Annotated in this window: 109 protein-coding genes and 1 tRNA gene (1 of these 110 running past the window's edge); 84 read left to right on the top strand and 26 right to left on the bottom strand. The window is 38.8% G+C overall.

The annotated features are described in order from the left end of the window. The coding region (locus ACTFWY_RS08485) for a Spy0128 family protein (RefSeq protein WP_439948485.1) at nt 1–817 on the top strand (817 nt) is incomplete at its 5' end. A 297-nt stretch (nt 818–1114) separates the two neighbouring features. On the opposite strand, the gene ACTFWY_RS08490 is transcribed toward ACTFWY_RS08485, so the two are convergent. Then, nucleotides 1115–1564: a DIP1984 family protein gene (locus ACTFWY_RS08490; RefSeq protein ID WP_005470685.1), complete on the bottom strand. Its 450-nt coding sequence runs from the start codon at nt 1562–1564 to the stop codon at nt 1115–1117. 490 nt (nt 1565–2054) lie between these two features. On the opposite strand from ACTFWY_RS08490, the gene ACTFWY_RS08495 reads away from it, so the two are divergent. Beyond that, nucleotides 2055–3680, top strand: a complete 1626-nt coding sequence (locus ACTFWY_RS08495) for a peptide ABC transporter substrate-binding protein (protein WP_081131551.1) — start codon at nt 2055–2057, stop codon at nt 3678–3680. A gap of 71 nt (nt 3681–3751) precedes the next feature. Here ACTFWY_RS08495 and ACTFWY_RS08500 read toward each other — a convergent pair whose 3' ends face one another. From ACTFWY_RS08500 to ypfJ, 3 genes are all read right to left on the bottom strand, one after another. Continuing rightward, nucleotides 3752–5035 (bottom strand): cytochrome P450, encoded by a 1284-nt coding sequence (locus ACTFWY_RS08500; protein WP_081131550.1) that lies wholly within the window; start codon nt 5033–5035, stop codon nt 3752–3754. A gap of 115 nt (nt 5036–5150) precedes the next feature. Then, nucleotides 5151–5232 (bottom strand) — tRNA-Leu (locus tag ACTFWY_RS08505). A 340-nt stretch (nt 5233–5572) separates the two neighbouring features. Next, nucleotides 5573–6466, bottom strand: coding sequence for a KPN_02809 family neutral zinc metallopeptidase (ypfJ, locus tag ACTFWY_RS08510; RefSeq protein WP_002316719.1), 894 nt, complete (start codon nt 6464–6466; stop codon nt 5573–5575). Nucleotides 6467–6679: 213 nt separating this feature from the next. On the opposite strand from ypfJ, the gene ACTFWY_RS08515 reads away from it, so the two are divergent. Genes ACTFWY_RS08515 through ACTFWY_RS08535 form a run of 5 tightly spaced genes read left to right on the top strand, consistent with a single transcriptional unit; the run spans nt 6680 to nt 11031 of the window. Continuing rightward, the gene (locus ACTFWY_RS08515; RefSeq protein ID WP_005470693.1) at nt 6680–8317 is read left to right on the top strand and encodes a BglG family transcription antiterminator; all 1638 of its coding nucleotides are present in this window, start codon (nt 6680–6682) and stop codon (nt 8315–8317) included. After that, nucleotides 8314–8745 (top strand): PTS sugar transporter subunit IIA, encoded by a 432-nt coding sequence (locus ACTFWY_RS08520; protein WP_081131547.1) that lies wholly within the window; start codon nt 8314–8316, stop codon nt 8743–8745. Before ACTFWY_RS08515 ends, ACTFWY_RS08520 begins: the two co-directional genes overlap by 4 nt. A gap of 12 nt (nt 8746–8757) precedes the next feature. Then, on the top strand, nt 8758–9039 hold the full coding sequence (locus ACTFWY_RS08525; RefSeq protein WP_002301437.1) for a PTS sugar transporter subunit IIB: 282 nt from the start codon (nt 8758–8760) through the stop codon (nt 9037–9039). A gap of 2 nt (nt 9040–9041) precedes the next feature. Beyond that, nucleotides 9042–10292: a PTS ascorbate transporter subunit IIC gene (locus tag ACTFWY_RS08530; protein ID WP_003125789.1), complete on the top strand. Its 1251-nt coding sequence runs from the start codon at nt 9042–9044 to the stop codon at nt 10290–10292. A 1-nt stretch (nt 10293) separates the two neighbouring features. Beyond that, on the top strand, nt 10294–11031 hold the full coding sequence (locus ACTFWY_RS08535; RefSeq protein ID WP_311828312.1) for an SIS domain-containing protein: 738 nt from the start codon (nt 10294–10296) through the stop codon (nt 11029–11031). Nucleotides 11032–11282: 251 nt separating this feature from the next. Here ACTFWY_RS08535 and ACTFWY_RS08540 read toward each other — a convergent pair whose 3' ends face one another. Together ACTFWY_RS08540 and ACTFWY_RS08545 are read right to left on the bottom strand one after the other, a co-directional pair. Next, on the bottom strand, nt 11283–12122 hold the full coding sequence (locus ACTFWY_RS08540) for an aldo/keto reductase (RefSeq protein WP_002301441.1): 840 nt from the start codon (nt 12120–12122) through the stop codon (nt 11283–11285). A 141-nt stretch (nt 12123–12263) separates the two neighbouring features. Further along, nucleotides 12264–13091, bottom strand: a complete 828-nt coding sequence (locus tag ACTFWY_RS08545; protein WP_010723486.1) for a manganese catalase family protein — start codon at nt 13089–13091, stop codon at nt 12264–12266. Nucleotides 13092–13282: 191 nt separating this feature from the next. On the opposite strand from ACTFWY_RS08545, the gene ACTFWY_RS08550 reads away from it, so the two are divergent. The 4 genes from ACTFWY_RS08550 (at nt 13283) to ACTFWY_RS08565 (ending at nt 16893) form a co-directional block, all read left to right on the top strand. Continuing rightward, nucleotides 13283–14230, top strand: a complete 948-nt coding sequence (locus ACTFWY_RS08550) for a magnesium transporter CorA family protein (protein WP_081131545.1) — start codon at nt 13283–13285, stop codon at nt 14228–14230. A 634-nt stretch (nt 14231–14864) separates the two neighbouring features. Beyond that, entirely contained in the window at nt 14865–15113 is a 249-nt protein-coding gene (locus ACTFWY_RS08555; RefSeq protein ID WP_002292290.1) for a GlsB/YeaQ/YmgE family stress response membrane protein, read from the top strand. Nucleotides 15114–15312: 199 nt separating this feature from the next. Beyond that, entirely contained in the window at nt 15313–15717 is a 405-nt protein-coding gene (locus ACTFWY_RS08560) for an organic hydroperoxide resistance protein (protein ID WP_002292291.1), read from the top strand. Nucleotides 15718–15849: 132 nt separating this feature from the next. Continuing rightward, complete coding sequence (locus ACTFWY_RS08565; protein ID WP_208773875.1) at nt 15850–16893, top strand: hypothetical protein; 1044 nt, start codon at nt 15850–15852, stop codon at nt 16891–16893. 117 nt (nt 16894–17010) lie between these two features. Here the strand turns inward: ACTFWY_RS08565 and ACTFWY_RS08570 are convergent, their stop codons facing one another. Then, nucleotides 17011–17355, bottom strand: coding sequence for a PepSY domain-containing protein (locus ACTFWY_RS08570; RefSeq protein ID WP_003125823.1), 345 nt, complete (start codon nt 17353–17355; stop codon nt 17011–17013). Between the two features lie 193 nt (nt 17356–17548). Here ACTFWY_RS08570 and pepA point away from each other — a divergent pair, with 193 nt between their 5' ends. From pepA to ytpR, 4 genes are all read left to right on the top strand, one after another. Continuing rightward, a complete protein-coding gene (gene pepA / locus ACTFWY_RS08575) occupies nt 17549–18625 on the top strand; it encodes a glutamyl aminopeptidase (RefSeq protein ID WP_003125824.1) in 1077 nt (358 codons plus the stop codon). 217 nt (nt 18626–18842) lie between these two features. Beyond that, nucleotides 18843–19157, top strand: coding sequence for a thioredoxin family protein (locus tag ACTFWY_RS08580; protein ID WP_003125825.1), 315 nt, complete (start codon nt 18843–18845; stop codon nt 19155–19157). 18 nt (nt 19158–19175) lie between these two features. Further along, nucleotides 19176–19631, top strand: coding sequence for a universal stress protein (locus tag ACTFWY_RS08585; protein ID WP_005470736.1), 456 nt, complete (start codon nt 19176–19178; stop codon nt 19629–19631). A 211-nt stretch (nt 19632–19842) separates the two neighbouring features. Beyond that, a complete protein-coding gene (gene ytpR, locus ACTFWY_RS08590; protein WP_439926844.1) occupies nt 19843–20454 on the top strand; it encodes a YtpR family tRNA-binding protein in 612 nt (203 codons plus the stop codon). 54 nt (nt 20455–20508) lie between these two features. Here ytpR and ACTFWY_RS08595 read toward each other — a convergent pair whose 3' ends face one another. Then, on the bottom strand, nt 20509–21816 hold the full coding sequence (locus tag ACTFWY_RS08595) for a S1C family serine protease (RefSeq protein WP_060814535.1): 1308 nt from the start codon (nt 21814–21816) through the stop codon (nt 20509–20511). A 279-nt stretch (nt 21817–22095) separates the two neighbouring features. Here ACTFWY_RS08595 and rlmH point away from each other — a divergent pair, with 279 nt between their 5' ends. Both rlmH and ACTFWY_RS08605 read left to right on the top strand, forming a co-directional pair. Beyond that, complete coding sequence (rlmH, locus tag ACTFWY_RS08600) at nt 22096–22575, top strand: 23S rRNA (pseudouridine(1915)-N(3))-methyltransferase RlmH (protein WP_081131541.1); 480 nt, start codon at nt 22096–22098, stop codon at nt 22573–22575. Nucleotides 22576–22611: 36 nt separating this feature from the next. Then, on the top strand, nt 22612–23376 hold the full coding sequence (locus tag ACTFWY_RS08605) for a hypothetical protein (RefSeq protein WP_129150264.1): 765 nt from the start codon (nt 22612–22614) through the stop codon (nt 23374–23376). Between the two features lie 663 nt (nt 23377–24039). Here the strand turns inward: ACTFWY_RS08605 and ACTFWY_RS08610 are convergent. Beyond that, nucleotides 24040–25857: an AAA family ATPase gene (locus tag ACTFWY_RS08610; protein WP_129150262.1), complete on the bottom strand. Its 1818-nt coding sequence runs from the start codon at nt 25855–25857 to the stop codon at nt 24040–24042. A gap of 204 nt (nt 25858–26061) precedes the next feature. Between ACTFWY_RS08610 and ACTFWY_RS08615 the strand changes: the two genes are divergently transcribed. The 5 genes from ACTFWY_RS08615 to ACTFWY_RS08635 all read left to right on the top strand — a co-directional run bounded on the left by ACTFWY_RS08615 (nt 26062) and on the right by ACTFWY_RS08635 (nt 28750). Beyond that, a complete protein-coding gene (locus tag ACTFWY_RS08615; protein WP_126134422.1) occupies nt 26062–26370 on the top strand; it encodes a DUF960 domain-containing protein in 309 nt (102 codons plus the stop codon). A gap of 26 nt (nt 26371–26396) precedes the next feature. After that, nucleotides 26397–26696 (top strand): 4'-phosphopantetheinyl transferase, encoded by a 300-nt coding sequence (locus tag ACTFWY_RS08620; protein ID WP_126133828.1) that lies wholly within the window; start codon nt 26397–26399, stop codon nt 26694–26696. Nucleotides 26697–26869: 173 nt separating this feature from the next. After that, on the top strand, nt 26870–27415 hold the full coding sequence (locus ACTFWY_RS08625) for a DUF1643 domain-containing protein (RefSeq protein ID WP_194180726.1): 546 nt from the start codon (nt 26870–26872) through the stop codon (nt 27413–27415). Nucleotides 27416–27570: 155 nt separating this feature from the next. Further along, nucleotides 27571–27867 carry a hypothetical protein gene (locus tag ACTFWY_RS08630; protein ID WP_002324318.1) on the top strand — a complete coding sequence of 99 codons (297 nt, stop codon included), beginning with the start codon at nt 27571–27573 and terminating at the stop codon, nt 27865–27867. Then, nucleotides 27860–28750, top strand: a complete 891-nt coding sequence (locus tag ACTFWY_RS08635; protein ID WP_002324319.1) for an EcsC family protein — start codon at nt 27860–27862, stop codon at nt 28748–28750. Before ACTFWY_RS08630 ends, ACTFWY_RS08635 begins: the two co-directional genes overlap by 8 nt. A 30-nt stretch (nt 28751–28780) precedes the next feature. Here the strand turns inward: ACTFWY_RS08635 and ACTFWY_RS08640 are convergent, their stop codons facing one another. The 3 genes from ACTFWY_RS08640 to ACTFWY_RS08650 form a co-directional block, all read right to left on the bottom strand. Further along, nucleotides 28781–30121 carry an ISL3 family transposase gene (locus ACTFWY_RS08640; protein WP_010721601.1) on the bottom strand — a complete coding sequence of 447 codons (1341 nt, stop codon included), beginning with the start codon at nt 30119–30121 and terminating at the stop codon, nt 28781–28783. 150 nt (nt 30122–30271) lie between these two features. Continuing rightward, nucleotides 30272–31036, bottom strand: coding sequence for a TRM11 family SAM-dependent methyltransferase (locus ACTFWY_RS08645; RefSeq protein ID WP_439926843.1), 765 nt, complete (start codon nt 31034–31036; stop codon nt 30272–30274). Continuing rightward, complete coding sequence (locus ACTFWY_RS08650; RefSeq protein ID WP_439926842.1) at nt 31026–31298, bottom strand: THUMP domain-containing protein; 273 nt, start codon at nt 31296–31298, stop codon at nt 31026–31028. The genes ACTFWY_RS08645 and ACTFWY_RS08650 overlap by 11 nt, the downstream gene beginning before the upstream one ends. An 817-nt stretch (nt 31299–32115) precedes the next feature. Between ACTFWY_RS08650 and ACTFWY_RS08655 the strand changes: the two genes are divergently transcribed. Both ACTFWY_RS08655 and ACTFWY_RS08660 read left to right on the top strand, forming a co-directional pair. Then, nucleotides 32116–32400 carry a hypothetical protein gene (locus tag ACTFWY_RS08655; protein ID WP_000922261.1) on the top strand — a complete coding sequence of 95 codons (285 nt, stop codon included), beginning with the start codon at nt 32116–32118 and terminating at the stop codon, nt 32398–32400. 6 nt (nt 32401–32406) lie between these two features. Further along, entirely contained in the window at nt 32407–34359 is a 1953-nt protein-coding gene (locus ACTFWY_RS08660) for a hypothetical protein (protein ID WP_000163792.1), read from the top strand. A 71-nt stretch (nt 34360–34430) separates the two neighbouring features. On the opposite strand, the gene dfrG is transcribed toward ACTFWY_RS08660, so the two are convergent. Further along, nucleotides 34431–34928, bottom strand: coding sequence for a trimethoprim-resistant dihydrofolate reductase DfrG (gene dfrG, locus ACTFWY_RS08665; protein ID WP_000868795.1), 498 nt, complete (start codon nt 34926–34928; stop codon nt 34431–34433). Between the two features lie 336 nt (nt 34929–35264). Here dfrG and ACTFWY_RS08670 point away from each other — a divergent pair, with 336 nt between their 5' ends. The 11 genes from ACTFWY_RS08670 to ACTFWY_RS08720 all read left to right on the top strand — a co-directional run bounded on the left by ACTFWY_RS08670 (nt 35265) and on the right by ACTFWY_RS08720 (nt 51825). Further along, nucleotides 35265–36158 (top strand): DUF4767 domain-containing protein, encoded by an 894-nt coding sequence (locus ACTFWY_RS08670; protein WP_002334083.1) that lies wholly within the window; start codon nt 35265–35267, stop codon nt 36156–36158. Between the two features lie 590 nt (nt 36159–36748). Beyond that, the gene (gene fic / locus ACTFWY_RS08675; protein ID WP_104880783.1) at nt 36749–37354 is read left to right on the top strand and encodes a protein adenylyltransferase Fic; all 606 of its coding nucleotides are present in this window, start codon (nt 36749–36751) and stop codon (nt 37352–37354) included. Between the two features lie 528 nt (nt 37355–37882). After that, complete coding sequence (locus ACTFWY_RS08680) at nt 37883–38920, top strand: hypothetical protein (protein ID WP_002334288.1); 1038 nt, start codon at nt 37883–37885, stop codon at nt 38918–38920. 147 nt (nt 38921–39067) lie between these two features. Next, the gene (locus tag ACTFWY_RS08685) at nt 39068–40714 is read left to right on the top strand and encodes a DUF927 domain-containing protein (protein WP_104661359.1); all 1647 of its coding nucleotides are present in this window, start codon (nt 39068–39070) and stop codon (nt 40712–40714) included. Between the two features lie 178 nt (nt 40715–40892). Next, entirely contained in the window at nt 40893–41132 is a 240-nt protein-coding gene (locus tag ACTFWY_RS08690) for a hypothetical protein (protein WP_104776423.1), read from the top strand. 15 nt (nt 41133–41147) lie between these two features. Continuing rightward, complete coding sequence (locus ACTFWY_RS08695) at nt 41148–42521, top strand: recombinase family protein (RefSeq protein ID WP_113821150.1); 1374 nt, start codon at nt 41148–41150, stop codon at nt 42519–42521. A gap of 3 nt (nt 42522–42524) precedes the next feature. Continuing rightward, nucleotides 42525–44162, top strand: a complete 1638-nt coding sequence (locus ACTFWY_RS08700; RefSeq protein WP_439926837.1) for a recombinase family protein — start codon at nt 42525–42527, stop codon at nt 44160–44162. 461 nt (nt 44163–44623) lie between these two features. Beyond that, nucleotides 44624–47842, top strand: a complete 3219-nt coding sequence (gene hsdR / locus ACTFWY_RS08705) for a type I restriction-modification system endonuclease (RefSeq protein WP_318220522.1) — start codon at nt 44624–44626, stop codon at nt 47840–47842. An 89-nt stretch (nt 47843–47931) separates the two neighbouring features. Next, entirely contained in the window at nt 47932–49371 is a 1440-nt protein-coding gene (locus tag ACTFWY_RS08710; RefSeq protein ID WP_129163074.1) for a class I SAM-dependent DNA methyltransferase, read from the top strand. Further along, complete coding sequence (locus tag ACTFWY_RS08715; RefSeq protein WP_129163075.1) at nt 49368–50693, top strand: restriction endonuclease subunit S; 1326 nt, start codon at nt 49368–49370, stop codon at nt 50691–50693. The genes ACTFWY_RS08710 and ACTFWY_RS08715 overlap by 4 nt, the downstream gene beginning before the upstream one ends. 283 nt (nt 50694–50976) lie before the next feature. After that, a complete protein-coding gene (locus ACTFWY_RS08720) occupies nt 50977–51825 on the top strand; it encodes an LEM-3-like GIY-YIG domain-containing protein (protein WP_113849403.1) in 849 nt (282 codons plus the stop codon). Between the two features lie 282 nt (nt 51826–52107). Here the strand turns inward: ACTFWY_RS08720 and ACTFWY_RS08725 are convergent, their stop codons facing one another. Then, nucleotides 52108–52929: a MurR/RpiR family transcriptional regulator gene (locus tag ACTFWY_RS08725; protein WP_311828277.1), complete on the bottom strand. Its 822-nt coding sequence runs from the start codon at nt 52927–52929 to the stop codon at nt 52108–52110. A 124-nt stretch (nt 52930–53053) separates the two neighbouring features. On the opposite strand from ACTFWY_RS08725, the gene ACTFWY_RS08730 reads away from it, so the two are divergent. The 4 genes from ACTFWY_RS08730 (at nt 53054) to ACTFWY_RS08745 (ending at nt 58429) form a co-directional block, all read left to right on the top strand. Continuing rightward, nucleotides 53054–54925, top strand: coding sequence for a beta-glucoside-specific PTS transporter subunit IIABC (locus tag ACTFWY_RS08730; RefSeq protein WP_138371094.1), 1872 nt, complete (start codon nt 53054–53056; stop codon nt 54923–54925). A 27-nt stretch (nt 54926–54952) separates the two neighbouring features. Then, on the top strand, nt 54953–56431 hold the full coding sequence (locus ACTFWY_RS08735; RefSeq protein WP_311828278.1) for a glycoside hydrolase family 1 protein: 1479 nt from the start codon (nt 54953–54955) through the stop codon (nt 56429–56431). A gap of 450 nt (nt 56432–56881) precedes the next feature. Further along, the gene (locus ACTFWY_RS08740) at nt 56882–57574 is read left to right on the top strand and encodes a DUF4767 domain-containing protein (protein ID WP_423118703.1); all 693 of its coding nucleotides are present in this window, start codon (nt 56882–56884) and stop codon (nt 57572–57574) included. A 96-nt stretch (nt 57575–57670) separates the two neighbouring features. Then, nucleotides 57671–58429: a TIM44-like domain-containing protein gene (locus tag ACTFWY_RS08745; protein WP_311828280.1), complete on the top strand. Its 759-nt coding sequence runs from the start codon at nt 57671–57673 to the stop codon at nt 58427–58429. Between the two features lie 449 nt (nt 58430–58878). On the opposite strand, the gene ACTFWY_RS08750 is transcribed toward ACTFWY_RS08745, so the two are convergent. Beyond that, complete coding sequence (locus tag ACTFWY_RS08750) at nt 58879–59637, bottom strand: MurR/RpiR family transcriptional regulator (RefSeq protein WP_003125844.1); 759 nt, start codon at nt 59635–59637, stop codon at nt 58879–58881. A 163-nt stretch (nt 59638–59800) separates the two neighbouring features. On the opposite strand from ACTFWY_RS08750, the gene pfkB reads away from it, so the two are divergent. From pfkB to ACTFWY_RS08870, 24 genes are all read left to right on the top strand, one after another. Further along, entirely contained in the window at nt 59801–60730 is a 930-nt protein-coding gene (pfkB, locus tag ACTFWY_RS08755) for a 1-phosphofructokinase (RefSeq protein WP_103300983.1), read from the top strand. A 3-nt stretch (nt 60731–60733) separates the two neighbouring features. Next, nucleotides 60734–62170: a PTS fructose transporter subunit IIC gene (locus tag ACTFWY_RS08760; RefSeq protein WP_439926833.1), complete on the top strand. Its 1437-nt coding sequence runs from the start codon at nt 60734–60736 to the stop codon at nt 62168–62170. A gap of 15 nt (nt 62171–62185) precedes the next feature. Continuing rightward, the gene (locus ACTFWY_RS08765) at nt 62186–62641 is read left to right on the top strand and encodes a fructose PTS transporter subunit IIA (RefSeq protein WP_005470755.1); all 456 of its coding nucleotides are present in this window, start codon (nt 62186–62188) and stop codon (nt 62639–62641) included. A 19-nt stretch (nt 62642–62660) separates the two neighbouring features. Continuing rightward, nucleotides 62661–63629 (top strand): tagatose-bisphosphate aldolase, encoded by a 969-nt coding sequence (gene lacD / locus ACTFWY_RS08770; protein ID WP_103300981.1) that lies wholly within the window; start codon nt 62661–62663, stop codon nt 63627–63629. 236 nt (nt 63630–63865) lie between these two features. Beyond that, a complete protein-coding gene (locus ACTFWY_RS08775) occupies nt 63866–64747 on the top strand; it encodes a LysR family transcriptional regulator (protein ID WP_311828283.1) in 882 nt (293 codons plus the stop codon). Nucleotides 64748–64898: 151 nt separating this feature from the next. Next, nucleotides 64899–65312, top strand: a complete 414-nt coding sequence (locus ACTFWY_RS08780) for a cupin domain-containing protein (protein ID WP_005470765.1) — start codon at nt 64899–64901, stop codon at nt 65310–65312. Between the two features lie 13 nt (nt 65313–65325). Next, complete coding sequence (locus ACTFWY_RS08785) at nt 65326–65643, top strand: carboxymuconolactone decarboxylase family protein (RefSeq protein ID WP_005470766.1); 318 nt, start codon at nt 65326–65328, stop codon at nt 65641–65643. A 95-nt stretch (nt 65644–65738) separates the two neighbouring features. Next, on the top strand, nt 65739–66245 hold the full coding sequence (locus ACTFWY_RS08790) for a DinB family protein (RefSeq protein ID WP_003125858.1): 507 nt from the start codon (nt 65739–65741) through the stop codon (nt 66243–66245). A 160-nt stretch (nt 66246–66405) separates the two neighbouring features. Further along, nucleotides 66406–67146: a tRNA pseudouridine(38-40) synthase TruA gene (gene truA, locus ACTFWY_RS08795; protein WP_003125859.1), complete on the top strand. Its 741-nt coding sequence runs from the start codon at nt 66406–66408 to the stop codon at nt 67144–67146. A gap of 29 nt (nt 67147–67175) precedes the next feature. After that, nucleotides 67176–67820 (top strand): glucose-6-phosphate 1-dehydrogenase family protein, encoded by a 645-nt coding sequence (locus ACTFWY_RS08800; RefSeq protein ID WP_308052786.1) that lies wholly within the window; start codon nt 67176–67178, stop codon nt 67818–67820. A gap of 259 nt (nt 67821–68079) precedes the next feature. Further along, nucleotides 68080–68898: a peptide-methionine (S)-S-oxide reductase MsrA gene (msrA, locus tag ACTFWY_RS08805; RefSeq protein ID WP_081131588.1), complete on the top strand. Its 819-nt coding sequence runs from the start codon at nt 68080–68082 to the stop codon at nt 68896–68898. Nucleotides 68899–69478: 580 nt separating this feature from the next. Then, on the top strand, nt 69479–70789 hold the full coding sequence (locus tag ACTFWY_RS08810) for a citrate transporter (RefSeq protein WP_369915129.1): 1311 nt from the start codon (nt 69479–69481) through the stop codon (nt 70787–70789). A 19-nt stretch (nt 70790–70808) separates the two neighbouring features. Beyond that, nucleotides 70809–72032, top strand: a complete 1224-nt coding sequence (locus tag ACTFWY_RS08815) for an amidohydrolase family protein (RefSeq protein WP_439926832.1) — start codon at nt 70809–70811, stop codon at nt 72030–72032. A gap of 763 nt (nt 72033–72795) precedes the next feature. Then, entirely contained in the window at nt 72796–73503 is a 708-nt protein-coding gene (locus ACTFWY_RS08820) for a deoxynucleoside kinase (RefSeq protein ID WP_060814549.1), read from the top strand. Nucleotides 73504–73635: 132 nt separating this feature from the next. Next, on the top strand, nt 73636–74484 hold the full coding sequence (locus tag ACTFWY_RS08825) for a helix-turn-helix domain-containing protein (protein WP_005470778.1): 849 nt from the start codon (nt 73636–73638) through the stop codon (nt 74482–74484). Nucleotides 74485–74740: 256 nt separating this feature from the next. Then, nucleotides 74741–75697 carry an FAD:protein FMN transferase gene (locus tag ACTFWY_RS08830; protein ID WP_170081329.1) on the top strand — a complete coding sequence of 319 codons (957 nt, stop codon included), beginning with the start codon at nt 74741–74743 and terminating at the stop codon, nt 75695–75697. A gap of 3 nt (nt 75698–75700) precedes the next feature. Further along, nucleotides 75701–76306 (top strand): NADPH-dependent FMN reductase, encoded by a 606-nt coding sequence (locus ACTFWY_RS08835; protein WP_021150173.1) that lies wholly within the window; start codon nt 75701–75703, stop codon nt 76304–76306. 21 nt (nt 76307–76327) lie between these two features. Further along, complete coding sequence (locus ACTFWY_RS08840; RefSeq protein ID WP_311828285.1) at nt 76328–77584, top strand: NAD(P)H-dependent oxidoreductase; 1257 nt, start codon at nt 76328–76330, stop codon at nt 77582–77584. Nucleotides 77585–78030: 446 nt separating this feature from the next. Next, nucleotides 78031–79077, top strand: coding sequence for an FUSC family protein (locus tag ACTFWY_RS08845; RefSeq protein WP_081131527.1), 1047 nt, complete (start codon nt 78031–78033; stop codon nt 79075–79077). Nucleotides 79078–79192: 115 nt separating this feature from the next. After that, nucleotides 79193–79792, top strand: coding sequence for an NUDIX hydrolase (locus ACTFWY_RS08850; protein WP_311828286.1), 600 nt, complete (start codon nt 79193–79195; stop codon nt 79790–79792). Between the two features lie 367 nt (nt 79793–80159). Continuing rightward, complete coding sequence (locus ACTFWY_RS08855) at nt 80160–81470, top strand: NCS2 family permease (RefSeq protein WP_003125873.1); 1311 nt, start codon at nt 80160–80162, stop codon at nt 81468–81470. 164 nt (nt 81471–81634) lie between these two features. Further along, nucleotides 81635–82633: a LacI family DNA-binding transcriptional regulator gene (locus ACTFWY_RS08860; protein ID WP_311828287.1), complete on the top strand. Its 999-nt coding sequence runs from the start codon at nt 81635–81637 to the stop codon at nt 82631–82633. 270 nt (nt 82634–82903) lie between these two features. After that, entirely contained in the window at nt 82904–84325 is a 1422-nt protein-coding gene (locus tag ACTFWY_RS08865) for a PTS transporter subunit EIIC (RefSeq protein ID WP_002328679.1), read from the top strand. A 29-nt stretch (nt 84326–84354) separates the two neighbouring features. Next, nucleotides 84355–85797 (top strand): glycoside hydrolase family 32 protein, encoded by a 1443-nt coding sequence (locus ACTFWY_RS08870; protein WP_311828288.1) that lies wholly within the window; start codon nt 84355–84357, stop codon nt 85795–85797. Nucleotides 85798–85849: 52 nt separating this feature from the next. On the opposite strand, the gene ACTFWY_RS08875 is transcribed toward ACTFWY_RS08870, so the two are convergent. After that, a complete protein-coding gene (locus ACTFWY_RS08875) occupies nt 85850–86509 on the bottom strand; it encodes a cyclic nucleotide-binding domain-containing protein (RefSeq protein ID WP_195957884.1) in 660 nt (219 codons plus the stop codon). An 87-nt stretch (nt 86510–86596) separates the two neighbouring features. Between ACTFWY_RS08875 and ACTFWY_RS08880 the strand changes: the two genes are divergently transcribed. Then, nucleotides 86597–87259: a YczE/YyaS/YitT family protein gene (locus ACTFWY_RS08880; RefSeq protein WP_311828289.1), complete on the top strand. Its 663-nt coding sequence runs from the start codon at nt 86597–86599 to the stop codon at nt 87257–87259. Nucleotides 87260–87479: 220 nt separating this feature from the next. Then, entirely contained in the window at nt 87480–88094 is a 615-nt protein-coding gene (locus ACTFWY_RS08885; RefSeq protein ID WP_003125885.1) for a CPBP family intramembrane glutamic endopeptidase, read from the top strand. A 66-nt stretch (nt 88095–88160) separates the two neighbouring features. On the opposite strand, the gene ACTFWY_RS08890 is transcribed toward ACTFWY_RS08885, so the two are convergent. The 4 genes from ACTFWY_RS08890 to ACTFWY_RS08905 all read right to left on the bottom strand — a co-directional run bounded on the left by ACTFWY_RS08890 (nt 88161) and on the right by ACTFWY_RS08905 (nt 91121). Continuing rightward, on the bottom strand, nt 88161–88700 hold the full coding sequence (locus tag ACTFWY_RS08890) for a serine acetyltransferase (RefSeq protein WP_311828291.1): 540 nt from the start codon (nt 88698–88700) through the stop codon (nt 88161–88163). Between the two features lie 99 nt (nt 88701–88799). After that, a complete protein-coding gene (locus ACTFWY_RS08895) occupies nt 88800–89165 on the bottom strand; it encodes an arsenic metallochaperone ArsD family protein (RefSeq protein ID WP_081131520.1) in 366 nt (121 codons plus the stop codon). Nucleotides 89166–89358: 193 nt separating this feature from the next. After that, the gene (locus ACTFWY_RS08900; protein WP_034704185.1) at nt 89359–90336 is read right to left on the bottom strand and encodes an ABC transporter substrate-binding protein; all 978 of its coding nucleotides are present in this window, start codon (nt 90334–90336) and stop codon (nt 89359–89361) included. Nucleotides 90337–90377: 41 nt separating this feature from the next. Further along, entirely contained in the window at nt 90378–91121 is a 744-nt protein-coding gene (locus tag ACTFWY_RS08905) for a polysaccharide deacetylase family protein (RefSeq protein ID WP_081131518.1), read from the bottom strand. Nucleotides 91122–91216: 95 nt separating this feature from the next. On the opposite strand from ACTFWY_RS08905, the gene ACTFWY_RS08910 reads away from it, so the two are divergent. The 10 genes from ACTFWY_RS08910 to ACTFWY_RS08955 all read left to right on the top strand — a co-directional run bounded on the left by ACTFWY_RS08910 (nt 91217) and on the right by ACTFWY_RS08955 (nt 101738). After that, nucleotides 91217–91936: an ABC transporter ATP-binding protein gene (locus ACTFWY_RS08910; RefSeq protein WP_005470810.1), complete on the top strand. Its 720-nt coding sequence runs from the start codon at nt 91217–91219 to the stop codon at nt 91934–91936. Next, complete coding sequence (locus tag ACTFWY_RS08915; RefSeq protein ID WP_311828292.1) at nt 91933–92661, top strand: ABC transporter permease; 729 nt, start codon at nt 91933–91935, stop codon at nt 92659–92661. The genes ACTFWY_RS08910 and ACTFWY_RS08915 overlap by 4 nt, the downstream gene beginning before the upstream one ends. A 197-nt stretch (nt 92662–92858) precedes the next feature. Beyond that, on the top strand, nt 92859–93092 hold the full coding sequence (locus tag ACTFWY_RS08920; protein WP_311828293.1) for a DUF1858 domain-containing protein: 234 nt from the start codon (nt 92859–92861) through the stop codon (nt 93090–93092). Next, nucleotides 93089–94399 (top strand): DUF438 domain-containing protein, encoded by a 1311-nt coding sequence (locus tag ACTFWY_RS08925; protein ID WP_311828294.1) that lies wholly within the window; start codon nt 93089–93091, stop codon nt 94397–94399. Before ACTFWY_RS08920 ends, ACTFWY_RS08925 begins: the two co-directional genes overlap by 4 nt. 202 nt (nt 94400–94601) lie before the next feature. Continuing rightward, the gene (locus ACTFWY_RS08930; protein WP_311828295.1) at nt 94602–95426 is read left to right on the top strand and encodes a PRD domain-containing protein; all 825 of its coding nucleotides are present in this window, start codon (nt 94602–94604) and stop codon (nt 95424–95426) included. Nucleotides 95427–95525: 99 nt separating this feature from the next. Further along, nucleotides 95526–97421, top strand: coding sequence for a beta-glucoside-specific PTS transporter subunit IIABC (locus ACTFWY_RS08935; protein WP_311828296.1), 1896 nt, complete (start codon nt 95526–95528; stop codon nt 97419–97421). A gap of 44 nt (nt 97422–97465) precedes the next feature. Then, nucleotides 97466–98938: a sulfatase-like hydrolase/transferase gene (locus ACTFWY_RS08940; RefSeq protein WP_439926826.1), complete on the top strand. Its 1473-nt coding sequence runs from the start codon at nt 97466–97468 to the stop codon at nt 98936–98938. A gap of 46 nt (nt 98939–98984) precedes the next feature. After that, a complete protein-coding gene (locus tag ACTFWY_RS08945; protein WP_311828297.1) occupies nt 98985–100094 on the top strand; it encodes a radical SAM/SPASM domain-containing protein in 1110 nt (369 codons plus the stop codon). After that, the gene (locus ACTFWY_RS08950; RefSeq protein ID WP_311828298.1) at nt 100091–100867 is read left to right on the top strand and encodes a sulfite exporter TauE/SafE family protein; all 777 of its coding nucleotides are present in this window, start codon (nt 100091–100093) and stop codon (nt 100865–100867) included. The genes ACTFWY_RS08945 and ACTFWY_RS08950 overlap by 4 nt, the downstream gene beginning before the upstream one ends. Before the next feature lie 16 nt (nt 100868–100883). Further along, entirely contained in the window at nt 100884–101738 is an 855-nt protein-coding gene (locus tag ACTFWY_RS08955; RefSeq protein WP_138372175.1) for a formylglycine-generating enzyme family protein, read from the top strand. Nucleotides 101739–101904: 166 nt separating this feature from the next. Here the strand turns inward: ACTFWY_RS08955 and ACTFWY_RS08960 are convergent, their stop codons facing one another. From ACTFWY_RS08960 to ACTFWY_RS08975, 4 genes are all read right to left on the bottom strand, one after another. After that, complete coding sequence (locus tag ACTFWY_RS08960) at nt 101905–102738, bottom strand: hypothetical protein (protein ID WP_138372174.1); 834 nt, start codon at nt 102736–102738, stop codon at nt 101905–101907. 213 nt (nt 102739–102951) lie between these two features. After that, nucleotides 102952–103167, bottom strand: a complete 216-nt coding sequence (locus ACTFWY_RS08965; protein WP_003125912.1) for a DUF378 domain-containing protein — start codon at nt 103165–103167, stop codon at nt 102952–102954. A gap of 90 nt (nt 103168–103257) precedes the next feature. Next, nucleotides 103258–103593 (bottom strand): YrhK family protein, encoded by a 336-nt coding sequence (locus tag ACTFWY_RS08970; RefSeq protein ID WP_003125913.1) that lies wholly within the window; start codon nt 103591–103593, stop codon nt 103258–103260. A gap of 25 nt (nt 103594–103618) precedes the next feature. After that, nucleotides 103619–104752, bottom strand: coding sequence for an alcohol dehydrogenase catalytic domain-containing protein (locus ACTFWY_RS08975; RefSeq protein WP_156247959.1), 1134 nt, complete (start codon nt 104750–104752; stop codon nt 103619–103621). 315 nt (nt 104753–105067) lie between these two features. Between ACTFWY_RS08975 and ACTFWY_RS08980 the strand changes: the two genes are divergently transcribed. After that, nucleotides 105068–105340, top strand: coding sequence for a hypothetical protein (locus tag ACTFWY_RS08980; RefSeq protein WP_081131506.1), 273 nt, complete (start codon nt 105068–105070; stop codon nt 105338–105340). Between the two features lie 31 nt (nt 105341–105371). On the opposite strand, the gene ACTFWY_RS08985 is transcribed toward ACTFWY_RS08980, so the two are convergent. Beyond that, entirely contained in the window at nt 105372–105881 is a 510-nt protein-coding gene (locus ACTFWY_RS08985) for an isochorismatase family cysteine hydrolase (protein ID WP_005470828.1), read from the bottom strand. Between the two features lie 294 nt (nt 105882–106175). On the opposite strand from ACTFWY_RS08985, the gene ACTFWY_RS08990 reads away from it, so the two are divergent. The 4 genes from ACTFWY_RS08990 to ACTFWY_RS09005 all read left to right on the top strand — a co-directional run bounded on the left by ACTFWY_RS08990 (nt 106176) and on the right by ACTFWY_RS09005 (nt 110053). Further along, the gene (locus ACTFWY_RS08990; protein ID WP_060813992.1) at nt 106176–107501 is read left to right on the top strand and encodes an ABC transporter substrate-binding protein; all 1326 of its coding nucleotides are present in this window, start codon (nt 106176–106178) and stop codon (nt 107499–107501) included. A 122-nt stretch (nt 107502–107623) separates the two neighbouring features. Next, nucleotides 107624–108535 carry a carbohydrate ABC transporter permease gene (locus ACTFWY_RS08995; RefSeq protein WP_003125918.1) on the top strand — a complete coding sequence of 304 codons (912 nt, stop codon included), beginning with the start codon at nt 107624–107626 and terminating at the stop codon, nt 108533–108535. Between the two features lie 40 nt (nt 108536–108575). Next, nucleotides 108576–109433, top strand: coding sequence for a carbohydrate ABC transporter permease (locus ACTFWY_RS09000; RefSeq protein WP_311828299.1), 858 nt, complete (start codon nt 108576–108578; stop codon nt 109431–109433). After that, nucleotides 109430–110053 carry a DUF624 domain-containing protein gene (locus tag ACTFWY_RS09005; RefSeq protein ID WP_081131503.1) on the top strand — a complete coding sequence of 208 codons (624 nt, stop codon included), beginning with the start codon at nt 109430–109432 and terminating at the stop codon, nt 110051–110053. The genes ACTFWY_RS09000 and ACTFWY_RS09005 overlap by 4 nt, the downstream gene beginning before the upstream one ends. A 104-nt stretch (nt 110054–110157) precedes the next feature. Here the strand turns inward: ACTFWY_RS09005 and ACTFWY_RS09010 are convergent, their stop codons facing one another. Continuing rightward, nucleotides 110158–111342, bottom strand: a complete 1185-nt coding sequence (locus ACTFWY_RS09010; protein WP_311828300.1) for an amidohydrolase — start codon at nt 111340–111342, stop codon at nt 110158–110160. 164 nt (nt 111343–111506) lie between these two features. On the opposite strand from ACTFWY_RS09010, the gene ACTFWY_RS09015 reads away from it, so the two are divergent. From ACTFWY_RS09015 to ACTFWY_RS09030, 4 genes are all read left to right on the top strand, one after another. Then, a complete protein-coding gene (locus ACTFWY_RS09015; protein ID WP_311828301.1) occupies nt 111507–112550 on the top strand; it encodes a LacI family DNA-binding transcriptional regulator in 1044 nt (347 codons plus the stop codon). Between the two features lie 90 nt (nt 112551–112640). Next, nucleotides 112641–113978, top strand: coding sequence for a PTS sugar transporter subunit IIC (locus tag ACTFWY_RS09020; RefSeq protein WP_003125924.1), 1338 nt, complete (start codon nt 112641–112643; stop codon nt 113976–113978). Nucleotides 113979–114030: 52 nt separating this feature from the next. Further along, nucleotides 114031–114513, top strand: coding sequence for a hypothetical protein (locus ACTFWY_RS09025; protein WP_137264333.1), 483 nt, complete (start codon nt 114031–114033; stop codon nt 114511–114513). Next, a protein-coding gene (locus ACTFWY_RS09030) for an alpha-galactosidase (protein ID WP_439926822.1) crosses the window boundary here: on the top strand, nt 114510–115343 show its start. It continues 1395 nt past the right edge of the window; only the first 834 of its 2229 coding nucleotides appear in the window; its start codon is at nt 114510–114512; its stop codon lies off the right edge, out of view. Before ACTFWY_RS09025 ends, ACTFWY_RS09030 begins: the two co-directional genes overlap by 4 nt.

A 115343-nucleotide genomic window follows, 5' to 3' on the forward strand; every position in this document is an offset into this window, starting at 1 on the left:
TGTAGTGCTGGAAGCTGAGAAAGTCTTGACTGGCCGTTCATTAGTCGCAGGGGAGTTCACTTTTGAGTTAGTCGATCAAGAGGGACAAGTGATTCAAAGTCAAACCAACGATGGTAGCGGAAAAATTTACTTTGATGCGATTCCATACGATAAAGCCGGCGAGTACAACTACACGATCCGTGAGAAAGCAGGTCAAGATGACACAGTCACTTATGATGATACGGAAGTGCCAGTGACTGTAAGCGTGAAGGACAATGAAGGACAATTGGAAGCAACAGCGACTTATGAAGGCAACGCCGTCTTCACGAACACTTACACACCAAAAGCTGGCAGTGTAGTGCTGGAAGCTGAGAAAGTCTTGACTGGCCGTTCACTAGTCGCAGGAGAATTTACCTTTGAATTAGTCGATCAAGAGGGACAAGTAATTCAAAGTCAAACCAACGATGGTAGCGGAAAAATTTACTTTGATGCGATTCCGTACGACAAAGCCGGTGAGTACAACTATACGATCCGGGAGAAAGCCGGACAAGACAGTACAATCACTTATGATGACGCAGAGATTCCAGTGACCGTAAATGTCGAAGATCAAAACGGAACATTGGAAGCGAAAGCAGATTATGGTAGCGAGCCAACCTTTACTAACCGCTACACGCCAGAAAAAGCTCCTGATCCAGCAAAAAATCAGAATACAAAAACACCGACGAAGAAAAACGAACTGCCAAAAACCGGTGAAACGTATCAAGTCAGCTGGATGTTAGTAGGCTTGTTACTAGTAGGCATTGTAGTAGTGGTATATCGCAGACAGAAAAGAAAGTAACTAGCTAAACGAACAAAGATTCCTTGATCTGGTTTCCTATGTTGGAAACGGATCAGGGGGTCTTTTTCTTTTGAAAGAGGTCTTGTTGAACAAAAAACCTCTGTTTACCTTTTGCGTAACAAAAGATAAACAGAGGCACCCACCTTGTCAAACCAGCACGTGGTCGTTAATTGAAAAATATAAGTTGTACGCTTGTAACTGAACAGCAGTCATTAAACTGGTCCCTGCCAGACCCCATTGGTGTACATATAAGCCTGTACCTGCTTTGTGCTCGCTTTTGACTCCCACCCAGCTGTTTTATAAATCAACAAGCCAATTTGTTTGTTGAATCTGCCCGTCTAATTCACGTAAGGCTTTTGCGGTTTGATTCAAACGGTCGGTGATTTGCTTGGTATCGATCGTTCGGATCATACGAATCTCATTACGTCCCATCCGTGGAGCAACCTTGGCTGCTTCCAATGTTGCCGTTAGCATCGCATGCGAACGCCTTAAAGCTTCCCGTTTCTCTAATGCAGCAGCAATCGTTTCTTGTCCACCGATTTTGGCGACCGCATTTCGCTGATTGATTGCAATGACCAACTGGGCAAATTCTTGGTTTGTTGTTTCATAATCCAGCAGTAAGTCGTCGATGCTGCGGTCTAACGTATCGCCTTCTTGGATCACGGCACTACTGGCAATCTCTTCTCGTAACAGAGTGAGTTTGGATTCAAGATCTCTTCGTAGTAATAATGCTTCAGCAAGTTTCATTGATTTCATCCTTTCGAGCAAGGTTTCTTTTCTTTATCCTAGAAAAAAAACACTAAGCTGGCAAGTATTTGCCCTCCAAAAAGTCTTGAAGCCATTATTGAAAAGATTGAAAATTCTAAAAACTGTTTGACTTGAAAAACGAGGAATAGTATACTTTTATCAATTCAGTAGAATATAGGACATCGATGAGAAGAGTAGCTTTGATGACTGTTTAAAGAGAACCCGGGTTGGTGAGAAAGGGGACAGAACGCTAAGTGAAGATGAGCTCAGAGTCTTTTAACTGGTTTACGCTGGTTAGACGGAACGCAGCCGTTATCCTGCCGAGTATGCATACGTACTGATGAGGTGTTATTTGTAAAAATGACACGAAAAAGGGTGGTAACACGAAGTCTTCGTCCCTTTGTTGATCAATGATGATCAGCAAAGGGACGAGGATTTTTTTATTTAATCAAGCTTGCAACTCGCAAGTGAAAAGGAAAGAGGAGAGTAAATGAAAAAGGGTTTGGTTGTTGTAGGGATTTTAAGTTTTTTGTTAGCAGGATGTAGCACGACTGGATCGTCCGCAAAGGAGACAGATCCAGAAGTTCAAGAGATTTCAGTCAGCTTACCGGCAGAGTTGACAACATTAGATACGACGCAAACAACGGATAAAGTTACGTTTACCGTTATCCAGCATCTTTTTGAAGGGTTGTATCGTTTTGATGAAAAGAGTCAGCCAGTTCCCGGTTTGGCGGAGGAAGCAGTCATCAGTGAAGATGGCAAGACATATACCTTTAAACTAAAGGAAGAAGCCAAATGGAGTGATGGGCAGCAAGTGCAAGCAGCAGATTTTGCTTATGCTTGGAAGAAACTGGTCGATCCTAAAACCATGGGGCCAAATGCGTATCTTTTAGACAATGTCGTCAACAGTCAAGATATTCGCGAAGGGAAAGCAGACATTGCGACGATTGGCTTAGAAACACCGGATGAAAAGACCTTTGTCGTCCATTTGGAACAGCCGCAACCTTCTTTTTTATCGGTGGTGTCGATTGGCTGGTTAGCGCCTCAAAGACAGTCTTATGTTGAAGAAAAAGGGACGGCATATGGGAAAACAAGTGAAGACTTGCTCTATACGGGACCTTTCATTCTGAAAGACTGGCAACAGACCGGTGCAGAATGGACGCTTGCCAAAAATCCTGAGTATTACGATCAAGCGGTAGTTAAGTTGGATAAAATCAAAGGTTCCACGATCAAAGAGGAGAATACTGGAATCCAGTTGTTTGAAAGCGGGGAGTTGGATCTGCAAAAAATCAGCGGACTCTATGTGCAACAGTACCAAAATAATGACTCATTAGTCACTCAAAAGGATATTGCCAACTATTTTTTAGATTTTAATAAACAGGCAAATAAACCATTGGCAAATGTCCACCTTCGTAAAGCCATCGCTTTGGCGATTGACAAAGAGAGTCTCGTGAATGATGTGTTGAACGATGGAGCAAGCGTATTGAATGGCCTTATTCCCAGTGGGCTTTATGCCAATCCGAATACCAATGAAGATTTTCGCACTTATAGCGGGGACTACAATGAATACGATAGTAACAAAGCACAAGCAGAATGGAGCCAAGCACAATCAGCTATCGGTGACAAAATTGAACTGACTTTATTGGTAACAGATGATGATCACGGACAAAAAATCGGTGAATATCTGCAAAATCAGCTTCAAGATCATTTGCCTGGTTTGACGATTACAATCAATAAACAACCACGAACGAATTTGAATCAATCACGAGCAGATGGTCAATATGAGTTGTCGATTTCTGGTTGGATTGCTGGCAGCAGTGACTTGGACTCTTATTTCAATTTATATAAAAAAGGTTCTTCTTACAATTACGGTGGATATGTCAACGAGGACTATACGGCATTGACAGAAAACGCACGTACCGTGGATGCCAATGATCCAGATAAAGTATTTGAAGATTACAAATCAGCAGAATCAATTCTGTTAGCAGAAGATGCAGCTCAAGTTCCTCTATATCAGAGTGCATCAAATTATTTGATCAGGTCAACGATCAAAGATATCCAATTTCCCGCATACGGTGCCTATTTTTATTTCCGTACGGCATCTGTAGAGAAGTAAGCAAAAAACGCAGCCCTAAGCTTGCTTGGGCTGCGTTTTTGTGAGCTGCACTTAATAACAACGATCAGTAGTTACTCATTTTCTGTGGTCATTGCAGCTTCTTTAAATAAGAGAACTTTACTTTCTGGATAGGTTGGAAAGTGATTCATTGGAATCTTCCAATCTTGTTCAGGAACTTCAAACTGATAGTGGTTGACCAGTAAATCACTGAACACGCGCAACGTATGCAAGGTGATCCATTCACCAGCACAGCGGTGCATTTTGCGGAAATCACCGCCTCCTTGTGCGATCATTTCATATTCTTCCTCATAGGAAATGGCTTGTGTACGTCCGACAAAGCGATCCACTTTGAAGTCATCTGGCTGATCAAAGGTTCTCGGATCATGATTCGTACCATAAATATCTTGGACGACCCAGCTGTCCTTAGGGATCAGATAACCATCGACGACAACATCTTGCAAGCTAATGGCGGGCATCATTGGAAAGAAAGGATAAAAGCGGCGTAATTCTTGAATAAATGAATCCTGTAACTCCGAAAAGTTTTGTTTAAGTGCTTGGTAGATGGTCGTTGTACTAAAAAGGGCATGTCCCATCAAAGCGATCCAAACGGTTAAAGCAACCGTAGGGCGGATGATATTTAACAGATCGACGGCTGCAACTTCGATCGGCAGTAAATTACCTTCAAGATCAGTGGCAGTAGCGAAAGTATAAAGTGCTAATGATTCTTTGCCAGCAACAGGATGTTGACGAGCTTCTTCAATCAATCCTTGAGCCCATTTCTCAGATTTTTTACGATCTTCGACGCCTCTTAAATGGGCGACAGGGGAGGTGACAGTCCCGCTGAACATAGCAACTTGATAATCAGCTAACTCACTGATCTCTGATTGAGACAGTGGTGCTAGATTGATTCCTGACCATTCACAAATCGTTTTGAATAGAACATTTTTTGTGAGTGAAAAAAGCTCAAAGGTACCGGATTGTTTATTCAGTTCATGAGAAAGGTTTCGTTCCAACAAATCATGGTAATCGGTCATTCTCTCAGGTGTCATCAAGTCCATAAAGTAGTTTTTCCGATGGTGATGTTGTTCCCCGTCTAAAGTTTGAACCCCCTCTTCCCCTAACAAGGTTGAACGGACGAGTTTGGGCATTGCTCCTTCACGTTTAAAGTTTCGTGGATCATAAAAAATTTTTGCTGCTTCTTTTCCATAAATGGCAATCACTTCTTGATTCAGAAATTTAGCTCTAACGACTGGGGCATTCACCTCAGACCGTAATTCTCCTAAGATTTCATAACCAGCATCAAAGAGTTCTTTGACCTCAGTTAATTTGATTTTCGCTGTTGGTACTTCTTTCATTGGATTTCCTCCTGTCTTTTTCCAATTGATATACTTCTAGCTTAAGCTTTTTTCTTTATTTAGACAAAAGAAACACATAAAAAAGAGCAGATCATCCAAGATGACCTGCTCAAAATGCGGAAGATGGGAGTTGAACCCACACGAGATATACTCACACGCGCCTGAAGCGTGCGCGTCTGCCATTCCGCCACTTCCGCGCATAAATAACCTTAGCGCATTTTGAGAATTTTGGCAAGAAAAAAATAAGTCTGTCAGCGGGGACTGACAGACAAGGAGTAAAAAATGAAAAAGTTGGGTTGTTTGTTGGGTTATTTATATAGTAACCGGAAAATATGAAAAAATTGTGATCAACCCTTAGCGTTTTAAAGAAAAAAACAGGCCAAAGGTTAAAAAAACTAAAATAGCACCATGATAAAAAAGGGCCTGCCAGCGGGGACTGGCAGGCAAGGAGTAAAATGAAAAAGTTAGGGTTTGTTGGTATGAATAAACTATACCGCCCAAATGTGAAAAAAGAGTGACCAAAAAGGAACGTTTTTGTTACGATCCGTAGACCAAATCAAGGTTTTTTTCATTGAAGGTGTCTCCATGCTCCAAATCACCATATTTGAACCCCCGGTTGAACCATTCAACTCGTTGTTTTGAAGTCCCATGAGTAAAACTATCTGGTACGACATATCCTTGGTATTCCTTTTGTAACGTATCATCACCAATGGCATTAGCAGCTGTGATAGCCTCTTCGATATCACCAGCTTCTAAAATCGGTTGGCCGTTATAAGTTTTTCCTTGTAGATACTTGGCAAATGTACCGGCTAAATAATCCGCTTGTAGTTCCAAACGAACACTATATTGATTGTATTCTTTTTCAGAAACCTGTTGGCGGATCTTATCGAGTTGCTGTGTAATACCAAGTTCGTTTTGTACGTGATGACCAACTTCATGAGCAATGACATAGGCCATGGCAAAATCTCCGCTGGCCCCATACTTTTGAGAAAGTTCTGTTGCAAAGCTGAGATCTAGATAAACATTTTGATCGGCAGGGCAATAAAAGGGACCAACTTGAGAAGTTGCATTCCCACAAGCCGATTGAACACTTCCTGTAAATAAAACCAGTTTAGGATCTTGATACGTAGTCTGTTCTGCTTCAAAAACACCATTCCAATAATCTTCCAAATGGCCGAAGACGACAGCGGAGAATTCTTTTTCCTCTGTATACTCGTCTGAAGCCACATTTTCTGTTTGATAATTAGCGGCTTGTCCGCCTCCCAAAATATCTGTGACGGAGTTTAAATCACCCCCACTGAATAGAAAAAAGAGGACTGCGATAACAATCGTACCGATACCACCGCCGGCCATTATTTTTCCTCCTGAACCTGCGGAACGACCAGAGCGGTCTTCCACATTGGAACTTTGTCTACCCCCACGCCATTTCATTTTGTTTCCTCCTCATTTGACTGTTTACATTTATTATAAGAGAAAACGAGGAAGATGAGAAAAGTTTGGCTTGCTTGAAGCGATTTTGCGGAACAAACGACCGATATTGCTATCAAGGGAAAGGGTGTGCACACCTTTTAATCATTTTTTAATCTAACAATTGGTCTTCATATTTGTTAAGGTATCACTAGAATAAAGGTAGAGGGTGAGCAAATGAAAAACAATTATTCTTTGATCGAAGACCGACGCATGCAAATTTTTAAGCGGCTGATCAATGGGGAGCACTTGAGTTACCAGCAACTTTCTGATGAGTATTATGTTTCTAGGAGCAGTATCGCCAAGGATATCGCTTATCTAAAAACACTGTTTGTCAAAGAAAATTTACTGTTGCGTTTTGATAATTCAGGCACTTATTTTCAAGGAAGCGAGTCACAAATCCAACGAATGTTGAAGCGATTCATTCTCCTTACTATGGAGCATGGGGAGAACCTTTCTGTTCTGACAAATGTGTCATTATTTGAAAAGATAAATGCGGCTTTTCGCCATTCGATCACCGAAAAGCAAATGGAGATCCCAGAAAGCTACATCCAAAGCATCGTTGTTTCGATCTTGCTGATTGTCGAGCGCTCGAATCAGGCAAATCAGCTGGATATAGAAGAGAAGCGCCAATTTGGAAAATTGTTTTTGGAATTTGACAAGTATCCGTTGATTTATGAATTGTTGAAAGAAATTGAAGAACAAGAAATCTACCATTTTTCATCGAAAGAAGTTCAGTACCTAACCTATCTCATTGTAGGTAGTGGCTTACGTTTTTTTATGAAGAACGAATCGATTCCGTTCTCTTTTCGAGGGAAAGTCAGAAATCTGATTCAGAAAGTCAGTGAAGGCATCCAGATCGATTTGACACAGGATAGTCGCTTAGAAGAAGATTTGACGATTCATTTGTACCAGCTGTTTTTACGCATTGAGGCCCAAACTACTGTAGTCAATCCATTGCTAGATGAGATCAAACAGCATTATCCGGCGTTGTATGGGGTCGTTTGGTTCTCTTTGAACGACTTTCTAAAGGCCTACCATATTGGAATATCTGAGGATGAAATCGGGTTTGTTTCGATTCACTTTCAAGCTGCAGTAGAACGGATGCGGCAATTGAATAAAATCGTCTTTGTTTGTCCGAACGGTGTTGGCACCAGTTCATTTATTTCTGCCAAGATTCGTCGAATATTGCCTAATGTCGATAGTATTGAAACCGCTTCTGTCGCTAAGCTCAAAGAGATGGATATTTCTGCCATCGATTTCATTATTTCCACGATCGATTTACCTGATGTTTCCAAACCAGTCGTCCGCATCTCGCCGATGGTGACCAATCGAGACATGAAGCGGATCATGAATCACTATATCGATTTGATTATTGATAATGAACCGATTGCGGATAAGGTGAAAATCCTGCAAGATACACGGATGTTGATTGCACCGAAGATTTATTTTGAACGATTTGAGACCAAAGAACAAGCACTGGATTTTCTGATCAGTCAAAATGACTTTTCGTCGGAAAATCAGCGTACGGACTTTCAGCGTTCCGTCTTAGAACGAGAAGCATTGCAGTCGACCTATTTAGATAACGGTTTTGCCATACCTCATGGCAATCCTGAGTTTGTTTCAAAAACGACCTTTTCTGTATTGATTTTGGATCGTCCTGTTGATTGGGGCAACCAAAAAGTCGATATCATCGTGTTACTAATGATACGAGAAGATGAGGCCCAAGAAGTAGAACCTGTCATGAAGTTGATCATGCAAGGGATCGAAGACAAAGAATGGTTCATTTCAAAAATGTTGGAGGTAAAATCATGATCAATTTAAAAAAATTACTGCCTGAGGATCATATCGAGACCACGAATCAAATCCTCACTTGGCAAGAAGCAGTTCAATTGGCGAGTCAGCCGCTATTAAATGAAAAAGCCATCGATCAACAATATGTCGCTAATATGATCCATAGCGTTGAGGAGAACGGCCCGTATATGGTATTGGCTGATTACTTTGCATTGATGCATGCTCGTCCGGGGGAAGGTGTCTTTCATCAAGGGATGAGTTTGCTAGTGACTAAAAACGAAATCGATTTAGCTGGCAAGCCGGTCCGTATTTTCCTTGTTTTAGCTGCAAAAGACAATCAAAGTCATTTGGAAAGTTTACAGGAAATCATGGAAGTGTTTATGGATCAGGAAAAGTATCAACTTATTTTGAATGGTGACAAAGAACAGATTTGCCAATTATTCCAATAGGAGGAAAAGAAGATGAAAATTTTAGCTGTGTGTGGATTTGGTGTTGGAAGTTCAATGGTGTTAAAGATGACGATCGATAAGGTGATTAAGGAGCTGGGGCTGAAGGCGACTGCTGAGAATACGGATTTGTCTACTGCAAAAGCAACTCCTGCAGATGTTTATTTTACAAGCCACGAATTATTGAATGATTTGCAAGCTTCCGTCAAAGCACCTGTCTATCCCATCAAAAAATATATGGATGTCGCTGAAGTCAAAATGCAAATGGAAAAGTTTTTAGCTGAAAGAGAGGGATAATCATGAGTTTTGTCACAGATCATATTTTAAAGAATCCGCCAGTATTGCTCGGACTGATTGCAATGATCGGGTTGATCGTGCAACGAAAACCTTTTGCCGAAGTGGTGAAAGGCTCGTTGACAGCAGCCTTTGGGATGGTAGCATTGACCGCAGGGGTCAATATGCTGACGGGAACGATCGCACCAATCAACACAGCGGTTCAGACACAGTTGGGGGTTCAAGTAGCCGATGGTCTTTCTGATGTGACCTTCACAGCAGAATACGGGGGAACTGTTGGGTTAGCTATGTTTTTTGGATTGATCTTGCACTTATTGATTGCTCGTTTTACACCAGTTAAGACGATTTTCTTGACGGGTCATATGTTATGGTGGTTCCCATTTGTGATCGTTGCTGGTGGGGTTGAAGGTGGAATGTCGGGGATTCCATTATTGATTTTAGGAGCTGTTTTATCTGCTTGTTATTGGTCATTTATGCCTTGGATCATGCGGAAATATGTTTGGGATGCCACTGGCGATGATTCGTTCTTGATTGGACATCCTACAGGGATCTTATCGATGGTGTCCGGCTTCGTGGCAAAACGAGTAGGAAACAAAGAAAAATCGACAGAAGATTTAAAAGTGCCAGAAAACCTGTCCTTTTTCCGTGAGATTTCCATTACAGGTGCCTTGGTGATGTTTTTGATGAATATTGTTGTAGGAATTATCGCACCAGTTCTTGTCCCAGAAGGTGGGAATCTGGTCATGTTTGCTGTTCAAGCAGGCTTGAACTTTGGCGCAGGACTCTTGATCATGCTTTATGGGGTCCGCCTATTGATCAACCAAATTATTCCAGCTTTCCAAGGGATTGCCGAAAAAGTCGTCCCTGGAGCCAAACCAGCTTTTGATGTACCGATCCTATTCAATTATCGTCCGAATGCCGTGATTATTGGCTTTATCGTAGCTATGATCACCTCAACGATCCTTGTGATCATTGTCAATACGACGAATGTTTTTGGAATCTTGATCGTACCATTAGTTATCACCAGTTTCTTTGAATGTGGCGGCGCAGCAGTTATTGGAGAAGGACAAGGCGGCTTGCGTGGCGCAGTCATTGGTACCATTGCCGCATCATTTGTGATGGTCTTGTTAGTTGGTGTATCTGCCGTTCTATTCAGCACAACGATTCAAAACTGGATTCTGATCTTTGGTGGCAATGACTTATCACTTTGGGGAATCATTGGTCGTGGTCTCGGCAGTCTATTTGGGGGAATTTAATATGTATCAATATGTTGATAAAATTCATGCATTACTAGAAACCGTTGAAAAAAAGGAACAGCATGCAATCGATGAGGCAATTCGTCTCTTGACTACAGCAAATCTAGAAAAGCATTCGATTTATATTTTTGGGGCTAGTCATGCGGGGATCTTGGCAGAAGAAATGTACTATCGCGCGGGAGGGATGATGACGATCAATGCGATCTTTGGACGAGAACTGATGTTGGATCGCAGTCCCATCACCTTTACTAGCAAAATGGAACGACTAGAAGGCTACGGCACCGCATTAGCGGAAATCCAGCCGTTCAAAAAAGGAGACGTGCTGATTTTACACTCAGTTTCAGGTCGTAATCCCGTCATAATCGATTTAGCACTAGCGGCAAAAGAAAAAGGCGTCAAAATTATCGCTTTAACAAACAAAACGTATTCGCAATCAGTCACTAGCCGCCATTCTTCGGGCCTTCGTCTGTTTGAAGTCGCTGATCTTGTAATCGATAATCATGGGGAAATTGGTGATGCAGGTTGTCAGATTAAGGGGATGGATCAAAAAGTGGGGCCTACTTCAACGGTGATTGGCGCTACGATCCTTAATACCATTATCGTCGAAGTTTGCCAACAATTGAAACAAGCAGGAATCGATTATCCGCCCATCTTTTATTCCGCAAATATGGATGGCGGCGATGAATTGAACCAATCATTGTTTGAACAATACAAAGAAGCCATTCATTATCAGTTGTAACGCTGATTGTACAGAAGTTTTAACTCAGAAAAAGAACTGTGAGAAAAGCATAATCCAAATGAAAACTGATCGTGTCAGAAGTTTTTACTTCTCATAAAATAGCAGCAAGACTCCAGTAGAGCCTTGCTGCTAGTAGATCTAAGGAATTCAATTGGGGCAAGTCATCTCGCAGTTCTTTTTTTGTGACCATTCCAATTCCTATAATTGATGTGAGCCTATGAAATCCCTCATGAGCTTTGTGCTGTCTCACTTTACTCAAATTCTTCATATTCATTCGGATCTTGACCTTCAATACGTCCATCTTCTTTGTTCAAGCGATTGATTGCATTGATTTCTTCTTCAGTCAATTCAAAGTCAAAAATAGCTAAGTTTTCTCGCTGATGGCTCAGGTTTCGGGATTTTGGTAGTGGTAGAATCCCGCGATCGACGTGCCAGCGTAAGATGACTTGACCCGCAGATTTTTGATATTTATTTGCTAGATCAGTGATGATGGATTCTTTGAGCGCCGCGCTGCCGCGGCCTAATGGACTCCATGCTTCAGTAATGATCCCACGTTTTCTGTTTTCTGCTACCATTTGTTCTTGGACCCAGTAAGGATGGATCTCGATTTGATTGATGGCTGGTGTGACACCAGTTGCCTCAATAATGGCATCTAAATGTTCAGGTTCAAAGTTAGATACACCAATAGAACGAATCAAACCTAATTTTTGCGCAGTCACTAACGCCTGCCACGCTTCAATGTACTTGCCGCGTTTAGGCAGTGGCCAGTGGATCAAAAAGGCGTCAAAGTAATCTAATCCCATGCGCGCCAGCGATTCTTGAATACTGGTCAGTGCATCATCATATCCATGATATTTTCCTGGTAATTTTGAGGTGATATAAAACTCAGAACGAGGGACACCGGATCGGCGAATCGCTTTACCGACGATTCCTTCATTGTCATAGTTCGTTGACGAATCAATCAAACGATAGCCATCTGCAATCGCTGCTTGCAACTGGCTTAAGCCTTCGCCACCGCGAATTTGATAGGTACCGATGCCCACGGCTGGGCGCATATTGCCGTCATTTAGTGTAAGTAAAGGTGCTTTCATATAATGATTCCTCCTTTTTCTTATACATTCTACTCTAACGCTTTTTTAGCTCTAAGGTAACCAACTTGCTCAATAAGACAAGAAAAGAGCAATGATTTCTTGTGAATGGAATCATTGCTCTTTTTATTCGTTTCGATCAATTTATTTTTCAGGTGGCGTGCCATACATTTTTGGTGTGACAGGATCTAGTTTTGGCGCTTTGCCTTCAACTTTAGGTGTAGAAAGCCATTGGTATTCACCTTCGCCATCAAGTGCTTTTCCTTTTGCCCAAGAGCCTTCTTTACTTTGATCTCCTTCAGAGAAATTGTAAAAGTCATAGGCGATGTCTAACCGTTCTTCATTACGAGGGAAAGTGCTCGGTACTAAGATTGTACCCTCTTTTTCTTCAAGTTCTTTGACAGCTTGTGCCCAAAGGTTTTGGTGATAGCTGTCCCGAGCTAATAGCACGGATAAGAGGTCTTTAACTCCACGGTCATCAATCATTTCATAGATTCGAGCGACTTGTAATCGTCCTTGTGATTCTGCATTTAAATTGGCACGGAAGTCTGCCAGTAAATTACCGCTGGCAATGATGTAAGCGCCACTCCATGGATTACCGACACTGTCAGCTGGACGTGGTCCTAAGCCAGCAACGATCGCATGTTGTGGATTCATTCCAGAGATAATTGCGCCAATTGCTGGGTCTTTTTTCATTGCGGCTTCTTGATCTTCTACCGGTGCACCTTCTAATAAGCGAGCAACCATTGTAGCAAGCATTTCAACGTGTCCAATTTCTTCTGTCGCAATGTCCATCAACATATCTTTGTACTTTTCTTCTCCACGGCAGCTCCAACCTTGGAAGAGATACTGCATTGCTACACTCATTTCGCCATACTGGCCACCGATCAATTCTTGAAGATACTTCGCAATTAATGGATTTGGTTTGTCTGGTTTTGCTTCGAACTGTAGTTCTTTCTGATGTAGAAACATAGTTGTCCTCCTCTAAAATGATTTTTATTGGGCCCAAAAATATTCTCTCACGTTTATTTAGAATGGTCTAATCAAACGCTTGCTTTATTTCCGTATTAATAAAAACCGTTGAAATAGCGCTTTTTCTTGACAAAAAGCAGTCGCCATTAGATAGTTGAAGAGAAGTGAAGGAGTTAAAGGAGAGAGGCAAAATGTATTCGTACTATAAAATCGAAAAGAACCAAATCAGAGAATCATCCGAAGAAGACTATAATTGGTTGGTAGTCAAACATGGAAATGAAGAAGAAAAAAAAGAGTTGCTGGCACTTTTTGATTTACCGGAAGATATTTTTATTGGCTCCGATGAACCAGAGGAAGTTTCTCGATTAGAACATTTACGAGACACTAAATTAAACAATCCGTTTCTTTATACATTGATCGATCTTTCTTCAAATCATCAAGAACGCATTGAAAAACGCCTTGAACCTGTCACATTTATTCTTTCCAAAGGATTGATGATCACCTATGTCTCTAGAGAATCGAATCTCGTTGAGCGATTGATCGAGAAACATGGAAATGAGCTTCGACATTTTGAGGATATCATTGCTTTTGCCACATTAATGATCTATACCCACTATATCAATGGGTTGAAAGAGATTAAAAAGCAAATCGACCAATTGGATGCGGCTGCCCGTAAAACAACCGAAAATAATGAACTATTTAATCTGGCAGACACAGAACGAGATATGGTTTATTTGGATCACACATTGAAAGATCAGAATCTTACAGTGAATCACTTGATGGAACGAAAAGAGTTTTTAGACAAATTAGATAATGAATCGTTAGTTTACGACATTAAACTGCGACAGAAATTTGCCAACAAGCTTGTCACGATCTATCGCGATTTATTGGAAACCATCGGTGGTCTATTCTCGGATATGATGGACAATAATTTGAACCATTTGATGAAATATTTAGATTCAGCAGCATTAGTGGTTGCAGTGCCATCATTGATTGCTGGACTTTGGGGGATCAACACTGGCGGACTGCCTGGGAAGGATAACACGATAGGAACGATTCTAGTTTTTGGGTTAGCTGTCTTAGTAGGCATCCTTACTGCTGTCTATCTTTCAAAGAAAGACTTTTCAAAAACAAAATAAAAAAGCAACTTTGTCTAGCATTGAACGCTGGGCAAAGTTGCTTTTTTATGTGACTTCACAATCGCGAAGACTGTCCAATAAGCAGAGGGGAGAAGCGAGAAATGAAAAACATTAAGAAGAAAGGCCGGGGTACAATCCGAACAATTTATTTTTTACTTTACTCGCTATTGCATACGCTCACTTCTATCGCTGCTTTTTCTCATAATCCTTTTACACAGTGAATGGGAGCAGGTTTTAAATACAAAAGGCAGAATCAAAGGAATGCCAATTGTTTTGATGTTTCATCAGAAGGATGTAGTGAATGAGGTGTGTACGACAATCAGGTTTCTTTGATTGCTTTTATTCATAGGGAAGATGACGATTGAAAGCAGACAATGAAAGAAAATCGTACATAGTCTAGGTACCCTTTATCAGAAAATAACTTTTTGCTGATCGAAACGCTTTCAAAGAGCTGCGGCAGTTTTTTTGACCTCTTGCAGTGAGTGTTAACGATTCCAAAAAAGTTGATTTATCCTTAATATAACAACGTTTTAAATTTTTTTTGTTTTTTTAAGAGCAAAATTTTTGTGTATTTTTAAGAAGAAGCGTAACATAATATGTGTAATAAATATTTCACAGAAAGAAGGAGAAAATTATGCATTGGTTATGGGTATTAATCGTAGGAGCTATTATCGGTTTGATTGCCGGAGCAATTACAAATAAAGGTGGATCAATGGGATGGATCGCTAACATCGTTGCAGGTTTAGTTGGTTCAGCAATTGGACAAGCATTGTTAGGTAGCTGGGGTCCTCAATTAGCAGGAATGGCTTTGATTCCTTCTATCATTGGTGCGATCATCGTTGTTGCTGTAGTATCATTTTTCTTGGGACGTTCAAGAGGTTAATCGTCAAACATATCAGCAATTTTACCTATTATCTTAAGGAGCAGCTTTTCGCTGCTTCTTTTTTTGTATGGACAAACTGCTTCTATCACTGATCATCGATGTTGTCTAACTGATGTCGCCGAATGCAAGCATTACCTTTGTCAGATTAAAAAATACTCGTTACACTTAATATAGAACGACGAAAGAAAGGATGATCTCAATGAAAAAAATGTACGAAACAGCAATGATCAATCGTGGAGGCCGTGATGGCGAGGTTGAGGCACCAAACGGAAGTATGCACATGAAGATCGACCGCCCAGGAATCCATAGTGAAGGGACAAATCCGGAACAACTTTTTGCGGCTGGATACGCATCTTGCTTCAACGGCGCGGTTCAACACATGCTGGAAGAAAATAATCTTGAGTCTGATTCTGAAGTCAAAGCACGGGTATCTTTATTTCAATTAGAAGATGGGGGCTACCAAATCGGGGTTGTTTTAGAAGTTTCTTTGCCAGGACTTGAGAAGGACCAAGCAGAGAAAATCGCAGAAGAAGCCCACGCATTTTGCCCATACTCTAAAGCAACAAGAGGCAATATTGATGTGGAAGTGACTATAGTAGAATAAGGGATTCTTAATGTTACTATAAATGAGATTATGAAAGATCCTATAAAGAAACGCTAGTAAAAGAAAAATGTAGTTACGGTAATTAATAGCGGTATATGTACGATTGATCGAATAGACCAAGGAGGCAAAAAAATGACACAGCGGGTAGCAATAATGATCTTAGTGTTGCTGGTCATTGGCCTCCTTGTTTACTATGTCCTAAAGTTTAAGCATTGGAAGCAGCAACGGATACATCAGGATATTGAAAAAAAGTTAAAACGGTATCCTATTGTTCAAGCAGCTTGGGAAAAGGCTGAAGCAAAACAATATAACATTCCTGGATTAACAGAAACAAGAATGGTGGTGCCGGAAACCGGCGAAAATGAGGTTTGTCAATGGATGACGCCGCAAGGGTTGGCTTTTTCTCAAGATTTTGTGTTTATTTCTGCCTACTGCTATGACCATCAGCATCATTCTATTATTCATGTACTGGATAGAGAAACAGGACAGCCGATCAAACTGCTGATTTTACCTAAACGGCCACATGTAGGGGGCTTAGTATATGATACAAAACGGGAACTTTTATGGTTGACAATCACAGGATCTGCTACTGGACGAGTAGCCGCTTTACGTTTGATCGATATCTTAGCAGATACATCTGAAGCGACGGGACAGCCAATCACTTATTGGCTGACAACTGATCTCTTAGAGATTCCACAAGCATCGTATTTGACTCAAAACAATGATCAACTGGTATCTGGCAACTTCACATTAAAAGGTGAAGGACAGTTGACTTTCTATCTATTGCCGACGATAGCTGAAATGAAAACAGCAATTCGCCGCAAAGACAAAATCCAACCAACCGTGACAATGAGCAGAAAAACATCTGATAAGATTCAAGGTGTGGCTTTTTATGGCCATTATCTCTTAGCCAGTCGTTCTTATGGTCCTTATACCTCGGAACTCTTAGTGTCCGAGCGGGACTCTCCTAGCCGGATCCTAAAACGAATCAAATTTCCACCGTATTTGGAACAAATCGTTGTTTTAGAAGATCGTCTAGCAGTATTGTTTGAAAGTGGCGCCGCAGCGTATCGCGAGAAAGCCAATCCTGTGTTAGCCAATGTTTTATTACTAGACTTAGCTACGTTGCTTCATGCAAATAAGCGTCCCAAAAAGATTGCTGCAACTAAAAAATAGTCGGACAACTCAAGATGATCACTGTTGTTCATAAAGAACGACAAGAAAAATCATCTAGCGATGTTCGACTATTTTATGAGTTTGAATCATTGAGCGTCTGTTGTATAGCAATGCGTATTAATCAATGATCGATCGTTGAATATCCAAAACAGTTCCTGTTTTCGCATCTGCTAAAAATTCGTAAGTGATCAGTTGTCCGTCTTCGGTCCGAGTAATACCGCCGGTATATCCTTGAGATGTCACTGCAAATTTACGAAGTGGTTGCTTCTCAAAATTGATCCAGGAACCTTCGATCGGACCTTCTTTTAAAAATGCTGCTTTGATTTGATCGAGGACGTCATCTGCATTCATCGATTGTTTTTTCTTCATCCATAATGTCGAGAAGATCCCGCCTGCAAAACCGACACCCACGCCGATGGCCAGGCCGTTTTTAAAATAATTGAATGGACGTTCATTGATCATAAATGTTGTGCCTCCTTGAAGACTTCTCCTATCCTGTTAAGGAATAAACGGAAATCCTTTTGTCTGTTTAGATTATTTTACCATAGTTTAGAATTTTTCTATAAGAAAAGAACCAGAATGAGTAATTTGCGTTATAATAAATATAGATTTGCAAGAGGAGGGAAGGCTTGTTTCGATTCAAGCCGAAAAAAGTATGGAAGAAAAAACGTTTCAACGAATCAAAGAATTAACAGAATTGCAAGGAACTAGTGGATTTGAACAGGATGTTCGGGCTTATATGCGGGAAGCGATGACTCCATTAGTGGACGAAATCCAACAAGATGGACTTGGCGGGATCTTCGGATTACGTCATCATTCAGATGCAGATGCACCACGCGTGATGCTAGCTGCTCATATGGACGAAGTTGGATTCATGTTGACACAAATCACCGAACGCGGGTTATTTAAAGTGACACCTCTTGGCGGTTGGAATCCTTATGTCGTTTCAGCACAACGCTTCACTTTGAAAACTGCGAAAGGCAACTATCCATGTATTTCTTCATCAGTGCCCCCACATTTACTACGTGGAACAGCTGGACAAAAAGCAGTAGAAGTAACGGACATTCTGTTCGATGCTGGTTTTGATTCTAAAGAAGAAGCGGAAAGTTTTGGCGTACGACCAGGTGACACCATCGTACCTCAAGTAGAAACAATCAAGACAGCGAATGGCAAAAACATTATTTCAAAAGCTTGGGATAATCGTTATGGCTGTACGGTTGTATTAGAAGCATTGGAAGCATTGAAAGAAGAACAACTGGGTCACACATTGATTGCTGGTGCCAACGTGCAAGAAGAAGTTGGCTTACGTGGTTCAAAACCTTCTGTCACGAAATTCCAACCAGATCTATTCTTCGCTGTTGACTGTTCACCAGCTGATGATACAGTGACGAAGAATGGGACTTTTGGGCATTTAGGTGAAGGTACACTGATGCGTATCTATGATCCAGGAATGATCATGTTGCCTCGGATGAAAGAATTCTTGCTGGACACAGCAGAAACAAACAATATCCCTTACCAATACTTTGTGTCTAAAGGCGGTACGGATGCTGGTGCAGCTCATATGGCCAATGAAGGAATTCCAAGTTCTGTGATTGGTGTACCAGGACGTTATATCCATACCCATCAAACACTATTCAGCATCGCTGACTTTGATGCTGCGAGAGAAATGGTGATCCAAGTCTTGAAAGGTTTGGATAAATCAACAGTTGCTACAATTGTAGAAGGAAAATAAAAATTAAGAGCTGTGATACGACTCAACGCTAGATCAGACCTATTTGGTTCAATTTTTGATCTGTTATTGTAACTGTTTACGATAATCAGGAAATGGGACAACTAGGGTGCTGTTTTCAGTGACTAGCATGGGCGTGTTCACAGCTCTTTTGCTTGTGAGTTGGTTCCCTGTTTTAAAAGGTGTATAATTTGATTAGAGAAAAGAAAGTGGTGAGCGTGTGATTGTTCCAAAAAATTTAGAAGAATTGGCAACATATGTCGAAAAAGGAAAGAATGTCTTCTTTTTTACAGCAGACTGGTGTGGGGATTGCCGTTATATTAAACCGCAATTGCCTGAGATCGAAGCAGATTTCCCTGAATTTCAATTTGTTGAAGTTGATCGTGATGCTTATATGGATGTGGCTGTTGAATGGAATATCTTTGGAATTCCAAGTCTTGTAGTGATCGAAGACGGCAAAGAACTTGGTCGTTTAGTCAACAAAGATCGAAAAACAAAAGCAGAAATCGAATCTTTCTTATCAAGTCTAAATTAAACTTTCGAGGTGAAAAACATGAGTGGGCAAAGATATCAAAATATTTTAGTAGGTGTCGATGGCTCCGACCAAGCCAATGAAGCGTTCAAAAAAGCAGTTGAAGTGGCACGACGCAATCAGGGGAAAGTCTATGTAGCGAATATCATCGATCAGCAGATCCCCACGATGATGGGATATGCTCCTTTAGATACAACGATCATTGAGCAGGAAAAGGATACTGCCCAAGAATTAATCGAATCCTGTAAACAATATGGTAAATCCGTTAATTTTGATTTGATCGAAGGGATCATTGCTTACGGCTCTGCGAAAGAAGCAATGGCCAAACAGTTACCAGAAAAATATGGGATTGATTTGATCATGGTAGGCCAATCCGGACTGAATGCAGTTGAGCGGTTTATCACCGGGAGTGTAGCGAGTTATATTATTCGCGAAGCGAAATGTGATGTGTTGGTTGTCTCTCCTAGCGAAGAATAAGCAAAAGACAAAGCTGTGACAGAAGATACAGAGACAGGAAAAAAGAGCAAGCGAGTGCTTTTTCATTCACTAGCTGCCTGTTGGTCTGATTTCTGTCGCAGTTTTTTTATGGATTGGGAAGTGCAGCGATTGTAAACTGAGAAAATTCCCATGACGAACAGACAAAAATTTGTTAAGATTATGGGCGGAATAAGTAAGAGGAGGAAGACAAGTGATTTTTTCATACAACAAAGAATATGTGGGCGATACTTTGATCGTGATCACAGCAGATGATAAAGGGCTGGAACAAACGGCTGAACGAAAAGGAAATGTCGCTCAAATCAAAAATGAAGAAGGTACGATCGTAGGTTGGAACTTCTTTCACATTTCTGATACAGTTGCCATTGAAGCAAACGGGCAAGTTGTTTTGACGAAACAACAAGTGGAAACTTTGAACCGATTGATCACAGAAGCTGGCTTTACGGAGCAATTGGCAATTGATTTAGAGCCGAAAATCGTTGTGGGTTATGTCAAAACATGTGAACCACATCCAGATAGTGATCATTTATCTGTAACGGAAACAGAAGTCGGAGAAGGCGAGGTCCTGCAAATCGTTTGTGGTGCTGCCAATATTCGCAAAGGCTTGAAAGTCGTTGTTGCTAAACCAGGGGCAATGATGCCGGATGGGTTATTGATCTGGCCAGGAACGCTTCGTGGCGTCGATAGCTACGGCATGATCTGTTCTGCTCGTGAACTGCACTTAGCAAATGCACCATTGAAAAAAGGAATTCTTGAATTACCACAAGATGCCGTTGTTGGTGAAGCTTTTCCAGTTGGAAAATAATAAAAAAGATCTGCCACGTCCTGTTTGTGTGGCAGATCTTTTTTTGACTTGAATTTAGTTGCTGCTGTCAGTCGATTGTTCATTGATCGAAGTATCTACAGATAGAACGACTTTGGCTGTTTTTTCTTCTTTGCCGCGGTAGAACGTCACTGTGATCGTATCACCGACTTTGTGCTTGTACAGTGCAGATTGTAGATCTGTGGTTGTGCTGATGTCGGTATCATCGATTTTCGTGATGACATCGTATTGTTTCAATCCTGCTTGTTCAGCTGGTGTCGCGTTATTTACTGAGTATACGACTACTCCGTCAGTGACAGAAGATGGTACTTTCAAGATTTGTTCTTGTTGTTGCGAAGTGATTGAGCTTAAGTTGATTGTTCGAATACCCAATGCTGGACGAACAACTTTGCCGTCTTTTTCTAATTGGTTGATAATATCGACAACGTCGTTACTTGGGATCGCGAAGCCCATTCCTTCTACGCTGACACTTGATGTTGATTCAGAAGTGCTAGCGATCTTGCTAGAGTTGATTCCGATCACTTGTCCTTCAACGTTGATCAGTGGACCACCAGAGTTTCCTGGGTTGATCGCTGCATCTGTTTGAATCGCATTGATGCTGACTGCTTCACCAGATTCATTTTGATTCGTTACTTGACGATTCAGAGAAGAAACAATCCCTTGCGTTACAGAATTTGCAAAGCTAGATCCTAATGGAGAACCAATCGCAATTGCTGGTTCGCCAACTTTTAGTGAATCAGAATCGCCAAAAGAAGCAACCGTGTCTACTTTATCAGAAGAGATGCGTAAAACAGCAAGGTCAGTGTAAGCGTCTGTTCCGACTAATTCAGCTTTGACTTTTGTGCCATCAGAGAGAACGACTTCCAAACCATCTTGTCCTTCTACTACGTGGTTATTCGTAACGATATACGCTTTGTCACCATCTACTTTATAAATCACGCCACTTCCTTCAGAAGAAGCTTCTAGTGAACTGTCATCGCCTGAATTCTCAGTCCCTGATCCTTGACCACCTTGCTGACCAGAGCCAAATAACCCTTCGAGGCCATTCGCATTATTTTGTTGCAAGTTGATGATCGAAACGACTGCTCCTTGCACTTTTTCGACTGCTTTTGTTACATCGCTGTTGACATCATATTTAACATTGGAGACTTTCGTTTGTCCATTGTTATCTTGAACACCGCTGGTTGCAGTCGTTCCAGGTGAAGTCAAAGAAGAGCCCATCGCCAGATAAAGTCCGCCGAAGGTCAACAAACCACCAACTACTCCGCCAAGAATGCCAATACCTAATTTTTTTAATAAACCGGAAGAAGGTTTTCTTCCTGGTGTCACATTTTTTCGTACCATTTGTTATTCCCCCTATTGAATTGTTTGTATGTATTTATTATATTCTTTCTTTCTGACAATAGTCTACTAAGAGATTTTGAAAAAAATATGAAGAAGATAGGGAGGATTTAGACCAAAACAATGAAATTTCTTTTTTTAGACTACCAATCATTTTTTTAGTAAGAAAAGAGTCACTTGAAACGATTCGTGGTACCAATGGTACTATAGAAGAAAAAATTGGTACGCGACATATATTCTGAAAAGAAATTCCATTATAATGATAGCGGAAGGTGAGTGGTTATGAATATTAAAATCGTCACAGTAGGCAAATTAAAAGAGAAATATCTGATTCAAGGAATCAATGAATACGTGAAACGATTAGGCGCTTATTGCAAAATCCAATTCGTGGAAGTTCCTGATGAAAAAGCTCCAGAAAGCATGAGTGAAGCTGAAATGCTTCAAGTGAAAGAAAAAGAAGGTAAGAAAATCTTGGCAAAGATCAAAGACCAGGAATACGTCTTTGCATTAGCGATTGAAGGCAAAAATCCCACCAGTGAAGCTTTTGCCCAGCAGATCGAGCAATTAGGAATCCAAGGCAAAAGCCAACTAGTCTTCGTAATCGGCGGCTCCTTAGGTCTCAGCCAAGAAGTGATGCAGCGCAGCGACACCCAAATCTCTTTCGGCAAAATGACCTATCCCCATCAGTTAATGAAACTGATTCTAGTCGAACAAATCTATCGTGCTTTTCGCATCAATACAGGCGCTCCGTACCATAAATGATGATATTTATAATATGTTGTAAGGAGAGTTATATAGATGAGTAACAATGAAATAACCCAAAATAAAATAGAAGAAAGATCTTTAGAACGAGTAAAAGAAGTGATTAGACAAAATGATTATCAATGTTATTTTGGTCTTAGTGTACCTGATATTGAAGAATTTAAAGAATTATTAAAAATAATAGAACCTAATCCAAGTTCCAATAAATTTCCTGATTTTATCTGTAGGAAAGGATTTTTAGAACATTTTGCTGTTACATCTTCTAGTGAAGGTAAAAAAGGGGCTATTCATAAGATAGAAAAGTCAAAATTTGAAAGTAAAAGTAGAAAAATAAGAAAGAATTTATCATCGAAAACACAAAAAGTTAAGAATGAATTTCTATATCCAGAACATTCTTATAAAGATTTAATTAATTCTTTTAAAAAAAATTTTGTCAATCATATTAAAAGTTTAGAAAAATATGACCCAGAAGAAAATATTGGAATTTTTTTGATTGATTATGCCGATGATGGTGCGTTATCAATGGCAGAATTGAGTTTAGAAGGTGTAAATGGATTGTATGCTGGAGATTTAGGAAGACAAGAGATATTAGATAGCTACCGATTATCTAGGGATAAGGAACTTCTTGATTGGTTATACAAATTTAAAGATAAAATTCAATACGTAATTTTTCTAACAAATACCAATGTAGAAATAATAAAAATTGATAACATTCCTAATGTTCAGACGCTATTACCATATAAGTATGCAATCAGCTCTAATTTTGGTGCTAAATTGACAGAATATTGGAGTCGAATTTAAAGATAAAATAATACCATCTATAAAAATAGATGCAATTAGTGAGCTTTTATATAGAGTATTTAATAAAGCTAAATACAAGAATAATTCTATTAATTGACTATAGTCTAATAGGAAATTTTTGTGTAAAAAAGAGTGGATTTCTCCACTCTATAAAAGACTAATTTTTTTAGGTGTTATATGATTTTAGCGATCTTTTTAATGAGTTTTATAAAAAGGTTTAGTAGTTTCATAACTGGAATAATAAATAACGATCCAGAGAACAAACAGTAATTAGGACACGAAAAATTTTAATACTAATCTGCTTATTATGATTAATAATTAAACTATATCAATTGTATTTTCTAAATCAGCAAATAAAACTGAGAATACATTAAAGTTATTCATATACTAATTTAAGTCATCGGTATTCTGTTAGTTTCTGCGTGGGCTCTATCTTCCTTGAAGTATGTGTGTGGTCAAAAAAGTTTTTTACATGTTCTTAATGATTAGCTAGATTTATCACATCAATTGGTGTTACACGATTTAATTGTTTAATCACTTCTGAAGTAATCTTTCGTGGTTGGAATGTAAAATAATGAATAACTAATATTGATTGTGATACTGGTTCATCATAATAAGCAAGGGAGATGTATTGATGCCCCATTTAAATTTTTCATAGAGTGATTAAGTAAAATAATTTATAATTTCTGATACAATTTCTGTTAGTTCATATTTTATATCACCTAGTTCATTCACATATTTTTCTCTATCTCGAATTTGCTCGAAAGACATTTTAGGCCAACAATGTTCTAATACTTTTCTTCCAATTTTATCGTCGTATGTTTTAGCTTCATGTTTTACATCATTGAAATCAGAAATCACGATTTCATTATTAAATAAACTAGGGTGAAGGTAATTTTCAATTTCTCGTTTTTTTGTAGTGAAAGCCAATATGTTTGAGTTGTTTAAATCTGACACAGTTTTCACATTTTTAGTACATTCATTTTCGTTTTTTCTGTCTGAATCAAGAAATACAGCATATTTTAAGCCTATCTGTTCAATTAATTTACGTGTTACCCAATCTTTTAAATTATTGCAACCACCAACAGGCATTATTACAATTCCGAGCTCCTCAAAGTTTTTTTCAATAAGACCATGTTTTTTTAAAACGGTAGTTAAATGTTCAAAAAAAACTATATCTGCTTTACCTTCCACTAACAATACACCTTTTGCATTTTTAGGAATTGATTCAGAAAGTACTCCTAATGTTTTAGCTACTTTTTTGTAGATATCTTCATTTTCCTGTTCAATAACACTAATATTTTGATCATTTTTTGTGATTAATCTTAGACTTTTTAATGGTAATAGTTCTCCTAAAGCCGGTGTGTGTGTAGTAATCAAAATCTGACAATTTTCTTTTTTTGATAATTCAATAAATGATTCAAGTAACATTCTTTGATGTGTAGGATGCTGTGAGGTTTCGGGTTCTTCAAAAGCATAAATGATATTATTTTTTCGATCATTTTCTGTTAATTTTCTTTCTGCTTCAGCTCGAAAAAAATTTAAAAGAATTAATCTTCTAACACCACTTCCGCGCTTATTAATGGAAATGCCCATATCAGAGCGGATGGTTAACTTGAAAAGAGAATCGAATTTAGGTTCTGATTTAAATTCAGGTATTAAAGAATCAGATAAAGTTGGATCCATTTCTTTTAATTTTTCTAAAGTTATTTTTGCGGATTCAATTGCCTTTTCCTGTACTTCTTTTTTTATTATATTTATTTCTTTCTCTAAGCCCATTAAAGCTTTAGAAATAGCAATTTTCATCGGATCAGTTATTTCGTTATCACTATCACTACTTTTCCGGTCTGATTGAAATAATGCAAAAGTTGGTAAGTAGGTTTCAAGTGCTTCATAAATTTTTTTCGAGTCTTCTTTATTAGCAATTAGTTCGGTTTCTTCCAATTCTAAATTCGTACAGGATTGCCAAATAGCTTTTCGCATAGACGCATTGTTTCGTGCATCATATTTTTCTTCGCTAATATTTAATGCTTGTACTTTTTTGCGTAAATCAGTTTGTTTTAATAGCAAAAGATTATCATATCCAGATTTAGTTGGATGATTACAAACTATATATATTTCTTCTTTAGGTTTAGCATTTTTACAATTAAAAATTTTTTTTATATGCAACAAACCATCTTTATTTAACAAATATTCTTTTTTTAAAGTGGTTTCAGACCCTGAGTCAATGGTTAATTTAGTCGGATAATGAGAAAACAAGCAAGAGATTTCAATATTATCTTTCTTTTCATCGCATTCAATTGACAAATCTTCTTTTTCACAAGCAATCTTTTTATTGTTGAAAAAAATTTCCATAGCTTCTAATAATGTTGATTTTCCTGCGTCATTTTTTCCAATTAAAGCAGTTAGCTCATCTACGTTAAGTTTAGTTTCCTTCGAATATCCTCTAAAATTTTTTACAATTAACTGTACTAGTTTCATTTTTATCCTCCACATTAGTTTTATGTATTTATTATGTCATTTATTGTGAATTTGTAAACTATCGTTGTGATTATTTTTTCTTAAATTATTTTATATATAGAAAATAGAGAAATAAACCAAATTTTGTCTATATATTATATCCATGAAGTCCAATCTTCTTTATAGAAGATTGGGCTATTTTTTATGGCAAAGGAGGGAAAAGAAATGTTTCAAAATAAAGGACAACGTTATGTCACAAAGGGAGTAATGGACAGTTTGCCAGTGGAATTACAAGCTTTATGTTGGAACCTAATCGATCAAAAGGTTCAAAAGCAACTTCCTTTAGACTATCTTCAAATCTTTGAATTTTCTATAGAAAAAGGAAATCAAAAGTTGGTTCATCGTCAAGAAGAACCGGAAGAAAGAAAAGAGTATCTGATTTCACCTAAGCTTCGTTTGAACTCAGTGTCTCAAAAAATATGGGTTATTGATTCGGGTGAGTATCAAACGATGTTATTACCAGAAGAATACTAGTATCTAAAAGAAAGGAGCGAAATAACTTGTTAGAAAAGGCTATCGAAGTACTGGAGAAGTGTGCACAGCTAGTCACTACTCCTGAAGAGTGGGGCTATGAATCTGTTACGATGGAAAAAGAGGAAATTGAAATGGGTATGCTTCCTGAAGCTATCCATCTACCACGTTTAGTGATGACACATCTTTATATTTATTGCGCACCAGAAGATGGGAAAGACTATGTGGTTTATTTCATTACAGATATTACCAGCCAGCGAGAATTTGTTCGTGGGTTACTGGTAGAAGGACGATTGGTTTGGAGTCAGATTGGAGGAACGAATGAATAAGATCGATTATTTGAGAATGATTGCGAAATGTTTAGAAGATATCCTTACAGCGATTCATCAAATTCTGAAGAAAAAAGGAGAAAGAATATGAAATATTTTCAACTAGTATTGACACTTATAACGGCAATGGTAATTGAAGTGCTTGAACAAAAATTAGCATAGGAGAAAAAGAGATGATTGAAAAAGAATTAGTGACCACACAAACAGAAGTTTGGCGAGATCCTCATCATACCCATCGCTATGTTTTCAAACGACAATGGGCGATCAAAGGAAAAGAAGAGAAAGAAAAATTAGCGGTAGTCATTACCATTCGTCCAACAGATACAGAACCATTTACGAATGATTTGAGTATGTTATTAATCGAAAAGAATATCCGACAATTAGGATTTACTGGTTTTATTGCTGTGAATCTTTTTTCGTACACAAAAGCGAAAAGTCCTCGGGTATTTCTTCGAGGAAATGATGAACAATCTTTGGAAATATTAACGACTGTTTTTACAGAAAAGAAAATCAATACCATTATTTTTGCTTGTGGTTCGATTACAGCGACGAGTCAAGTGGCTTATGAACAAGCGAAGACCATTTACGATCAATTGAGTGCGAAACAAAAAAAGATGACCAAAGTATTGATAAATGCAGAAGGCAAGTTATCCCATCCATTAAGTATTCATGTTCGTAATGAATGGCAATTGGCAGATCATTCTTTGTTATTTCAATAAACGAAAATAAGTATTCAATGTATATGTTTCTTTTTCTGTTATTTTACTTGTTCTTTTACAGACTAAACAACTTGTAAAACCTCTTGTTATATGCATTATCAATGAAGGAATCAATATGATATTTTTAAAATGTCAGAGGAAATGGAGGTGAGCAAGTGAAAGTAGATGGGGAATGTTTGACGAGTTCGTATAAAAGTATCTATGAATTTTTTGAGGAAAAAGGACTAGACACGGATTTACTTTATCAGTTTTATATTGCTTTTCGTGGGCAACAGTTATCGTTCCCAATGAAAATGTATGACCGAGAATTAGTCGCTCAAAAAATTGAAACAATGGTACAAGAAAACCATTCCATTGATTCTAGGAAATTAACGGATCGGTATGGTTTTTCAACGAGATGGATTCAAAGTATTATCAGACAACAACAAAAGGAGCAACATGTACATGGCTAATGAAGAAACAGTAGGTTTGAGAATCATAGAAGAAGCATTCAAATTACCAATGGTCAAAGTTGATCGTCGAGCATTTTTGATTCAAACATTTCAAGGAAAAGTTTCTGATATTGAAGGACTCATAGAAAAGGGACCACAAGCATTTTTATCCAAAGAAATGCTAGATCGTGAAGCACAAAAATGTATTCAATCGATTACCTTGAAATCAAGTGCGGTATCGTTAGCAACTGGACTCCCAGGAGGTATCGCTATGGCAGCAACTATTCCAGCGGATCTCCTTCAGTTCTTTGGTTATTCATTACGATTAGCACAGGAAATTTCGTACATTTATGGATTTAAGGATTTAATGGGAGAGAATGGAGAGCTCAGTGAAGAAGCAAAGAATACGCTGATATTGTATTTGGGAATTATGCTTGGAGTAACTTCTGCAGGTTCTGCCGTACGAGCGATGTCTGGAAAGTTATCTACACAAGCATTGAAAAAGATTCCTCAAAAAGCATTGACACAAACGTTGTATTATCCAGTAATCAAACGAGTACTAGGTATTTTTGGTACAAAGTTAACTAAAAATACCTTCGCGAAAGGTATTTCTAAAGCAGTACCAGTTGTGGGAGGCGTTGTTTCAGGAGGCATCAATTACTTGTCTATGAAACCAATGGCAACAAAGCTTCAAACAGAGTTAGGAAAAAATGTAGCGTATACAGAAGAAAGTCTCCAACAAGATTTAGATATTTTAGAAGGTGAATTTGAAGAAGTATCTTCTGATATCGCGTCTTCTGATACAGTTCTTTCTCAATTAGAAAGACTTTCTCATTTGTTGGAAACGAATATGATTACAGAAGAAGAGTTTCAACAATTGAAGCAAGAGCTGTTAAAGAAATAAGGGTAATCGGAAAATAGTGTGGAAAGAGGGTTAAAAAGTACCCTCTTCCATAGCCTTAGTCAATGTGGAAAATTCGGCACCATAAATTTCTTCATACACCCATTCATAACCAGTTTGTGACCAATTTGGGAATTGATCAGGTAACATTTTTCCGAAAGTAACTTCAACTTCTTTGAATTTCTTTTTCTTTTTAACTTTACGATAGCCTTGAGTAAACAAAATCTTTGCTCTAAGGGCTTCAAAAGAGTAACCACGACCAACATGGTTCATTGTCTTGATTAAACGATTCAGGGATTCCGTATAAGCGTTTGTAATGGGAGTGTTGAAATAGTTGAATATTTCTTCTTCCCAATTATTCATAGCCTTAATCAAATCCTCAAAGTAAGTCATTAATTCTTTAGGTACATTTGAAAGCCAATTTTGATAGAGTTTATAGGCATCGTTGATTGATTCGACTTCATAGATGTCAAAGAATTGCTCTTTGAGTTCATAAGCCTGTCCAAGCAATGGAAAGTTTTGAGTCCATACTTGTAGCTTTATCTGGTCATCAAAGTCTATTAAGTCTTTACTCCTTGTAAGAAGCACGTAACGATCTCTCATAAGTTGTTTACGTTCTTTGGCTGTAACATTTTGACGGTTAGCTTTTCGGATTTTCTCTAAGGCTTCATTGGCTAATTTAACAACATGAAACTTGTCAATTACGATTTTGGCATGTGGTATCACTGTATTAACAGCACTTTTATAAGGATTCCACATATCCATTGCTACAAGTTCAATTTTATCAATATCTTGTAGTTTTGATAGGTAACTGATAACCGTATCTTTATTACGTTTTCGTAAAATATCAATTACCGACTTGTTTTTAACATCTGTAATGACGCAACGATAGTTTTTAAGTAAATGGACTTCATCAATACCAAGCCATTTAGGAGTTCTAAGGTCTGTTTGAGATTCAAGTTCGGCAACATAGTCATTGAAGATATTTCGTACCGTCTTTTCATCAACGCCTATCTCTTCTGCAACGCTTGTGAATGTCTTTTCAAGACTGACTTCTTGAATAAAATTATTTAGTCTTTTTGTAACTGAGCGAGCATCATCCAAATCTGGAAGTTTTTCAAAAAAAGTTTCATTACAATCTCTACACTTATACCTTTGACGCTTCACGTAAATTCCCACACGTTTTGCATGCATAGGCAAGTCGAAAAATAGTTGTCGTTTTTTACCGTGTTTATAGAGGTTTGCAATAGTACCGCATTTTTGACAACGGGTAGGAGGTGGAGACTTAGGCTCTACCAAAAAACGATAATCGTTCTCACTTTCTTGCATATCAAGAATTTTAAAATTTGAAAGGTTAAGCATATTGGTTAACATTGTTACTCCTTATTATAATTTCTCTTTTTGAAATTACCTTTAAATCGATACCATTCTGTACACAACTTTCAACACATTATCAACAAACAAATGATTGAGTATATTCACTACTTGACTACTATCTGCTTTTACTTTGAATGAATCATTCTGCTACTTCCTTCTAAGTCCATCTTGTTTTTCAAACACAAACAAGGTAGGATTCACGCCCTTCAAACTCAAAGGATAAGATTCCAGACAAAAAAGGCCTAATCGTTTTGCTTCCCAAAACAATTGATTGACACTCTCAGACAAAATAACGGCTCTCCCATTTGGCTTCAAGACTCTACATACTTCAATCATAATATGGTGATTGAACAATTCTAAGTCCTCGTCAGGGGAAATTTGTCTTCCAAATGGAAGATTAGTAACAATTTTATCGACACAGCCAGTAGAAAAAGGCAATTTCCGTGCATCCCAAACATTAACTTGCACCTTCGAATCATCGAGATTACTTTTGGCTATCTTTGTGACTGCTTCAGATATATCTCCACCAATTATCTGATTTGCAGGGTATGTGGCTCGTTCAGACAAAATTGTGCCTGAACCACAACAAAAGTCTACGAAAACATCTTTCGATTCAGGATCTGACAACCACACCATCGCATGAGCCACAGAAGGAAGTAATGATGCACGAGAGAACCGTCGTGTCTGATTTCGAAAACGAAACGTCGCATCTGTAAGCCGAAGTGAAAAAATCACATTATGATGTTCAATGTCGAGTCTGAATTCTATCTGATGATTTTGAGACGTTCCAATGTTCCAATCAGGGTAACGCTTATTAATACCCTCCATTGCTTTTTTTGCTAATTCAAAGCGACTATAGGTTTGTTTTCCTTTACGGCTTGCATTTACCCAAAATAAATCTTTATGATCCAATAAATTCTAAATCCAACTGGGATATTCGCTCGCTTACCTGAGATAAGTGCTTTTTATGTGGACCGATTTGAAATTGATCAATAACTTGAAACAAGTTATCTGCTGACCTTAAAGAACTTAAGCATGTAAAAGACTCAGCTGTGGTAAAGAAAACCTTCCCTCTATTTATTTGAATTATTTCAGAATCACTCACCTTGTTGTTAATTTCATTTGATAAAACGTATTCTAATCCAGACAATACGCTCGCAAAATAAAGAGTCATACTTACGCCTCCACTTTTTTGAACGCCGTTTTAAGAACACAAAAAAGCCGTGAATGAACCACCTTAAGATTCATCACGACCTTTTATAAACCTTATTTATAAACTGCTTTTACACGTGAGTGCAGACAGTATATTTAACGGCATTATGATGATTAAGTTCATTGACTACTGATACTTGAAATGCACACGACAAATTAACCCCATCTATCAAGGGGTTTTTTCAAGTATCATTGTTATTCAATTTGTGATTATCATTTAATATTACTATTATCTTAAAACATCGGATTTTAAAAATCAATAATTTACAGTATTTATTTTTCTTCTCGATAACGCAAGCTATTTGTATAATTTATAGCATGAACTGCTGTAAGTTTACCCTAGGATTATACCAACCTTTTAAAAGGAAATAGAATTTACTGATACAATTATTTTAAATTACCCACTTATTTTAAGCATGTGGAGAATTGTTTAAATAGCGTTTAGTTATTTGTCATAAGGTTGTAAAAAATAATTTTCCACACAATTATCCGATTTACGGTTGTATAAACAACAATTAACTATAAATTTTTTCCACACGATAATCCGAATACCCAGAAATAATTATTTAGAAAAAGCAACCACTTATACGTAAGTAGTTCAGTTTTGGAGTACAAAAAGTGAAAATGTAAACCTAAATGAGTATCAAATTGCAACTGAATTTGATACTCGTTTTTTATTGTTAAATCAACGTTTGTTGTTAATTTACACCACAAAATGTAAGTTAAAATGTATATAAAAATGCGAACGTGAAATAATTATTGTAGGAATGCAAATTGGTGTGTTAAAATGGTTACAATTTACTAAGCAAAAAGGGGTGCATTTTCCTATGCAATTTCTTGAGCCAAAAAATAAGAACGCTAAGTCTGTGGATTGGGAAATATCAGAGCAAGTAAGGGTGATAGTTAAGCAATACGCTGAATATGCAGAGCGTACTGAAAGCGAAGCAGTGGATGAATTCTTATTGAACATTTTAGACGATAAGAAGTTTATTGAATGGATTGCCAACAAGCGAAGTAATAAGCGGATTGTTGAAAAAATGGGTATCAAAGATAGAGTGGGTTGATAGACAATGACCAAGCTTAAAAGATTAGCCACGAAGGAAGATGAAATTGTAGATGTTAAAATTCCGATTTCAAACGAAGAATTAAAAGATAGGGCTAAACAATATGATTTATTAACTCCAAAACGATTTGCAACAAGGTATAACAAAATGTTGTTCTTGCCAACGTCTTTTAAATGGAACGGTTCTGAATATCCCATTCAATATAATTACTGCATCAATCCGTTTTGTTGTAATTTTGGGAAAGAACAGCACAAATTCAAAGATGTAAAAGGGAAACCAAGTCGATATAAAATGACTGGTAGTTCCAAAGATAAAGGTCATAAAGGTATGTACTGCAATGACAATCCTATTGGCAGAGGTGTATCGCAAAACTGTACAGTAACCCCTTTATCTAATTGGTCTGTTGTTGAAGAAATTAAACGCCTTATAGAAATCAATAGCATCCAAGATGTTGAGCCAGATTATCAATTTCATAAAGAAGGCTGCTCGGAAGAAGAATCAACCCCATTCAATGAGCCGAAGCAATTTTACAAAAGGGGGAAAAGTAGGGGCAAATCTCAACGCTATCAATGTAAGGCGTGTAAGAAGTTCACTAATGTTCTACCAAAAAGAGAAGAAACCACTACTTATCACCAACAAAAGAACACCATTCTTCCAATGTTCGCTAAGATGGTTGTTGGAAGGGTTTCAGTCAGTCGTACTTGTGATATTTTAGGAATTGGAGTTGGAACCTACTATCATAAGCTGGAGTGGCTGTATAGGCGTTGTTTGGAGTTTTTAGAACGATATGAGACACAACCCCTTCAAACAAAGAAATTTAACGAGATGTGGCTTAATACGGACAAGATGCACTACTACCTAAATAACGTCCGTAAGAAAGGACAAGGTTCAAAGAAATATACGGGGTTTGAAGACCTTAATATGCAAACGTATATAGTTGTATCTGCTGAGGTCTTATCAAGATATGTGTTCCGTTCTGATGTTGCCTATGATTGGAATATTTCAATGGATGAATTAAATGAAGATACAAGAAAATTCAAAGAAGACCATCTCAATACTTTTAGTCGTAAAAATGATAGGTTAGATTGGTCTTATTATCCACAAGAACCATCCGCTAACGATAGCGAAAATAGGAATGCTTATCTTCACGAATTAGGGAAAATTACTAATAGGAGTAGATTTGTCGATGGTTTAAATGTTGATGCTCCTTATACTACAACTGCTCACTATTGGTTAATTAAACAAATGGTTAATGCCGACGAATGGCGAATGATTAGTGATGATGACTTCTCTATTAGAAACGCCTTTTATAGAGTATTCACGAAAGAATTAAGGTTGAGCGATGCACATCATTTTATTTGCCAAGTTAACAAGACGAAAAGCAGAAAACAATGCTTAAAAGAATTCGGACAAGCAAAAGCAGAACTGCTCGATTGGGGAGATATCAGAGGATTCAAAACAAAGTTTCTACGGACTTTGGCATCTCATTATCTAACTGAATTACTAACAAGTCATCAATTCCACGAAGAGGCTATTAGTAAAGATGGAGAAAGATATCGCAAATATGCCGATAACCCTATCAAACATCCATTAGCCACTAAGGATAAAGGATTTTATTCAGTTGATTGTAGAACGGATTTATCTGCTCTGGAACCAAACGAAATCGCAAAGATGCTATTAAATGTTAATGACCATTCGACCAATAGCTTTATTCAACAGATAAGACGTTATATATCATCTCTTGAAAGACCATTAACAACAGCTCGTGGTGATAAGAAGAGCTATATTTACGCTAACTTCAATCCGAAGTATGCTCAATTTGCGATTACAATTCTAAGAACTTACTACAACTTTTGTCGCCCTTTTAAATCAGCGGATAAAAAGGTTTTGACACCTGCTCAAAGATTAGGGATTACAGATAAACAATTTGATTGGAAAGATATAATTTATTTCAAATGACAAAAAGAGCTTGGAGTAATCCCAAGCTCTTGTGCTTTATCTTTACTGTTCTTCTTCAATTAACGCACCCGTTAACTCAATAAGTTTTTTCTTTCATATACATGAAAATAGTAGTTATACGGATTTTTATCATTCTTTATCCCTTTTTGGGCAAATACCTCATTCCATTCCTCATAATTCACTTCTGGAAAAAAAGTATCTCCTTCGAATTCATGATGTATTTTTGTGATGTACATTTTCTCAACATAAGGGAAAAACAAATTATAAATCTGTTCTCCTCCGAAAATAAAAATTTCTTCTTCGTTTTTACATAACTCAAAAACATCTTCTATTGAATGAACAATTTCACAACCATTAAAGGTAAACCCCTTATCTCTCGTCAGAATAATATTTCTTCTGTCAGGTAAGGCTCTTCCGATTGATTCAAGGTTCTTCCTACCTAATATTATCGGATGTCCCTTTGTAGTATTTTTAACATATTCCCAGTCCTTGGGAATCCTCCAAGGAATGTCATTCTCTTTGCCAATCACTCTATTCTTATCCATCGCAGCAATCAAAGAAACTTTCATTTATAACACAGCCTTTTTAACTAATTTACCATCTAATTTCTTATTTCTATCAAAAAACCTTTTCTCATTATCCTGCCCGTTAGTTGAATAAGCAATTTTTTCTATAAGTTATATTATCATAATACCACAAAATCACAAATTTTCATTCAATTATCATTTTCAATTGCATTTTATAAATCATTTTGTATGTAATTTGGTATGTAAGTTAAAATGAAAAAAGTAGTCCATTTTGAAGTACATTTTGTCATTTTGTACTCCAAAACTGAACTACTTAACTTATACGAGTGGTTCTTTTTCTTGAATGAATTCAAATTTATTATTAGGAGAAGAAACAGGATGAAAGCAAAACGATTATTCCTATTAGGCACGATTCTTTTACTTGGAGGATGTTCTACTGTCTCTCAAAATGAACAAAAGAAACAAGTGGATTCAACAACTCATGAAACTGAAACAACAAGAAAGGAATCTTCTACAAAAGAAATAGAAACAACTACTCTAGAAACTAACACAACAGAGTCTAGTAAGGCAACGAGTTCAGATACGAGTGATTCTCAAATAAAACAAGAATTATGGGATACAAATAAAGCATCTCAACTAGCAACTTTTGTCCCACAATGGGGAAAGACATTAGGGCAAGAATATAAAAGCTACAATCCTCAGAACAATGTAAGTCTGTATGGCACTCCTTTACCACAAGCCGTGATTAATGGCAATTGGAAAATGGCAATCAATGAAGCACCAGTTACCGTACAATGGTCAGAAGATGGAACTGGTCAAGCAGATTTCAATTTAGTAGCAGTTTATTCTGATGTAGAAACTGGGGAATATTTAGGGCAGCATGTTTACTTTTTCGGTTTTCAAAATGGACAACCTAAAGTTTATTTAACGCAACAAAATCAAGGTAATGAAAATAATTATCTGTACTTTAACGAAACTCAAAATCAACAATTAAAACAAGGTTTCAGTGATATTGTGAATGGACAAACTCCTCAAACTCCAGTAGTAGAAGAATCTACTCAACAAGCAACAACTGATTCAGCTATGCCAAGTTCACATGAAAGAGCACAAGCAATTAGGGAAATATTAAAACAAAATCAAGGATTTAATGAAGAGGTATTAAACTCAATTCCAGATGAAGAAATACTTGATTCTTTCGTAGGTAATGCGACCAATGCACAACTAGCACAAAGTGCGATGAATCTATTAGAAAAATACCCTAATTTGAAATAAGAGTTACAAATGGACGAGGCTTTTAGGATGATTCATCATTCTAACACGGTTCAATAATTAGAGTTATACATCATCAAGTAATAACTGATTCTTAAAAAGCACCATAAGCTTTTTAAGAATCAGTTTTATCTATAAAGAGGGAGAAAGAATGTATTAAATGACTTTTTAACTAATATACATAAAAATAATAGGAACGATAATTGAAAGAGCACAAGCATTCTTTTGAATGAGATATTTAATTGAAAACCAATACAGTACTAGAAGTCCCCAAAGTGACCAAAAGATAGTTGATAAAAAATGAGTGAGAAAAGTAAAATGAAATAAAAGATTGTCACTTTAGGTACTTTGGTACTAAGAAGAGCTTGTTTTTGTCTATTTGTTTCACTAAAGTATATAAAACGGAATTAATGCAGGAATCATAGAAAGTATGACAAACTTTCTATGATTTCCTGTTTTACTTGACTTTTTGATATAATAGAATAGTTAAGAAAGTATTCAAGAGAATATTTTAGAAAATAGAGTTTATGTACTGTAGAAAGAATTTGAGTGTCAATGATTTAGTGACTTAATATATGAATGAGGTGATTCTCTTGGTATTGGAAAATAAATTAGGAATAACCAATCAAATAGCTCTTGCGAAGGCAGAGGAACGAATAAGTAAACAAAAAGCAAAACATTTATATGATAGTGGAAAAATAAATGAAATAGAGGTTGGAACATTTAAGGGCTTAGCAACGATTCATTTTTATTTGTTTTCAGATATTTATAATTTTGCAGGAGAAATTCGAACAGTGAATTTGGCGAAGGGGAATTTTCGTTTTGCCCCATTAATGTACTTAGAAACTTCTTTACAGTATATTGATAAAATGCCTCAAAGTACGTACAAAGAAATTATTGAGAAATATGTTGAAATGAATATTGCCCATCCTTTTCGAGAAGGAAATGGGCGAAGTATGCGGATTTGGTTGGATCTTATGTTAAAGAAAGAACTGCAAAAGGTAATTGATTGGAATTTAGTAGATAAGGAAGACTATTTATCTGCTATGGAACGTAGTCCAATCAACGATTTAGAAATTAGTCATTTACTTTCTCAAGCACTAACAGAACAAATTTATGATCGTCAACTATTTATGAAAGGAATTGATGTAAGTTATTTTTATGAGGGGTATTCAGAGTATACAATTGATGATCTATAAATCTGTTTAGTTTTAATGTATTTCTACACAATTATTCTTACAATAAGAAAAGAGCTAACATAGAGACTCATAGAAAGTATGAAGGACTTTCTATGAGTCTTTGTTTTTCAAAATAGGTATATAAATAACATATGAATTCTTTTTTGTTTTATGATAAAAATATGTAGTACCTAAAGTACCCAAAGTGACCAAAATATATTTGATAAAAAATGAGTGAGAAAAGTAAAGTGAAATAAAAAATTGCCACTTTAGGTACTTTGGTACTTAGAAAAGGATTATTTATTTCACTAAAGTATATAAAACGGAATTAATGCAGGACACATAGAAAATTTGTCATACTTTCTATGTGTCCATATTAAGTAAAAGTCCCCCGTTTTCCCGTTAAATTTAAAAGATAAACAAATAATAAAATACATAGTTTTTTAATCTTAATAAAAAAGAATCTTCTTTGAATTTTAACGGGGAAACGGGGCATTTTTATAGTATTTATTTTTTGATACAATAATAAAAAAGAAAGGAAGTATAGAAATGGAAAAAAGAATTAAAGAAAATGCTATAAAAAATCAGTTTTATGTGTCTAAAAGTACAGTCGATCCAACACTCTATGATGGAAAGAAAAACTTTTATGTTACAACATATAATTTTGCAGAGAAAGATGTGAACAAAGATACTCAGCTACAAAATCATTTGAAAGAAATGTGGGATTGGTTGTATATAGATAAAGGAAAAAAACTAGATAACCTCATTTTGGAAAAGGAACTTGGCGAGAATAAAGAGGATGTTAAAGAAAAAATATTGACTTTTTGTTTATATATTTTATTGCTTCATTCTCGAATTATTGATATCTATAACGCTCAAAGTAAGAAAAATCCAAAAGATAAGGGAGCATTTGAATTTTTCAAAAATCATGAATTAAGGCATAGAGTAACAGGTGTATTTTTTGAAAAGGAAGAATATCATCCACAAATGGCAAGGGAAATTCAAAAAGAAGTAATTTACCATGAGATTTGTTTAGATACAACTTGTGCTTTTGCGAATTATTACTTAAACTCTGCTGGAAATTTTAAAGAGTTAATTGATGATATATTTCACCAGGCGAGTAAAAAAATTAGAATGATAAAAGATAAATTGGAAGATGAAAAAAAATATGGTTTTGACTTATATGCACTAGAAAAATTAGAAAAATCTATTGCTGAGATATGCAAATTGCCATCAAAAAAATACTATATATTAGCAATGGAATATTTTACTAGATTATTTGATATAAAAGTAGAGTCTCAGACCAAAGAAATTATTATGGAAGTTGAAGAGAAATATTGGGTAGAATTCAGGCTTACCCCACCTTCTTCAAAAGTAAACTATCCAAATTATCACCAAAAGGGATTGGATAGGTGGAAAAAAATTACTAGAAATATTATAGAACTTGATCGTCCACGTAGTTGGGAAACTCCTATTATAAAACAATTGATAGAAGACTATTACATGAAGAGAGATTTCTTAGCTTCTATTGAATTAATGGATTCTATTTATCAAGAAAATTTTGAAAAGAAACGAGATAGTTTATAAAAAGTATGCTTATCTTTTTTGATAAGCATACTTTTTATTTTTTGTCAAGATACTCAGGTGTAGAGTGAGAATGACCTAACGTTATCGCAGCACAGTAATAATAGATTTATACTCCTGCTATAACAATAAAAAGGAGGTAATTCAAAAATGAGAAGAATACAAACAAGTAGTAGGGGTACTCCCAAAACCTATTCTTCAATAAAGGAAGCTCTTATAAATGGAAAAGGCTTTTTATATGACTGTTATTATTTATCTAAAGAAGGAGTGAAAGTTGAAAATCGAGTCATAGCGAAACAACCAATTTGGATTGATCAAGAGTTGTGTGATTTAGAAACTGGCTTGATAAAAGTGGAAGTCAAATTTTGTCGCAGGGAAAGATATCATTCGATAACCCTTCCTTACGAAGAAATAATGAACCATTCTCCAAAGAAATTAATGGCTATGGGATTGCCTATTTTACCAAAATACTGGAGCGATTTACAAGATTATTTAGCACGACAAATCGAGGAAAGTAGTTTAGGAATCATTTCTAAAACGATTGGTTGGCAAAGAGTGGGAGAAAAATGGCATTATTTACTTCAAAGTGAAAGACAGTTATATTGCATCGAAAATCCTTTATTTCACTTAAAACAAAAAGGAAGTTATGAAGCTTGGTATGCTGATTATTGTCAATATATTCGAGGAAACTTAGATTTAGAGTTATTGGTACTATTTGGTTTGTGTCCAGTTGTTATTGGATATACACCTGTAGCCGAACAATTAGATTTAGAACCGTTTGTTCTCCATCTTTATGGTGATTCGAGTAGCGGAAAAACTACAACTTTGATGTTATTGATCAGCATGTATAGTAGTCCAACTATCACCGAACCTAAGGGCTTATTTCGCTCACATTCTTCTACTATAAATGCTTTAACTAAATTGGGGAACTTACAAGGAGTGTTAGTCGGATTGGATGATTCAGCAGCTAGCCAAAATTTAGATTATACTAATTTTATTTATCGTATAGCAAATTCTGTTGATAAATTTCGTTTGAATTCTGCTAGTGAATTGCAAGAAACTGACACATTCAAGGTCGTAATTTTTTCTACTGGTGAAGCACCGTTGGGGAAAGGAAACCAAAGTGGTAGTTTCGTTCGACTTTTACAATTGACAGATCTAACTTTGACTCAATCTGTTACTCATTCACAAGCAATTAAGAGGATGGCTAGTACCAATTATGGATTTTTAGCCAAAAAATTAGCACAGCATCTTCAACAGATGGACATTTCTCAGATTGTAGAAAGAATCCAATTCTATTCCCAGTATTTGCTTAAGGAAGTTCCGATTGAAAATTCCAAAGTACAACGTATAATTTTGAGGTTTTCAGTAGTTCTTTTTATTGGCGAGATATTGAACGAGTTGGATTTTAATATATCTATCGATCAAATAACACTTAAATTAACAGAGCTGTTAAAGCGAGAAGCTCTCAAGTTAGATATTTTAATGGTTGCTTATCCATTAATTAGGGGGTATATCGAGAGTATGCAAACACAGTTTAAGATAAATGGATGTTTACGCAATGGCCATCAAGTAGTATTAGGAAAAATAGACAAAATGGAGAATAAATATTACCGAGTTCGTATGACAGAGCAACAATTCAAAACAATGTTAACATCTTTAAATCTTCCGTCTGAAAGAAGTATTTTGAAAGAAATGAAGAAAAGAGGTCTGTTAGTTGGTTGCGAGAAAGATCGTCTCTATCTTCGGTCTAATGGAGGGAAATATGCTTCGTTTCGAATTAAGTTAGATTTATAGTTACAAATTAAAATAACTTAGAAAGAGGGGATCTTATTGCAGGAGTTTTTAACAATGCTCTCACAGCAACTGATTACTTATTTGTATGATAGCGAGCAAATCCAAACGGAAGTAAATGAAGCTTGATCTATGCTTCATTTACTTCATTCAATCAAACATGAAAGAAAGGAAAATTCTAATGACTAAAAATAAAATGACACTAAAAGCAGAGGTTCTTCTGTATATTCAAGAACATTTTTCAAATCAAGCCTTTTTTACACAACCAATTTACTTGGCTTTCGAAATAAGAGGGGTATCTGCTGGATCTATTGGAGGTACTCTTCAAGCGTTGAAGAACGAAGGATATTTAGAAAATCACTTTGTGCAACGTTCGTTCAATGGAAGAGTTGTGAAAAAATGGTATTTAGTTCATTCATAGAGAGGGGAATCAAGCATGCGTGTGGCTTGTTATGATCGAACGTCTGTTTATGAAGAAGCGAAAATTAGTAATGACGCTCAATATGATGCAGTGAAAGAGTATGTTTTAGAGAAATACGAACAAATTCCCCAACGATTTTCAGACAAGGGAGAATCAGGGGGAAAAGCGGATCGTCCAGCTTTTCGACAGCTTAGAGCTTGGGTTTGTGCGTCAGAAGAAGAGGGGGTGATCTATGTCTGGCGTTATGATCGATTGGCACGTCAAGCCAAAATAGCCTTAGAATTTATTGAGTTGTGCCAACAACATCAGGTTCAAGTGTATTCGATTTCTGAACCTCTTCCTGCTTCTTTCTCGCACGCGTCAACGAATAAACTATTTGTGCAATTATTGTTCACTTTTGCAGAACAACAACGAAACGTCATTATTGAGAATGTTCGTGCCGGACTTGCCTATAAAAAGCAACAACGGCAATATTTGTCTTCTGCGGTTCCATATGGGTATCGTTTAGTGAATGGGAAAATCCAACAAGAAGCACACGAAGCAAAAGTTGTCCGCCATATCTTTCAACTTTATTTGACTAAAAAATATGGCTACAAAAAGCTTTGTCAACGATTGACGCAACAAAAGTTCTTCTTCCGTGAACGTCCTTTTCAGCCCTATCATATTTATAGTATCCTAAAAAATCCATTGTACTATGGCGAAATCAAAGGAGGATCTTTGGGGAAGTATCTAGGAACCTTTGAACCGATTCTCTCGAAAACAATCTTTTTCCAAGCCCAAGAGATTCGCCAATCAAGGTGTACAGCTAAAAAAGATACGTATCCGTACTTATTACGTCAAAAAATTCGGTGTCCCTTCTGTGGTCGTCATCTGAGTTCGAAGTATCAATGGAATACAAAGAAGACGAAGACGCTTCATTATTATCATTGTACCGACCGAAGCTGCCAAGGAATCTTTCTTCGGGCAGAAAGGGTTGAGTCAGAAGTATTGGAAAAGATACAGGCTTTTTTTCAACACGAAGGCGTCTATCAAGCTTTGATTGCCCAATTGACGCAACAGTTAGCCGAAAAGCGAAAAGATGAAAAACACAAAGTAATCCAACAAAAGAAACAAGAAGCACAATGGCTCAAGGCATTTGAAGAGGGCAATTGTTCACTGGAAGAACTCAAGCAACAGCTGCAAGCTCTTCAAAAGCCGAGGTCTACTTCTTCGTTTCTTTCACTTCAACAGTGTGAAGCAAAAGTGAAAGAATGGCTTCAACTAAAAGACCTCTCTAGTCGACAATTGTTATGTGACCATGTTTGTCGGATCGAGGTAACAAAGGAAAAAACAGTCTGTGGGATTTACTTCCGACAACTGACACAAAATATTTTAGAAGGGAACGAATGATCTATGGAAACGAGACCAACCAAACGAGTCGCATTGTATATTCGGGTGAGTACCCAAGAACAAGCTTTAGAAGGACATAGTATTCAAGCACAAGAACAAAATGGACGACAGTTTGCCGAACGGATGGGCTATGAAGTGGTAGAAGTTTATGCCGATGAAGGGATTAGTGGGAAATCCACAAAAAATCGGTTCGCCTATCAACGAATGATGAACGATGCTCGGAACCATCGTTTTGATCTACTAGTGATTTGGAAATTGACCCGTCTCGGACGCAATATGTTAGATGTCTTACAAACCGTCGAGGAACTGTTGCGATATGATGTGGGGTTACATTCGATCTCGGAACAATTTGACGTGACTACTTCGACAGGAAAACTAATGTTACAACTCCTTGGGAGTTTCGGTGAATTTGAACGCAACCAAATTGCGGAGAATGTTCAGATGTCAATGCAAAGCTTAGTGAAAGATAAAAAGCGTTATGCAGGAGGACGACGTTTAGGCTATGTCAGCGGTATTGACGCGAATGGTCAAAAACAATTGGTCATTGAACCAGAAGAGGCGAAAATTGTTCGTCTGATCTATGCAAAATATTTAGGCGGAGCAGGGTATCGAGCGATTGCCAATTTTTTGAATCGTCAAGGATATCAAACAGTCAAAAAGAATGCTTTTTCTACCACGGCAGTGAAAGATATCTTACGCAATAAAATTTATGCAGGGTATTTAGAATATGCGCGCTACATCAATTGGGAAACCAAACGACGGAAAGGAAAGAATCCGAAACCGATTTTAGTGAAAGGAACCCATGAACCGATTATTTCGGAAGAAGATTATCAAAAAGTACAAGAACGCTTTGCTTTAGAAGGAAAACAACCCAAATGGAACCATACAGGTGAAAATGTATTGACGGGGTTGTTACGTTGTCCAGAATGTGGGGCACCGATGGCAGCGAGTAATGTCACAAATACCCTAAAAGATGGCACAAAGAAACGGATTCGATATTATTCTTGTTCAGTCTTTCGGAATAAAGGAGCAAGTGTGTGTCATGCCAATTCGATTCGTGCCGAGCAAGCGGAGACATTTGTCGCCGACCGATTAAAGGAGATCGTTCAGCTACCAGAAGTTCTTCCCCGATTGGTGGCAGCGTTAAATGAAGAAATAGTGCGACAAAGCCAACCATTGGAACAAGAACTCGTGGTGTTACTGGAACGAAAGGAAGAATTGAAGACTAAAATTGAAAAATGGGAAGCTGCTTTGGAAGATAGTCCTGAATTGTTTCCGATGTTAAAAGACCGCTTAGACGAATTGACTGAAAAACGACGACAGTTGCACATTCGAGAAAATGAAATCTTAGGGATCTTTCAACAACAAGGAGAGCCGATTCAAGTCAAAGATGTCCAACGGATATTGACTAGTTTGGATCGTTTTCTTGCCCAGAGTGAGAAGAAGCAAATCAAAGCCTTGTATCGTACCTTTATTGAGAAAATAACCTTTGATCCTAACCATAAGGAGATGTTGGAAATTACGATGAAATTCACGCCTGCCGTGGTACAACAATTGAATGAGCAATATCAAATAGCCGTATCCAAAACAAAGGATACGGCTATTTTTGTGTTAAAAACACCCTTTACGTTAACGATCTAGTCTAGGTTATATCAAACAACGTTAGAGGGGCGCTAACGCTTCTCTAGCGATTTGAAATCGTTAGAGGAGTCGTTAGGGAGGTTCGTAACTCAAAAGATAACAAATAAATCTCTTTTTGTCTTTTCTTAATGAATTGATATGCTAAAATAAAGGAGACTATACTTATAAAGAAAAAGAAGTTTTTCAATTAACTGGATAACAAGAAAGTGGATGAGCATTAAAAATCTTCACTATCAAATGTTACTTTCTTGAATAGAGTAAAAATTAGTAATTTAAACATAAAAACTTCTGATGAAGGGGTTTGGTTCTAAAAAAAAAGCAAATGATAGTTGTTTGATACACGTGTTATTCAAGTGATATCATCATTAATTAAAAATTTCTTTCCTTATAAAATACAATATTCAGATTTGAAACTATTATTGTATCAAGATAATTAAAATTTTTTTGTGGAGGTGTAGTTGTTGAAAACAAATTTTTCGTATTTTACAGTTGAATGGGAACTATTTAAAAATCTAGGAGAAAGTGCAGAACAGAGCATTTATCGTGATCCGAATGCTGCAATTGTTAAGATAAGATCACTAGCTGAAAAAATGACGGATGCAATTTTTAAATTAGAGGGTATCGATCCTTGGGGGCTAAATAGCCAAGTTGAGAAATTAAATACTTTGCAAAATAAAGATGTTTTGCCTGACGAGTTGGTGAATGTTTTTCACATGATTCGAAAAACTGGAAACAAAGCGGCTCATGATGGAAGTTATGGGACTACTAGTGAAGCAATCAATATGTTACAGATGGCATTTTATATAAGCTGTTGGTTTATGGAAGTCTATGTTTCATACGATTTTAATTCGCCTAAGTTTATTGTTCCAATTGATAATGAAAAAGAACAAGCCGAAAGAATTCGTATACTTGAACAGCAACTTCAAGAACAAGAAGAAAGATTTAAAGAGCAACTTGAAAAAGTGAGGATTTATCCAGTTGAAGACGATAAAGAGAATAGAAAGGCGCGACGATATCGTTCTAAAAGATATGCGCAAAATTATCCACCGAATGAAAAACAAACACGCATTTTAATTGATGAGCAGCTTCGGAATGCAGGATGGGAAGCTAATACAGATGAGCTAAATTACAAATGTAAAAAAACAATGCCTGAAAAAAATAGAAAAATGGCAATTGCTGAGTGGAAATGCGGGACTGGATATGCGGATTATGCTTTATTTGACGGATTGATGTTGGTGGGAATCGTTGAAGCAAAACCTTACGGGAAAGATATTGCAGGAGACTTGGTACAGTCCAAAGAATACGCTCGTGATGTGCAAGTATTAGATGGAATTAATTTAGTAAATGAACAATTGGAGTATAAAGCACCATTTGTTTATTCAACAAATGGGCGTCCTTACTTAAAACAATTAGCTGAAAAATCAGGTATTTGGTTTTGGGATGCTAGAACTCCAAAAAAAGCATCTTATGCTTTAGAGAGCTGGCATTCGCCAGAAGATTTAAGAAAAAAACTTGAAGTTGATGAAATTACAGCGAATAAGGAGTTAAGTGAAGATAAGCAATATCCAGATTTTGCTAATCGTTATTATCAGATCGAAGCTGTTCAAGCAGTTGAAAAAGCTATCGAAAGTGATCAACGTCGAATGTTGTTAGCTATGGCGACAGGAACTGGTAAAACAAGAACGGCATTGTCTTTAATGTATCGATTGATTAAATCAAAGCGAGTACGACGAATTCTATTTTTAGTAGACCGTACCTCTCTTGGAAAACAAGTAGCAGATGCATTAAAAGATACAAAAGTTGAGAATCTATCATTATCCGATATTTACGATGTTAAAGAAGTTTCTGATATTAAACCTGAAGATACTACAAAAATTCAAATCGCAACAGTTCAAGGAATGGTACGGCGCTTGTTTTATCAAGAGGAAGGAGAAAATATTCCGTCAGTTGGTACTTATGATTTTATTGTTGTTGATGAGGCACACCGAGGTTATACTGAAGATAAAACCATATCTGAAGAAGAAATTACTTATTTCAATGAAAAAGAATATATCAGTCAATATCGTAGAGTTATCGACTACTTTGATGCATCTGTTTTAGGTTTAACAGCTACTCCAGCACTTCATACTACTGAAATATTTGGGAAGCCAATTTACACGTATACTTATACGGACGCTGTGGTTGATGGTTATTTAGTGGATCATGACCCTCCATATAAATTTGAAACAGAGCTTTCAAAAAATGGAATAAGATTTAATGAAGGCCAAGAAGTTACTTTATGGGATCCAGAAACACAAAATATTGATAAAGCCTTGTTGGAAGATGAACTAAATTTTGATGTGACAGCTTTTAATAAAAAAGTTATTACAGAATCTTTTAACAGAGTGATTCTATCTAGTTTAGCTGAACATATAGATCCGGAGGAAAATGGGAAAACGCTAATTTTTGCGGCTAACGATAGTCATGCAGATATGGTTGTACGTTTGCTGAAAGAAGCTTATGAAAAAATTGGTATTCCTGTCGATGATGATGCAATCGTGAAAATTACAGGTTATATTCGACATCCTAATAAAGAGATTAAACGATTCAAAAACGAAAAATATCCCAAAATTGTTGTGACAGTTGATCTATTGACAACAGGAATTGATGTGCCGGAAATTAGTAACTTAGTATTTTTACGAAGAGTTCGATCACGAATTTTGTACGATCAAATGTTGGGGCGCGCAACTCGTTTATGTCCAGACATTGGGAAAACCTCTTTTAAAGTCTATGATGCGGTACATTTGTATGATACATTACAAGAGATTACTGATATGAAGCCTTTAGTAGCTAAACCAAATCAAGCGGCTATGGATATCTATGATGCAACTATTAATGCGGAAAATGATGAAGCATTTGGTTTCTATAAAGCAGAGTTAATTGCCAAGTTACAACGAAGAAAACAATGTTTATCAGAAAAAGCCAAAGTGGAAATCAGTGAGTTGAATCAGGTTGAATCTCTTGATCAATGGTTACAAAGTATTAAAATGATGAGCAAAAAAGAACTTGAGATGCAATCAGAAAATATTCAGCGAATGGCAGAGTATAAGACAAGTGAGCAAACAATGTATATTTCAGAAGCGCCGGATGAGTTATTGTTTGTGGAACGAGGATATGGTGAAGGAAATGAAAAGCCGAGTGACTATTTAAACAGCTTTAATACATTTGTTCGTGAAAACATCAATTTGATACCTGCACTACAAATTGTGGTTAATCGTCCTAAAGACCTAACACGAGAGGATTTGCGTACAATCGAGTTAAAACTCAGAGAAAAACGCTATGATGAAACCTCTTTACAAACTGCCTGGAAAAATGCAAAGAATGAATATATTGCTGCAGATATTATTAGTTTTATTCGACAAGCGGCATTAGGCAGTCCATTAGTTGATCACGAGGCTAGAATCAAAAATGCAATGCATAAAGTTTATGGAGCAGCTGATTGGACACCGATGCAAGAAAAATGGTTGAAGCGAATTGAAGAACAACTGTTACAGCAACCTGTCTTAGGACCGGATGCTCAAACTGCTTTTGATGATGCGGGAGTTTTTCAACAAAACGGAGGATACAAACGAATGAAAGCCGTGTTTGGTGATCAAACCAATTCGATCGTAGAAACGATTAATGAAAATTTATATGCTTAATTTTCTTAGAGTCATCAATTAGATGACTCTTTTTGTTATAATGGGTCTGTTGAATTTGTATCTTTTTTAGGATATTCAGGAGGAAAATAATGACAAATACAGAAATTGTTGCCAAACTTTGGAATATGGCAAATGTTTTACGTGATGATGGGATCAGTTATCAAAATTATGTAACTGAATTAACCTATCTACTATTTTTAAAAATGATGAAAGAACAAAATACAGAAGATGTTATTCCTAATGGGTACCGTTGGGATGATTTAACGAGCAAAGAAGGGATTGAACTAAAAACTTTTTACAAACAATTGTTATTAGATTTAGGTAATTCTAAGGTTACTAAGGACAAGCGGTTAAATATGATTTATGCAGATGCAGCGACTCATATTGATGAGCCAGCTAATTTAGAAAAGATTATTAAGGATATTGATAAACTAGACTGGTATTCAGCAAAACAAGAAGGTCTAGGTGATTTGTATGAAGGATTATTGGAGAAAAATGCCAATGAAACCAAATCAGGTGCTGGACAATATTTTACACCTCGAGTGTTGATTGATGTAATGGTGAAATTAATGCATCCAGAACTTGGTGAGCGATTAAATGATCCGGCAGCTGGAACTTTTGGATTTATGATTGCCGCTGACCACTATCTAAAAGAAAAATATGATGACTTTTTTGATTTGAGTCCTGAACAATTTAAGTTCCAAAAAACAGAAGCCTTGTCCGGTATGGAACTGGTACAAAATACCCATCGGCTAGCTTTGATGAATGCACTTTTACATGATATTGAAGGACGTTTAGATCAAGGGGATTCTTTATCTTCAAATGGAAAGTGGATGAAAGATTTTGATGTTGTGTTGACTAATCCACCATTTGGGACAAAAAAAGGCGGCGAACGTGCTACAAGAGATGATTTAACGTATGAAACCTCTAATAAGCAATTGAATTTTTTACAAACGATATATAATTCGCTGAAGACAAATGGAAAAGCTCGGGCAGCAGTTGTTGTGCCAGACAATGTGTTATTTGCTGATGGTGTGGGCGAATCAATTCGTAAAGATTTGTTAAATAAATGTAATTTGCATACTATTTTACGCTTGCCAACTGGCATCTTCTACGCTCAAGGAGTACAAACAAACGTACTATTCTTTACACGTGGTGCGACAGAAAAAGACAATACGAAAGAAACATGGGTTTACGATATGCGCAGTAATATGCGCTCATTTGGGAAACGTAATCCTCTGAGCGAAAAAGATTTTGAAGAATTTATTGAATGTTATCAAATAGGCGATTTTTCGAAACGTAAAGAAACATATAGTGCAGATAATCCTAATGGACGTTGGCGCAAATACTCGATTGAAGAAATAGAAAAACGTGCAAATACCAGCTTAGATATTTTCTGGATGGAAGAAGAAAAAGAAGGTCCTGATTATTCTGTCTCAGAACTCTTAGATTTAATGGAACAAAAATCAGTTGCTATTTCTGAATCAGTTGCGAAGTTACAAGAACTTTTAGGAGATGTAGTGGAATGATTAACACAAAAGCACTACGGGAAAAAATACTTGATTTAGCAATGCGTGGAAAGCTTGTTGTACCAGACTTAACCAAAGAAAAGACAGATATTTTTGAAACAGAAAAACAGGGTTATCTTCCTCAAAATTGGGTTTTGACTAGTCTAAGTAATGTAGCCACTTTACTTAACGGTAGAGCTTATAAAAAAAATGAGTTATTAAGTAATGAAAGACTTACGCCAGTTTTAAGAGTTGGAAATTTATTTACTAATTCTCAATGGTATTACTCAGATTTGAATTTAGATAGTAATAAGTATATTGATAATGGTGATTTAATTTATGCATGGTCTGCCTCTTTCGGTCCACGTATTTGGAATGGTGGCAAGGCGATTTACCATTATCACATCTGGAAAATTTCCTTGCGTTTTGAGGAATCAAAAAAGTTTATGTACTATTTTTTATTAGATAATGCTAAAAAGGTTAAAAAAAATACAACAGGTTCAACAATGGTTCATATCACTAAAAGAAAAATGGAACAAATGAAAGTACCTTTTCCTCCATTAGAAGAACAAAAACGGATTGTCGCTAAAATTGAAGAACTATTCGCTTTAATCGATATAATCGAATCAAACCAACTGGAATTCAAACAATTAGCTGAACAATTAGACAAAAAGGTTCTTGATTTAGCAATGTGTGGTAAGCTTGTTCCACAAAATCCAACAGATGAACCAGCATCAGTATTGCTTGATAAAATCAAGAAAGAAAAAGAGCAGTTAATAAAGGATAAAAAAATCAAGAAAGAAAAGCCATTACCTGAAATTAGTAAAGAAGAAATTTCTTATAAAATTCCTGATAGTTGGGAATGGGTAAGTATTAGAGATATTAGTACTATAACTATGGGACAAGCTCCTAAAAGTTCAAATGTAAACAATGAGGGAAATGGATTTGAATTTCATCAGGGAAAAACTTTTTTTAGTTCTATGTATGTAGAGCAGTCTGGGGTTTATACTACGTCACCTAATAAAGTTATTAATCCGCCAGCAATAATAATGTCTGTAAGGGCCCCAGTAGGTGATGTGAACCTTATAGACCGAAAAATTGTGATTGGTAGAGGCTTAGCAGCCTTTGTGCCTGAAAATGGTATAGAATTGTTATTTTTATATAATTATTTACAAACACAAAAAAGTTATTTGTTATCTTTATCGACAGGAACCACTTTCAAAGCTATAAACTCTCAAACGGTTAGAACAATTAATGTTCCTCTTCCTCCTTTAAAAGAACAAAAAAGGATTGTCGCTAAAATCGAAATGATAAGAGAATCAATTAAAAGAATAGATTTTTAATGAATATAATAGACCTAACATCCATTTTATACCAGATGATGCTAGGTCTATTATTTATATTTTATGGAATTTAATTGATTTGTTCTAGTGTTTTAATATTATTACGACAGTAAAAAAATAGTTTGTTTCTTCTGATATGAATGACCATCTAGAAGTGGAAATCTATAAAAAATTTATTTTATGAAGTTTTTCTAATATCATTCACTCATGATACGCAGCGCCTTATCATAAGTGAGGGTGTTTTCTCCACGAAAGAAAAAATAGTAAAACAGAGGAGTAACAAATGAGTGAACTTAACCATTTTTCTGCATCTACTTTAGCTGCGTTGCAAAAAGATGAGCAACATCCTTACTATGTTTATTGTTTGGTTGATCCTAGAAACAACCAGACTTTTTATATTGGGAAAGGCAAAGGTAACCGTATTTTTGCACATCGTCAAGCGGCTCTAAGTATGTTAAGTCAATCTGATTATTTTGAAGAAGATGAATCAGCTAGAACATTAAAAATAAAAACTATCCAAGAAATAAACGGAATGAATCTGCAACCATTGAGTTATATACTTAGCTATGGATTAACTGAGAATGAAGCTTACGCTAGTGAAAATGCGTTGATTAATTATGCTCAACTGATTCAAGGACTCTCTTTGACGAATTTAGTAAAAGGACATGGTTCTAAGCCAATGCTAGTGGAAGAGGTAGAAGAGCGATATGGATTTCAACCCATACCTGTAAATCAAATAGCAACGGATGAGTTGGTCTTAGCAGTAAAAGTGAGAGATGCTTTTGAACTTTGTAAAGATGAGTCAGATGAATATCCGATTGACGACAAATTTCGTGATGATCATAATTTAAAATCTCGTACGCTAGGTAATTGGGTAATTGGTCGTGATAAAATTCATCGGATTCGCTACATTATAGCGATTAATACTGGAGCAGATAATGCGGTTGTTGCTGCATATAAAGTCTCCTCTCAATATTCAGAATCGAAGAAAAACGAAAACGGACGGACACGCTATGCGTTTCGTGCACTCTCTCAAAGAGATGATACGTTAAGAGAGCTGAATTTATACAAACGATCGTTGCCGGAGATTAAATTTGGTAGTGGAAGTGCAATTGCATATATTAATCATTAGAAAAGTGTTTCAAGAAAAGCCCAACACTAAAATGATATGACGGGATAACTTAAATAACAAAAATGCTGATAATTGATTTTTCTAAAAAAGAAAACCTTATAGACAATAGTTAGATGGAAGTTGCAATTGAGAAGAAATACATTGGAAAAGTATTGCCGGCATATTTGCTAATAATGGTAGATGACTACTTCTTCCTAATTAAAAAATAAAACCTCAAAAAGAACTGCTAATGAAAGGTTTCTCATCACTAGCAGTTCTTTTGTCAATTTCATTCGTAGGATATTATTGTTTGGGAGAGATTGTTGGAGGTTCAAGATACTGTCGATATTTACTAACGATGATATCCATAATGATTTGATAGATAAAAGAATGGGTTTGAAAAATAGTCTCATGAGGGAAAAGAATAACATCATGAACGAAACGATAGTTACGAACCTCTTCATTTGCTGTGATTACGAAAATCTTGGCTTTTGTGTTTTCAAATACATTTCTGTAGGGTATATCATCTCTAAGTTGTTGTCGCTGTAAAAAACCGCCAGAGTTAGAAAAAATAATCAATAGTGTCTCTTCATCGGCTTGTTCTATGAATTCGATTTGTTTGAGATCACTTTGATAAGTAATAATAAACTTTCCCGCATAAGCCAATTTGTATTGAAAATCAATGGCTGCTGATTCGGAAAATAGCAGTCCAAAAGCACCTACTTTATTATAGGTAGTCAGACATTTTGCTAACTCATCAATACTTCTCATGTTGCTTTGCTGTTTGAACGCACTAATATCTTTAATGATGGCATTTAAATAATCATCATAACCATTTTTTTCAATTGGATTGATAATATTTGAAATGTAATTTAAGTCGAAATGGTATTTATTTTCAGCAAAGGTTGAGGATTTTTTTAATTCATAATAATCTTCAAATCCGATGGAACGAGCAAATTTTGAAATGGTTGATTTAGAGACAGTGCATAAAGTAGCTATACCAGAGATACTTGATTTATCGATAATGCTATAGTTATTCAAAAGTGTCTGAGCGATATGGTAGTAGGTAGAAGAAGTTGTTTCATTGTTAAGAACAGTCAATAGTCTAATAATTAAGGGTCCCATAAATACTAGCTCCTATCTGTGAAAGAGTTTCCAAAAAACGAAATTTTCATTTAATATGTTGAAAAAATTGTATATTACACATGTATTATAACAAACATAAACAAAATTGATAGGAGTTGTAACAATGGGGAAAAATTATAGTGCTCTTTCCAAAAGTATTATTGATTATGTTGGTGGAACAGAGAATATCATTAGTCTTTATCACTGTATCACTAGATTGAGATTCAAGTTAAAAGATGAAAGTATTGCACAAAAAAATACCGATGAAATTAAGAAGATTCCCGGTGTCTTGTCCGTCGTCGAAGCAAATAATCAGTACCAAGTCGTTATTGGAAATGAAGTGGAAGATGTCTATAAAACGATCATGGCTAACTATGACATTAAAAGCGCCTTGGGATCAGACGAGTCGGAAGCATTAGATGATGACCGATCTGGAAATATCTTCATCCGCTTCTTTAATACACTGTCTTCCATTTTTAATCCGATTATTATGCCTTTAGCTGGGGCAGGAATGATTAAAGCCTTGTTAGTGGTTTTAACGACATATCATTTTATGTCAGCAGATGGAAGTACCTATAAGATTCTTTCAGCAGCCGGCAATAGTGTATTTTTCTTCTTACCGTTATTTTTGGCTTTTAGTGCGGCCAGAGTGTTTAGAACAAATCAATTTATTTCATTAGCAATTGTAGCAGCACTTTTAGAGCCTAATTTCACAGCATTAGTCACAGAAAATGGTGTAACGGTTGATTTCTTAGGTATTCCAGCAATTTTAATGGGGTATTCTGGAACTGTCATTCCTGCGATTATTTCCATTTACCTCTATTCAAAGTTAGAAACGCTGCTAAAGCGAATGATTCCAAAGAGTTTAGAAATTTTTTTGTTGCCAATGGTTGCCCTTCTTATTATGGTTCCGCTAACAGTGCTAGTTGTTGGACCAATCGGCGTTACATTAGGGGATGGGATTGGAAGCGCTATGAACTTTATCAGTGACCGCAGTGGGTTACTGGCTGGTTTGATTATTGGGGCAGGATGGACTTTCTTGGTAATGATTGGCATTCATTGGGGTGTTGTGCCAATCATGATCAATAATCTTGCAGTCTATGGTTATGACGTTATTCGACCTATGGTTGCGGCTGCCACTTTTGCAAGTGCAGGTGTGGCGTTAGGCGTATTTTTAAGAAGCAAAGATAAAAATGTTAAAGTGCTCTCGCTATCTGCGATTGTACCAGCTTTACTTGGTGGGATAACTGAACCCATCGTCTATGGCTTGTCGGTAAAATATAAAAAACCATTGATTGCCCAAACAATCGCAGGTGGAATTGCTGGAGCTTTCATGGGAGCAATGCAGACAAAGGCGATTGTCTATGTTTTTCCAGCATTAACAACGTTACCAGCCTTTTTGGGTGATACCTTTGTTTATTACCTCATCGGAATCGCTCTTGCTTTCTTCCTGTCAGCAATTTTAACTTTTGCTTTTGGACTGGGAGAAGAATCTTCATCAAGTAATGAAGAAACAGAAGGTCAAGTCAATACAATCAGTTTACCATTGGATGGGGAAGTGATTGAGTTAGAAAAAGTCAACGATCCAGTGTTTTCAGAAAAAACGATGGGTGACGGATTTGCTGTAATACCAACTGATGGCGTAATTAAAGCACCATTTAGTGGAAAGGTCGAACTGGTTTTTCCTACAAAACATGCGATTGGATTAAAGTCAACATCTGGTGTAGAAGTATTGATTCATATTGGCATCAATACCGTTGAATTAAACGGCAACTATTTTGATTTAGCTGTTAAAGCAGGCGATGACATCCAAAAGGGGCAAAGAATCGGAAGTGTGGATATTGAAGGCATCCAGTCTGAAGGCTATGATCCAACCACGATCCTTGTAGTAACCAATTTGGATGATCTTGATGAGGTAGACATTATCGACTCTAAGGGTAAAATCATCCAAACTTTCACTGGAAAAAAAACGATACAAACAGAAATGTTAGCATAAAAACAACAATCTGAAAGAGGTAATCGAATGAATAAAAGCTATTTTCCTAAGAACTTTCTTTGGGGCGGAGCAATTGCAGCGAATCAAGTAGAAGGGGCCTGGAACGTTGATGGAAAAGGGATGTCGGTAGCAGATGTCGCAATGTACAAACCCGATGTAGATAGGACAGATTATATCAGTCAATGGCACGTGTCTCCTGAACAAATTGAGGAAGCCATGCAGTCAAAAAACGATAAGTTATTTCCGAAAAGACGAGGAATCGATTTTTATCATCGTTACAAAGAAGACCTGGCATTATTTAAAGAAATGGGCCTGAAATGCTTAAGGGTATCTATCGCATGGACAAGATTATACCCCAATGGGATTGAAAGTGAACCGAATCAAGCTGGGATCGATTTTTACGTGGGCTTATTCAAAGAGATGAAGAAGAATGGGATTGAACCTCTAGTCACATTGTCTCATTATGAAATGCCATTATATTTAGTCAATGAATATGACGGCTGGGTTTCCCGAGAGGTGATCGACATGTTTGTTCGATTTAGTAAAACTTGTTTTGAAAATTTTGGACATTACGTGACCAATTGGCTGACTTTCAATGAAATCGATAGCGTCTTTAGACATCCCTTCACTACGATGGGAGTGGTGGAAGAAAAGTACAAAACAAAAAAAGAAGCTGAAGAGGCCATTTATCAAGCGCTACATCATCAGTTTGTAGCTAGTTCCCTAGCGACTAAATATGCCCATCAAATCATTCCTAATGCGCAGGTGGGGTGCATGGTTACAAGAGCTTTAGCTTATCCGTTAACCTCAAATCCAGTGGACGTGATGCTAGCCCAACAACATAATCGGGAGAACTACTTTTTTTCTGATGTGCAGGTTTTTGGAACGTATCCGACTTTTGTCAAAAATTATTGGAGAGAGAATAATTTTACTATTGAAATGTTGGAAGGGGATGAGGAAATCATTCAGCAACACACAGTGGACTTTGTCTCTTTTAGTTATTATATGTCTATGATTAAAACAGAAGATGAAGAAGATCGGGAAAAAGTTGGCGGAAATTTAGTCACCAGTGTGAAGAATCCTTATCTTGATACAAGTGATTGGGGTTGGCAAGTAGATCCAACAGGATTGAAAATTGCATTAATCGACATGTACGATCGTTATAGAATGCCTCTGTTCATTGTTGAAAGCGGGATTGGTGCTTTTGATGCGTTTGAAGATGGAAAAGTGCATGATGATTATCGCATAAAGTATTTTGAAGACCATTTTAAAGCGGTCAATGAAGCCATCAGAGAAGGCGTTGAAGTAATGGGTTATACTACGTGGGGATGTATTGACTTAGTAAGTGCGTCGACTTCTCAAATGTCAAAACGATATGGATTTATCTATGTGGATGCGGATGATGAAGGGAACGGAACCTATGATCGGTTTAAAAAGGATAGCTTTTACTGGTACAAACAGGTGATTGCGAGCGATGGAGCTTCTCTATATGAAGAAAATAGTTAAGGATTAAACATCAAAAAAAATTGAGAGCAAAGTTGTTTGGAAAGTCAACTTGCGTCAAAAGGTCCAATCATCTTGATTCGATGGTTGGACTATTTTATTGCAAAGCTGGGAAAAATAGCTAGTCGACCAAAGGCATCAAAAAAGGCGAACCGCAACTCTTAGGGAACAAACGAGCATTTTGTCATTAGTTGAAATATTCAAGCAAACTTGCGAAGAAAAGCGCAAAGGATTCAATGTTTTCAAAACAACTACACTAAACTGTTTTTTTATTTTTATGGTCCTAAAAGTAACCTTCGCAGTTCTAAATCCATACCAATGCCATGTAATGTTATTTATCAATCTCATGTATGAGGAAGTTGTGAGAAAAAACTTCGTAAAAATTTAGTAAGCATTTAGTATATGGTCTGCTACTATATGTACACTGAATACTCCTTAAGGGTGGTTTAATAAATGAAAAAAATGCTAGTAACAACGATGGGACTCCTGCTTTTTTTGGCTGGCTGTTCCGCAAATAAAACAGAGGAAACATCTTCTACAGAAAAAGTCGTGACAACGGAGTCAAGCACGTCTCAATCAACTTCAACCAAATCAGCTAACGCTACGAGTACCGAAGCGTCTAAAAGCAGGACCACTGAATCATCTGAACAACAATCGTCAAATGAGCAAAGCGCACAACCACAAGCTTCCACGAATACTGCACAAACCAATCAACCAGTGACACACGTTTTGTGGGAGGCTTCCAAGTCTGCAGAGCTTGCGACGTTTATGCAGAGTTGGGGACAAGAAATGGGGCAGCAATATCGAAGCTATGACGACCATGTGCAAGCAAATTACTATGGTCTCCAAGTACCTCAAGATATTTTTGATGGTAAATGGACAACCGTCATTAATCAAACGCCCGTCTCAGTGGAGTGGTCAGAAAATGGTGAGGGACAAGCCGATTTTCAGATCGTGGCAATCTATTCGGACATCGACCATGCTACACCAGCTGGAGGGCATCTCTATTTCTTTGGCTTCCAGCAAAAGCAGCCAAAAGTTCTAATCACACAACAAAATCAAGGAAATCAAAACAATTATCTGTATTTTAAAGAGACAGCGAATGAATCATTGAAAAATGCATTTATTCAGCTTGCCAATCGTTAAACAGTGCTAAGATGAAGAACACTTGGAACTGAATGGCATGAAAAAGATTTTGAAAAAATTGTCGGGCTTTCTGAGTCAGACAAAAGAGGGTATTCAATGAAGAAACACTACTTTATGGCTTTTTTACTTAGTTTATTCTTTTTGTTTGCTCTGCCAGTGCAGGGAATGGCAGTTGCTGGGGGACACGGCGGTGGTTCGACCAGTCGTGGCGGATCCGGTGGCGGCTTTGGCGGTGTCACTACATTTGATGACTATTCGGATCATTATTCCAGAGCTTCTTGGGGAAGACGAGGGTATGGATATTATAGCCCCTATGGTTCATCATCAGTTATAGAAAATTATGTTTTGGTTGGGGCGTCAGTAGGCGGAGCCGCGATTCTCTCTTTGGTTAAACGAAAAAAAGACCAACGAACCAGAAGGAATGATTTATTCGCTCAAATTCCTGGTAATAAAAAGGAAAAGAAAAAACTGCTTGACGAAATCCAACAGACTTTTTTTGCGATCCAAACCGCTTGGGATCAAGAAGCACTTGAAAAAGCAAGCAGACACTATACTGACAAACTATTGTTGGAACACAGTCAAGTATTGCAACAGAATAAAGAGGATGGTATAAAAAATCATACAAAGAAAGTCATCCTACATCAAGTGGAAAATTATCGACAACTTCGTGCAGACAGCTTCTCCATTCGGATTGATTTCAGTTGCTGCGATTATGTGGAAGACCGGGTGAGTAAGCAGATCCTCTCAGGAAAGAAACATCGAAAACAATCTTTTTCTCAACTATGGTATTTTAACTATTCTGAGAAAGAGAGGAAATGGCAGGTTGATTTTATTCAACCAATTGATTTGGATTAAGCAAGAGCGGGCTGGTGATAGTCGTAGTTGTTGGGTTAAATTCATGCATACGATGAAACATTCTACTAAGTTTTAGGTTTTAGTTATTCGAGTTAAGTTATCCAGTAAAGCTGCTGACTCCTAATGCCTGACGTTTCGTACCGACGATAATCAGGAGGCGGAATAAAGGAAGCATTTCTATACGCAAACAGTTCAAAAAAATCTTTCGATCAGATAGACGGTTACGAACCGCTTTATCAAATCGAAAGATTTTTTTTCGGATGATCATTTTTTGACGAAAAAAATATAAGCAAATTTAACTGGATAAAAATCAAAGAACCCCATCGTTTGACGAGTATCGAATTCTATATGAATAACTGCAAAAACAATGCGTTCAGCGTGAATCATTTCATTTTGAAAAATCTCAAATCAACTACAGTTTCCTTACCGGTTATGATTTTCTCAAGATATCAGTGCCTCTTTGATTCTGCAGTCCGCAGCGCATACGCGTCGAGCAAGATTCTAGCAAGGATCGAGAGGGGCAGTCTTGAACGAACTTCATAGTCTGGAAAGAAGGAGCCTTCTGATTTGAAGCCAACAAAAGGAATTTCGATATGCGCCATTAAGCTAGAGTGCCGATTGGCTGTCAGCAGAATGGTACCGATCTCCGCTTCATAACAGTTTTCAGCTGCGGTGATCAATTCTTTGGTTTCACCATTTAAAGAAACGAAGATCACGATATCTTCCTTCGATAGTTTCTTACTGATGTTCTTAATGATGTTGGGATCGGTATGCATCTCACAGTATTTGCCAGTAAGCTGAAATTTGACCATCATTTCTTGAGCAATCAGTTCAGAAAATCCACGAGCAAAAATCATGATTCGTCTAGCAGCTTTGATTCGTTGGATCGCGTCTTCGATATTGCCGCTTTCCACCATATTGATCGTGCGGATCACTTCTTGTTCATTCTTTAGAATCGCCGTCTTTATCCCTTCGTCCACCTTATCAAGCGCTGCAAAATTGATATTGGTATTATCTTTTTCTTTTAGTGAATGCTTGAAAGCAGTAAACCCCTCGTATCCTTTTTTCTTCATGGTACGAACAACAGTCGCCGTTGAAACGTTTGCATATTCACTTAATTTTATAATGGAGCAAGACGGAATCTCAAGGATATGACTTTGAATAAAATCCCACAGGTATTGCTCTGACTCACTTAATTTTGTATCCATGTTCTGCCTCCCTTCAGCTAGTCTTTATTGTAAATCGAAAGATTCACCTACTTCAAGGTCATGAAGTATTTCTTGTAAAAGTTTTCAGCGGTTTTGTTTATTTATGAAAACATTTACATCAAGTAGTGATCCATAATAGGTTTGTAGGAAAGGAGGGGCGCAAATGGCTGTTTATACATGTACGTTAAATCTAGCGATCGATCTTTTTATCGAAACAGATGAGATGAAACCATTTCAAGTGAATCGCGCAAAGGATGATGATATCCAAGCCAATGGAAAAGGGGTCAATGTCTCATTGATCATGAAAAAACTTGGTATCGATAGTACAGCATTGGGTTTCAAAGCTGGTTTTACTGGTAATTATATTGAGGACTACTTGCATCAACAAGCGATTCAGACCGATTTTATTCCCGTTCCGGGATTTACGCGAATCAACGTTTTTACGCATGTAAATCGCGATAATAAGGAGTACAAACTTGTGAATAAGGGACCTGAAATTTCAAAAAAGCAGATCAATCTTTTGCTAGACCAAGTTAGACATTTGCAAGCTGGTGACTATCTTTGTGTATCTGGGAGTATGCCACAAGGTGTCTCGCCCAAAATTCTTATAGCAATCAGTCGTATTTGCTTTGAAAAGCAAGTGAATCTGATTATTGATTCAAGTTATTCAGAGGTGTTGGAATGTCTGCCTTATCAGCCCTTCTTGTTAAAGCCCAATGAAGAAGAGCTGCAAGCATGGTATCAGACCGAAATCAATGATCGCAAAGGCTATATCGACTACGCAAAACGATTGGTGGCTAGTGGTGCGCAAAATGTGCTGCTCTCTTTGGGAGGAGAAGGCGGCCTTCTTTTGACGAAAGATACGGTCTACTCTGGAAACTCTCCTAAAGGCAAAGTAGTGAATACAGCATGTGCCGGAGATACGTTGCTAGGAACATTTCTTGCAGGGTATTTAACAGGTGAGCCGCTGGATGTCAATTTGAAGAAAGGATTAGCTGCTGGCAGTTCAACCGCTTTTCGTAAGGGATTAACTGATTTTTCGGATGTTGCAGAGTTGGAAGAACAAATTGAAATCAAAAGAAGGAGCGAATAAAAAATGACAACTTACAAGATTGTTGCTGCAACGGGCTGTCCCACTGGGATCGCCCATACCTATATGGCACAAGAAGCGTTGGAACAAGCCGCCAAACGCAAAGGAATAGCTATTAAAGTAGAGACTCATGGACAAGTGGGGATAGAAAACCAGTTAACGCCAGAAGAGATAAAAAATGCGGATGCGGTCATTATTGCTGCAGATAAAGATGTCCAAGCGGAACGTTTTGCGGGAAAACGCGTGATCAATGTTCCGGTCAGCAAAGGAATCAAAGATGCCGATCAGCTAATTGAAGAAGCATTGAGAGGGTCGCTGATTGCAGAAAACAAGACGGTCGATGCATTGGAGCAAGCAGATGGGGGAATGGCTGCTGGAATCGGACATAGTATTTATAAAAATCTGATGAATGGTGTTTCTCATATGCTGCCATTTGTCGTAGCAGGGGGCGTGATCATCGCCGTCTCATTCGCAATCTGGGGTGTCTACTCTTTTGATCCTAATGATCCCACCTATAATCCGACATCAGCGATGTTAAAAGGAATTGGGGATACGGCAATGGGAATGATGGTCCCTATTTTAGCGGCTTACATTGCTGAAGGGATTGCTAAACGACCTGGTTTGGTGGTGGGATTTGTCGGCGGCTTGTTGGCCAATGCTGGTGGCGCTGGTTTTCTAGGCGGGATCTTTGCTGGATTCTTAGCTGGGTACTTTATTCTGTTCTTGCAAAAAGTCATGAAAGGATTACCGAAACAATTAGATGGATTGAAGGCTATTTTCTTATATCCAGTGATTGGTGTTTTAGTCATTGGTGTGGTGATGTCTTTGTTAGCAAGCCCGATGGAGGCGATCAATCAAGGTATGATGGATTTCTTGGCAGGATTCCAGAATTCGAATCCATTGATTTTAGGCATCATTGTTGGCTGTATGTCCGCATTTGATATGGGCGGTCCCGTCAATAAAGCCGCTTACGTTACGGGAACGGCATTGTTAGCTCAAGGAAACCATACCTTTATGGCAGGTGTTTCTGCGGCATGTATCGCGCCACCATTGATTACGGGATTTGCTGTCTTATTTTTGGGGAAATATTTTGATACGAACGACCGCAATGCAGGGCTAGTCAACTTTATTTTAGGATCAACGCATATTACTGAAGGGGCGATTCCCTTTGCAGCCAAAGATCCTCTGCGTGTTCTGCCTACGATGATGTTGGGTTCATCGATCGCAGCGGTTTTGACCTATATGTTTGGAGTCCAAGTTCCTGCTCCTCATGGCGGCTTCTTAGTATTGCCGGTTGTCACGGGGAAAATTGCTTGGGTAGGTTCGATTTTACTTGGCTCGATCATAGGTGGAGTGATTTTAGGGTTCATCCAAAAACGCAGTGTACAAAAACGTGAAGCAGAAGTTTCAGCTGATGAATGGAAAGAAACAGCGAAAGAATAGAAAAGAGGAAGACAAATGACGTTGATCAAAACAGACCACATTTTTATGAAGCGAGATTTTGTGACACAAGACGAAATAATGACCTTCCTTGCAGCACAAGCAGTTACTCTAGGCATCAGCAGTGATCAAGCTGCTGTTTATAGAAAATTGCTAACAAGAGAAGAGGAGAGTACAACGGGGATGATGGATGGATTTGCTATCCCTCATGCGAAAGATCACAGTATCGAAGAAGCCAATGTCATCATCGTCCAATTAAATAGCAAAATCGATTGGAAAAGTTTGGATGGGGAAGGAACTGATTTTATTATTGCTCTTTTTATACCTGATTCAGAAGCGGGAACGACTCATTTGAAACTATTGTCTCAAGTGGCACGGCTTTTGATGCATAAAGAGGTGACAAATTGTTTGAAGCAAGCACAGTCTCCTGATGAAATTGCCGAAATTTTAAATGGAAAACTGGCAGAAAACTAAAAAAGGAAGTAGTGAAAGCATGACATTATCAAATAAGCAAGCATATATCCAACAGCTATGTAATGAAAATGGCATTATTAGTGCTTTAGCCATTGATCAACGAGGGGCTTTGAAAAAAATGATTGGCAGATTCCAAGACCATTCAGTCACGACAGAGCAAATCAGTGCCTTCAAAAAAATCGTGTCAGCCGAGTTGACGCCCTATGCCTCAGCAATTTTACTAGATCCAGAGTACGGATTGCCAGCAGCCCAAGTTCGGGATGAACAAGCTGGATTATTGTTAGCCTACGAGAAAACCGGTTATGATGCTTCAACTCCGGGTCGTTTGCCTGATCTTTTGTCCAACTGGTCTGTGAAACGGCTAAAAGAAAATGGCGCGGATGCTTGTAAGTTTTTGCTCTATTATGATGTGGACGAACCTGACGAGATCAATGATCAAAAGAAGGCATTTATCGAACGGATTGGTTCGGAATGCCTTGCTGAAAATCTACCATTTTTCTTAGAACTGGTTTCTTATGATGCTGCTATCCCAGACACCACTTCGAAAGAATATGCTTTGAAAAAACCTCATAAAGTAAACGATATGATGCGAGAATTTTCGCAAGCATACTATGGCGTTGATGTCTTAAAAGTGGAAGTCCCTGTGAATATGAACTATGTAGAGGGCTATGCGGAGGAAGCTGCTTATACTAAAGAAGAAGCGGCGGTTTATTTCAAAGAGCAAGCGGAAGCAACGGATCTGCCCTATATTTTCTTGAGTGCAGGGGTTTCAGCTGAGTTGTTCCAAGAAACGTTGAAGTTTGCCAAAACATCCGGCTCAAAATTCAATGGCGTACTTTGTGGACGAGCAACCTGGGCAAACGGTGTAGAGCCTTTTGTGACTCAGGGAGAAGGTGCGGCGAAAGAGTGGCTGCAGACCCAAGGACGTACAAATATTGAAGCGCTAAACAATGTTCTGCAAAAGACTGCTACACCGATTCACTTGTAATAAAAACGTCCTTTAGAAACAACTGAAAATCAATTCTATCGGTTCCTTCGTTCTCTTCAGTGAATGAAGGGCCTTTTTGTTTGGATGAACCAAACGAATAGCGGTCAAGAATTTCTAGTTAGGTGGTAGAATAAAGCTAGTATTCGTTGTTACAGATAAATAAGGATGCGTTCTTTTCCCGAAAATCTGAGATAACAGTAGGAAAAATGTTGTGTCATAGAAGAAAGGAGTTTTCGATGGAAACTCGTGTATTAAAGTATTTTCTAGCAATAGCCGAGGAACAAAATATTACCCAAGCAGCTAAAAAGCTGAACATTACGCAACCCACTTTAAGCAGACAAATTCGAGAGTTTGAAGAGCGTTTGCACACAGAATTGTTTGTGCGCCAAAATAAGAAACTTTATTTAACAGAAGCAGGTCTGTTTTTAAAAAAGCGCGCAGAAGAAATTCTTGAATTGAATCAGAAAACAGAACAAGAATTGTTCAATTATCAGGAGACGATTCTGAATGGACAAATTGCGATTGGTTGTGTGGAAGCAGAAAACTCCTATTTGCTCACACAAATCATCGAAGAAATGGTTACTGATCACCCCCAAGTGTCTTTTACTATTTTTAGCGGAACTAGTAATGATATTCTGGAAAAACTTGATAAAGGCTTGCTTGATGTGGCGATTTTGATTGATCCTGCAACGACGGATCAATACAATCGGCTGACATTGCCTAAGAAAGAAGTCTGGGGGCTTTTTGTTGCAAATGAACACCCGCTGGCTGATCAAAGCAGTATCTCACCTGCAGACATCCTCACCACACCGTTGATTTGTTCGAGTCGTAAAGAAGTTTTGGAAATGTTTTGCACGTGGGGCGGGTTCGTTGAAGAAGAGTTGACGATCGTCGGGAGATACAATTTGATTTTTAATGTCCTTTTATTGGTCGAAAACAATGTTGGTGCTGCTTTAGCAATTGCTGGAGCGATTCATCATCGAGAAAACCAAACAAAATTCATCCCCTTTTCGCCACCTCTGGAAACGAACTGTATTCTGGTATGGAGGAAAGAGACGATTTTGGCGCCGACAGTCCAAACATTTTTGAAGAAATTCAAGCATGCTTTGCAAGCATAGAAATCAGCTTAACAAGTATTGGACGTTATGTGGATCAAGCAGTAACATGAACTTGTAAGTTATTGAAAGGATTGCCGCTTTATTGATTGTGAAAGCTGACAAAATGGCACAATGGTATCAGACAAAGAGGTATGCAAGGAGGAGACAAGCAATGGCAAAATTTGAAGAGGTAAAAGATGGCGTGATTTTCCCAAGTGGCGCAAAAAATGAAGCGTATGCCCAATACTTTGTTGGACAAAGCTATTTAAACACTTTAGTTGCAGACCCCTCGGTCAATGTTGGCGTTGGGAATGTAACTTTTGAGCCAGGTTGCCGCAACAATTGGCATATTCATCATGATGGTTATCAGATTTTGCTGATTACTGGTGGTGAAGGCTGGTATCAAGAAGAAGGAAAACCAGCCCAATTTTTGACAGCAGGAGATATTGTCGTCACCCATGATGGCATCAAGCATTGGCATGGCGCAGCAAAAGATAGTTGGTTTGAACATCTGGCTATTACTGCCGGAACGCCTGAATGGCTCGAAGCTGTGGCGGAGGAAGACTATCAGCAGTTACAAAAATAAGGAGGCAATGAGAATGAAAAAACAAACAGCAGGAAGTGAACGGTTAGGTGACTTCGCCCCTCAGTTTGCGGCATTGAATGATGACGTATTATTCGGAGAAGTGTGGTCTAGAGAACAAGAATTGTCCGCCAGAGATCGTAGTTTGATCACTGTTGCCAGCCTTTTGACACAAGGTGTGCCTCAATTAGAAGCTCATTTGCGAATCGCCAAAGAAAATGGTGTGACTCAAGCAGAGATCGTTGAATTGATCACACACTTGGCTTTCTATGCCGGATGGCCTAAAGCATGGTCGGCATTCAATTTAGCCAAAGAAATTTATGCGGAAGAATAATTTTTCAGTCCTTTTTACCAGCAAGTTGATTCATTGGCTTCTCCCTTTTTCTGTAGTAGAGTAAAGATAAGCACTTACTAAAGAGGGGGAGTATCATGAAGGAAACACAATTGACGATCGAGACATTGCAACGGGCCCAAGAACGATTTGAAGAAACGTTGGCGCAAATGAGTATCGCGGAAGCGAACACGATGCCGGAGCCACTGATTAAGTCAGTCACTTGGCTGATCTGGCATACCGCTCGCGAAATCGATCTGCAGATTTCCGCATTAGCGGATCAAGAACCGCTTTGGCTAGCGGACTGGACGAAGCGATTTGCTTTGGATTTGCCTGACGATACAGAAGATTGGCGTCATACACCAGAAGAAGCCGCCAAGGTAATCGTTAATCAAAAAGAACTATTAGTGGATTATCTTTCCGCTAGTGTCGAGTTAGCAGTTAATTACCTTCAGTCTATTGATGAAACTAGCTTATCAGAAGTGATTGATGAGAACTGGACGCCAGCTGTGACACGACAAGCTCGGATCGTCTCCATCGTCGATGATGCAGTCATGCATTCGGGCCAAGCAGTCTATACAAGGAGATTAGTGATTGGGAAATAAAAGTTTTTAATGACATCAGAAATTTGAATCTTTGGCTGTTTTCTTGAAATATCGCTAAAATCTTCTTTAGAGCATTTACACCGGTGACGGGTTCCCTTATGATAAGCAAGGGAACCCGTTTTTTTGGGTAAATCATTGATGACAGGAGCAATTAAAATAAATGAGAAATATTAAACTTACGATTGAATATGATGGCAAGCGCTATCTGGGGTGGCAACGTTTAGGCGATTCTGATCGAACGATCCAAGAGAAAATTGAAAGTATTTTGACACAAATGACAAATGAAAAAATCGAAATCATCGGGTCTGGACGTACAGATGCAGGGACGCATGCGAGAGGACAAGTCGCCAATTTCAAGACAGCAAGCGATTTGTCCCCCGAAAAAATGTTGCAATTCCTGAATCGCTACCTACCTCAAGACATCGTCATCAAAGAGGTCGCAGAAGCCTCTGAACGGTTCCATGCCCGTTACAATGCGACCGGCAAACAATACAGTTATTATGTTTGGAATAGTCCGATTCCAACCGTATTTGAACGTCATCGGAGTTTTCATTGTCCGCAAGAGCTTGATTGGGACAAAATGCAAGCAGCTTGTGAGAAGTTTATTGGCACTCATGATTTTATTGGCTTTTCTGCATTAAAAAAGACCAAAAAATCCACTACTCGTACAATCGAGGAACTCTCACTCACAAGAGAAGGAGATATGCTGCGTTTTCGCTTTAAAGGAGATGGCTTTCTTTATAAAATGGTACGGATCATCACCGGGACGATTTTAGAGATTGGTGCGGGTACAATGGACATTTCGGCGATCGATGAGATATTTACGAATCAAGTCCGAAAAGCAGCCGGAGAGACAGTGCCTTCCCAAGGATTGTTCCTAGATGCTGTTTACTACCACTAAAAAATAGAGCTTAAAAGTAAGGTGACATTATGGAATTTGCTAAGGCAGATTTTGATTTATTCGATCGTGAGGTATTTGCCTTTAAACAACTCAAAGACATCTACCCACCAGAAACAATTCAGCGGCTGAAAGAGGATTATCAGATGTGCTGGCAAAAATGGAAACATATCCAAATGACTGTCGCAACCAATGTATCAGCAGACCTTCAACCGAAAGTTGAGAGTTGGACGAATGGTTGGAATTTGCGCAGTCATTTTTGGTGTGCTTATCGGAATGAGGCACATCCGAATCAAAATGCCTGCCTAGCTGCATTGATCAATCAAAAGCAATATCAAGTCTATTTCATGTTCCAACATTACAAAAGTGGCCAACGTTCAGGGAGTTTAGCAGCCTATAATGACTTACGCTGGCAGATTGAAGAATGGAGCAAAGACAAAAATTTGGCTGATTATTATATTTGGCCACAGGTGGAACATGAACTAGAAGATCATTGCCCATTAGCTGTATACCTCTCAGAGCCGCAAAAACAAAGACAACTTGAAGAAAAGCTGCAAGGACGCAGTTTTCAAATCGGCAAACTTTGGTTTCCATCAGAGAGCATCGAAGATGTTGAGAGATTGACGACTGAAGCATTAGAAGAATTAAGTCCATTGTATTTTTCACTAACAAGATAAACAATGCTCTTAAGATAACCAAACAGCAAAATACCTCGAACTGAACGATAGCTGATTTCTGTTCTACAGAAATTTCAGACCCTCCTATGTTGATGGTCTGTACCGCTATTTGTTCGGTTTTTTTGTCATTTAGAGAATTTTTTCTTTGGTCAGAAAGCGAATCAGTAGGCCAGATGAAGGAAATATGGTAATTTGCATATAAATCATTTCAAGTAATTGCAAGAGGATGGAACACTTCAAAGTTTTGCTGGCAGAGAGGATGAGAAGGATGGACGAGGAACGATTAAGTCAGCTTTACAATTTGATCATCAATCCAGGGACAAGAGATTGGGAACGATCCCAGTTGTTGGCAGCCCGAGATCGGTTAGAATCCGGACAAGAACAAAAAAATGTCCTATCAGAGTTGGAAGCTGCTTTGCGACCATTGGCACTTCGAGGCAACTTGACACCGGATTTACAGGATTTTTATGATCAGTTAAGAGGGATAGAAACAACTCAAACAACTCAAAAAACAAAGACACATCAAATCGCTGACTGGAGTCATCAAGAAACAGCCATTTTTGCGGGGGGTTGTTTTTGGTGTATGGTGGAGCCTTTTGAACAGAAAACAGGGATCACTTCTGTTCTTTCAGGATATACCGGCGGGAATATCCCGCATCCCACGTACGATCAAGTCAGTAGCGGGTTAAGCGGACATGTAGAAGCAGTGGAAATCATTTTTGACAATCGGTTGATTACGTATGAGGAGCTAGTCTCATTGTATTGGCAGTTGACGGATCCCACAGATGCTGGTGGACAGTTTCAAGATCGGGGAAAGCAGTACCGACCAATCATTTTTGTCGGAGATCCGCAGCAACAAGCGATTGCTGAAGCGTCAAAAGAACAGCTGCAACGGTCAGGTCATTATGCAAAACCAATCATCACAGAGATTAGACCAGCCACGACTTTCTGGCCAGCCGAGAATTACCATCAAGGGTTTTACCAAAAAAATCCTCATCGGTATCGCCGGATTCAACGTGCCCGCAAACAATTGCTGGTCTATCAGCGGATTAAGCGATTCTTCAGTGGAACCAGATAATTGATAAAAGCGGCTGGTCAGAATAGGCAGAACAGCCGCTTTTGTTTCACTTTGATGCAAATGATTTAGACAATCGGCTAAAAAAAGATCGTTTTTTTTAGAATAACGTCCAAAGAAAGCGGATTCACATTCGCGTAAAATAGAAAACAGGAAGATAGGCAGAAAAGGAGAAAAGGAAGAATCATTCCCACAAAAAAGCGGTGTATTTGTATGTCCGACAACTTCAAAGGATTCACCAACGGCATCTTGTGGCCGTTTATTAGTAGTGGACAGTGCAGGGAATGATTCTTAGGGAGGAGTGGCTCAGAGAACTTGTAGCTGAATAGCAAGTAGTGAAAGGGGTAGTTTTTTAAGAGTGATCTCATTTTGATTTCAATAGGTAATCGGCAGTAATTGTTTTATAAAAGGAGAAAGCAGGCCCCGTTTGAGTTTCTCTAAATGGAATAACCTATTTTGCTAGTTACGTAATAGACTGAATCATTCGTTTTTTTCAATGCATTTATTTTTATCCAAAAAAGGACGTGGAAAAATGAAAACATTTAAAAAATGGGTCTTTTTGCTTGCTGCTATGTTTGTAGGAATGTTTTATGGCATTGCTGTACATGCAGAAGAAGCAATTGACCAAATCGTTGCACCAACAGGATTTAAAGCTATTTTGGTTTTAGTTCCATTGGTCTTGGTTTTAGTTCTTTTATTTAGAAAGGTAGATATGATCATTGCTGGACTGGTTGCTGGTATACTAGCAATGATCATCGGAGGGATCAGTTTAGCAGAAGCCAATACGCAACTGCTGGAAGCTGTGCCAACGATGTTGAGTATCACTGTCCCCATCATCAATTCTGCTGTGGCAATGGCTGTTTTCAAAGCGGGAAGCTATACGGCAGCTTTGACTTTGGCTAAACGAGGAACAAAAGGCAAGGTAGAATATGTTTCTGCATTTATTGTCATTTTGCTTGCAGCAGCTACTTATATGTCTGGTATTGGTGGCGGCAGTGCAATGGTGATCGCACCACTGGCCTTTGCAGCAGTGGGAGTGGTTCCAGAATTGATTGCAGCCATGTCGCTAGCGGCAGCTGTTTCTTTTACAACTTCTCCTGCCTCCTTAGAATCAAGTATTGTTTCCAAACTGGGCGGCTTTAGCGTTTCTTCTTATGTTGTTGAGATGCGTCCTTTTTGGTTGTTGTTTGTCGTGTTAGCTATCGCTTTGGCTTTTTGGGGAACGAAGCGCCGGCACATCGGCTTTAAAGCTTCTGCAGAAAATGAATATGAAACAAAAAGTAATGGCGAGTTGTTCAAAATCACATTACCAGCGATTTTCTTGCTTTTTGCAGTTATATTCGGCCCGCTAGTCAATGAGTTGATTGGTTTTGTTTTCTTCACACCGCTTGTTTATATGGTGATCACATTAGCATTGATTTACTTATGTACTGATTTTTCAATGAATCAATCGGTGGAAGCAATGGTAGATGGATCAACGTATATTCTGACTCGTCTTTTTCAAGTGGGAATCTTCTTGGCATTCATCAATATCATTGCGCAAACAGGAACGTTTGCCGTCATTGCTGGGGTAGCTCAAAATGCACCGGAATTTGTTGTAGTACCTGTGGCGATTTTAACCGGAGTCTTGATTGGCATTCCTGCCGGAGCGTATGTGGGCTCAGTGTTGACACTTGTTTTGCCAGTCGCCGTTTCCCTAGGATTCCCACCGATTGCTTTAGGTTTTGTCACAATGGGCGTGGGCTTAGGCAGTCAAATGAGTTTCGTCAACATCACGATGCAAGCATTATCTTCAGGATTCCAAATCCCCATTTTGGATGTGGTCAAAGGAAATGTGAAATGGCTAAGTCTTGCTTCAATTATATTGTTGTTCATTGGTTTGATTTTTGGGTAAGTAAGAGGGAGGAAAAGAAATGGATCTACTAATTAAACAAGCAAGAATCGAGGATGGAGAAGAGTTAAAAGACGTTAGTATTACTGCTGGCAAAATCGTCGAGATCGCACCATCCATCGAAACAGTTGCAAATGAGACCATCGAAGCCAATGGACGAGTGCTGATTCCCGGTCTTGTAGAAAGCCATATTCATTTGGATAAAGCATTGATCGCTGACCGTGAACCCAACAATTCCGGCACACTGCAAGAAGCTATCGCGGTTACTGCAAAATTAAAGCCAACTTTCACAGAGGAAGACATATACCAACGGGCAAAACAAGCACTTGAGATGCTGATCGTTCATGGTACGACAGCTGTGCGGACTCATGCAGAGTTTGATCCAGCCCAAGGATTTACGGGCTTTGATACAATCATGCGATTAAAAGAAGAATACAAGGATTTTATTGATATGCAAGTTGTCGCATTTCCCCAAGAAGGAATCTTCAAGGCGCCTGGTACTGATAAGATGATGATCGAAGCAATGGAAAAAGGTGCCGACGTTGTAGGGGGGATTCCTTATAATGATGCACCAGCCAATGAGCATATTGATTTGGTTTTTTCGATTGCCAAACAGTTTGATAAAGACATTGATCTCCATCAAGATTTCGCCGATGAAGCGGATGAGACATCAATTGTTTATCTGTGTGAGAAGACCATTAAAGAAGGCTATCACGGGCGTGTCTCCGTAGGTCATTTGACCGCGTTGCATGCGATGCCGCCTGAAAAATTAGCAGAAGTCATCTCATTGATGGCGGAAGCACAAATCAATGTCATGCCATTGCCTGCCACCGATCTTCATTTAGGGGCGAGAAACGATCCTTATAATGTGCGTCGTGCAGTCACTCCGATTCGCAAATTAAGAGATGGTGGTGTAAATATCTGCTTAGGAAGCAACAACATCCGCAATGCCTTCACACCTTATGGGAATGGGGACTTGATTCAGATTGCGATGCTAGCTGTTCCAGTTGCCCACTTAGGTGGGGCTGCCGACTTGCCGACGGTTTTACCGATGATCACTACCAACACGGCGAAAGCGTTGAAACTAGCTGATTATGGATTAGCTGTTGGTAAAAAAGCCGATCTTGTATTGTTAGATACAAAGTCGAAAAGCAATGCATTGATTGATATTCCCGAACGGGTTTATGTGATCAAGAACGGTCGTGTAACGGTTAAAATCGAGAAAACGATCGAAATCTTACGTTAAGGACCATGGAAAGATATTCTTTAGTGGAAAGAGGCGGAAATCAGTTCACTGACACAAAGGATATACCCTAGCTAGAGTTTGTTTTTTGATTCAAGGGGACAAAAACGACTGATTGCTGATCCATTGAAGTGGAATAGCAACATTTTAAACACAACACCTGCTCTTTTTTCTGATAGGAGAGCAGGTGTTGTGTTTTTTGGGGGAAAAAATGAATAACAAAATCAGCTGCAGTGACTGAATATTTCCTTCCTTTAGATACCATTACTTCACAATATATAGTATTTTTTAATCTTTTTCTTACACTCTGTTCACTATATATTGTATTTACTTTTTTTAAAGATTAGGTAAAATGGATCTTGAAGTTTGGAAGGAGCGCTGTTTTTGTCATAATCGTTTAGCAGGGATTTGTGTCGAAGTGAGGCAAACAAGCATAAAGAATCCGCCATTACGACTCTGAGAAACGCACGAGTTTAGACGACAACCTGTTAGCAGAAGAGTGCCCGTTATTGGAAAAAGGACCTTCAATCTTGTAATACGTGCTGGATTTGATACACTAGAGAGGTTGCCACTGAGACATTAGTCGCGAGAAATCTTTTGTTATCAAAGAGAAATCAGTAAACAAGGTCTTTTATGAGTATTTTGCTGCTAACCAAATGCCATGTAAAGATACGCCTACGTTTTGAATCAGCTTCAGTGTTAGGTTTATCAGTGAGGCAAAAAGCGAGACAAGGATGGCTCAACGATATTTTAGTAAGAAGGATGGATGCATGTGTTATTGATAGCAGGAACGATTGGAGCAGGTAAAAGTAGTTTGACCGATTTTTTATCGAAGGAAATGGCTTCAAAACCATTTTATGAAAATGTTGAGGACAACGATGTGTTACCATTGTTCTACTCAAATCCAGAAAGATATGCTTTTTTGTTGCAAATCTTTTTTTTGAATAAAAGTTTTCTTGCAATGCGGGAAGCCTTGTCTCACGATGACAATGTGATCGACCGTTCGATTTATGAAGACAGCATGATGTTTCATTTGAATGCAGATCTTGGAAGGATCTCACCAATGGAAGTCGAGCAATACGACAATTTATTGAACACGATGCTGCGTGAGTTGGAAGACTCCGCCCCAATGAAACAACCAGACTTGATGATCCACATCAAAGTTTCTTTGGAGACTATGATCGATCGGATCGGTAAGCGAGGACGTTCGTATGAACAGGTGGCAAATGATCCAAGTTTGTATGATTACTACAAATTGTTGAACGAACGGTATGATGCTTGGTATGAAAATTTTGATGTCTGTCCGAAAATGCAGATCGATGGGGATGAACTAGATTTTGTAGCAGACCCTCAAAACTTGAACAAAATTATGAAAATGATCGAAACAAAGCTAGCCGAGATACGTACAGGAAAAGAGAAAGGAATCTATCAAACCCAGCGGGCTGTCGTAAAAGGCGATTTCTCAGAAAAGTGATTGTTCCATAGAGTCTTCCCCTTCACAAGGGAAAAATAAAATCAAAAGAGGATGCCTGTTTTCAAAAAAACATGCTAAAATCATATCGATACTGAATGGCTGCCAAAGTTGAAGCAGAGAGGGGAAAGGCAATTGAATGTAGAGAAATTTATTGCAGCACGAAAGGCTGCTGGGATGTCACAAAAAGAACTTTCAGAGGGTATTTGCACACAAGCAACACTGAGCAGGTTTGAAAATAATGGACAAGTCCCTTCCTTGAAAATATTGATCAAGTTATGCAATCGAATCAATCTGCCTTTAGTGGATCTTTTTTCTTCAATCAATGTGGTGAATTCACAACTAGATGAACAACTAGAAAAAGCTGAATTTTCGCTGATTACCAGTGAATTTGAACAATTGGCTCAAATTTTGGAGAAAATCGATCCCAAAACGATCAAAGACGCCGATTTAAGAGCTCGTTATTATTATCTTAAAGGATTCGAGATGGTTTTTAACCAGGCGCCGTTCACGGATGTCTTGTTCCATTTTGATCAATTGCTGATGTCAAAGACGACCGACACAGTATTTCAACTGCTGGCCTACACGGGGATCGGCATCGCTTATGCGCGTGAAGCTGAGTTGGAAAAAGCGGAAGTATATTTCGATAAAGTATTTAGCGAAATTTATACGTATCCCATCCAAACAACGGAAGACATCTGGCGCGTTTTGAATATCGTTTTCCATTGCGGGGTTTTTTACGCGCAAACGAATGATCTTGAAACCAGCAACGCACTATTAAATTATGCGATCGCCATTTGCTCAGAGAATCATTTGACCTATTATCTGGCCCGTGCAGCTGCACAGTTGGCCAAAAATGCCCAAGCTGCCGGCGAACCAGCTTCTGTCATTCTAGAATTGATACAAGATGCACTTGCGTTTGCAAAAATCAACAAAAATCGGCTGTTGATCAATGAGTTAAATCAGATGAAAAAACAGCTATAATGATGCATGACTAAAGCAAATGAAAATGAGTCGTTATTTTTGATCCGTTTTATAGGGAACAACCTTTGATCTAGCAACGAAAGATCGAAGGTTGTTCTTTTTTTATATAAGATTAGCGCGGCTTTGTATATAAAAAAATATATAATGATATTGACAAAAATGTTTTAAAGGAGTATTCTCTGATTGTGAAAATACTAACAAAAATGATGGTTCGCTAGCGAGTCGTTTGATTTTTGGAATCAAAGAAGGGATACAAATGGGTGAAAACTTTTTTCGAGAAGAAACAAGGGTCATTCATAGAATGGGTACAACCATCACATTACAAGTTGCCCATAACGATCCAATGTGGTTACTATCAGAATTAGAACGCCTGCTGCATGAATATGAAACACGATTTAGCGCAAACGATCCCCACTCAGAATTGATGGCGGTGAATCACGCAGCTGGTCAACATCCTGTGGTCGTCGATCCAGAACTTTATGAGCTGATCAAAATCGGCAAATATCATAGTTGTGCAGCAGACAGTCACTTGAATATTGCGATTGGTCCTCTTGTCCAAAGATGGCGGATCGGATTTACGGATGCAAAAGTCCTCACACCCTCAGAAGTAACTGCACTATTGCCATTGACAGACCCGCAACAAATTCGTCTGAATGAGGAAGAGCAAAGTGTCTTCTTGGAAAAACAGGGAATGCTGCTAGATCTCGGTTCATTAGCTAAGGGCTACATTGCTGATAAATTACGAATGTACTGTCATCAGAACCATGCTGTTTATGCTTTGATCAATTTAGGCGGTAATATCGTGACCTATGGCGCGTCTCCTAAACATCAGGATGGTTTTTGGCGTATCGGTATCAGAGACCCCCAAGGAACAAGGCAGCAATCATTGGAGATCATCAAAGTCAAGAATGCCTCTCTTGTGACTTCTGGTATCTATGAACGCTATTTACAGCAAGGAGCATCCGTTTATCATCACATCATTGATCCAAAAACAGGCTTTCCAACCAAAAGTGACTTAGCGAGTCTGACCATTGTTTCTAAGTCATCGTTGGAAGGAGAAATCTGGACAACTCGTTTATTTGGTAAACCGATCGTTCAAATGGTGGATCAATTGAAAGCTCAGACCGGAATCGAAGGAATCCTTGTCACAAGAGAGAATCGGGTCTGCCACACGTCAGGGATCAAAGAAAATTATTTTGGAAAGGAAGAATAAAAAATGAAATTTATAGGCTTAGTAGGAACCAACTCATCACGATCAACGAATCGCGATTTGTTAAACTTCATGAAAAACTTTTTTGCTAGTGAAGCGGAGATCGAACTTGTCGAAATCGCCGGTCTTCCCTTATTTAATAAGCCGGAAGACCATGAGTTGCCGGAAGCAGTCAGAAGGATTGCAGAAAAAATTGAAGCTGCTGATGGCGTGATTATCAGTACCCCAGAATATGACCACGCCGTTCCAGCTTCGCTGATCAATGCCTTGAATTGGCTTTCTTATGGTATTTTTCCTTTTGTTGATAAGCCCGTTATGATCACAGGGGCGTCGTATGGCACACTAGGGTCTTCCAGAGCACAGGCTCATTTGCGGCAGATTTTAGATTCACCGGAATTAAAAGCACGGATCATGCCAAGTTCAGAATTTCTTTTGGGGCATTCATTGCAAGCTTTTGATGAACAAGGACGCCTGAAAGATGAAGAGCAAGTAACAAAATTGCGGGAACTATTCAGTGATTTTCTCTTGTTTGTGACGATCACAAGTCAGTTACAACATGCCCATCAAGCCAATAAACGTGAAGCAGAAAATTTTTCTTGGGAAACCATTTAATTGCGATAGGAGATAGAAAAGATGAAATTAATCGGTATCGTCGGATCAACAGCAGAAGTTTCAACCAATCGAAAATTATTAACATTCATCAAAAAACAATTCACCGAACTTTTTACTTTGGAACTTGTCGAAATCAAAGATTTGCCATTATTCAATCAAGATGATGATCAAACGAACAGTCCAGAGATCCAGCAACTAAATCGAAAAATCATTTTAGCCGATGGCGTAATCATTGCTACACCAGAGCACAATCATACAGTACCAGCAGGCCTGAAAAGTTTCTTGGAATGGCTTTCATTTAAGATTCATCCTCTTGAAAATAAGCCAGTAATGGTCGTGGGTGCTTCGTATTATGATCAAGGAACTTCCAGATCACAGTTGCATTTGCGTCAAATCTTGGATGCCCCAGGAGTCAATGCACTTGTGATGCCGGGGAATGAGTTTTTACTAGGAAAGTCAAAAGAAGCTTTTGATGAAGATGGGAATCTGATCGATCAACGAACAATTGATTTTTTAGGCAGCACGTTAGCAAGCTTCGTCAAATTTATTAACGTAGTCTCTGCATTAGCTGGACCTAAACAATTGCCACCAGAAGATTTACATGCGACTGGGAAGATCGCTACAACGGTGGAAGGCGTTGATATGTCTGATGATCAATGGCTTGAGAAAGCTGCAGAAGCAGTAAGGGCCGTTTCTGGAAATACTTATGTTCAGTTAAATCGTGGATTATTGACTGTCGATCAAATCAATTACTTTTTAGATTCAATGCCGATGGAGTTGACCTTTGCGGATAGCAATAATCAATTCTTGTATTATAACTTGCGTCAAGAAGCCCATGAAATGTTGGCAGCTCGTGTTCCCGGTCAGGTGGGCAATCCATTAGCAAACTGTCACCCTGAAAAATCATATAAAAATGTGGAATGGGTGATCCAACAATTGCGCAGCGGCGCTACAGATGCTGTTCGGGTTCATGTACCAAAACAGGTTCCAGAGAAATACATTGTCCACAATTACCAAGCCATGCATGATGAAAATGGCGAATATGCAGGTATCAACGAGTATATTCTAGATTTCAAACCAATCATTGAATGGTATCTGCAACAAACCGGTCAAAAATTGGTGGGAAACGAAGATGCTGTCTCTAGCGCTTCTGTTCACGAGAACTCAGATGCTGTTACCAGTGCTTCTGTCCATGAAGATAACGCAGAGTCAGCTACGACAACTGGTGCGTCAGAGGCTGTCGTAGTCGATGCTGTTTCTAGTGCATCTGTAAAATAAAAGAGGACTAAATTTTTCCTATCCTAAAGGAGATAGAGGAATAAAATGATTCGATCAAAACTTACTGAGTGCAACTTCTTGTTTGCTCCAGAATAGTTTTGATCTTTTTTATATCACTTGAACCGCATAATTGACGGCAATGAGAGAGCATCGTCTTTTCTGATAGATTAACTGAGATCAAGTGATTCACGAAACTTTCTTGAAAAATTTGCATATTTCGATTTTCATTCCTATAATTGATAGGGAGGCCGTTGCTTCTCTGCTAGAAAGTCGCTGCTTGTTTTTCCATTGTTAAAAATCTTTCATCTTCTATAGCTTGCTTCATCAGTTATGCCGTGTTTTTCATTGAAGATCTTGTTTTCTTCTGATCATTTACATACTAATTTTTTCCCAAACAACCACTTATAAAAGATGTCGCTCCCAATAGGGGCTAGAGGAGGAATGTCATGAATTTAACTACCAAACTATTACGTCCATTGGGCTCTGGCATCGCAATGGGCGTTCCTTTGATTACTGGGATTCTTTCCAAAGACCCCATGATTTGTTCTGTTGGAGCCATGGGAGCTTTTTCTTATTTGGCTTTTCAGCACCGTTCCTTCAGTTACAATATAAAAGCAATCCTGATCCACGGTTTTGCATTGTTGAGTGCTTTTATTTTAGGGGCGATTACTTCATTGATTCCTTGGAGTGCACCGTTTATTATCGGCTGCTTATCCTTCACGGCTTTTTTACTTTCCAAAATCTACCGCTTGCCAAAACCAGATTATTTCTTTGTACTGATGCTCTACGCAACGGGATTCAATTTTCACCATCAAACACAGAATGTGACAGATGCTTTACTGGCGATTCTTCATCAAAGCTCCTATCTTCTTTATGGAATCGTAGGTTCTCTGGCGGCTGGGTTGCTGATCTCCGCTGCAGAAAGGCTGCCTTTTCATTTACCCAAAGATCGCTTTCAGCAGCTTTCTCTCAAAGATAAGTATTATGTCGCTCTTTACCACCAACCGGAAATGATCCTAAAAGCGATGCATTTTTCGATGATTTTATTTATTGCTACTTATAGTGGATATCTGTTGAGAGCAAGCAATGGTTATTGGATCTTGATTTCTGCAGCCGCGGTACTCGCTGGCGAACATATGGAAAACATCAAAAAAAGAACAATCGGTCGTGTGCTAGGAGGAATAGTTGGGCTCTTATTAGGTTTCTTACTCATGGCACTGGATTTACCATTAGAAGCAAAAGCTGCTATTTTGATTGTATTGAATGTATTGACGGAATATTTCATGCCTGTCAATTATACGATCGCCAACTTTTTTACCAATCCGCAAGTGCTGCTTTTGATGACTATCGGCAGTAGTTTTGTACCACTCCATCTGATTCCTTGGCGTTTCTCGGGAACATTGATCGGTAGTTTATTGGCTATGGGATTGATTTTTCTCATGGATTTTGCGTTAAAGCAAATCCAGCAAAGCATGATCTATCGCAAAGAATGATTGCTTGTTGAATTATGCTAGCTGACTTTAGAAATTAGTGCTGTCTGGCTTTCTATCTGCCAGAATTTGCTTTATCATAAAGAGAGAATGACAGAGCACAAAGCGAGGGGAGCAGATGCAGGAGATTTTTGAGAAGTATCAGCGATTGCTAGCAATCGCTGATGCTGGGATCTATTATGGCAAGGATATTTATGATCAAGAGCGCTATGTCGAAATGAAAGAAATTCTAGTGGAATTGATGAGCCGATCGACGAAAGAAACAACCGATACGCTTAAACTTGTGCTAAATGCCAATGAGGGGTATCCAACACCAAAAGTTGATGTTCGAGCATTGATTCGTCAGGATAACAAAGTCTTATTAGTGGAAGACATTCATACAAAAGAGTGGTCTTTACCGGGTGGCTATGCAGAAGTCGGTTTCTCACCCAAAGAAAACGTTATAAAAGAAGTGTTGGAAGAGACAGGATTAGTTGTTGAAGTTGACAAACTTTGTGCAGTATTTGATACTAATCTGCGCAAAGACATTCCACAATTGTTTCAATATTATAAATTAGTTTTTGCCTGTTCGATCAAAGAAGGTTCTTTTGTGACGAACAGTGAAACCTCTGCCAGTGGCTTTTTTACGTTGGAAGAGTTGCCGCCGTTGTCAATGAAACGAACGACAGCAGAACAATTAAAGATTTTGATTGAGGAAGAGCAAAATTTTGTGGATTGATCATTCACAAAAACAGTTTAACCAATAGGTCAGCAAAAGAAATCCTGATAGGATCTTTCTGTCAGGTAGGATTGGCTTTTCTGCGGAAAAGATGATCGTTCTTTGGCTGCCTATTTTTGTTTCTGACAGTACAGACTTTTTTTGTTTTTACTATTCAAGTGGTACAATCGAAGCATAACGAGTATGAGGCACTGTGTATGGGAAATAAGCGGTTTTAGCATCTTAAATGAAAATGGAAATAGTTCTGAAATTTTTAGAAAAGTTTATTTACTTGGAGGAAAAGTTGGTATATCATTGATTTCGTTGTTTTATTAAGGATTCAGAGGGAAAATAATCGCGCCTATCTGAATAATGGAGGATTCAAAAAATGAAAAATGTGCTTCACTCTTATTTTGGGCTTGATGAGCTCAACACGACCATCAAGCGGGAACTCTTGGCTGGATTCACGACATTTATTTCAATGGCCTATATTCTTTTTGTCAATCCAACGGTCCTTGGTGCTTCTGGTATGGATGAGGGAGCGGTCTTTACAGCCACAGCATTAGCAAGTGCCCTCGGATGTATTTTGATGGGAGTCTTGGCAAAATACCCGATTGCGACAGCTCCTGCGTTAGGAATCAACGCGTTCTTTTCTTATTCAGTCTGTATCGGGATGGGTGTGCCTTGGCAAACGGCACTAGCCGGTGTTTTTGTCGCTTCGCTGATTTTTATTGCAATCACGATTTTTAAACTTCGTGAAATGATCATTGATGCGATTCCTTCCGACTTGAAATATGCTATTTCTGGTGGGATAGGCTTGTTCATTGCTTTCCTTGGTCTTAGTGAAGGTGGGATCATTGTTTCCGACGATTCAACATTAGTTGCCTTAGGATCATTGAGTGTAGGTACGACATGGTTAACGATCTTTGGCTTGGTCATTACGGCTGTGTTGATGGTTCGTCGAGTACCTGGAGGGATTTTCATTGGGATGGCAGCGACGACCATTCTCGGTTTAGTGACAGGTTTGATCCACGCACCAAGTTCGATCGTTTCGGCAGCACCTAGTATGTCGTCGACTTTTTTAGTCGCATTGAAGCATGTCGGTGACATCAACACATTGCAAATGTGGGTCGTTGTCCTAACATTCTTACTAGTCACTTTCTTTGATACTGCCGGTACGTTAGTTGGTTTAGCCAATCAAGCAGGTTTCATGAAAGACAATAAGATGCCTCGAGTGGGGAAAGCATTAGCGTCAGATTCGACAGCGATGTTGGCAGGATCATTACTAGGAACTTCTCCAGTAGGCGCATATGTGGAATCTTCAGCAGGGATCGCTGTCGGCGGTCGTTCTGGACTAACAGCTGTGACCACAGGTATTTTCTTTTTGTTTGGTCTATTCTTTTCTCCGCTTTTATCAGTAGTGACCTCTCAGGTTACAGCACCAGCATTGATTATTGTCGGAGTACTGATGGCGCAATCACTAAAAGAAATCAAATGGCATGAAATGGAAATCGCGATTCCTTCTTTTCTGATTTTATTAGGCATGCCTTTGACTTATAGTATTTCTGACGGGATCGCGCTAGGTTTCATTTTCTATCCAATCACAATGATTGCGGCCAAACGTGGTAAAGAAGTTTCACCGATCATGTATGTGTTATTCTTTGTCTTTATTGGTTTTATGTGGATCTTGAACGTTTGATCACGAGAAATAAACGGATGCTTGCTAGCTCTTTCATGAGTAGCAAGCATCTTTTTTTGTGGCTTCCTATCTTTTGATGAAGTGAATGGCATCCGAAAGAGAATCAGTGCTTATTTTTGTTTCAGTTCTTGGTATAATAAAAGAAAAAGCAAAGTAGGGTGACTATGGTAACGGTAACGATTAAAGATATCGCTGAAAAAGCAGGCGTTGCGAAAAGCACCGTTTCCCGCTATTTGAATAATGGCTATGTTAGCGAGCAAACACGTAAAAAAATTGATGCAATTATTGAAGAGACCGGCTATCGGCCCAATACGTTTGCCCGCAGTTTAAAAGCACAAGACACAAAACTGTTGGGAGTGATCATTCCTAGGCTGGATTCTCCTTCCACCAACAGTGTGTTAGAAGGGATCGATGAAACAGCTCGAAAGAATGGGTATCAATTGTTAATCACGAATTCTAATCAAAATGAAGAACGCGAATTAGAAAATATTGAGATGCTGGTCAAGCAAAAGGTTGCTGGTATCATTATGCTGGCTAGAGAGATCACGAGTGAGCTAGCACAAGTCTTGCAGCAATTGACCGTTCCTGTACTGATGTTGGGTCAACACTTACAAGGAGTCCATTCGATTGTCCATGATGATTATCGTGCGGGAGAGAAACTGGCAGAGTATGCAATTGAACTCGGCCATCGGTCTTTTTTGTTTATCGGAGTGACTGAAAAAGACGAAGCAGTAGGGATCTTGAGAAAAAAAGGCTTTACGGATGTGGTCGCTCAAATGGAAGGGACCAAATTATCTTTCATCGAAACGTCTTTTTCCAGAAGTGAAACCTATCAAAAAGCTCGCTTATTTCTAAAAGAGAATCAAGCGACCTATTTAGCCTGTGCCACAGACAACATTGCTGTTGCCGTATTGAAAGCCGCACATGAGTTAGGCTTGCGAGTGCCGGAGGATTTCTCCCTTAGCGGCTTCGGTGGATATGATTCGACGGATTATGTCTTTCCGACGATCACGACCACTCACTATCCTTACCACCAGTTAGGTGTCGATGCGGTGGAAACGATCCAGAAGTTGATCCAAAAAGTTCAAGTGCCAGAATTGATCAAGTTACCGAATCAACTGGTGATCAAACAATCAACGATTCCCATAAAACAAATACCATAATGATTCGTGAAAGGGACTGTGCCATAAGTCTCCGACAAGTAACACTATCCGAACCTTAACTATTATTGCTCCTGCGGTGCAGTGGCTCCTCGTCGCAAAAGTCCGAGGAATCTATCGCAACAGCATATGATTCGGTTTAACTTGTTGGATGATGACTTTGTCACAGTCTTTTTTTTGATAAAACGGGTTGATTTTGCAAACGGTTTCTGTTATCCTTTTTGTAGAACCGGTTCCACAAAATAAAGTGAGTTGAAATGGAGGAAAATTAAAATGAAAGATCAGAAAATCATTGATCAGTTGCTCCAAGCAGTGGGTGGTAAGGAAAACGTTAAAAATTATGAGCATTGTGCCACTCGACTACGCATTATTTTGAAAAATGATGCGTTGCTAGACAAAAAGAAGGCAGAAAACATTTCTGAAAGCAAAGGCTATTTCTTTAATACAGGACAGCATCAGTTTATTTTTGGGACTGGAAAAGTAAATGAAGTTTATGAGGCTTTTGCTCAAACAATGGGTAAAGATGGTGAGCAGCAGACAGCCTTTAAAGAAGATGTTTATTCCAATCTGACGCCTGTTCAGAAAGTTGTTCGTACTCTTTCTGATGTGTTGGTGCCATTGATTCCGGCATTAGTTACAACTGGACTTTTGATGGGGATCCGTGGTCTGCTAGTTGAATTAGGGGTTCCTTTTAGTGCGGACTGGTATGCGCTCTTTGAAATGCTGACAGATACAGCCTTTGCTTTCTTACCTGTATTGATTGCTTATAGTGCCACCAAAAAATTTGGCGGTAATCCGATCATCGGGATCGTTGTTGGTTTGATGATGGTAGCACCTCAGTTACCCAATGCTTGGGCAGTTGCTAGTGGCGATGCACAGCCGCTACATTTATTCGGTCTTTCTATTTCAGGGTACCAAGGTTCGATTTTCCCCGCAATTATTGTTGGTTGGCTTGTTTCCAAATTAGAAAAAGGATTTAGAAAATTTGTTCCACAAATGATGGATTTAGTCGTCACCCCATTTCTGACTATCGTAGTGACGCTGACATTAGTTTTATTTGCATTAGGTCCCATTTTGCAAGTTGCAGAAAAAGCAGTGATCAACGGCATTGTTTACCTCGTACAAGCGCCTTTTGGTATTGGCTATATCTTATATGCAGCGGTTCAGCAATTGATTGTTATCACCGGTTTGCATCATTCATTGAGCATCATCGAACTTGGTTTATTAAATACTTCAGGAGAGAATGTCTTGCAAGTTCTAGGAACAGCGAGTATGGCAGGACAATTTGGGGCAGCAATCGCAGCTGCTTTTCTTTACCGAAACAAAGTCAAACGCTCGAATGCCATTAGTGCAGCTGTACCAACCTTGTTTGGGATCACGGAACCATTATTGTTTGGGATCAATCTTCGGTCCTTGCGTATTTTTGCTTCTGGCATGGTTGGGGGGGCCATCGGCGGCTTGATGACGTATGTTTTTCAATTGGCAGCAACAGGAATGGGCATTACATTTATTCCTGGTTTGTTGTTGTATACAGGAGATTTCGGCGCCATGTTGAAATACATTGCAGTGATCCTCATTGCGTTTAGTGTGGGCTTTGCCTGCGTCCAACTGCAGCGGAGAAAGATTTCCGATGAATTGAATGAAGAAACAACGATTGAGGATGACCTTCAAACGTTAAGCGCAACCGAGAATTAATGGAAAAATTGTAGAGAAGAAAGTGGTGGATGGATTTGTGTGCAAAAGAAGCCTGGCAAGAGCTGGAACAACAATCGGAACTAAAAGCAAAGATCGCTCAGGATAACTGGCGACTGTACTTTCATTTAATGCCGGAAACTGGGTGGATGAATGATCCCAATGGGCTTTGTCAGTTTAATGGGGTTTATCATTTCTACCATCAATATGTTCCTCAAAATCCTGCAGGAAAAGAAGCACCCCATTGGGGACATAAAACGTCAACCAATTTGGTAGACTTCAAAGAAGAAGCAATTTTTCTCTCACCAGAACATTCGTATGATCGAAATGGTGTATTTTCTGGCAGTGCGATTGTAAAGGATGATCAGATCCATTTCTTTTATACAGGAAATGTGAAAAACGAAGGGGACCATGATTATACTTTTAGTGGCAGAGAACAAAATACGGTCCATGTGATTAGTGATGGTTATTCGATTGAAAAACAAGAAGTAGTGATCCCGCATGAAGCATATCCTGCAGGGTTTACCGATCATATCCGTGATCCAAAAGTATTTGAAAAAGAGGGCCGTTACTATATGATCTTAGGGGCTCGAACTCGGGAAAGTGAAGGAAAGATTTTGATTTATCAGTCAGAGGATCTTTCACAATGGACGTATCAAGGGATATTTTTAGGGGATGATTATTCCCTTGGTTATATGTGGGAATGTCCCGATTTCTTTCAACTTGACGGACAAGATATTTTACTTTTTTCACCACAGGGAGTAGATCCGCAAGCTTATGCTTTCAATAATTTATACCAGTCTGGCTACTTATTAGGGGAAGTAGATTGGAAAAATTTGAAATTTAAGCCAACATCGGATTTCGTGGAATTGGATCGAGGGTTTGATTTTTATGCTCCGCAAACGTTCTTGGATCAAAAAGGGCGTAGATTGTTATGGGGCTGGATGGGACTAGGGGACACAAGTCCTGAATACTCGAATCCCACTGTTACTCGAGGATGGCAGCATGCGGCGACATTGCCGCGAGAACTGAGCTTCAATGGGCAACGATTGATCCAACAACCATTGCCAGAATATCAAAAATTACGTGGAAAGCCTTTCTTCTGGAACGTCGAGTTAAAGGATAGCGTTACTGCTCCAAAATTAGCTGGAGAGGTCTACGAACTGCAGGTAGAGCTAATACAACAGACAAAAAACCTGCAGCTTCTCTTGCGCCAAGACACGATTCTCTCTTATGATGGCCATATTTTTACTCTTTCTCATGGGCCTTCCGGCTATGGACGCAAAAAAAGAAGCATTCAACTATCAGAATTACGACAGATCCAATTGTTTATGGACACTTCATCGATGGAAGTGTTCATAAACAATGGGGAGTATACCTTTACTTCCAGACTTTATCCGCAAAAAGAGCAAGACCAAATCGTCTTCTCAGGGACTGGCAGTTTGGCTATTCAACTGTGGCCATTCTCAAATTAGCAAATAGCATGCGCAATCAGCAAAGAAGCGTGATAGAAGGAAAAGAGCGTGTCTATTCGCGTTGCATCGATCGAATCAATTGCTTAAGGTTTGCTTCATTGATGCGATAACCCCTAGATTCACGATAGACACAATCGTTTTCTTTGAATGTTTTTAACGTGTAGGTCAAGTGCCGATAACTGACACCAAGGTATTCTGCTGTTTCTGTGAGTTTTTCTTGATAAATTCCCGCTACAGCTACTTCCAAGAGCAACAGCGCCAAGCGATAATTCAATTGGTAAGTCTGATTGATGGAGAAATGTTCCATCCGTCTAATTAATTTATCGCCGATATATTGACTGATCATTTTGACAAAATCAATGTCTTGCATCAATACTTGCTTGGCATGATCGATAGGAAGCGCCAAGCAAACAGTTGGACCGATCGCTAAAACTTCTTTGGTCGTTTTTTCAGCGGACACTAAGGTCAGATCTCCGATGAAATCACCGGAATGCAAAAATTGTAAAATCGATCGTTTGCCATTGGCTTGAGACTTGATAATCTTTGCTTTTCCTTCAAGGATCACGTACAAGTGAGTCAGTGTCCCGGCTTCTTCTTGTATGATCTCGTTGTGAGAAAACTCGTAAACAGAGGACTGTTCTAATGTTCCAGTGGAAAAAGGCAAGTCCAATTGATGAAATTTTTTGGCAATAGGATAAAGGGTTCGTTTCATTTTTTCTCTCTTTCTAGGAGAAATCTCCTAGTTGTTTTTCTTAGCATACCACATAATGGAGGAGGAGCAAATGAAAGGAGATCTCATATGAAACGAACCCTCTTTTGGTCACTGTTTTTCTATGGTATCAGCGCATTAGGGATCAGCTTGACAATCAAAGCAGCTGTTGGTGTAAGCAGCTTTAATTCATTGAATGTCTCACTATCCACAATCACAGGTATCAAGGTCGGAACCATTACGACAGCCATCAATCTGCTCTTCTTAGTCACTTGTTGGTTTCTGGACCACAGTCAAAAAAGCCGTTATCGGAAATGGATCAACTATTTGATTATGATGGCAGCATTGCTTTTCTTTGGCAATTTAGTCAATGGTATTTTATATGGCTTACTGCCAAATCTGATAGTGCCAAACTATTTGGCACAAGTCACATGTTTTATCATTGGGACATTGATTTCAGGACTCGCTACGGGACAAGTGTTGCGACTCAATCACTTGAAATTTCCTATTGAAAATTTTTGTCAGCTGATGGCTGATAGAAGTCGCTTTTCCTTCAAACAATATCGGTATAGTGTTGATGTGCTGTGTGTCATAATTTCAATCGGCCTTTCTACAGCTTTTTCATTTCCTTTGGTTGTGAGGGAAGGAACGGCCATTAGCTTATTCTTGTTATCTGGTGCTATCTCTTGGTCGCGAGAACGGTCATTTCTGTTCTTCCTAAAAAACCAATCAGTCAATGACATTGTTCAGTAAAAAAATGTCTGATTAACATTCATTCTTTCGGATGAATGTTTTTTTGATTCCTTTTTATAGTGTATAATTGTAGTGTGAGTAAAAAAATGCTGATAATGATCTAAAAACTACCCAAAGAGAATCATGAGAAAGAACGGAACGAGAAGAATCCTGATAGAGGTTAATTGTGAAGCGAAGCACCATGCAATTCTAGTGAAACTACTCAAAAAGGGGTGAAGACTTGAAGAAACTGCTTTTTCTTTTGGCTTTTGTTATCTGGAAAGGAATAGCCATACATGGAATTCCTTCTTCCTATGCGAAATTTTTAATGGGCTATCATGAGTTGGGCGCTAAGCTAGTGTTGCTTTGTTTCTTTGTTATCCTTTTTTATAGGGATTTGTTGGATCGTTTAAAAGAACTGAAGGTTCTCTCATTGATAAAAATAGGCTTGCTGACATTTGTAGCGATTCTTTTAACAACGGTTTTCTTCAACCAGATTATCTTTCCAGGTGAACAATCAATGACTTTTTATTATCCATCGTCTCAGAGAACCGTTCCTTTACTATTGGGGGCATTAGTAGTAGGCCCATTGTTCGAAGAAATGTTCTATCGCTATACGCTTATTTATACTGGTAGAAAAAGATGGCTGAGAATTGTTACGACATTGTGCAGTCTTTTGTTGTTTTCGTGGGCCCATATTGTTAATGCTAATGGTAATATTTTTTTGTTATACCCTTACTTTATTATTGGATTTTGGCTGACAATCGTCTATTTGCGCAACAAAAATCCATGGGAGTCTGTGTTTGCTCATATCGCTTATAATTCCTTGGTTGTCTTGCTAGCGATAATCGGATGATCTGCTAGTGGAAAAAAGCAATCAATGCCGCTTGATAACGACATTGATTGCTAGATGAACGCTAGTTTAGCGTTGATTTTGCTGATTAAATGCGGCTACGCGTTCTGCGTTGATCCGCATGATCTCTTCTCCAGAGATATTTTGGTCATTGATGATAAGATCGAAGTCGGGATTTTTTGGTTTGTACTGATTGACGCCAAAGGCTACACTATTGGCAGGAATGTCTTTGGTAATAATGGCGCCTGCTCCAATCACAGTATTTTCACCGATGATGACTGGGCCAAGAATCTTGGCACCATCTGAAACGATTACATTTTCTGCTAAAATAGGTGTGCCCAGATTTTCCCAGGCATTCTTTTTCCGGTTAAACCGCTGATTTGAACCAATCGTTACATTCTGGAAAATCACAACATTGGCGCAAAGTTTCGCAGCAATGATCGTACAGCCGCGAGCATGGTGAGCAAAGCGGACACTTTTGTCCATCTCACCACAACGAATCTCGCAGCCATAACGATATTCTAATAATTCAGCTGCTTTCTTTCGTTCTTCTTTTTCTTCAGAAAAACAGTTGATTTGGATTAATTCTTCAAAAGTCATCGTTTCCATAATTTCACTCTCATTCATAGTTGTTTTTTATAGCTATAAAGACCGAATCTTTCATCAGGAGAAGGCTTACCAACGACAGTTTAGCGGATAGTTTTCCCATCATATAAGATCATGATAGACCGCTGTTTTCGTGGCGCTCGGTGATTCATCTAATTCCTGAATCGAAATACCAACGTGTGTCAATTCTTCCCATTCGGTGAGCGTAGGAAGACGCCCCTTACAATAAAGGTTGTTTTCTGCAAAAACTAAAGGCAAGCACGCGAGATCTTCTTGCTCTAGAAGTTCCAATACAAGTGGGTGAGTAATGAAAGGCAGAATGCTTTCAGTCAAAACAGAAGAATGAATCACCAAGGATTCACCATGAAGTTGTTTATAGGCGCGGAGCCAAGACTCCGATTGAGGTAAATAGTCATAAAATTGTGTCTCTTCTGGCTTTTGCAGTAAATAAAGATCAATTTTGGGCATGGTATATTTTCTCCCTTTCTTATGTAGTGAAACGAACAGATAAAGTAGTTTTCATCGCTCACAACCCTTTAGTGAATGATACTCGGTGACCAAGCATCCGTCAAATAATGGCTGGAAAAAAAACACTCGAATCTATCACAGCACTGGCTTTGATGGATTCGAGTATTGGTTTTGTGTAATATGTGATCAGGAATTAGTTCGCTAAGAAACTAAAATCAGTCAATTCATCATAAGTGTAAGCTTGATCAATTTGTCCTTTGTCTTTAGTCCAAGCCACGATTTTGTCTAGTTGGTCCTGTGGGACTTTGGCAGCATAAGGATAGTCTTCTTTTTGGCTATCTAAGTAAGTACTCATGGCATCTGGGAACTGATAGTCGGCTAAGATATCAGCATATTCAGAAGCTTTGTGGCTGTTCATATAATCGATGGCTTGATCGTAAGCTTGATAAAATGCGGCAACATCTTGTGGTCGATCTTTTACCACATCAGTCATAAATTGCAAGGTACCACCTTTGATGCCAGCTTCTTTGGAACTGCCCAAAACAATTGCACCTTGAGCGGCTAACATACTCGCTTGCGGTTCTGTGTAGACAGCACCATCAACTTGGTCGCTTAATAGTGCCTCAGAACGAGCCGCAAAAGAAGCAATGTCAACGATTTGATAAGTAAAATCATTTTCAGCAGCAAACTGGTCCATGATGTATTCTAAAATGAAGTTCGGTACAAGGGTAATCTTTTTATCAGCCAATCCTTTCATTTCAGAGATGCCTGAATTTGGCGAAGCTAAGACTTTAAAGTCTTCTAGAATGTCCGAAGTGATTGTCATGTCAATGCCATTTTGCTTAAACGTCGCTTCTGTCATCACATCACTGATAGTTGCGTCCAATTCTTTGGCTTGTACGGCAACATTGCGATCATTTGGAGAAGTAAAAGATTTGATTTCAACATTTAGACCTAAATCTTTAAAATAGCCTTCTTCTTTGGCCAGAATAATTGGAATCGCAGATTCTGCTGGTAAAATCCCCACATTCAACGTTTGATCGGTCACTTCAGCAGTTGTCGCAGAGGTATCAGTTGTTTTAGTTTCTGAAGTGGAATCTGAATTGTTTCCGCAAGCAGCAACTCCTAAAGCCAATAATGATAAGCAAGTAAATAAAATCGTTTTTTTCATTTTTCGTTCCTCTTTCTTATTTATTCCCTGAAGGGATGTTCTTAATGGGTCTTTTTGAATAATTGTTCAAAAGATGTCTTATCCAATGAGAAGGGAATGATATCTCTTCGTAGTTCCATACGTGGGGTTTCTAGGGTGTTGAACCCTGGAATTGTCGTGAATGACAAGACAAAACCTTTCCCTTCTAGTGTTTTGATCGTCTGTTGATCATAGAAACCAAAGGGATAAGCAAAAACATCTTGTATCGCTACAGTTTGATTGCAGCAATCTAAATCAGCCGCAAATTTTTCAGCCGGTTCCCACATTGAGCGGCCCATCATTCCTTTTCGTTCATGGAAGTGAGTCGTATGATTGGCGTATTCAAAAACATCACTCATTTCGTTCAATTCCGAGCGACTGAGTGTTTTGGAAACAGCCGGCTTATAAGGGCTCGGTTCAGCAAACAACCAACCGCTGACAACAAAAGCGGTCGCTTTGAAGCCGGCCGCTTTCAATAACGGGTAGGCATATTCCCTCATGGATTGGTAGCAATCATCAAACGTCAACAAAACCGCTTTTTCTGGTAAAGCTTTCTTTTGAAGATAGTAGTCTTTGACTTCCTCCAAAGTAAGGGTATGATATTTTTCTGCTTTCAAAAAGTCGATTTGTTGTTTAAAATGAGAACAGCTATTGAATAACGGCAATGGAAGAGCATCTTGATAGCCATCGGCAACTTCGATTGGTCGTGGTTGCTCACTTAACTCATTGTCTGGTCGTATTTCATGAAACACAAGTGTGCGGAACATCAAATGCATCCCTTTCTATTTTTTTTCGCAACAATCAGTATAGCATAGAATGTGAAAGAGGGAACAACTATTTTTTAGAAAGAAGGAGCCAATTTATGGCGATTCATTTAGAATCAGTCGCATTTTCATTTCAAGATCGCTTAATCTTTAACAATCTAGATTTAACCTTAGATAAGGGCCATACATACGTCGTCTTGGGAAAATCAGGGGTTGGTAAAAGTACCCTGCTCTCATTGTTGAAAGGGTGGCAGCTGCCACAATCAGGTCATATCGATTATGGCGATAGCCATCCTTCTGAGATCGAATTGGTTTTTCAAGACTTACGTCTGTTTCCGTGGCAGACAGTTTATCAAGCGGTAGAAATGCCTCTTCAAATCCAAAAAGTCCCCAAAAACCAAAGAGAAAAGTTAGTCGAAACGTGCTTACAAGCGTTAGAACTAGATTCTTTCAAAGCGCGTTTCCCTAGTCAACTGAGTGGCGGCCAAAAACAGCGAGTGGCAATGGCAAGAGGATTAGTGACCAGTCCAGCATTTTTACTGTTAGATGAGCCGACATCGTCTTTGGATCAGGAAACCAAAGAACGTACGCAAAATCTGATTTTATCTGAGCAACAACGACTTGCGAACGGTTTAGTCGTAGTGACCCATGATACAGAAGAAGCGGCTTACCTTGGCGAGACGATCCTATTGGTTCAAGAACATCAAATACATCAGATCAAAAACCCAGTTTTCCACCAAGCTAACCGCCGTGAGACGATGGACTTTTATGCTTTTTCATTGGCATTGAAAAAGAAGATGAGAGGAGAAGTCAGATGAAAGCCGGACGTTCTTTTTTGTGGGGGGCAATGTCGTTTTTATTGTTATGGTGGGGAATCAGCTTGTTAGCGGATAACCGTTCGCTGCCGGACCCTTATCAAACTTTCCGACGATTTTGGCAATTGCGTGCAGAATTAGGGTTACATGCAGGGGCCAGTATGATTCGCGTCCTGATCTCACTATTTTTTGCGTTGCTGATCGGTATACCTTTAGGGATTTTTCTCGGAAGAACAAAAATAGTAGCAATCGTTGATCCTCTGCTCTATTTCTTATATCCGATTCCAAAGGTCGCTTTTCTACCAGTTTTCATGATCTTTTTTGGTTTAGGGAATGTTTCAAAGGTGATCCTGATTTTTTCGGTGATCGTGATTCAAGTTGTGGTTTCGATTCGAGATGGGGTAAAAGAAATCCCAGCAGCTTACTTTCAAGTGATGCAAAATTACACGCAAAACCTGCTGCATCAGATCCGTTTCTTGATTTTGCCAGCAATCATGCCGGCATTGTTTGCCAGCATGCGGGTAAGTATTGGTATCTCGCTTGCCTCCTTGTTCTTTGCGGAAAACTATAATACGACTTATGGCGTCGGGTACTTGATTTTGAGTGCTTGGTCTAAAATGGATTATGAGCAAATGCTGTCAGGCATCGTTGTGATTGCATTGATGGGCTTTTTCTTCTTTGGTGTGGTGGATGGATTAGAGAATCGCGTATGTCGTTATCGCAGGTGATTATTTTCCATCACTAAATCAAGAGTTTCATTTTGCTATTAAAGAATCATTCGCTCGCAGAGGTCGAGAAGTGGTTCTTTTCTTTTTGTGCCAAGTGAGGGGAGACAAATTTGGAAATGATCGTGTAATTGTGAGCAATTTCGTATATAATATATGCAGTTGATTGAGAATTATTCTCAGTAGAAGGAAGGATAAGAATGAAAGAAGCAGATTTCTCAAAAAATCTCTTTGATTTAGTGTCGGAACATCCGGAAATCAAAGAGATTATGAGCAAACTTGGCTTTACTGCCATCAATAAACCCGGCATGCTTCAAACTGCCGGTCGCTATATGACGATTCCGAAAGGCGCACAAATGAAAAAGATACCTTTGGAAAAAATCATTCAATCTTTTGAAAATCAAGGTTTTCTTGTGAAAGGAGTCGACAAATGAGAACGAAGGAACAACGGCAAGAACGAATCGTCGAAATTTTGAGCTTGCTTCATCAAGGCGGTTCTTTTGAAGAAGCCAAACGCTTATTCAATGAAGAATTTGACGGCGTAGATGTCACTGAGATCACCTCGGCAGAAAAAGCATTGATTCAAAGCGGTTTAGACCCTTCGGAGATCCAACGTCTATGCAATATCCATGCGGCTGTATTTAAGGGATCGATCAACGAGATCCATCATTCAAATGAAGAATATGGACAACCTGGTCATCCAGTCCATACCCTCAAGCTAGAAAACCAAGTCCTGCAATCGTTATTGACGGACGAAATCGACGGATTGCTCAAGAAAATCAAAAGGGGGGACTGGTCACAAAAAGGACGTCTGCAAGCAGCACTGCAGGATCTGTTACAGATCGACAAACATTATGCAAGAAAAGAAACGCTGATCTTTTCATATATGGAGAAGTATGGCATCTCTGCTCCGCCGAAAGTCATGTGGGGAGTCGACGATGATATTCGCGAGATGATCAAAGAGTTGAACCAGTATTTGGCAACTGACAAAGCAGCATATAATCCTCTAGCTGAAAAGTGGCAGGCAGTAAAATCTGAAATTGAAGAAATGATTTTTAAAGAAGAAGAAATCATGGTTCCTATGACATTGGATGTCTTCAGTTTAGCGGATTGGCAACGGATCGCGGAAGATAGCTTTGACATTGGGTTTGCTTATATTCCTGAACCATTGCCTTGGAAACCAAGCCAAGAGTCACTGGAGAAAGAATTGGAACGGGAGCCAGCTCGTCAATTGGCCATCAAACAAGCTCAAGAAACCACAGCTGGTATTGCCGCGGGACTTGGGTTTGAAGAATTCGCTGAACCGCCAGTGACAACGACTGCTCCCACGAACCAAACCATTGAATTTCCCACCGGCTCCTTGCAGCTGGAACAATTGATTGCTATGTTCCAAACATTGCCAGTCGATCTGACGTTTGTGGACAATGAAGATCGGGTACGTTTTTATTCTGAAGGGAAGAGTCGAGTCTTCCCCCGGACAAATTCAGTGATTGGTCGAGAAGTAGTGAATTGCCACCCACCTAAAAGTATGCACATCGTTCAAAAAATCTTAGACGATTTTCGGTCAGACAAAAGAGAAACAGCTGATTTCTGGATTGACATGCGGGGACGAAAAATCTATATTCGCTATTTTGCGTTGAAAAATCCAACGGGGAAATATCTAGGCTGTCTGGAAGTCACGCAAGACATCACAGAGATCCAAAAGATCGAAGGACAAAGTCGGTTACTGGATGAGGAGTAGGAATGGAGTATTTACTCAACAAAACACATGCAAGCAGAAAAAAATGATAAAAACGCTTGCACGAAAATCAAATAAATAGTATAGTATAAACAATCAAATGGGTAGTTACTGATAATGCAGGCTATACCTTCGTACGTGTGTATGGATCCTACACATGTATTGAGGTATAGCCTTTTTTCATTTTAAGGAGGTGAGAAACGTCTTGAAGATCAAAAAGATTCTAAATAATAATGCGGTTTTGGTCGGAAAAGATGGCAAAGATTTTATTTGGATCGGCACCGGGCTGGGCTTTAAAATGAAACCGGGACAAGCAGCAGACGAGACGAAAATAGAGAAAGTATTTGTATTGCATAAAAACAAAGCTTCTGAACGTTTTTTGACATTAATGGAATCAATCCCGGCAAAGTACGTTTCCTTAGCTGATGATATTATTCGATTAGCTAAAAATGATCTAGAGCATGAGTTAAGTGAAACATTATATGTATCCTTAACCGATCATTTATATCATTTGATTAAATTACACAAACAGGGAATGAGTATTTATAACCGTCTTTCATGGGAAATTAAGAAGTTTTATCCCAAAGAATTTGAGATAGGGAAAAAAGCACTATCTTTAATTAATGAAAAAACGGGTATCCAGTTCGAAGAAGAAGAAGCAGGGAATATTGCAATGCATTTGATCAATGCTCAGCTGACAGATGAGATCGATCAACCTGAAGATGTCCAGCTAATTGCAAAGAAAATTAGAGATATTATTTCACTTATTCGTCTATCTAATAAAATTCAAATCAATGAAGATTCGCTTGCGTTTGATCGCTTTATCACTCATTTGCGCTTTTTCTTCCAACGATTGACTACCCGGACTAAGATGAATAAGCAAAATCCATTGCTGGAGCACATTCAGAGTCAATACCCAGCAGCTTACAAAACGATGATTTTGGTTGAGCAGTATCTGAAAGTCTCTCTAAGTGATGATGAAAAGTTATACTTATCGCTACACATTCAAAAATTAATAGAGAACGAATAGAGGTTGTTACTGGTAAAGCAGGCAAGACTGATAATTATTCCTTTGTTGGGAATAATTATTTGTCTTGCCTTTTTGATCATGGATAAGGGGATGAATAAAATGGCATACAAAGATTTAGTTGAGGAAATATTGAAAAATGTGGGTGGAAAAGAAAATATTGCCGGTCTCACTCACTGTATTACTCGTTTACGTTTCAATTTAAAAGATGAATCAATTGCAGATACTGGAGCATTGAAAAAAACGAAAGGTGTAGTTACAGTAGTACAAAGTGGTGGACAATATCAAGTAGTCATCGGAAACCACGTACCAGAAGTTTATCAAGAATTTATTGACTATGCTGGGCTATCAAACGAAGCCTCGGAAGAAAAAAAGGAGAAGAAAGGACCTTTGGATGCTTTTATAGATATTATTTCTGGTATTTTCACACCTGTATTAGGGTTACTGGCAGCTACTGGAATGATCAAAGGGTTAAACGTTCTCTTTGTTTCTCTTGGTTGGATTGAAAATACTTCTGGAACCTATGCCATCTTGCAAGCCGCTGGTGACTGCTTCTTCTATTTCTTTCCAATTTTTCTTGGTTATACCGCAGCAAAGAAATTTGGTCTGAAGCAATTTGTTGGTATGGCTATCGGTGCGGCAATGGTCTATCCGGCCTTGTCAGGGTTAACTGCTAATACAGAACCTCTTTATACCTTATTTAATGGTACGATTTTTGAGTCACCTGTTTATGTAACTTTTTTGGGTATACCAGTTATTCTGATGAGTTATAGTTCTAGCGTTATCCCAATTGTGATTGCAACTTTCTTTGGAGCCAAATTGGAGAAAGTGATTACCAAATTAATTCCGAGCGTTTTACGTAGCTTTTTAGTGCCATTTCTAACAGTTTTATTGATGGTTCCTTTAACATTTATCGTGATTGGCCCAATAGCCACATGGATTGGAAATATTTTAGGAGCTGCTGTGTTAAGTATTTATCAGTTTAGCCCGATTGTTGCTGGTATAGCGGTGGGTGCAATCTGGCAAGTTCTTGTCATGTTTGGTCTTCACTGGGGGATTATCCCGATTGCTATCAACAATATTGGTGTATTAGGATACGATCCTGTAATGGTTTTAGGACAAGCAACTCCATTTGCTACTGCTGGAGCAGTATTAGCGGTTATCATTAAATCCAAAAATAATTCTGTTCGTGCGATCGGTATACCCGCTTTTATTTCTAGTCTTTTCGGTGTCTCTGAACCCTCCCTTTACGGGGTAACGTTACCCCGTAAGAAACCATTCATTGCAACTTTGATTTCTTCTTCCATAGGTGGTCTGATCATGGGGTTCTTTGGGACAAAATCATTTATCATGGGAGGAATGGGCGTTTTTAGTCTTCCAAATTATATTAGTCCTAGTGATGGAATTGGCAGTGGTTTTTATGGCTATGCACTTGCAATTAGTGTGGCATTTGCACTATCGTTTGTTTTAACTATTACATTCATGTATGATCCTACTGAAGATCGAGAAGAAGCTGAATCAGAGGAAGAGCAAGAGATAGCAATAGATAATTATTTAATGACGGAAACAAAGATTGAGATGCCTATTAAAGGAGATTTACTGACATTGGCTGATGTTGAAGATGAAGCTTTTTCTTCTGGGTTATTAGGAAAAGGTGTAGCGATTGTTCCAAGCAATGGAGAGATCTATGCGCCATTCGATGCTACTGTAGAAACATTGTTCCCAACGAATCATGCGATCGGTTTAAAATCTACGAATGGCATTGAATTGTTGATTCATGTCGGAATGGATACTGTTAACTTAAAAGGCGATTTCTTTACTTCCTACGTAAAACAAGGACAGCAAGTAAGGAAAGGCGAGCTGTTGATTCAATTTGATAAAGAAAAAATTCAATCCAAAGGCTACTCGATCATCACACCGGTTGTTGTAACAAATACTGATACTTATTTGGATGTTATCCCAGATATTGTTAATGAAGTCATTCAAGTGATTCATTAAGTTGTGTTCTATATGATACGATAGTAAAGAAGGGAAGGGAAAATATGCGCGCTATCATGCTAATGTTTGATACGTTGTCAAAAGATTTTCTGTCAAATTATGGAAATGATTGGATCCAAACACCAAATTTCGATCGCTTAAGGGAAAAAACGGTTACTTTCGATAATTTTTATGGGGGAAGTATGCCTTGTATGCCAGCACGTCGTGAACTTCATACAGGAAGATATAACTTTATGCATCGCATGTGGGGGCAATTGGAGCCTTTTGATCATTCCATTTTTGATGTGCTACAACAAAATGGCATCTACTGTCACCTAGTGACCGACCATTCTCACTATTTTGAGGATGGAGGGGCAACCTATCATAATCGCTATTCTACTTGGGAGGGGTTTCGCGGGCAGGAAGGTGATCGCTGGGTACCTAGGAAATTTGCTGAAGGCCATGCAGAAATAAATCCTTTGAATAAGCAAGGCATTTCAGTTGAACAGCATTTTGCGAACCGCACAAGACAAGTTGATGAAAATGAGATGTCGAGTGTTCAAACAATTCAAGCTGGACTTGATTTCTTGGAAGAATATAAAAAAGAAGATAATTGGTTTTTGCAAATAGAATGCTTTGACCCTCATGAACCCTTTTTTGTTCCAGAAAAATATCGTAAACTTTATGAGGACTGTCCAAATGAGTCACCTTATTTTTGGCCAAAGTATGGTCGGATTACAGATGACATTTCTTCCGATGATTTAATTGAATTACAAAACGAATATGCTGCATTGATAGCAATGTGTGACCATCATCTCGGAAAAGTCATTGATTTTCTAGAGACGAATCAAATGTGGCAGGATACGTTGGTGATTATTAATACGGATCATGGTTTTCTTCTTGGTGAGCATGATTGGTTAGGAAAGAATGTTGCTCCTATGTATGAAGAAATTATCCATTTGCCATTTTTTATCAGTTACCCAAATGCTGAAGTGGATACCCATACTTCTGTTTTAAGCCAAACGATCGATATTCCTGCAACTTTATTAGATTATTTTGGTATTGCGAATGAATTGGATATGGATGGTAAATCATTATTGCCAGCTCTAAAGTCTAAGGAGACTGTTTTACATGATGAAATCATTTTTGGAACAAATGGCGGTCATGTCAATATTTATGATGGGAAGTACGTGTATATGCGTGCGTCTGTAGATCCTTCCAACGGCCCAATCACTATCCAAACATTGAATTACGCCATGTTAAGGGGGTTCATCAATAAGGAAGCATTAGATACCATGAAGCAAAGAAAGGGAAATCGCTTCACAAATCAGTATCCTTATACAGAAATTGAAGTCTCCACATACATTGATTCTTATTCAGTTGGCCATTTGCTATTTGACTTGGAGGAGGATCCGCAACAGTTGACTCCACTGGATAATCCTGACGTTGAAGAAAGGATGATCCAGAAATTAATAAAAATCATGGATCGAATTGAAGTGCCAGAAAGTGAATATATTCGTTTGGGATTAAGAAATTAAATAAATTAGCAACTTCAAAAAGTTATTTAGAATCGAGGCTTCTACCATGAAACATATTTCAGTATTGATTAAACCCGCATCTTCCCTCTGCAATCTTCGCTGCAGCTACTGCTTTTATGCCAATGTCAGTTCCTTGCGGGAAGTCCGTTCGTTTGGCAAAATGAAAGAAGAAGTGACAGAGAAAATGATCAAAAATATTTATGCAGACTTAGAAGACGGTGATCAATTGACATTAGCGTTTCAAGGTGGAGAGCCAACGATGGCGGGCCTCAATTATTTTCGAAAAGTGACCCAACTAGTGGATCAACAGCAAAAGCAGGTACAGGTCCATTATGCGATTCAAACGAACGGGACCATGATCAATGAAAAATGGTGTGCTTTTTTGAAAGAACATGATTTTTTGGTCGGTCTCTCGATCGATGGCCATCCGCTCTACCATGATTTGCATCGGGTCGATCCGATAGGAAGAGGAACTTTTCAGCGAGTGCTGCAAACAAAACAGCTGTTTGACCACTTTGAGATTGACTACAATGTGCTTTGTGTCCTGACCAATCCATTGGCTAAAGAGGCTAAGAAAGTCTTTCGCTTTCTAAAAGAACAAAAAATCGATTTTGTCCAGTTTATTCCTTGTTTAGATGATTTAGATGCGAAAGAAAGAAATAGTTATGCCCTCACACCAAAACGTTTTGCGGGATTTTACCACCAGCTTTTGCAGTTATGGCTGCAAGAATTAGCGGAGGGGCATTATGTGAGTATCAAGCTTTTTGATGATCTTTTGAATCTATTGGTCAAGCAACAAGTCACCGCCTGCGGGATCTTAGGAAACTGTCAAGTGCAATATGTCATTGAAGCAGATGGCAGTGTTTATCCTTGTGATTTCTATGTGTTAGATGACTATCGAATGGGGTATATTCAAGAACAGACCTTGCGTCAGTTATTTGAACAGGACATTGCAAAAACGTTTGTGTGTCAACGGCCCGAAATGCCAAAGAAATGTCTGAGTTGCCCGTTTCAAAAAATGTGTCGTGGCGGCTGCAAACGCATGAAAGATGCCATCTATGTGGATGGGGACTATTGCGGTTATCAGCAACTCTTGCAGGAATTTGTGCCGCAGATCAATCGGATTTTAGGTTTGTTACAGGGGGTAAGTGTGTGATTGGGTTCATTTATTTTATAGTGATCGTGTTGGCGAATACGGTTGGTGCCGTTTCAGGCATGGGGGGCGGCGTTCTGATCAAACCCATTTTTGATTTTATTGGCGCCCATTCTGTTGCGGCCATCTCGTTTTATTCTGCCGTAGCAGTCTTTACTATGTCGCTGGTTTCTACCGCAAGACAGTTGGCTAGCGGACATAAGATCAATTGGCAAATCGTCCTTTGGGTTTCAGGAGGCGCCATCTTAGGCGGTATCTTGGGCAATGTCGCTTTTGATCAGCTGTTGCTGTTTTTCCAGAATGAAGACCAAGTACAGATGGTGCAGATCTTTTTGACCGTCGTGACGTTGTTGTTTGCTTTCTTTTATACCAAATATGACTGGCCCGGATTCCAACTGAAAAATAACTTCTGGTATTGCTTCTGTGGTTTAGTCCTTGGTTTTCTAGCCAGTCTTCTAGGAATCGGCGGCGGACCGATCAATGTTTCTTTGCTGATGCTGATGTTTGCTTTGCCAATCAAAGAAGCGACAGTCTATTCGATTTGTACGATTTTTTTCTCTCAATTGGCGAAAATCGTGACGATTGCTGGGACCACTGGATTTGGCCTCTATGACTTAAAGATTTTGTGGTTTGTGATTCCAGCCGCGATTGTTGGCGGTTTGTTAGGGGCAAAAGTCAGCACTGTCCTCTCACCACAAAAAGTGACGCTGGTCTTCCAGACAGTCATCCTCTTGGTGCTAACCATCAATCTTTATAACGGCTATCAATTATTATAGAAAGAAGGCAGATGGGATGATCAAGATTCCTGCTGGAACGTATCGAATTGGCACGGATACAAAAGCTGGCTTTGAAGAGGACCAAGAAGGTCCCAAGATCCAAGTTGAGATGGCCTCTTTTGAAATCGATGAAACGACTGTTACCAATCAGATGTTTGAAGCATTTATTGCGGCAACAGGCTATGTGACGGAAGCAGAACAGTTTGGCTGGTCGTTTGTCTTTCATTATTTTCTTTCCGAAAAGACGAAACAGAGGAGCCAACTGATCCCCAATATGAGTTGGTGGTATGCGGTTGCGAGAGCAGACTGGCGACATCCTGAAGGTCCGGACTCATCGATTGAGCAACGGATGGATCATCCAGTCGTCCAAGTCTCGCGAAATGATGCGTTGGCATTTTGCCGCTGGGCAGATAAGCGGCTGCCAACAGAAGCTGAATGGGAGATTGCCGCGAAAGGTGGTACAGAGAATGATTTTTATCCATGGGGGACAGATTTTTTAGCTGGAGAAGACTATCACTGCAACATCTGGCAAGGCGCGTTTCCCAAAGCAAATACGAAGGCAGACGGCTTTGCGAGTACTGCACCTGCTCGGTTTTATGAGCCGAATGGCTATGGACTTTATCAAGTCATTGGCAATGTGTGGGAATGGTGCAGCAATCCCGCAAGGATACCATTGGAACAATTTCGTTCATGGGACAGCCATTTTTTTGAGCAACGATTTCAGCAGGTGGACGATGCCATGTATGCGACACGGGGAGGGTCGTTCTTGTGTCATGAATCTTACTGCAAACGTTATCGGATCGCAGCCCGCAATGGAAACTCCGGGATGTCTGCGGCCAATAATTTAGGCTTTCGCTGTGCCAAAAGCTAGGCGTGTCTGTGAATAATAATAAAAAAACTATCTAAAAAATCTTGATTATCTCATTGCTTTTTTTTAGCAAGTCGTCCTTTGATAGGAACAATCAGTGATCGCTTAGATAGTTTTTTGTTTAATTGCTGTCTTAATAAATGATGGAAGTAGGGCCTGTGTTGACCGATTAATCCCATTGAGAAAGATAATTTCCTGAAAGATCATAAACCAGATTCAGTGCAGTATGTCCCCGAATATCATCGACACCGACCGTCCAAGTCCATTTGCCTTGAGAACCATTTAAGATCACGATACTAACTCCGGGATAATAATGGTCTAATTTCGCAACCCGTTTTTCCGTTTCTTTGATAACCTTGGGAATAACGCCCCAATCGATTTCATTATAAGCAATGGTCTCTTGAATAGGTAACTCGATCGTATCACTGTCTTTCTGCCATTTTTGTAAAAGATTTGTCGAATAATACCAGTATTCATCTTGTAGTTTAGTGGTGGGGTTGATGATTCGCGCGACTGCATAGACGCCGCTTTTCAAAGGAATGTTCCGAATGTGATAGCTATAACTGATGAGCTGAACCTCTTGATCTTTCAGCGCTTTTTTGTCGGTTAATTCAGCCATGATCGCGGAAGCAGAGGCTTCTTCTCTAAAAAAATTTCGGTCGAAGGGTAGCAAGGTTGTTAAAGCACCAAATGCAAACAAGATGCTAGGGAGAATGACCAATGTGCCGATCCAATAGAACAAAGCCCTTTTTCTTTTTCTGATACCAAAAAATAATGCCAAGACTATCATTAGTGCTATAACGAAGTACCAGAGTAGCGGAAGATAGCCGATCACTTGGTCGCGAGTTTCTACAACTGTGTACTCATCCAGTCCAAACCAGTTTTCGGCAATATTGATGTTCGTCAGTACAACGATCCCTAAGATTCCTGCAATGATGAGCAGGAGGATGAAATAAAAAAGCAGAGAAGGTAGAAGCTTGGAGTTACGTTTTTTATCAGTCATGGGTCACTTCCTTTGTCGGTTCATTGTGAATGAGCTGCTATTCCTAGTCCAGCCAAAATCTATTTATCTAAATTATTTTATTCGCTGTTGACACTAATTATACAACAAATAAAAAAAGAGACAAAAGGCAATGCAAACAAAAAGATCTGATCCATAGAAAGTAGAGCAACTATGGATCAGATCATTCGTTTCTTGCTTTTTATTTATCAATGATTATCGGTTCACATTGTCTTGACGAGCAATACCAACAAAGAACTTCAAGCAATAAATCGCGCAGATACCGACAATTACGTAAATGATTTTAGCGAATAATGTAGTTGATCCGCCCGCAATTGTTGCAACCAAGTCAAATTCAAATAGTCCAACCAATAACCAGTTTAGGCCGCCAACGATAAGTAGCGCTAAAGCTATACTGTCTAATACTTTCATTTTAGAATTCTCCTTTCTTTGTGCATATTTATAGTATATAGCATGTGTTTTGTTTTGGGAAAAATACTGCTTGAAGAAAATCGTCACTGTTTATTCGCCATCATCGGATACTTCGATATTCTTTTCTTTCTCTCCATTTTGTTTCCGTTCATTGTAAATAAATACATGACGGACGATCTTCAACAATGGTCGGATCGTTAAGAAGATTGCTCCTATCAGATAGGCGATAGTTCCATAGATCGCAGGCAGATCTGTCAAGGACACGATACTTCCGAAAATATAAAATAAACCAGTCAAAATATCATTCGTTAGGGAAATCAGCAGATACCGGTTTTTGAAATAGACATGAAAACGGCGTCCTTTAATAATGACGTCTTCGTCTTTACCAAGTTCGATCTGATGTTCATTTCGTTTGATTTTTGGCACTGAGGGCGATCATCCTTTCTTTGCGTTAATTTGGCTTTAATACCACTTTGATGTTGTTATCTTCTTTTTTGTCAAAAATGTTATAAGCCGCAGCGGCTTCTTCTAAAGGCATGGTATGAGTGATGATCGGTGTTGGGTCGATCTCCTCTTTTTGGATCATTTCATAAATTTTTGGCATTAAGTGGATAACGGGTGCTTGTCCATGTTTCACTGCCACATTGCGCATGAAAAACTCTTGTAAAGGGTAGGACGATGCTGGAGTCATATAGACACCAGTAATTTGCACGGTACCAAATTTTTTGACCGCTTTCGCCGCCATTTGGATCGGTGAAATCGTACCACTTTGCAAGCTGACCAAATTTTTGGCTTTTTCTTTGACGGGTTCTAAACCATCCATACCGACGCAATCGATGATGACATCGGCGCCGCCTTTTGTTAATTCATACAAATCATCAGCGCTTGTCGCAAGGTCATCCAATTGGAAGGTCTCTACCTGATTGTAGCTTTGCGCCTTTTCCAGTCGATGGGCAACTGGATCGACCGCAATCACTCGTTTCGCACCAGCCATAACGGCGAACTTTTGGGCAAAAAGTCCTACAGGTCCTGAGCCAAGAATAATGACGGTATCGCCTTGTTTGACACCCGCATTTTGGACACTCCAGTAGGCAGTTGGCAAAATGTCTGATAGAAAAAGCACTTTTTCATCCGGGATCGCGGTATCTGGAACGACAAACGAAGTGAAATCAGCAAAGGGAACCCGTAAGAATTCTGCTTGTCCACCCCAATGATTGCCATTCAGCTTACCAAAGCCAAAGAGGCCACCATAAAGTTGATCAGAAGAGTTATCACATTGGCTCTCCATCTCATTTTGACAAAAATGACAATGTCCACAGCCAATATTAAAAGGGATGACAACACGGTCCCCTTTCTTCAATTTTTGAACTTGACTGCCGACTTCTTCAACGATCCCCATTGGTTCATGACCAACAACGTACCCTTCTTCTAGTACTGCACCACCGTGATGATACAAATGAAGATCAGAGCCGCAGATCGCTGTTGCTGTAATTCGAATAATCGCATCTGTTGGTTCAATGATCGTCGGATCACTCACATTTCGAACTTCCATTTTTTCTTTTCCTTGCCATGTTACTGCACGCATACTTGTTCCTCCTTTTATGAGATGTGACGGGAAAGGTTCCTGGTCGTGTGATTGACTGCCATTTCTTCTTTTGGGATGACAAAAAATTCGTGTTCTTAATAATTGTGCCGGGAAAAAATGCTTTTGACAAAAGAAACGCTCATGGTTTACTAGCCGAATTTTTTGCGATCGGCAAGACAGTTGAAAACAGAATAGTTGATTTAACTAAACAAGCGTGACACTATAAAGGTGGATCGAAAACAGGATCGATGGGCTCATCCATCGAAGCGTATCCCCAATGAGGACTCACATAAAAGTAGAAAAGAGGAGAAAAACATGGATATTACGATTCGTGGAAAAGCATCTTGTGTGAATTGCAAGGAAAATTATGATGGCAAATTGATTGTTCATCTGCAAGAAGATGCAGATGGGAAGCTGAAAACAGTTCCGCCTCTAGAAGAAAACGAGTTACACTCAGATGAAATCGCTATTCATTATGATTATGGTGAAGTAAAAGATGCGATCGAAGGCACCTTTGTCTGTCCTGCATGTCAGACAACAAATGATGTCCGCATCGAGATACCGCAAGAATTACTGCATAATAACTAAAAAAGAAACGCCTGTGGTTGGCGTTTCTTTTTTAGTTATCTGTCCGATCAACCACTTCGACATTGAAGTCTTGCAAGATTTTCAATCCAGAAGACTCATGGTTTCTACCTGAAACTAGCTGTTGATTAATGAGAAAATCGGCTTCTGGAAAAGCACTCTGAATCTCGATCGTATTAGACAACACGCAGATGTTGGTTTCTACTCCGGTCACTTCGATATGTTTTTGTTCATTTTTATCATTGAAAAGTTGCTCCTTGATTTCCAAGAGAACTTCAGGTGGGATACTAAAGTAATATTTTTTTATTACTTTTTCATTCGGCAACGGTTGCAGTTCAGGAACGATCTGTAACGCTTCTTGTTCTTCATCAGGAGTATCTTTACAATCAATCGGGATATCTCTTGTAAAAAGGATATATTCACCTTCTGCACGAGCTTGTTGAAGCCGTTTTGCGATTCGCGTGATCAAAGCAGGGCTGTCAGAAATAAATGATTGACTATTTTCATCACGAATCTGATTCTGCATATCAATAACAACTAACATTGACGATTCCTTCTTTCTTTTTTTCATAAAACGTAGTTTTATTTTCATTGTTCTTTCTTAAGTGATAAAAAAATGAAAAAAGAGAACAATAGCTTAAGAAAAATCCTCTAAAACTATCATGCCTGAAAATAAATAAGATTTCAAAGAAAACGCTCCAAAAAATCTCCGGCTATGAAATTCGTTATTTTTTTTGATAAAAAAACAATGCTTATTGTTTGCTCATTACTAAGAGTCATGATACTTTAAAATTACAACATTATAAAATAATGATAAAAATGAAAGCAGGGATAAAAGATGAAAAAGGCACTATCAATAGGGTTGTTGCTGTTTTCGACCGCATTGGTGACAGCGGCTTGCGGCAGTAATTCGGAAGACAAAAATACTGACGCATCGGGAAAACAGACAAGTGATGGGAAAATAACATTAGATTTTTGGTCTTTTTGGGGATCGGGGGCTCGCCAAGAAGTCATCGAAGAGATCATCGACGATTTTAATCAGTCACAAGATGAAATCGAAGTGAAATATAGTTACCAGCCTTGGGGAGATATTTGGACGAAGTCTCTCTCGGCAATCACTGCAGGAAATCCACCGGATGTTATTGTTCAAGACATCAATTCAGTCGCGCAGCGTGCAGAAGCACAGCAAGCAACGAACTTGAGCGAGTACGTTAAAGATGGCATGTCTGATGAATTTTATCCTCAATTATGGGATACGGTAGAATATGAAGGAGACCCTTATGCAATTCCTTTCAATACCGATACCCAAGTGATTTTTTATAACAAACAAATTTTCAAAGAAGCAGGGATCAGTGAAGATCAGTTACCCCAAACATGGGACGAACTTGAAACTGTTGCACACAAATTAGATGTCAAAAAAGGCGATGATTTTGAGCGTATCGGATTCTATCCTTTATGGAACCTTGGCGCGGATGTTTGGGCATTGAACGCTGATAACGGTGTTAGTTGGTTTGACAAAGATGAAAAGGTTTCGATTGACACAGAAAATAAAGTGGAGGCTCTGGATTGGATTCTTGATTGGCAAGATTATTATGGGCAAGATACGATCAATCGTTTAGAAGCTGAGTTTGGCTCCGGTGTAGCAGATCCATTTATTTCTGGTTTGGTGGCCATGCGGGCACAGAATATCAATTATTACTCTAGCTTGATGGAAAATGCGCCAGATGACTTTGATTTTGGCGTCATCCAGATTCCAGAAAAAGAAAAAGGTTCTGGTCACTGGTCATGGGGAGGCGGCTTTGTCTTAGAAGTTCCTCAAGGAGCCAAAAATCCCGAAGCGTCCTACAAGTTTATCGAGTATCTTTCAACCCCAGAAGTTCAAGAAAAATTTGGTGAAAAGAGCTTTGATATTATGGCTAACCGAACAGCAAATGAAAATCTTGTCAAAAATGATCATTTAGATGAAAAAGGTCAAATGATCTATCAAATGGCGGATGAGAATTTTGCTAATACAGTAATCACTCCGGTACCATTGGATGCACCAGATTTCAGCAGTTTAGTCAATGAACAAATTGATCAAATTCTGCTAGGGAATAAAAAACCAGCAGAAGGATTAGCAGATGCTCAAAAAGCAGTGGAAGATCTTGTAGAACAAAATAAATAATAGATTGAGATAGGGAGTTGCGGCTAGCCGCATTCCCTTTTCTATCGTTACTGTTCTCATTGCATCATTGCTATTTTGCTGAAAAAAGATGGCAGAAAACACTTTACTAAAGGAGGGGAATTATGAAAAAGAAACGATCGAGAAGCAAAAGACAAGATGCCCTCTGGGGATATTTGTTTGTAGCGCCGTTTTTGATTGGTTTCATGGTGTTCATGCTGGGCCCTATGTTATTCTCGTTTATCGGCAGCTTTACGGATTATAATCTAACGTCAAAAATGAATTTTATTGGTTTTGGAAACTTCAAACGAATGTTTACGCAAGATGCACTTTTTTGGAAATCACTTTATAATACAATTTATTTTGTACTCTTTAATGTCCCACTGACGACCTTGTTCAGTGTCTTTCTAGCTACATTATTGAATCAAAAGATTAGAGGAATCAGCTTTTTTCGGACGACTTTTTATTTGCCAGCGATTTTATCCGGTGTGGCAGTATATGTGTTATGGATGCAACTGCTGTCGCCTTCCGCTGGTTTGATTAATACTTTTTTAAGCTGGTTCAACATCAAAGGTCCGGCCTGGCTGTTTGATCCTGAATGGACCAAACCGGCATTGATCCTAATGAAAATTTGGAGCTCTGGGGGGGCGATGCTGCTGTACTTGGCGACATTGCAGAACATCCCCGGAACGCTTTATGAATCAGCAGAGATCGATGGTGCTGGTATGTGGGCTAAGTTTAAACATATTACGATTCCATTGATTACACCAATTATTTTTTATGATGTCATTACGTCGACAATCGGTTCTTTCCAAATCTTCCAAGAAGCCTATGTTATGACGAAAAACGGCACTGGTGGACCTGCCAATTCGCTCTTGTTCTATAATCTCCATATGTGGAACAAAGCGTTTGTAGCTTTTGATATGGGGTATGCAATGGCGATGTCGATGATTCTTTTCTTAATCGTATTAGTCTTAACATTTATCAATCTGAAATTAGCTCCTCGTTGGGTCCACTATGCAGGAGGACAAAACTGATGGCTTCAACAAAGTACACTATCTCAGGAGGGCTGACTGTATGCAGATGTACAAAATAAAGAGCAATTCTCAACAGCAGCGGATCAAAAAGTTAACGAGTTATTTAGTGATGACTGTGATTGGCATCGTTCTGATCATTCCGTTGCTGTGGATGGTATTCACCTCATTAAAGCCAATGGAAGAGATCGTCTGTTATCCACCAACGTTTTTTCCAGAAGAAATCAATTTCTCAAATTATCTTGATACGATCAATGCGTTTCCTTTTTGGCAATACACAAAGAACACCTTGTTTATCACGGTGTTAGTTGTGTTCGGCAACGTGCTTTCAAACTCATTTATCGCTTATGGATTTGCCAAGTTGGATTTTCCAGGGAAAAACCTGATTTTTTCTCTGGTCCTTTCAACAATGATGATTCCAGGATTTGTGACGATGATTCCACAATACGTGCTGTTTTCTAAAATCGGCTGGGTAGGGACGTATCTGCCGCTGATCATTCCCTCATTTTTTGGGAATGCCTTCAATATCTTTCTGATGCGGCAATTTTACTTGTCAATCAACAATGAACTGATTGAAGCGGCAAAAATGGATGGCGCCAATCATCTATATATCTGGAGCCATCTGATGATTCCTTTAACCAAACCTGCACTGATCACGATTGCCATCAATTCATTCAATGGTGCTTGGAATGACTTCTTAGGACCATTGCTGTATATTCAAAATCAAGAAAAATATACACTCCAAATCGGTTTGCAAGTTTTCCAAAATCAATCAACGACACAGTGGAACTATTTGATGGCGGGTGCAACACTGGTCTTATTACCAACGATCCTATTATTCTTTTTTGCACAACGCTACTTTATTGAGGGAATGGATCTGACGGGAGGAACCAAAGGATGAGAAAGATAGAGCCGCAGCGTTTATTCAATGGTCTGATTACTTGGATCAATTGGATGCCCAAATTGATTCTTCTACAATTTTTGTGGTTGGTTTGCTCAATGCCTTTTTTTACAGTGGCAACAGCGACAAGAAGTATGATTGCGGCGATTAAGCAGATCAAAGACACTCAAGAGAGGGCAGAACAAGAGAAAACGACGACGATTTTCTTTACGAAATTTTCTGAGCTGTGGCAACTGAATAAAAAGAAAGATATTGTATTCAGCTTTTATAGTCTTTTTCTTTTGATTGATCATTCCATTCTTAGTCGATTTCCACAACCGCTTTTTCAAGTCATGGCCACGATGCTGATCGTGATCTTCATGATCTGTAGCTTGATTTTTTTCTATCAGACGCTTTTAATGGGCGAAAAGAAGCAGCAAGTCAGCTTCTTTTATGCTTTTTATCAAGCCGGTCGCTCACCTAAACGAGTGTTGCTCCATCTTTTTTGGACGATTACGCTATTGTTGTTTTTTGGCTTCTTCGGTCCGGCGTACCTATTTTTGGTGGGAATGAGTGGTTGTTGTTTGATTCAGTTAATTATCTGTCCTGCTTCGATTACTTCAATCCAGATCTCTCATTAAAAAGAGTAGACATAAGTTGAGACAAAACGATACGATACCCTGCATGATGGGGACCGCCGTTTTGGGAACTTATGACTACTCTTTTTAACTGCATTGATTAGGAGTTAATCCATTAAATAAGCAATTGTAGCGGTACCGACCGCTTTGGCTGCAATCAAGATACAGTCTTCATTCATCATGAAATCAGGACTGTGGTGAGGATGATTGAGATGATCTTCTGTCATACAACCGATATAAAAGAAAAGACTAGGTCGTTCTTGTGCATAGTAGGCGAAGTCTTCAGAGGGATCTTGAGGACCGCAATCAAAGATCTCCTTCACTTCAGGTAAGTGAGCTTCTTTGAGGGAATCAATCACTTGTATTGTAAAAGCTGGATCATTATAAAGAACCGGATAATTGTCATCATATTCAAGACTGGTTTCGACCGCAAAAGTTTGTGCTAGACCATCTGCCATTCGCTGGATCTGTTGGTGAATCGTTTGACGAGTGGTTTCTTTCATCACACGAACATCTCCCTTTAGGGTCACAGTCTCTTTGATTGCATTAAAGGAACCACTCCCGTCAAAAGAACCAATCGTTAGACTTGCTGTGTCAAAAGGATCGATCCGACGAGAAACGATCGTCTGTAGTTGAGTAACGAAATAACTGCCAGCTACGATGGCATCATTTGCTAGTTGCGGCATGGAAGCATGACCACCTTTGCCACGAATGGTCAAAGTGAAATTTGCCCGTCCAGTTTGGGTTTCGCCAGAGTGGTAGCCAATCTTGCCTGTTTCCATTGAAGACATCACATGGACGCCAAGTACATGATCAATATCTGTTAAACAACCGTCGGCAATCATGCCTTTGGCACCGCCAGGAGATACTTCTTCAGCTGGTTGGTGGATGATGCGGATGCTTCCTTTTAACTGGTCTTTTAAGGTAATCAAATTCTTAGCCAAAACCATTAAATAGGCTGTATGCCCATCATGACCACAAGCATGCATCACACCAGGAACCTGAGATCGAAAAGGCAGCTGATTGTCTTCTTCTACAGCCAGAGCATCAAAGTCGGCCCGTAAAGCCAGCCGTTTTCCAGGTTGCTCACCGATGATATCAACGATCAGGCCATAGCCGTCGCCACATTCTGTGATTTGGCAGTCTAGTTTTTCATAGTAGGCTTTGATATAAGCGGCGGTTGCTTTTTCCTGAAATGGAAGCTCTGGGTGTTGATGCAAGTGCCGCCGAATCGCAATCATTTCCCCTTCGTCTTTTTCCAATTGCTGCATAAGTGTTGTTGTGATATTCATCTGAATCCCTCCTATTTCTACTTTTATCATACACGAAGCAACCATTTTTCTGCACGCGATAACCTAACCTGTTTTCTTGCGTAACAAGTAGGGATTGACAAAATCGCTGTTTCTCTCTATTCTTAAAAAGAGATTTAGTAAACAGTAAACAACGGGGTGGCAGAATGGCAAGTATGAGGGATATTGCAAAATTGGCAGGGGTTTCCGTCGCAAGTGTGTCGCGAATCTTAAACAATGATGAAACATTTAGTATCAACGAAAATACCCGCAAACGGGTGATCGAGATTGCCAACCAGCTGAATTATTCTAAAGACAAGAGCTTGTCGAGTTCGCGAGAAGCTGGCGATAAAAATACGATAGCAATCATTACACGGCATAACAGTGAATCGGAGCGTAATGATCCTTATTTTATGATGATTCGTAATGGAATAGAGAAAGAGGCAGCCAAATGGCGTTTAAAAACGGTTCGTGTCTTCTCGATGCGAGACCAAGACAAAGATCTGATTCAACTGGCAAAGTATGGTGCTGTCATCATCATTGGGGAAATGACGCAAGAGGCATTGCAAGAAATCAGCCGGTACAATCAACATATTATTTTGGTAGATAATTATAGTGAAAACGACGCCTATGATTGCATACAAACTGATTTTGCTCGAAAGACCCATCAAATTTTGGATATCTTAAAAGCAAAAGGACATGAGAACATAGCATTTATTGGTGGTGTTTCCAGTCGGGTAACGATCACAGGAGAAGTCGTTTATGATGAACAAGAAATTCGTGCAGAGAATTACAAAAATTGGATGCTGATGAACAAGCTGGAAGAATACAGTCATGTTTTTCAAGGAAAATGGTCTCCAGAGACTGGATTAGCTTTTGGCAGAAAAATCGCCGAGATGACCCCACGGCCGACAGCCATCATCGTTGCTAGTGATCCCATGGCAGTGGGGGTCTATAAAGCATTAAATGAATACGGGCTGAAGATCCCAGAAGATATATCAGTGGTTAGTTTTGATGATATTCAAATGGCCCAGTTTATGACACCAGCGCTTTCTTCAGTCAAAATGAAAGCGGAAGAAATGGGTCAAATGAGTGTAGAGCTGGCGAAAAATAAATTATTGGGCGTTCGAACAATGCCAGTCCGAGTGATTTGTAAAAGTGAATTGATATTAAGAGAATCGATTGCCGATAAAAAAGATCATGAGAAATGATCTTTTTTTATTTTAGAGTCGTGTAAACATTAACTAAACAATTATACTGATTGTAGTAAACGTTTACAGACAAATTAAAGGAGATTAGTTATGAAATTTATTGATAAATTAGCAGAGAAGATGGTTCCTTTTGCCCAAATCATTGCCAATAATAAGTATTTATTGAGTCTGCGTGATGGCTTTATGGTTGCTTTTCCCGCGACAATGTTTGCTTCAATCATGATCATTATTCAAAATTTACCCGCTACCTTTGGCTTATCTGAGAAACTGCCCGCAGGACTGATGACCTTTTTGAATGATTTCTTTGGTCCCATCGGGAACGCAACCATGAGTATCACAGCGATTTTTGTTGTTTTCGGGATCGGCTATCAATTGGCAGGAAAATATGGCCAGCCAAAACTTTTTGCCGGAGCAATCTCATTGTCCTCTTTCTTAATGCTTTTGCCCTACGGTTCTTCCGATGACCTGGGAACAGTGATTCCCCTTTCAAAATTAGGTGCGGAAGGGATGTTCGTTGGGATCATCACAGCGATTATCGCTACACAAATTTATTGCAAGATCAGTGCTTCTGGGTTAACGATCAAAATGCCTGAATCGGTTCCGCCGATGATCGCTGAGTCTTTCCTTGCTATCATTCCAGGTGCTGCGCCATTGTTTTTATTTAATTTGATCCGTTACTTGTTTACATTCACGTCATGGGGCAATGCGGTCGACTTTGTCTACGAAATCTTACAGAAACCATTAATGGGCTTGGGAGGCACGTTGCCTGCAGTCTTGATTGCCGTTTTATTCACCCAATTCTTCTGGTGGTTTGGGATCCATGGCACACTGGTTGTTAACGCCGTGATTGATCCGATCATGAATGCATTGGCGATTGAAAACTACGAAGCCTATAAAGCAGGTGCAGAACAACTGCCTCATATCATCAATACAACCTTCATGGGCGTTTTTGTAAACCAAGGAATGCAATTAGGGATCTCGATTACGATGGCATTTTTTATTGCTCGTTCGATTCGGATGAAGAAGCTGATGAAGACAGTCATTGCACCATCTGTTTTCAATGTGTCAGAGCCAATGACATTTGGGTTGCCGATCGTATTGAACCCGATTGCTTTTGTTCCGTGGATTTTGGCCCCGCTTGCTAGTACGACGATTTCTTATTTTGCAATCGCTGCTGGTCTTGTGCCTCGCCCAATCGGAGCAACGGTAGTCTGGACGACACCGGTCTTCTTATCTGGCTGGCTGGGAACTGGCTCTGTAGCAGGTGCCATTCTACAATTGGTAACTGTTGCTGTGATGACATTGATTTGGGTGCCATTCCTAATCGTGATGGACCGTGGCTATTTGAAAGAAGAAAAAGAAGAGCTAGCCAAAGAAGCGCTTGCACAAACTGGCCCTGCCATCGACGAAAGAATCAAAGAAAGCTAAGCTTAGTATTCCGTTCTGTCAGCATGGCAACTGAAAAAATGGAGGATCGAAGATGCGAACAGATACATTGACCTATACTTATCAGATGCGTACAACGCCGGAACGATTCTATCAAGTGATGATCGCGCAACAAGCGGCATTCTTTCGCTCAAAAGGAGCAGAAGAACCTTTCGGTGAGAACAGTCAAATTGATTTGATGATTCGTACAAAATCAGCGGCCACGCTGGTGCCAGCGGTGATGAAAGTCAAAAAAATCGCGCAAGATGAGATTGCTTTGATAACAGCCTATGAACAAGGAAAAATCTGTCAAAGGTATCGCTTTGTTCCTAGTGGAGCAGAAAAGATTGAGGTTACGTATTCGGAACAGAATTCTTTTGATCGTTCCCGCAATACGTATAGTTTCATGCTGGCAGCATTATTCTATAAGTTCTTTTTTAACAAAGGGGTCAAAAAACGCATGCAGTATTTGGAAACTGCATGCCAGAAATATAATGAAATAGACGAGAATAAAGTTGAAATTAGAGGAAAAAAATGATTGAGATAATAACCGATACGATTTTTCATTTATACAATGAAAAGATTAGTTATGTGATGCATATTTTACCAAATCGACAATTAGGTCATCTGTACTTTGGTCCATCTTTGGGGCATTTGAGTGCCAATGACATGGACTATTTAACCAAAAAAGAAAATAAATCTGCCGGCACGGTCAAATTTTTTGAAAATGATGGCCTGTTTACGTTAGCAGATCGCTTTCAAGAGTTGCCAACCTATGGTTCTTCTGACTTTCGAGAAGGAGCCGTTACTATTTTTGCAGAAGACGTGCCTTTGTATGTGGATTTTAAAGTCGCAGAAGTCGAAACTTTCGCAGGAAAGGAACGAGAGCTGGCCAAACCGGCGAGTTTTGCCGAAAAAACAGAAAGCCAAAGCCTGCGAATAATGTTGATCGATGAGCAGCAGCAATTGAAAATGGAAATCACCTACACTATTTTTGCTGGTTTAGGCACGATTGCGCGCAATCAGCGGATCACCAATCTTGGCGCTGAGAAAAAACAACTTTCTTCGTTGATGAGCGGGGTACTGGAATTAAGAAATCAGCAATTTGAATTTGTTCACCTTTCTGGTGCTTGGCTAAAGGAACGCCAAATCAAAGCCACACCATTGACGCAAGGAACCTTTCGAGTGGGGTCTTTAAAAGGGGCCTCTGGGCATCAGCACAATCCCTTCGTGGCACTGAAGGCTGCCAATGCCACCAATGATCAGGGACGTGTCTATGGAGCAAATCTGATTTATTCAGGGAATTTTCTCGCGCAAGTCGAGATGGATGAGTGGGACAATGTCCGCTTGATGCTGGGGATTCATCCC

Source organism: Enterococcus sp. 125944 (assembly GCF_051909435.1).
GTDB lineage: Bacteria > Bacillota > Bacilli > Lactobacillales > Enterococcaceae > Enterococcus_D > Enterococcus_D gallinarum.

Excerpts from the sequence above, each read along its gene's own strand:
- ACTFWY_RS08490 (WP_005470685.1), bottom strand. The coding sequence starts at position 1,564 with ATGAAACTTGCTGAAGCATTATTACTACGAAGAGATCTTGAATCCAAA.
- ACTFWY_RS08495 (WP_081131551.1), top strand. The coding sequence starts at position 2,055 with ATGAAAAAGGGTTTGGTTGTTGTAGGGATTTTAAGTTTTTTGTTAGCA.
- ACTFWY_RS08500 (WP_081131550.1), bottom strand. The coding sequence starts at position 5,035 with ATGAAAGAAGTACCAACAGCGAAAATCAAATTAACTGAGGTCAAAGAA.
- ypfJ (WP_002316719.1), bottom strand. The coding sequence starts at position 6,466 with ATGAAATGGCGTGGGGGTAGACAAAGTTCCAATGTGGAAGACCGCTCT.
- ACTFWY_RS08515 (WP_005470693.1), top strand. The coding sequence starts at position 6,680 with ATGAAAAACAATTATTCTTTGATCGAAGACCGACGCATGCAAATTTTT.
- ACTFWY_RS08520 (WP_081131547.1), top strand. The coding sequence starts at position 8,314 with ATGATCAATTTAAAAAAATTACTGCCTGAGGATCATATCGAGACCACG.
- ACTFWY_RS08525 (WP_002301437.1), top strand. The coding sequence starts at position 8,758 with ATGAAAATTTTAGCTGTGTGTGGATTTGGTGTTGGAAGTTCAATGGTG.
- ACTFWY_RS08530 (WP_003125789.1), top strand. The coding sequence starts at position 9,042 with ATGAGTTTTGTCACAGATCATATTTTAAAGAATCCGCCAGTATTGCTC.
- ACTFWY_RS08535 (WP_311828312.1), top strand. The coding sequence starts at position 10,294 with ATGTATCAATATGTTGATAAAATTCATGCATTACTAGAAACCGTTGAA.
- ACTFWY_RS08540 (WP_002301441.1), bottom strand. The coding sequence starts at position 12,122 with ATGAAAGCACCTTTACTTACACTAAATGACGGCAATATGCGCCCAGCC.
- ACTFWY_RS08545 (WP_010723486.1), bottom strand. The coding sequence starts at position 13,091 with ATGTTTCTACATCAGAAAGAACTACAGTTCGAAGCAAAACCAGACAAA.
- ACTFWY_RS08550 (WP_081131545.1), top strand. The coding sequence starts at position 13,283 with ATGTATTCGTACTATAAAATCGAAAAGAACCAAATCAGAGAATCATCC.
- ACTFWY_RS08555 (WP_002292290.1), top strand. The coding sequence starts at position 14,865 with ATGCATTGGTTATGGGTATTAATCGTAGGAGCTATTATCGGTTTGATT.
- ACTFWY_RS08560 (WP_002292291.1), top strand. The coding sequence starts at position 15,313 with ATGAAAAAAATGTACGAAACAGCAATGATCAATCGTGGAGGCCGTGAT.
- ACTFWY_RS08565 (WP_208773875.1), top strand. The coding sequence starts at position 15,850 with ATGACACAGCGGGTAGCAATAATGATCTTAGTGTTGCTGGTCATTGGC.
- ACTFWY_RS08570 (WP_003125823.1), bottom strand. The coding sequence starts at position 17,355 with ATGATCAATGAACGTCCATTCAATTATTTTAAAAACGGCCTGGCCATC.
- pepA (WP_003125824.1), top strand. The coding sequence starts at position 17,549 with ATGGAAGAAAAAACGTTTCAACGAATCAAAGAATTAACAGAATTGCAA.
- ACTFWY_RS08585 (WP_005470736.1), top strand. The coding sequence starts at position 19,176 with ATGAGTGGGCAAAGATATCAAAATATTTTAGTAGGTGTCGATGGCTCC.
- ACTFWY_RS08595 (WP_060814535.1), bottom strand. The coding sequence starts at position 21,816 with ATGGTACGAAAAAATGTGACACCAGGAAGAAAACCTTCTTCCGGTTTA.
- rlmH (WP_081131541.1), top strand. The coding sequence starts at position 22,096 with ATGAATATTAAAATCGTCACAGTAGGCAAATTAAAAGAGAAATATCTG.
- ACTFWY_RS08605 (WP_129150264.1), top strand. The coding sequence starts at position 22,612 with ATGAGTAACAATGAAATAACCCAAAATAAAATAGAAGAAAGATCTTTA.
- ACTFWY_RS08610 (WP_129150262.1), bottom strand. The coding sequence starts at position 25,857 with ATGAAACTAGTACAGTTAATTGTAAAAAATTTTAGAGGATATTCGAAG.
- ACTFWY_RS08615 (WP_126134422.1), top strand. The coding sequence starts at position 26,062 with ATGTTTCAAAATAAAGGACAACGTTATGTCACAAAGGGAGTAATGGAC.
- ACTFWY_RS08625 (WP_194180726.1), top strand. The coding sequence starts at position 26,870 with ATGATTGAAAAAGAATTAGTGACCACACAAACAGAAGTTTGGCGAGAT.
- ACTFWY_RS08635 (WP_002324319.1), top strand. The coding sequence starts at position 27,860 with ATGGCTAATGAAGAAACAGTAGGTTTGAGAATCATAGAAGAAGCATTC.
- ACTFWY_RS08640 (WP_010721601.1), bottom strand. The coding sequence starts at position 30,121 with ATGTTAACCAATATGCTTAACCTTTCAAATTTTAAAATTCTTGATATG.
- ACTFWY_RS08650 (WP_439926842.1), bottom strand. The coding sequence starts at position 31,298 with ATGACTCTTTATTTTGCGAGCGTATTGTCTGGATTAGAATACGTTTTA.
- ACTFWY_RS08660 (WP_000163792.1), top strand. The coding sequence starts at position 32,407 with ATGACCAAGCTTAAAAGATTAGCCACGAAGGAAGATGAAATTGTAGAT.
- dfrG (WP_000868795.1), bottom strand. The coding sequence starts at position 34,928 with ATGAAAGTTTCTTTGATTGCTGCGATGGATAAGAATAGAGTGATTGGC.
- ACTFWY_RS08670 (WP_002334083.1), top strand. The coding sequence starts at position 35,265 with ATGAAAGCAAAACGATTATTCCTATTAGGCACGATTCTTTTACTTGGA.
- ACTFWY_RS08680 (WP_002334288.1), top strand. The coding sequence starts at position 37,883 with ATGGAAAAAAGAATTAAAGAAAATGCTATAAAAAATCAGTTTTATGTG.
- ACTFWY_RS08685 (WP_104661359.1), top strand. The coding sequence starts at position 39,068 with ATGAGAAGAATACAAACAAGTAGTAGGGGTACTCCCAAAACCTATTCT.
- ACTFWY_RS08690 (WP_104776423.1), top strand. The coding sequence starts at position 40,893 with ATGACTAAAAATAAAATGACACTAAAAGCAGAGGTTCTTCTGTATATT.
- ACTFWY_RS08695 (WP_113821150.1), top strand. The coding sequence starts at position 41,148 with ATGCGTGTGGCTTGTTATGATCGAACGTCTGTTTATGAAGAAGCGAAA.
- ACTFWY_RS08700 (WP_439926837.1), top strand. The coding sequence starts at position 42,525 with ATGGAAACGAGACCAACCAAACGAGTCGCATTGTATATTCGGGTGAGT.
- ACTFWY_RS08710 (WP_129163074.1), top strand. The coding sequence starts at position 47,932 with ATGACAAATACAGAAATTGTTGCCAAACTTTGGAATATGGCAAATGTT.
- ACTFWY_RS08715 (WP_129163075.1), top strand. The coding sequence starts at position 49,368 with ATGATTAACACAAAAGCACTACGGGAAAAAATACTTGATTTAGCAATG.
- ACTFWY_RS08720 (WP_113849403.1), top strand. The coding sequence starts at position 50,977 with ATGAGTGAACTTAACCATTTTTCTGCATCTACTTTAGCTGCGTTGCAA.
- ACTFWY_RS08725 (WP_311828277.1), bottom strand. The coding sequence starts at position 52,929 with ATGGGACCCTTAATTATTAGACTATTGACTGTTCTTAACAATGAAACA.
- ACTFWY_RS08730 (WP_138371094.1), top strand. The coding sequence starts at position 53,054 with ATGGGGAAAAATTATAGTGCTCTTTCCAAAAGTATTATTGATTATGTT.
- ACTFWY_RS08735 (WP_311828278.1), top strand. The coding sequence starts at position 54,953 with ATGAATAAAAGCTATTTTCCTAAGAACTTTCTTTGGGGCGGAGCAATT.
- ACTFWY_RS08740 (WP_423118703.1), top strand. The coding sequence starts at position 56,882 with ATGAAAAAAATGCTAGTAACAACGATGGGACTCCTGCTTTTTTTGGCT.
- ACTFWY_RS08745 (WP_311828280.1), top strand. The coding sequence starts at position 57,671 with ATGAAGAAACACTACTTTATGGCTTTTTTACTTAGTTTATTCTTTTTG.
- ACTFWY_RS08750 (WP_003125844.1), bottom strand. The coding sequence starts at position 59,637 with ATGGATACAAAATTAAGTGAGTCAGAGCAATACCTGTGGGATTTTATT.
- pfkB (WP_103300983.1), top strand. The coding sequence starts at position 59,801 with ATGGCTGTTTATACATGTACGTTAAATCTAGCGATCGATCTTTTTATC.
- ACTFWY_RS08760 (WP_439926833.1), top strand. The coding sequence starts at position 60,734 with ATGACAACTTACAAGATTGTTGCTGCAACGGGCTGTCCCACTGGGATC.
- ACTFWY_RS08765 (WP_005470755.1), top strand. The coding sequence starts at position 62,186 with ATGACGTTGATCAAAACAGACCACATTTTTATGAAGCGAGATTTTGTG.
- lacD (WP_103300981.1), top strand. The coding sequence starts at position 62,661 with ATGACATTATCAAATAAGCAAGCATATATCCAACAGCTATGTAATGAA.
- ACTFWY_RS08775 (WP_311828283.1), top strand. The coding sequence starts at position 63,866 with ATGGAAACTCGTGTATTAAAGTATTTTCTAGCAATAGCCGAGGAACAA.
- ACTFWY_RS08780 (WP_005470765.1), top strand. The coding sequence starts at position 64,899 with ATGGCAAAATTTGAAGAGGTAAAAGATGGCGTGATTTTCCCAAGTGGC.
- ACTFWY_RS08785 (WP_005470766.1), top strand. The coding sequence starts at position 65,326 with ATGAAAAAACAAACAGCAGGAAGTGAACGGTTAGGTGACTTCGCCCCT.
- ACTFWY_RS08790 (WP_003125858.1), top strand. The coding sequence starts at position 65,739 with ATGAAGGAAACACAATTGACGATCGAGACATTGCAACGGGCCCAAGAA.
- truA (WP_003125859.1), top strand. The coding sequence starts at position 66,406 with ATGAGAAATATTAAACTTACGATTGAATATGATGGCAAGCGCTATCTG.
- ACTFWY_RS08800 (WP_308052786.1), top strand. The coding sequence starts at position 67,176 with ATGGAATTTGCTAAGGCAGATTTTGATTTATTCGATCGTGAGGTATTT.
- msrA (WP_081131588.1), top strand. The coding sequence starts at position 68,080 with ATGAGAAGGATGGACGAGGAACGATTAAGTCAGCTTTACAATTTGATC.
- ACTFWY_RS08810 (WP_369915129.1), top strand. The coding sequence starts at position 69,479 with ATGTTTTATGGCATTGCTGTACATGCAGAAGAAGCAATTGACCAAATC.
- ACTFWY_RS08815 (WP_439926832.1), top strand. The coding sequence starts at position 70,809 with ATGGATCTACTAATTAAACAAGCAAGAATCGAGGATGGAGAAGAGTTA.
- ACTFWY_RS08820 (WP_060814549.1), top strand. The coding sequence starts at position 72,796 with ATGCATGTGTTATTGATAGCAGGAACGATTGGAGCAGGTAAAAGTAGT.
- ACTFWY_RS08830 (WP_170081329.1), top strand. The coding sequence starts at position 74,741 with ATGGGTGAAAACTTTTTTCGAGAAGAAACAAGGGTCATTCATAGAATG.
- ACTFWY_RS08835 (WP_021150173.1), top strand. The coding sequence starts at position 75,701 with ATGAAATTTATAGGCTTAGTAGGAACCAACTCATCACGATCAACGAAT.
- ACTFWY_RS08840 (WP_311828285.1), top strand. The coding sequence starts at position 76,328 with ATGAAATTAATCGGTATCGTCGGATCAACAGCAGAAGTTTCAACCAAT.
- ACTFWY_RS08845 (WP_081131527.1), top strand. The coding sequence starts at position 78,031 with ATGAATTTAACTACCAAACTATTACGTCCATTGGGCTCTGGCATCGCA.
- ACTFWY_RS08850 (WP_311828286.1), top strand. The coding sequence starts at position 79,193 with ATGCAGGAGATTTTTGAGAAGTATCAGCGATTGCTAGCAATCGCTGAT.
- ACTFWY_RS08855 (WP_003125873.1), top strand. The coding sequence starts at position 80,160 with ATGAAAAATGTGCTTCACTCTTATTTTGGGCTTGATGAGCTCAACACG.
- ACTFWY_RS08860 (WP_311828287.1), top strand. The coding sequence starts at position 81,635 with ATGGTAACGGTAACGATTAAAGATATCGCTGAAAAAGCAGGCGTTGCG.
- ACTFWY_RS08865 (WP_002328679.1), top strand. The coding sequence starts at position 82,904 with ATGAAAGATCAGAAAATCATTGATCAGTTGCTCCAAGCAGTGGGTGGT.
- ACTFWY_RS08870 (WP_311828288.1), top strand. The coding sequence starts at position 84,355 with ATGGATTTGTGTGCAAAAGAAGCCTGGCAAGAGCTGGAACAACAATCG.
- ACTFWY_RS08875 (WP_195957884.1), bottom strand. The coding sequence starts at position 86,509 with ATGAAACGAACCCTTTATCCTATTGCCAAAAAATTTCATCAATTGGAC.
- ACTFWY_RS08880 (WP_311828289.1), top strand. The coding sequence starts at position 86,597 with ATGAAACGAACCCTCTTTTGGTCACTGTTTTTCTATGGTATCAGCGCA.
- ACTFWY_RS08890 (WP_311828291.1), bottom strand. The coding sequence starts at position 88,700 with ATGGAAACGATGACTTTTGAAGAATTAATCCAAATCAACTGTTTTTCT.
- ACTFWY_RS08895 (WP_081131520.1), bottom strand. The coding sequence starts at position 89,165 with ATGCCCAAAATTGATCTTTATTTACTGCAAAAGCCAGAAGAGACACAA.
- ACTFWY_RS08900 (WP_034704185.1), bottom strand. The coding sequence starts at position 90,336 with ATGAAAAAAACGATTTTATTTACTTGCTTATCATTATTGGCTTTAGGA.
- ACTFWY_RS08905 (WP_081131518.1), bottom strand. The coding sequence starts at position 91,121 with ATGTTCCGCACACTTGTGTTTCATGAAATACGACCAGACAATGAGTTA.
- ACTFWY_RS08910 (WP_005470810.1), top strand. The coding sequence starts at position 91,217 with ATGGCGATTCATTTAGAATCAGTCGCATTTTCATTTCAAGATCGCTTA.
- ACTFWY_RS08915 (WP_311828292.1), top strand. The coding sequence starts at position 91,933 with ATGAAAGCCGGACGTTCTTTTTTGTGGGGGGCAATGTCGTTTTTATTG.
- ACTFWY_RS08920 (WP_311828293.1), top strand. The coding sequence starts at position 92,859 with ATGAAAGAAGCAGATTTCTCAAAAAATCTCTTTGATTTAGTGTCGGAA.
- ACTFWY_RS08925 (WP_311828294.1), top strand. The coding sequence starts at position 93,089 with ATGAGAACGAAGGAACAACGGCAAGAACGAATCGTCGAAATTTTGAGC.
- ACTFWY_RS08935 (WP_311828296.1), top strand. The coding sequence starts at position 95,526 with ATGGCATACAAAGATTTAGTTGAGGAAATATTGAAAAATGTGGGTGGA.
- ACTFWY_RS08940 (WP_439926826.1), top strand. The coding sequence starts at position 97,466 with ATGCGCGCTATCATGCTAATGTTTGATACGTTGTCAAAAGATTTTCTG.
- ACTFWY_RS08945 (WP_311828297.1), top strand. The coding sequence starts at position 98,985 with ATGAAACATATTTCAGTATTGATTAAACCCGCATCTTCCCTCTGCAAT.
- ACTFWY_RS08955 (WP_138372175.1), top strand. The coding sequence starts at position 100,884 with ATGATCAAGATTCCTGCTGGAACGTATCGAATTGGCACGGATACAAAA.
- ACTFWY_RS08960 (WP_138372174.1), bottom strand. The coding sequence starts at position 102,738 with ATGACTGATAAAAAACGTAACTCCAAGCTTCTACCTTCTCTGCTTTTT.
- ACTFWY_RS08965 (WP_003125912.1), bottom strand. The coding sequence starts at position 103,167 with ATGAAAGTATTAGACAGTATAGCTTTAGCGCTACTTATCGTTGGCGGC.
- ACTFWY_RS08975 (WP_156247959.1), bottom strand. The coding sequence starts at position 104,752 with ATGCGTGCAGTAACATGGCAAGGAAAAGAAAAAATGGAAGTTCGAAAT.
- ACTFWY_RS08980 (WP_081131506.1), top strand. The coding sequence starts at position 105,068 with ATGGATATTACGATTCGTGGAAAAGCATCTTGTGTGAATTGCAAGGAA.
- ACTFWY_RS08985 (WP_005470828.1), bottom strand. The coding sequence starts at position 105,881 with ATGTTAGTTGTTATTGATATGCAGAATCAGATTCGTGATGAAAATAGT.
- ACTFWY_RS08990 (WP_060813992.1), top strand. The coding sequence starts at position 106,176 with ATGAAAAAGGCACTATCAATAGGGTTGTTGCTGTTTTCGACCGCATTG.
- ACTFWY_RS08995 (WP_003125918.1), top strand. The coding sequence starts at position 107,624 with ATGAAAAAGAAACGATCGAGAAGCAAAAGACAAGATGCCCTCTGGGGA.
- ACTFWY_RS09000 (WP_311828299.1), top strand. The coding sequence starts at position 108,576 with ATGCAGATGTACAAAATAAAGAGCAATTCTCAACAGCAGCGGATCAAA.
- ACTFWY_RS09005 (WP_081131503.1), top strand. The coding sequence starts at position 109,430 with ATGAGAAAGATAGAGCCGCAGCGTTTATTCAATGGTCTGATTACTTGG.
- ACTFWY_RS09010 (WP_311828300.1), bottom strand. The coding sequence starts at position 111,342 with ATGAATATCACAACAACACTTATGCAGCAATTGGAAAAAGACGAAGGG.
- ACTFWY_RS09015 (WP_311828301.1), top strand. The coding sequence starts at position 111,507 with ATGGCAAGTATGAGGGATATTGCAAAATTGGCAGGGGTTTCCGTCGCA.
- ACTFWY_RS09020 (WP_003125924.1), top strand. The coding sequence starts at position 112,641 with ATGAAATTTATTGATAAATTAGCAGAGAAGATGGTTCCTTTTGCCCAA.
- ACTFWY_RS09025 (WP_137264333.1), top strand. The coding sequence starts at position 114,031 with ATGCGAACAGATACATTGACCTATACTTATCAGATGCGTACAACGCCG.